This is a genomic window from Streptomyces sp. VTCC 41912 (assembly GCF_045799175.1).
Classification (GTDB): domain Bacteria; phylum Actinomycetota; class Actinomycetes; order Streptomycetales; family Streptomycetaceae; genus Streptomyces; species Streptomyces albulus_C.
The window spans coordinates 1-102272 of the sequence record NZ_JBJMAB010000031.1 but is presented as its reverse complement, the minus strand read 5'-3'; the positions used below and the strand labels follow the sequence as shown (position 1 = coordinate 102272).

Sequence of the window (102272 nt, the reverse complement as noted above, 5' to 3'; positions counted from 1 at the left end):
TGTCAGTCGTCCGCCAGTACATCAAACAGCAGAACCGTCCGCTCCAGCCTGCGAGCCAGAGCAGCACTCACAATCGCTTCACCTCCCCCGTAAACGGGGAAGGTGAAGCGATTGGTCCCAGTAGCCCCGGCGCCGGCCCGGCCCCGCGCCTCACACCTGGTAGCGGTCCGCCCGGAACAGGTGCAGGTGCTCGGCCACCCACTCCGACGTCCGCGCCAGCCCCTCCTTGAGCGTGACCTCCGGCTGCCACGAAGCCCACTCGCGGGCCCGGGAGTTGTCCGACAGCAGCCGCTCCACCTCGCTGCCGGAGGGCCGCAGCCGTGCGGCGTCCACCACCACCTCGGCGTCCCGCCCGGAGGCCGCGATCAGCGCCTCGGCCAGCGCCCCGATGGTGATCTCCTGGCCGCTGCCGAGGTTGACGACCTGGCCCACGGCCCGGTCGCAGTCGGCCAGCGCCAGGAAGCCCGCCGCGGTGTCGGTGACGTAGGTGAAGTCCCGGGTCGGGGTGAGCGAGCCGAGCTTGATCTGCCGGGCGCCGGCGTGCAGTTGGGCCAGGATCGTCGGGATCACCGCACGGGCGGACTGCCGGGGCCCGTAGGTGTTGAACGGCCGCACCACCGTCACCGGCAGCTCGAAGGCGTGCCAGTGCGACAGCGCCATCATGTCCGCGCCGATCTTCGAGGCGGAGTACGGGGATTGCGGCTGCAGCGGGTGGTCCTCGCCGATCGGCGCGGTCCGTGCGGTCCCGTAGACCTCGCTGGTGGAGGTGTGCACCATCCGTCGCACCCCGTGCCGACGGCACGCCTCCGCGACGTTCTCCGTGCCCACCACGTTGGTCTGCACGTAGGCGCCCGGCGAGTCGTAGCTGTAGGGGATGCCGATCAGCGCGGCCAGGTGGAAGACCGTGTCGCAACCGGCGACGGCGTCCATCACCCGGCCGGCGTCCCGGACGTCCCCGGCGAGCATCTCGACCGGCCCGCCCGGCTCCAGGTAGCGGGCGAGGTTGCCCTTCTCCGCGTACGGCTTGTAGTGGACGAACGCGCGCACCTCGGCGCCGGCCGCCACCAGCAGGTCCACCAGCGTCGACCCGATGAACCCCTCGGCTCCGGTGACCAGGACCTTCCGTCCGGCCCACGACCGGGACGCGGTGCTGCTCGTGCTGCTCGTGCTCATGCTGACTCCTTCTGGGTGGTGACGAGGTGGTGGGGGTGGCCGGCCAGCGCCAGGGTCCGGGCGGCCAGCAGGTCCGCGGCCCGCGCGTGCGTGCCGGGGTCGGCGGCCGCGCCCATCGCGGCGAGCCGCGCCGGGTCGGCCAGCAGCGGCGTGAGCAGGGCGTCCAGCCGCGCGCCGGTGACCTCCGCGTCGGGCAGCAGCAGCGCCGCCCCGGCGTCGGAGAGCACCCGGGCGTTGTGCGTCTGGTGGTCGCCGGGCGCGTGCGGGTAGGGCACGAGGACGGCCGGCATGCCGATCGTGGCGAGTTCGGCGACGGTCGCCGAACCGGCCCGGCACAGCACCAGGTCGGCCGCCGCGTACGCCAGGTCCATCCGGTCCAGGTACGGCACCGCCGTGGCGACCGCGGCACCGCCGTTCGCCTCCAGGGCGGCCCGGGCGGCGTCCAGCGCCGCCGGGCCGGTCTTGATCAGCAGCCGCAGGCCGGTCCGGGTCAGGTAGCGGCCCGCGAGGTCGACGGCGGCCTCGGTGAGCCGGGCGGCGCCCAGGCTGCCGCCGTTGACCACGACCAGCCGGGCCTCCTCCGGGACGCCCAGGGCCCGGCGGGCGACCGGCCGCAGGGCCGCCCGGTCCAGCGCCGCCAGCGGACCGGACAGCGGCATCCCCACCGTCTCGGCCCGCTCGCCGCCCGCCAGGTGGGGCCGGCTGCGGTCGAAGGCCAGCGCGATGTGCGGGGTGAGCCGGGCGGCGAACTTGTTGGCCCGGCCGGGCACCGCGTTGGACTCGTGGATCAGGCTGGGCAGTCCCGCCATCCGGGCCCCGACGATGACCGGGGCACTCGGGTAGCCGCCCATGCCGACGGCGACCTGGGCCCGCTGGTCACGCAGGATCGCCCGGCACTGGGCGCCGGAGCGCAGCAGCGCGGCCGGCAGCAGGTAGCGCCGGGCGCCCAGCGCCGGGTCGAACGGGATCATGTCGACGGTGTGCAGCCGGTAGCCGGCCTGTGGGATCAACCGCGTCTCCAGTCCGCGGTCGGTCCCCACGAAGGAGATCTCCGCGTCCGGTACGGCCCGACGCAGCGCGTCGGCGAGGGCGAGTCCGGGATAGATGTGGCCGCCGGTGCCGCCCGCACCGATCACGACCGAGAGTGGTGTGCGCATGGCCGCCACGCTCGTCCGCCGCCTTAAGAACGTTCTAAGACGCCGTTTGGCAGCCTTGGACCATGACCGCACTCCCCGCACCCGCACCCGTTCCCGGGACCCCGCCGCCCGTCGCCGCCCGGATCCTGGTCGTCGACGACGAACCGGAGGTCCGCGCCGCCGTGGCGGACGGGCTCGCCGTCGAGGGCTACGCGGTCCGCGGCGCCGCCGACGGGCTGGCCGCGCTCTCCGAGATCGCCACCTGGCAGCCGGACGCCCTCGTCCTCGACGTGATGATGCCGGTGCTGGACGGCCTGGCGGTCTGCCGCCGGCTGCGCGCCCTCGACGACCGCACCCCGATCCTGGTCCTGACCGCCCTGGACTCGGTCAGCGACCGGGTCGACGGCCTGGACGCCGGCGCCGACGACTACCTGGTCAAGCCGTTCGCCCTGGACGAGTTGATCGCCCGGGTGCGGGCGCTGCTCCGGCGGGCCGCGGCCGGCACCGCCGACGCCCGGCTGGCCTTCGCCGACCTGGTCGTCGACCCCGCCACCCGCAGCGGCCACCGCGGTGGGCGGCCGTTGGAGTTCAGCCGCACCGAGTACGCGCTGTTGGAGCTGCTGCTCCAACACCCCGGCCAGGTGCTGCCCCGGGAGACGATCCTGGAACGGGTCTGGGGCCGCGACTTCGGCCCGGACTCCAACTCGTTGGCGGTCTACGTCGGTTACCTGCGCCGCAAGTTGGAGGCCGGCGGCGAACCCCGGCTGGTGCACACCGTGCACGGCGTCGGCTACCGCCTGGACCGGCCGGAGGGCGCATGAGCCGGATGACGCGGGCGCGCGACGGGCGCCGCGGCCCCGGAGTCCGGCCCGGCCCGCGCCGTCGCGACGGGTCGACGGCATGACCGGCCGGCGCCGCCTGGGCGGCCGCTGGGTCCGCCGCCGCCCCCTGCGCACCCGGCTGGCGCTCGCCGCGTCCGCCGCGGTGGCGCTGGTCGCGGTGGGCGTCTGCGCGGCCGCGTTCCTCGTCCTCCGCGTCCAGATGACCCGTCAGCTCGACCTGAACCTGGCGCAGACCGCCACCCAACTCGCCCAGCGCACCCGCAACTGGGGCCCGACCGCGGGCGACACCTCCTGCCGCTACCAGGCCGTGCCCTGCGTCCAGATCGTCCCCGCCGACCCCGCCCGGGACGCCCACGGCCGCTCCCCCGCCCTGCCGGTCTCCCCCGCCACCCGCGAGGTGGCCGCCGGCCGCCGCGCGCCCTACTACACCAACCTCACCGTCGCCGGGTACCCCGTGCGCCTGTACACCGTCCGCCTGCACGGCAGGGACGAGGCGCTCCAGGTGGCCCTGCGCTCCGACACCGTCGAGCGCGGGGTGCGCCAGGCCGCGTGGGCCCTGGCGGCGGTCGGCGGCACCGGCGTCCTGCTGGCCGCCGCACTGGGTTACTGGGTCTCCCGCACGGGCCTGGCCCCGGTCGCCCGGCTGACCGCCACCGCCGAGCGGATCGCCACCACCCGCGACCCCCGGCACCGGATCGACCTCCCGACCGGTCCCGCGGCCCACGAGGACGAGATCACCCGGCTCGCCACCAGCTTCAACACCATGCTCGGCGAACTGGAGCAGTCCGTCACCGCCCAGCGCCGCCTGGTCGCCGACGCCTCCCACGAACTGCGCACCCCGCTGACCGCGCTCCGCACCAACGCCGAACTGCTGGCCCGCGCGGACCGCCTGACGGACGAGCAGCGCAACCGGGCGTCGGGGGCGCTGGCCCGTCAGCTCCGGGAGGTCACCACGCTCGTCAACGACCTCATCGAGCTCGCCCGCGACGAGGAGCCCCGGCCGCTGCTCGAACAGGTCCGCCCGGCCGAGTTGCTGGAACACGCGGTGGCCGCGGCCCGCGAGCACTGGCCGGAGGTCGGCTTCACCGTCCGGATCGCGCCCGGGGCGGCGGACGCCACGCGCCCCGGCGTCCCCGCCCGGCTGACCCGGCTGCTGTCCAACCTCCTCGACAACGCCGCCAAGTTCTCCCCGCCCGGCGGACCCGTCGAGACCGAACTCGACGTCGTGGCGGACGCGTTGGACCTCACCGTCCGCGACCACGGCCCCGGCATCGCCACCGACGACCTGCCGTACGTCTTCGACCGCTTCTACCGCGCCCAGGCCGCCCGCGCCCTGCCCGGCTCGGGCCTCGGCCTGGCGATGGCCCGCCAGATCGCCCGCGCGCACGGCGCCGAACTCACCGCGGAACGGGCCCCGGGCGGCGGCGCGCTCTTCCGCCTGCGGATGCCGCTCAGCCCGCCCCCCGAAGAGGGAGCGGGGTGAGGGACGACAGACCACCGGCGGTGCCCCCGGCGGCGGCCCGCGGGCCGGTCAGAAGCCGGCCGGCTCGGTGTACGTGCCCCATTCGTCGCGGAGCGCGCCGCAGATCTCGCCGAGGGTCGCCTCCGCGCGGACGGCGGCCAGCATCGGCTCGATCATGTTGCGGTCGCTGCGGGCGGCGGCCAGCAGTTCCTTCAGCGTGGCCTGCACCCGGGCGTCGTCGCGGGCCGCCTTGCGCTCCGCGAGGGCCCGCACCTGCTCCCGCTCGACCTCGTGGCTGACCCGGAGGATCTCCAGGTCGCCGGTGACCGAACCGTCGTGGCAGTTGACGCCGACGACCCGCTTGTCGCCCTTCTCCAGCGCCTGTTGGTAGCGGAACGCGGACTCGGCGATCTCGCCGGTGAACCAGCCGTCCTCGATCCCGCGCAGGATGCCGGAGGTGATCGGGCCGACCGGGTGCTGTCCGTTCGGTACCGCCCGCGCCCCGCGCTCCGTTATCTGCGCGAAGATCTTCTCGGCGTCCGCCTCGATCCGGTCGGTCAGCGCCTCGACGTACCAGGAGCCGCCCAACGGGTCGGCGACGTTGCCGACGCCGGTCTCCTCCATCAGCACCTGCTGGGTGCGCAGGGCGATCTCGGCGGCCTGCTCGCTGGGCAGCGCCAGCGTCTCGTCCAGGGCGTTGGTGTGCAGCGAGTTGGTGCCGCCGAGCACCGCCGCCAGCGCCTCCACCGCGGTGCGCACGACGTTGTTGTACGGCTGCTGCGCGGTCAGCGAGACGCCGGCGGTCTGGGTGTGGAACCGCAGCCACTGCGCCTTCTCGCTGCGCGCCCCGTAGACGTCGCGCATCCAGCGGGCCCAGATCCGGCGCGCGGCGCGGAACTTGGCGATCTCCTCGAAGAAGTCCACGTGGGCGTCGAAGAAGAACGACAGGCCGGGCGCGAAGGTGTCGACGTCCAGGCCGCGGGAGAGGCCCAGCTCGACGTAGCCGAAGCCGTCGGCGAGGGTGTACGCCAGCTCCTGCGCGGCCGTCGCGCCCGCCTCCCGGATGTGGTAGCCGGAGACCGACAGCGGCTTGTAGGCGGGGATGCCGTGCGCGCAGTGCTCCATCAGGTCACCGATCAGCCGCAGGTGCGGCTCGGGCTGGAAGAGCCACTCCTTCTGCGCGATGTACTCCTTGAAGATGTCGGTCTGGAGCGTGCCGTTGAGCACCCCGGGGTCGACGCCCTGGCGCTCGGCCGCGACCAGGTACATGCAGAAGACCGGCACCGCGGGGCCGCTGATCGTCATGGACGTCGTGACGTCGCCCAGCGGGATGTCCTTGAACAGGACCTCCATGTCGGCCGCCGAGTCGATGGCGACGCCGCAGTGCCCGACCTCGCCGAGCGAGCGCGGCTCGTCGGAGTCCCGCCCCATCAGCGTCGGCATGTCGAACGCCACCGAGAGGCCGCCACCGCCGGCCTTGAGGATCATCTTGTAGCGCTCGTTGGTCTGCTGGGCGTTGCCGAAGCCGGCGAACTGGCGGATCGTCCACGTGCGGCCGCGGTAGCCGGTGGGGTACAGGCCGCGCGTGAAGGGGTACTCCCCCGGCCAGCCGATCCGCTCGAAACCCTCGACCGCGTCGCCGGGGCGCGGCCCGTAGACCGGCTCGACGGGGTCACCGGAGAGCGTGGTGAAGTCTGCCTCGCGCTTCCGGGCGGAGTCGTACCGGGCCTGCCAGCGGCGGCGGCCCTCTTCGATCGCGTCAGCGTCCATGCCCACGAATTTACTAGGACGTCCTAGTATCTGTCGATGGGAAGCGCCCCTGAATCGACCTCGGGGTAGCCCCTTGAGGGCCCGGAGCCGGCCTGGCGCGGGGGCGGGCACGCCTTCCTTGAGAGCGGGAACGCCTTTCCAAGGGGTCGGGCACACCCTCCCGAGGAGCCGGGCACGCCGCTCGAAGGGGTCGGGCGCGTCCTTCTGAGGGCCGGGCACGCCCTCCGTGGGGCCGAGGCGCGCCCTCCGTGGGGCCGGGCGCCCGTTCCCTAAGGGGCCGCGTGCCGCATCCCCTACGGGCCGCACGTACCCCCACCGGGGGGCTGCCCACCGCCCGCACGACGAAAACGCCACGCCCCGCCCTCGCCACCGCCACGGCGCACCCGCCCCGCCCCCGGCACCGCCCCCGTCCCCCGGACGCGCCTGAGCCCCTCCCGTGCGACGGGAGGGGCTCAGGGGGCGTGGCGCGGCACCACGGGGGTGCCGGAGAGCGGCGTGCGTCAGACCTTCACCGGCTCCGGTGCGTCCTTGGCCAGCAGCGGCGTGACCTCGCGGACCACCTTGCGCTCCACGAAGAACGCGGCGGTCGGGATCGTGCCGGAGATCAGCACCCACAGCAGCTTGGCGAACGGCCAGCGCGCCTTGGAACCCAGGTCGAAGGCGAAGACCAGGTAGATGATGTAGAGGACGCCGTGGATCTGGGCGACGACCAGCGTCAGGTCCTTCCCCATCCCGAAGCCGTACTTGAACACCATGCAGGCGCAGAGCACGAGCAGCATCACGGCGGTGATGTAGGCCATCGCCCGGTATCGGGTCAGCACGCTGGATTTCATGGATACGAGCGTAACCGTCCGGAAATCCCCCGCGGACGCGGGGACCACGCAAGCGCCGGCAGCGCCTGACGACGCTTCGCGGACCAGCCCGGCGGACGCGCGGAACCAGGGCAGTGACCTGCACAAACCCCGTTCCGCGGCCTCAGTCGTCGGTGAAGTCCGCCGCCGCCACCCGCAGCGGGCGCAGCAGCGCGAAGATCTCGGCGCACTCCTCGGCGTCGTACGCCCCGAGCCCGAAGTCCATCGCCATCAGGTCGCGGGTGGCCGCGTCGCACACCTCGCGTCCCTTCTCCGTGATGGACGCCAGGGTGCCCCGGCCGTCGTTCGGGTTCGGCCGCTTGGCCACCAGCCCGGACTTCACCAGCCGGTCCACGGTGTTCGTCACCGAGGTGGGGTGCACCATCAGGCGCTCGCCGATCTTCGACATCGGCAGCTCGCCCGCCTTGGAGAAGGTCAGCAGCACCAGCGCCTCGTAGCGGGCGAAGGTCAGCCCGTACGGCTTGACCACCGCGTCCACCTCGGACAGCAGGATCTGCTGGGCCCGCATGATCGAGGTGATCGCGGCCATGGCGGGCACGGAGCCCCATCGCTGCTTCCACAGCTCGTCGGCGCGCGCGATGGGGTCAAAGGCAAGGCTGAGCGGCTTCGGCACGCTTCCGACCCTACCCGGCGGTCATATGTTGGTCAGCCCCGTCTCAACTTTCGGTCCGGTGAAGCGGTCCGCGCCCGCCCCGCGCCACCCCCGCCGCCCGCGCCCCGGACCGCCGGACCTCGGCGACCACCGCCAGGACGACGACCGCCCCGACCGCCCCCGCGGCCGACATGGCCACCGGCAGCGGGACGTACTCCGCGGCAACTCCGGCCAGCCCCATCGCCAGCCCCATGCTCGTCATGCGGCCCGCCTGCATCACCGTCATCGCCTGCCCCAACAGCTCCTCGGGGACGGCGGCGACGAACCACCGGTCCACGCCGAAGTTGTAGGCGATGCCGGTGCCGGTGAGGACCAGCAGCGCCATGGCCCACCCCCAGGACGGCCGGGCCGCGAACCCCAGGGACGGCAGCACCGCGAACACCCCCAGAGGGAACGTCAGCCGGGTCCGGGCGCGCGGCCCGAGGAACGTCCCCACCAGGGTTTCCGCGACCACCGCCCCGACCGGCATCCCGCACAGCAGCAGCCCCTGCCCGGTCGGCCCGACCCCCAGCAGGCCCCCGTAGGGCACGAGCAGCGCCTCGGGGACGACCACGAAGGCCGGCGGCACCCAGGTGAGCAGCAGCAGCGCCCGGATCCGCCGGTCGGCCAGCAGCCGCCGGGTGCCGGCCAACGAGGCGCCCACCAGCGCGCCGGGCGTCCGCCCCCGCGCCGGGCGGGGGGCGGTCCCCAGCCGCAGCAGCAGCGCCGACGCGGTGAACGTCGCGGCGGTGAGGCCGAGCACCGCGCCCGGCGCGACGGCGGCCAGCAGCAGCCCGCCGGCCGCGAACCCGGCCAGCTGCGCACCCTGGTTGACGATCCGGACCAGCGAGCGCCCCAGGACGAAGAGCTCGCCCTCGCCGAGGATCTCGCCGAGCGTCCCGGCCCGGGTGCCCGCGAAGACCGGTGCGACCGCCGCGATCAGGCAGCGCAGCACGAGCAGGACCGCCACCGGCGTGCCCGGCAGCACCATCGCCGCGGCCGCCGCCGCGCACACCGCGTCGCACAGCACCAGCACCCGGCGGGCCGGGTAGCGGTCGGCGACGGCCGACAGCAGGGTGCCGCCGACGACGTACGGCAGCAGGCCGAGCGCGAAGGTCAGCGCGCTGAGCAGCGGCGAATCGGTCAGCCGGTAGACCAGGACGGACAGGGCCAGCTCGCAGACCACCACGCCCAGGGAGGACAGCAGGTGGGCGGCGAAGACGGCGCGGAACTCGGGGACGGCGAAGACGGCGCGGTAGCCCGGGCCGGCGGCGGGCGGGCAGGCGGGAGCGGGGCCCGGCCGTGCGGGCCCGGAAGGCGTCGGCATGGCGTCAGGCTGCCGAGGGGACCCGACGGGTCGTAGTGTTTCGGCTCCAGCCGAATTCGGGGAGGGGGCCGGGCGGTGCCGCTGGAACTGCATTTCGGGGCGGAGGACCTGCTGCGGATCCGGTTCGCCATCTCGCCGCTGTGCGAGACCCACGAGGCGCTGCGGACCCTGCGGCGCACCGACCGGCATGGCTACCACCTGCCGTGGCTGCGCCGGATGCGAGAGCGGACGGCGGGGCTGGACCCGTCGCCGCTGTGGCTGTTCATGCCGTCCTCGCGGCCCGGCTACACCCCCGATTTCCTGGGCCGGCCGCCGGACGCGCCGCTGGCGGACTTCGCGGCGGAGCTGGCGCGCCTGCGGGCCACCGATCCGGCGCTGGCCCGGGCCGAGATGGCCAAGTCGCTGGCCTGCACGCCGGGGGCGGCGGATTCGCCGCGCGGCCGGGCGGCGCTGGCCGACCCGGCGCGGGCGGTGCAGGAGTTGGCGGACGTCACCGAACGGGCCTGGGAGGCGCTGCTGGCGCCCGATTGGCCGCGGCTGCGCGCGCTGCTGGAGGCGGAGATCGCCTACCGGTCGCGGCAGTTGGCGAGCGGTGGGCTGCGCAGCCTGTTCGCCGATCTGCATCCGCGGGTGTCCTGGTCGGACGCGGGCACGCTGACCGTCCGCACCCGTACGGACTTCGCGCAGCTCCAGGACCTCGACGGCCGGGGCGTGCTGCTGTTGCCGAGCGTGTTCGTCTGGCCGGACGTGATCAGCGGCTTCGATCCGCCGTGGCAGCCGACGGTGATCTATCCGGCGCGCGGGATCGGCGGGCTGTGGCAGGAGCCGACGGGCGGTCCGGCACTGGCCCGGCTGCTGGGCGGCAACCGGGCCGCGGTGCTGACGGCCCTGGACGCGCCGGCGACGACCTCGGCGCTGGCCCACCGGTTGGGGCTGGCCGCCTCGTCGGTCTCGGCGCACCTGTCCGTGCTGCGCGACGCCGGGCTGCTGACCTCGCGCCGGCATGGACACCAGGTGCTCTACGAGCGGACGCCGCTGGGCCTGGCCCTCCTGGCCGGCGGCTGACGGCGCAGGGGCTCAGGCGCCCGGTTCGCCTCCGGCCAGGTGGCGCTCGACGGTCGCCACCTTGGAGGTGAGGCCGTCGGTGACGCCCGGCCGGATGTCGGCCTTCAGGACCAGCGAGACCCGCCCGGCGCGCGCCTCGACGGCGGCCACCGCGCGCTTGACGACGTCCATGACCTCGTCCCATTCGCCTTCGATGGAGGTGAACATGGCGTCGGTGCGGTTGGGCAGGCCGGACTCGCGGACGACCCGGACGGCGTCGGCGACGTACTCGCCGACGTCCTCGCCGACGCCCAGCGGGCTCACGGAGAAGGCGACGATCATGCGTTCACCGTACCTTCCCGGCGGGCGCGGGCGGCGATCACGCCGGCCGCCTCCTCGCGCTTGAGCACCTTGTCCGCGTACAGGCCGCCGAACGGCAGGACCGCGAGGAGGAAGAAGAAGGCGACCCGCTTGAAGGGCCACTTGGTGCGGTTCCAGGCGTCCAGCAGCAGCACCACGAAGATCGTGAACAGGATGCCGTGCAGCAGGCCGAGCGGCATGACGAGCTTGTCGTAGCCCAGGAAGATCCGGAAGCCCGTGCCGAATATCAGCAGTGCCGGGAAGGAGAGCGCCTCCGGGATGGATGCCAGGCGCAGTCGGTGCAGGGCAGCGGCGGTCTTGATGTCCACGGGAACCTCGTTCGGGCGGAGAGGGGAGGCGTCACACATGCTTGTGCAAGAGTTCACAAGCATCCGCCCCATTGTTACAGCCGCGCCGACGATCACCGCACCGGGGGCCGCCGGTCCGGCCCGGGCGGGCGGCGCGGGGCGGCTCCCGGACGAAAGCCCTGCCCGGGCCGGCCGCCGACGGCTACCGTCTGTCGCGTGGCTCAGTTTCGGCTCCAGGGAAGCAAAGTGCTCGCCGTCGACCTCGCGGGCGACGCCGTCAAGGCGAAGAACGGCGCGATGGTCGCGTACGACGGCCAGATGACCTTCAAGAAGATGACCGGTGGCGGGGAGGGCCTGCGCGGCATGGTCACCCGGCGGCTGACCGGTGAGCAGATGACCGTGATGGAGGTGAAGGGCCAGGGCACCTGCTACTTCGCCGACCGCGCCAGCGAGATCAACCTGGTGCGGCTCCAGGGCGAGAAGCTGTTCGTGGAGGCCAGCAACCTGCTGTGCACCGAGGCGGCGCTGCACACCGGCACGACGTTCACCGGGCTGCGCGGCGCCTCGCAGGGCAACGGCCTGTTCACCACCACCGTCGAGGGCCACGGGCAGGCCGCGCTGACCTCCGACGGTCCGGCCGTGGTGCTGCGGGTCACCAAGCAGTACCCGCTCCAGGTCGATCCGGGCGCGTACATCGCGCACACCGGCCGGTTGAAGCAGCACTTCCAGTCCGGGGTGAACTTCCGCACGCTGATCGGCGAGGGCTCCGGAGAGGCGTTCCAGATCCGTTTCGAGGGCGAGGGACTGGTCTACGTGCAGCCCAGCGAGCGCAACACCCTGGGCGGTGAGGTCTGATGCCGTTCACGACCCTCAACTCCCGCATGGTGGAGGCCCGGATCGCCCCCGGGCAGCGGATGTTCAGCCAGCGCGGCGCGATGCTCGGCTACCGCGGCGACGTCACCTTCACCCCGAACATCCAGGGCGGTCAGGGCGGCCTCGGCTCCATGCTCGGGCGCCGGATCGCCGGTGAGGCGACGCCCCTGATGACCGTGGAGGGCAACGGCACGGTCATGTTCGGTCACGGCGGCCACCACGTCCAGGTCGTCGACCTGACCGGCGACACGCTCTACGTGGAGGCCGACCGCCTGCTGGCCTTCGACGGCTCGCTCTCCCAGGGCACGATGTTCATGGGTGCGCAGGGCGGGGTGATGGGCATGGTCCGCGGCCAGGTCACCGGCCAGGGCCTGTTCACCACCACCCTGGCCGGCCACGGCTCGGTCGCGGTGATGGCCCACGGGGGCGTCATCGAGTTGCCGATCACCCCGCAGCGCCCGGTCCACGTCGACCCGCAGGCGTACGTCGCGCACCGGGGCGAGGTCCGCAACCGCCTGTCCACCGCCATCGGCTGGCGCGAGATGATCGGCCGCGGCTCGGGCGAGGCGTTCCAACTGGAGCTGTCCGGCCAGGGCACCGTCTACGTACAGGCGTCGGAGGAGAAGCTGTGACCGGTCCCGTGATCCACGACGTCCACACCCTCCCCGTCGACGACAACGTCAATCCCTACGCCTTCAGCGTCGACCTGGACGGCCAGTGGTTCCTGCAGAAGGGGAAGATGATCGCCTACTACGGGCAGATCGACTTCCACGGCATCGGGCACGGCCGCCTGGACCACCTCATCGCCGGCAGTTTCCATTCGCCACTGCACGCCGCGGACTGGGTGGTGGCCGAGGGCCGCGGGAAGATGCTGCTGGCGGACCGGTCCTTCGACATCAACTCCTACGACCTGGATGAGGGGAACCTCACCATTCGCTCCGGCAACGTGCTCGCGTTTCAGCCATCTCTGTCGCTGAAGCAATCGATCATCCCGGGCTTCCTCACCCTCATCGGCACGGGCAAGTTCGTGGCCGCGTCCAACGGTCCCGTGGTCTTCGTCGAGCCCCCGGTCCGGGTCGATCCGCAGGCCCTCGTCGGCTGGGCCGACTGCCCCTCCCCCTGCCACCACTACGACCACCAGTACCTGCGGGGTTTCCTGGGCGGGCTGCGTGCCCACACCGGCTTCGGAGGGGCCTCCGGCGAGGAGCACCAGTTCGAGTTCACCGGCGCCGGCACGGTCCTGTTGCAGTCGTCGGAGCAGCTGATGCCGGAGCGGGCGACGGGCGCACTGCCGGCCGAGGAGGGCGTCCCGGGCGGCGGCGTCCCGACCCCGGAAAGTGGCTCACAAGTGCCGCAGTTGCCCGGTGGCCTCGGGGGGCTCCAGCGCCGCTTCGGGCTGTGAACGGTAGTCTGCGGACGGTGACCTCGAACGTCTGACCAACCGCGGGTCCCGGCCGGCCGACCTCCGCAGATGTCACACGCCATGACTAATTCAGTATTCAACTTTCACGGGTAGAATTCATCCATGACGACTGACAGCGACACTCCCTGGCTGACCGACCAGGAGCAGCGCGCCTGGCGCACCCACCTGGACGTCAGCCGGCTGCTGATGCACCAACTGGAGCGCGATCTGCAGCCGTTCGGCCTGACCAACAACGACTACGAGATCCTGGTCAACCTCTCCGAGGCCGAGGACCACCGGCTGCGGATGAGCGACCTGGCCGCCAGCACGCTGCAGTCCAAGAGCCGCCTCTCGCACCAGATCACGCGCATGGAGAACGGCGGCCTCGTGCGCCGCGAGAGCTGCGAGTCGGACCGCCGCGGGCTCTACGCCGTCCTCACCGACGAGGGCTGGGAGACGATGCGCCGGGTCGCCCCGCACCACGTCGCCTCCGTCCGCCGGCACTTCATCGACCTGTTCGCGCCCGAGTCCCTGGACTCCCTGGAGTCCTCGCTCGCCCCGGTCGCCGACCACCTCCGCCGGCACCGCGGCAACCCCTGATTCCCCCCGGGGCCCGGACCGGCGCCTAGCCGCCGTTCGTCAGGCCCGCCACCAGTTCGTCCGCCGCGCGGTACGGGTCCGTCTCGCCGGCGACGATGCGTTCGGCCAGCGCACCCAGGTGACGGTCCCCGGACAGGTCGCCGATCCGCGACCGCAGCGTCGTGACGGCGATCGTCTCGACCTCCCGGGACGCCCGGGCCAGCCGACGCCGGGCCAGCACGCCCCGCTCCTCCATCCAGGCCCGGTGCTTCTCCAGCGCCTCGACGACCTCGTCGACGCCCTCGCCGCGCGCCGCGACGGTCTTGACGATCGGCGGCCGCCAGTCGCCGGGCGCCCGGGACTCCCCCAGGCCCAGCATGTGGTTCAGCTCGCGGGCGGTGGCGTCGGCGCCGTCCCGGTCGGCCTTGTTGACCACGTAGACGTCGCCGATCTCCAGGATCCCCGCCTTCGCGGCCTGGATGCCGTCCCCCATGCCCGGGGCCAGCAGCACCACGCTGGTGTCGGCCTGGGAGGCGATCTCCACCTCCGACTGGCCGACGCCGACGGTCTCGACGAGGATCACCTCGCAGCCGGCCGCGTCCAGCACCCGGATGGCCTGCGGCGCGGCCCAGGCGAGGCCGCCCAGGTGCCCGCGGGTGGCCATGGAGCGGATGTAGACGCCGGGATCGGAGGCGTGGTCGCTCATCCGGACCCGGTCGCCGAGCAGCGCGCCGCCGGAGAACGGCGAGGACGGGTCGACGGCGAGCACGCCGACCCGTTTGCCGGCCTTGCGGTACGCGGTGACCAGCGCGGACGTCGTGGTGGACTTGCCCACCCCGGGCGACCCGGTCAGCCCGACCACGTAGGCGCCACCGGTGAGCGGCGCCAGCGCCGCCATCACCTCGCGCAGTTCCGGCGCCGCCCCCTCGACGAGGGAGATCAGCCGGGCCACCGCCCTCGGACGGCCCTCCCGGGCCTGTGCCACCAGTTGGGGGACGTCCACCATCGCGCTCGGCTCCTTCGACCTCGACTCACTGGCTGGTACGCGCTGCTGCGCGGCGCCGGGTCCGTCCCGCGCCCGGAGACGCGGGACGGCACGACCCGTTACTTGCCCGGTACCCGGATGATCAGCGCATCGCCCTGACCGCCACCACCGCACAGCGCGGCCGCGCCGGTGCCGCCGCCGCGCCGCCGCAGCTCCAGCGCCAGGTGCAGCACGATGCGGGCGCCGGACATGCCGATCGGGTGGCCCAGGGCGATGGCGCCGCCGTTGACATTCACCTTTTCCGGGGAAACCCCGAGGTCCTTCATGGACTGCACGGCGACCGCCGCGAACGCCTCGTTGATCTCGATCAGGTCAAGATCCTGGACGCTGAGGCCGTCCTTGGCGAGGGCGTGGTTGATCGCGTTGGACGGCTGCGACTGGAGGGAGTTGTCGGGGCCGGCGACGTTGCCGTGCGCGCCGATCTCGGCGATCCACTCCAGGCCCAGTTCCTCGGCCTTGGCCTTGCTCATGACGACCACGGCGGCGGCGCCGTCGGAGATCTGCGAGGAGCTGCCGGCGGTGATGGTGCCGTCCTTGGCGAAGGCCGGGCGGAGCTTGCCGAGGGTCTCGGTGGTGGTCTCGCCGCGGATGCCCTCGTCCTTGCTGAAGAGCACCGGGTCGCCCTTGCGCTGCGGGATCTCCACCGGGGTGATCTCGGCCTCGAACAGGCCGTTCTTCTGGGCGGCGGCGGCCCGCTGGTGCGAGCGCGCGGCGACCTCGTCCTGCTCGGCGCGGCCGAGGCCCAGACGGGTGTTGTGCTTCTCGGTCGACTCGCCCATCGCGATGTTCTCGAAGGCGTCGGTGAGGCCGTCGTGGGCCATCGCGTCGAGCATCTCCACCGCGCCGTACTTGAAGCCCTCGCGGGACTTGGGCAGCAGGTGCGGGGCGTTCGTCATGGACTCCTGGCCGCCGGCGACGACCACGTCGAACTCGCCGGCGCGGATGAGCTGGTCGGCCAGCGCGATGGCGTCCAGGCCGGAGAGGCAGACCTTGTTGACGGTCAGCGCGGGGACGCTCATGGGGATGCCGGCCTTGACCGCGGCCTGACGCGCCGGGATCTGCCCCGCCCCGGCCTGTAGGACCTGGCCCATGATCACGTACTGCACCTGGTCGCCGCCGATCCCCGCACGGTCCAGCGCCGCCTTGATGGCCACCCCGCCGAGGTCGGCGCCGGAGAAGCTGCGCAGCGAGCCGAGGAGGCGGCCCATGGGGGTGCGCGCTCCGGCGACGATCACGGAGGTGGTGCCGTTCGTTGCAGACATACGATGCGGCCTTCCTTTGCCGGGAAGTTAACGAGGGTTCCCGTCAATGTACTGAGGGGTAGTCGCCGGGTCACCGGCAAGCGGGTGTGATCGCGCGCACGTTGCGTAACCAGCCGTGCGAGCGGTGCACTGGAGCCATGCTGACGCGAATCGACCACATCGGGATCGCCTGCTTCGACCTCGACAAGACCGTCGAGTTCTACCGTGCCACGTACGGCTTCGAGGTGTTCCACACCGAGGTCAACGAGGAGCAGGGGGTCCGCGAGGCGATGCTCAAGATCAACGAGACCTCGGACGGGGGTGCCTCGTACCTCCAGTTGTTGGAGCCGACCCGGGAGGACTCCGCGGTGGGCAAGTGGCTGGCCAAGAACGGCGAGGGCGTGCACCACATCGCGTTCGGAACGGCGGACGTCGACGGCGTGGCCGCGGACGTCCGCAGCAAGGGCGTCCGGGTGCTGTACGACGAGCCGCGCCGGGGTTCGATGGGGTCCCGGATCACCTTCCTGCACCCCAAGGATTGCCACGGCGTGCTGACCGAACTCGTCACCGCGGCGGCTCCGGAGGCGACTGACCACTGACCTTCGCCTTCCCCGGCCGGTAGAGTGCAGCTTCGGCCGGGGTAAGGGAGTGGGGCTCGGTCCATACTCTGCCGATGATCTGACACCATTTCTTCGGAAGGGTCAGCTCCGAGGGCGCGGGTCCGGTACGCCGTGACGGGTACGGGACGCGCGCCGCAGTGCCGGAGCCGGCCGCCGCCATGACCAGGGGACGGATGGGACCGCGCAGTGCGGGGCAACGAGCGCCAGGAGCGTCAGCGGGCTGAGACCGACCACCTCTCGCAGTTCGAAGCCGAGATGGAGCGGCTGAAGACCGAGCGGGACAAGGCCGTCCAGCACGCCGACGACCTCGGCTATCAGGTCGAGGTGTTGCGTGCCAAGCTCCACGAGGCGCGTCGCAACCTCGCGTCCCGGCCTGCCTACGACAACCTCAGCCATCAGGCCGAACAGCTGTTGCGCAACGCGCAGATCCAGGCGGATCAGCTGCGTTCGGACGCCGAGCGGGAGGTCCGCGAGGCGCGGGCGCAGACCCAACGGCTGTTGCAGGAGGCGGCCGAGCGGCAGGCCCGGCTCGACGCCGACCTGCACGCCGAGGCGGTCACCCGCCGGCAGCGGTTGGACGAAGAGCTGAACGAGCGTCGGCAGACGGTCGAGTCGCACGTCAACGAGAACGTGGCGTGGGCGGAGCAGTTGCGGGCGCGCACGGAGTCGCAGGCCCGTCGGCTGATGGAGGAGACCCGGGCCGAGGCGGAGCAGGCGCTGGCGACGGCGCGGGCCGAGGCGCAGCGGTTGGCCGATCGGGCCCGGGAGCGTCTGGGCACGGCCGCCGAGGAGGCGCGGAGCGAAGCCGAATCCATCCTGCGCCGGGCGCGCACGGACGCCGAGCGGCTGCTGAACGCCGCGTCCAGCCAGGCCCAGGAGGCCACGGACCAGGCCGAGCAGCTGCGGACGACGGCGGGCGCGGAGTCGGAGGAGGCGCGCCGTCAGGCGGCCGAGTTGACGCGTACCGCCGAGGCGCGGGTGCAGGAGGCCGACACGGCCCTGCGGGAGGCCCGGGCCGAGGCGGAGAAGCTCGTCGAGGAGGCCCAGCAGGCTGCCGGCAAGCGGTTGTCGGCGACGGAGTCGGAGAACGAGCAGCGCTCGCGCACGGCGAAGGCGGAGGTCGCCCGGTTGGTCGCGGAGGCGACCAAGGAGGCCGAGGCGCTGCGGGCGGACGCCGAGCAACTGCGGGCGGACGCCCGGGCGGAGTCGGAGCGGTTGCTCTCCGAGGCGCAGGAGTCGGCGCGGTCGAAGGCGGCGGAGGACTCCGCGGCGCAGTTGGCCAAGGCCGCGCGGGCCGCCGAGGAGATGGTGACCAAGGCGTCGGAGGACGCCAAGGCGACCACGAAGGCCGCTGCCGAGGAGGCCGAACGGCTGCGCCGGGAGGCCGAGGCGGAGGCGGACCGGCTGCGCGAGCAGGCGCACGACACCGCCGAGCAGTTGAAGGGCGCGGCGAAGAACGACACCAAGGAGTACCGCGCCAAGACCGCCGAACTCCAGGAGGAGGCACGGCGGCTGCGCGGCGAGGCCGAGCAGCTGCGGGCGGACGCGGTCGCGGAGGGCGAGCGGATCCGCAGCGAGGCGCGCCGGGAGGCCGTCCAGCAGATCGAGGAGGCGGCCGGGACCGCCGAGGAGCTGCTGTCGAAGGCCAAGTCGGACGCGGAGGAGACCCGTTCGGGCGCGGTCGCGGAGAGCGAGCGGGTGCGGACGGAGGCCATCGAGCGGGCGGCTTCGCTGCGCCGGCAGGCCGAGGAGGCGCTGGAGCGGGCGCGCACCGAGGGCGAGCAGCTGCTGCTGGAAGGCACGCAGGCCGCCGAGGAGTTGACGCGCGAGGCGGAGGAGAGCGCCGAGCGGCTGCGCGGCGAGGCCGAGGAGGCCGCCGAGGAGCGGCGGGCCGAGGCCCAGGCGGAGTTGGACCGGCTGCGCGGCGAGGCCGAGGAGAAGCTGGCGGCGGCCGAGGAGTCGTTGCGCGAGGCGCGGTCCGAGGCCGAGCGGCTGCGGCGGGAGACGCAGGAGGAGGCGGCCCGGCTCAAGGCCGAGGCCGCGGAGCGGCGGCGGTCGCTCCAGCAGCAGGCCGAGGAGGAGGCCGAGCGGCTGCGGTCGGAGGCGTCGAAGGACGCGTCGACGGCGCGGTCGGAGGCCGAAGCGGCGGCTGCGCGGCTGCGCGGTGAGGCGGCGGCGGAGGCCGAGCGGCTGAAGGCGGAGGCGCAGGAGACCGCGGACCGGGTGCGTGCGGAGGCGGCTGCCGCCGCGGAGCGCACGGGCACGGAGGCCGCGGAGGCGCTCGCCGAGGCCCAGGAGGAGGCCGGGCGGCGGCGCCGGGAGGCCGAGCAGCTGCTGGGCGAGGCGCGCGAGGAGTCCCACCAGGAGCGCACCACCGCGCGGGAGCAGAGCGAGGAACTGCTGGCGTCGGCCCGTACCCGGGTCGGTGAGGCGCAGGCCGAGGCCGAGCGGCTGGTCGAGGAGGCGGACCGGCGGGCGGCCGAGTTGGTGGCGGCGGCCGAGCAGACCGCGCAGCAGGTGCGCGACGCGGTGGCGGGGCTGCACGAGCAGGCCAACGAGGAGATCGCCGGGCTGCGTTCGGCGGCGGAGCACGCCGCGGAGCGCACGACGACGGAGGCGCAGCAGGAGGCGGACCGGGTCCGCTCGGACGCCTACGCGGAGCGGGAGCGCGCGTCCCAGGACGCGGCGCGGGTGCGGGCCGAGGCCCAGGAGGCGACGGACGCCGCGAAGGCACTCGCGGAGCGGACGGTCGCCGAGGCCATCGACGAGGGCGAGCGGCTGCGGTCGGAAGCGGCCGGGGTGCTGGACGGGGCGCGGCGGGACGCCAACACCGCGCGCTCGGAGGCGGCCGAGCAGGCCGACCGGCTGGTCTCCGAGGCCACCGCGGAGGCCGAGCGACTGGTCGCCGAGGCCACCGCGAAGGCCGAGAAGGCGGTCGGGGACGCGACGGCGAAGGCGCAGCAGCTGCGTACCGACGCGTCGGACGCGTTGGCGTCGGCGGAGCAGGACGCGGCGCGGGCCCGGGCCGAGGCACGGGACGACGCCAACCGCATGCGGTCGGAGGCGGCCGAGCAGTGCGATCGGCTGCTGACCGAGGCGCGGGCGGAGGCCGAACGGATCGTCACCGAGGCGGCCGAGCTGACGTCGTCGGCGCAGGACGACGCGGAGCGTGCGGTCCGGGAGGGCCAGGAGGCCGCCGAGCGGCTGCGGGCCGAGGGCGAGCAGCGGGCGCAGCGGCTGGTGGCCGAGGCCACGGAGGCGGCCGAGGGGCTGCGGGCCGAGGCGGGCGAGGCGCTGGAGGGCGCGCGGTCCGAGGCCGAGCGGGTCGCGGACGAGGCGCGGTCGGCGGCCAACAAGACGCGGGCCGACGCGGCGGCGCAGGCCGACGAGTTGGTGGCGGAGGCCGCCGGCGAGGCGGAGCGGCTGCGGTCGGAGGCGGCGGAGCGGTCGGCGGAGGCCGAGCGCGCGGCGGACCGGGCCCGGGCGGACGCCCGCGAGCAGGCGGACCGGATGCTCGCGACGGCCACGGCGGACGCCGACCGGCTGCGGGCCGAGGCGGCGGAGACCGTCACGGCGGCGCAGGAGCACGCGACCCGCACGCGGGCGGAGGCGGCGAAGGTCCGGGAGGAGGCCGAGGCGGCTGCCGAGCGGCAGCGGGCCGAGGCGCAGGCGGAGTCCGACCGGCTGTTGGACGAGACGCGCAAGGAGGCCGCCAAGCGCCGTGGCGACGCGGCCGAACAGGCCGACCAGTTGATCGCCAAGGCGCAGGAGGAGGCGCTGAAGACCGCGACCGGCGCGGAGGAGCAGGCCGACATGATGGTCGGGGCGGCCCGCAAGGAGGCCGAGCGGATCGTGCGCGAGGCCACCTCCGAGGGCAACGCGCGCGTGGAGAAGGCGCGGACGGATGCGGACACGCTGCTCGGTGAGGCGCGGCGGGACGCGACGGCCATAAGGGATCGGTCGGAGGAGCTGCGGATCCGGGTCGAGTCCGACGTGGAGGAGTTGCACGAGCGGGCCCGGCGAGAGTCGGCCGAGGCGATGAAGAACGCCGGCGAGCGGGTGGACAAGCTGATCGCGCAGGCCACCGCGCAGCAGGCGGAGGCCGCGGAGAAGGCCGAGAAGCTGATGGCCGACGCCAACAGCGAGGCGAGCAAGGTGCGGATCGCCGCGGTGAAGAAGGCCGAGGGCCTGATCAAGGAAGCCGAGAACAAGAAGGGCGCGGCGGTGCGGGACGCGGACAAGATGCGTGCCGACGCCAAGGAGGAGGCCGCGCGGATCGTGGCGGAGGGCAAGCGGGAGCTGGAGGTGCTGGCGCGCCGGCGCAAGGACATCAACACCGAGATCTCCCGGGTGCAGGACGTCCTGGAGGCGTTGGAGTCGTTCGAGGTGCCGACGCAGGGCGGGGACGGGAAGGAAGGGGCGGCGAAGGCCGCCGCGGGGGCCGGGACAACTCGTTCGAGTGGCAAGCAGTCTGAGGGGTAGCCACTCAAATGAGGGGTCATTCTCCACTTCAAACGCGCAATGACTCGATGACACGCCGTTAAGACCCCTAGGATTCTCCTTATCACCTCACCGGTCTCTTTCGACAGGAACCCCATGAGCGACACTTCCTCCCCCTTCGGCTTCGAGCTCGTGCGGCGTGGGTACGACCGCGGTCAGGTGGATGACCGCATTACGAAACTGGTCGCGGACCGCGACAGTGCGCTGGCCCGTATCACCTCGCTGGAGAAGCGCATCGAGGAGCTGCACCTCGAGACGCAGAACGCCCAGGCCCAGGTCACCGACGCCGAACCCTCCTACGCGGGCCTCGGGGCGCGCGTGGAGAAGATCCTCCGTCTCGCGGAGGAGGAGGCCAAGGAGCTGCGCGAGGAGGCCCGTCGGGCCGCCGAGCAGCACCGTGAGCTGGCCGAGTCGGCCGCCCAGCAGGTCCGCAACGACGCGGAGGCGTTCGCGGTCGAGCGCAAGTCCAAGGCCGAGGACGAGGGCGCGCGGATCGTCGAGAAGGCGAAGGGCGAGGCGTCCACGCTGCGTGCCGAGGCGCAGAAGGACGCCCAGTCCAAGCGGGAGGAGGCGGACGCCCTCTTCGAGGAGACCCGCGCCAAGGCCGCGCAGGCCGCCGCGGACTTCGAGACGAACCTCGCCAAGCGCCGCGAGCAGTCCGAGCGCGACCTGGCCTCCCGTCAGGCGAAGGCGGAGAAGCGCCTGGCCGAGATCGAGCACCGGGCGGAGCAGCTGCGCCTGGAGGCTGAGAAGCTGCGGACGGACGCGGAGCGTCGGGCCCGGCAGACGGTGGAGACGGCGCAGCGCCAGGCCGAGGACATCGTGGCGGACGCCAACGCCAAGGCCGACCGGATCCGCAGCGAATCGGAGCGCGAGCTGGCGGCGCTCACCAACCGCCGCGACTCGATCAACGCGCAGCTGACCAACGTCCGCGAGATGCTGGCGACGCTGACCGGTGCGGCGGTGGCCGCCGCCGGTGCGCCCGGCGACGACGAGTCGGTCTCCCGTGGCGTGCCGGCCCAGCAGAGCCGCTGAGGTCGCCTGACACCGGAGGTTTCGCGCAGCTCGTTCCGCGCCCCCGTACCGCCCGTTGTGGTGGTGCGGGGGCGCGGTCGTGTGAAGCGTCATGCGGGCGGCGTCGCCCAGCTGGCGGGGGTCCGGGGACGGTCCTAGCGTTCTGTGCATGATCGAGCTCATGGGGCTGACCAAGCATTACGGTGACAAGGTCGCGGTGGACGGGTTGACGTTCACCGTGCGGCCGGGCATCGTCACCGGCTTCCTCGGTCCCAATGGTGCGGGGAAGTCCACCACCATGCGGATGGTGCTCGGTCTGGACAATCCGACGGCCGGTGCGGTGCGGATCTACGGCAGGCACTACCGGCAGTTGACGGATCCGTTGCGGTACGTCGGGGCGTTGTTGGACGCCAAGGCGGTGCACGGCGGCCGGAGCGCCGCGAACCACCTGCTGTGCCTGGCCCGGAGCAACGGCATTCCGCGGACCCGGGTCGACGAGGTGCTGCACCTGGTCGGGTTGACGTCGGTGGCGCGGAAGCGGTCGAAGGGCTTCTCGCTCGGCATGGGGCAGCGGCTGGGGATCGCGGCGGCGCTGCTCGGCGACCCGCGGATCCTGATGTTCGACGAGCCGGTCAACGGGTTGGACCCGGAGGGCATCCACTGGATCCGCCATCTGATGAAGAACCTCGCGGCCCAGGGGCGGACGGTCTTCGTGTCGTCCCATTTGATGAGCGAGATGGCGTTGACCGCGGAGCACCTGGTGGTGATCGGGCAGGGGCGGTTGCTCGCGGACACCTCGATGGCGGAGTTCATCCGGCAGAACTCGCGGTCGTACGTGCGGCTGCGGTCGCCGGACCGGGAACGGTTGCTGGACGTGCTGCACCGGGCGGGCGTGCGGGCGGTGGCCGGTCGGGGCGGCGTGTTGGAGGTCGACGGGGTGCCGGCGGAGCGGCTGGGCGAACTGGCGGCGGCGCAGCAGGTGGTGCTGCACGAGTTGAGCCCGCAGCAGGCGTCGTTGGAGGAAGCGTTCATGCGGTTGACGGCCGGGGCGGTGGAGTACCACGCGCACAACGGCGGTCGGCCGGGGCCGGGGCGCGGGATGCCGCAGCGGCCGGTGGTTCCGGAGCGGGCGCTGTCGGGTGGGGCGCCCCCGGGAGGTTGGGGTGCGGGCTGGCAGAGGAAGAGGAGCTGACGGATGGCTGTCGTCGGGCAGGTCCTGCGTGCGGAGTGGGTCAAAATCAGGTCGGTGCGGTCGACGGTGTGGACGCTGGGCACGGCGGTGGTGGTCACCGTGGTGCTGGGCGTGGTGATCTGCACGTTGACGCGGAAGGACTTCGATGCGATGCCGGACGAGCGGCGGCTGGCCTTCGATCCCACCAACATGAGCTTCGCGGGGATGGGGTTGGGGCAGCTGGCGATGATCGTCTTCGGGGTGCTGGTGGTGTCGAACGAGTACGGCACCGGGATGATCCGGACCTCGTTGGCGGCGGTGCCGCAGCGGGGCGTGTTCCTCTTCTGCAAGATGCTGGTGGCCACCTCGTTGGTCTTCGTGGTGGGGCTGGCGACGAGCTTCGCGGCGTTCTTCGCGGGGCAGGCGGCGCTGGGCGGGCACCGGGCGCACCTGGGTGATCCGGGGGTGTTGCGGGCGGTGGTCGGCGGCGCGCTCTACATGACGATGATCGCGCTGTTCTCGATGGCGGTGGCCACGATGCTGCGCAGCCCGATGTTGTCGCTGGGCATCTTGATGCCGTTCTTCTTCCTGATCTCCAACATCCTGGGGAACGTGTCGGCGACCCGACGGATCGGGCGCTACCTCCCGGACCAGGCCGGCTCGAAGATCATGCAGGTGGTGGCGCCGGTCAACGACGAGACGCCGTACGGGCCGTGGGGCGGCTTCGGGATCATGGCGGTGTGGACGGTGGCCGCGTTGCTGGTCGGCTACCTGCTGCTGGACAAGCGGGACGCCTGAGGCCGGGCGGCCGCCGGCCGGCGTTTCCGCCGTTTTGGCGGGAACCGTCAACGTGCCGATAGCCTCATAACCCTCATGGGGGGCACGAGGGCGCCTCTGCCCCGACCATCTCGCGAGGGGCGGAGAATTGATCGAGGCAGTCGGCCTGACCAAGCGCTACGGGCCGAAGACGGCCGTGCACAACTTGTCGTTCCAGGTGCGTCCGGGAACCGTCACCGGCTTCCTCGGGCCCAACGGCTCCGGCAAGTCGACGACGATGCGGATGATCCTGGGCCTCGACGCCCCGACGGCCGGCCACGCCACGATCGGTGGTCGGCCGTTCCGTCAGACGCCCAACGCCGCGCGCCAGGTGGGTGCGCTGTTGGACGCGAAGGCCGTGCACGGCGGACGGAGCGCGCGGGCGCACCTGTTGTCGCTGGCGCAGCTGTCCGGGATCCCGGCGCAGCGGGTCGACGAGGTGCTGGGGGTGGTCGGGCTGCAGGACGTCGCCCACCGGCGGTCCAAGGGCTTCTCGCTCGGCATGGGGCAGCGGCTGGGGATCGCGGCGGCGCTGCTCGGCGACCCGCAGGTGCTGCTCTTCGACGAGCCGGTCAACGGCCTGGACCCCGAGGGCATCCTGTGGGTGCGCAACCTCATGCGGCAGTTGGCGGCCGAGGGCCGTACGGTCTTCGTCTCCTCGCACCTGATGAGCGAGATGGCGTTGACCGCGGAGCACCTGATCGTGATCGGCCGCGGGCAGCTGCTCGCGGACATGGCCGTCAAGGACTTCATCTCCGCCAACTCGGCGGACTTCGCGCGGGTGCGGACGCCGGACGGTGCACCGGAGCAGCGGGAGAAGCTGACCGCGGCGCTGGCCGAGGCCGGTGGGCAGGCGGCGCCGGAGGCGGACGGTGCGCTGCGGGTGACCGGGCTGCCGCTGCCCCGGATCAGCGAGTTGGCGCACGCGGCCGATGTCCGGCTGTGGGAGCTGTCGCCGCACCAGGCATCGCTGGAGGAGGCGTACATGCGGATGACGCAGGGGGCCGTCGACTACCGCTCGACGGCCGACCAGCGGGCCGGCCTGCAACCGGTGGCCGGGTACCCGCCGCAGGGGGCCGCCGCGCCGCAGGGCTTCGTGCCGGGCCAGCCGGGCGCGCCGGGCCAGGTGCCGCCGGGGATGCCCGGACCGCCGCCGAACCCGTACGCCCAGCAGGACCCCTACGCCCGGCCCGCCCCGGTGCCGGGCGGGCCGGTGCCCCCGCAGCAGGGTCACCCGTACGGGGCACCCGCCGCGTACGGTGCGCCCCACCCGTACGGGCAGCAGCCGCCCGCCCCCATGCCAGCGGCCCCGTACGCGCCGGCCGGTCCCCCGGCTCCGCCGGCGCCGCCCGCCGCCCCGACCGACCAGCCCGCGCCGCACACCCAGGACGCCCGATGACCAGCCCTCAGCAGCCCCAGCCGCAGCCGGCGCCCGGTGCGCAGCCGATGCCGCCCGCCGTGCCCGCGCCCGCCCCGTCCGCCGGGCCGATGCCGCCCGCCGTTCCGCCGCAGCCCGCCCCGGCTCAGCCCGCCCCCGCCGAGGACGCGGGGACGATGATGCTCCAGGCCCAGCCGCCGGCACCGGCCCCGCCGGCGCCCGCCAAGGAGGCCGGCACGATGATGCTCCAGGCGCAGCCGCCGGCCGGTGGCCATCCCGAGCCGACGCCGCTGTCGGCGCACGGGCCGGGCAAGGAGGCCGGCACGATGCTGCTCACCGCCGCCGCGCAGCCGCCGGCCCCGCCGCACCCGGGCCCGGCCCCGCAGCACGCGTCGGTCCCGCAGCAGCAGGCCCCGGCCCCGGCCCCGGCCCCGGCCCCGGCCGCCAACTGGCAGGCGGCGACGCCCGGTTACGTCTCCCCCATCCCCGTGCGCCCGACGCACCTGGGGCACGCGCTGGCCGCCGAGTGGACCAAGATCCGTTCGGTGCGGTCGACGGTGTGGACGCTGGGTGTGATGACCGTCCTCGTCCTGGGCATCGGTGTGCTGGTGGCCGTGTCGGTGGCGTCGATGAGCACCGTCGGCGACACCTCGCCGCTGTTCTTCGGGCTCTTCGGGATGCTGCTGGGCGTCCTGTGCGTGCTGCCGCTGGGCGTGCTGGTGACCTCCTCGGAGTACGGCACCGGCATGATCCGCACGACCCTGGCGGCCTGTCCGAACCGCGGCCGGGTGCTGACGGCCAAGGCACTCGTCTTCTTCGCGCTGACCTTCGTGGTGACCACCGTCGTCACCGGACTCGTCGCACTCACCGACAACGCCATGATCAGCGACATCAGCCGGGTGCACGTCGGCGCCGGCGAGTGGCTGCGGTCGACGGTGGGCATCGGCCTGTACGTCTCGTTCCTCGGGCTGCTGGCCCTGGCCGTCGGCTCGCTGATCCGGCACTCCGCCGGCGCCATCACGCTCATGGTCGGGGTGGTGCTGCTGCCGTTCGTGCTGTCGATGTTCATGTTCGCCGACAGCCTGGAGGGGGTCCGCAACTTCCTGATGGGCTACTCGATCCCCAACCAGCTCACCGTGATGTACGGCAACAAGTTCCCGTTCGTGGACGGCGGCCCGTCCGGCTGGCAGCCGCTGTGGATCGTCATGGGCCTCGCCGCCGTCGCGCTCGGCGCCGCCTACGCGACCATGCGGCAGCGCGACGTGTGACGTGTGACGCGGTCAGTACCGCGGCGCGTTACGGGACCGCTGGAGCCGTGCGCTCCGGCGGTTCCGTGCGTTCCAGCAGGCTTTGTGCCAGTGCCGGCGGTCGTCCACGTCGCCGTGCCGGGGCCAGGTGACGACGTGCGGGACGCCGGGCGGGATCTCCTGGTCGCAGCCCGGGCAGCGGTAGTGCTTGGCCGCGCCGGCGCCGCCCACCGGGCGGACCACCCAGTCCTCGCCGTGCCACTCCTCGGTGGTCTCGAAGCCGTAGCGGCCGACGCCGGAGTGGTCCGCGCGGTCGGGGGGATTCGCACCGCGCTGGCGGTTTCGACGCGGGGACACGGCACACCTCGGCAGATCGACGGGGAGGGGAGCCCCCAGCCCGAACGGAGTGGAGAGCTCGGGGGAGGGCTGTCACCAGCGTACGCGGCGCGGTCAGGGGCAAAAGTCCGCCGTCACGTTTCTGCGATGATCTGGAAATTTCGCGTCAGGCCGTGCCCTGGGCACGTGTCGCCCGTTGTTGCCGGGTGAGGGGGGGGTCGCGTCGGCTGCAAGGAGGCAGAGAGCGATGCGCGTAGGGGCTTTCATCCTGGCCGCCCAATTCCCCGGTCAGGGGCAGGGGGAAGCACTGCACCGCGCGGTGCGTTCCGCACAGATCGCGGAACAGGCCGGACTCGACGAAGTCTGGCTGGCCGAACACCACTTCGTCCCGTACGGGGTCTGCCCGCAAGCAGCCACGCTGGCCGCGCTGCTGCTGGGGCGGACCCGGCGGATCGGGGTCGGCACGGCGGTGAGCGTGCTGCCGACCCAGCATCCGGTGGCGCTCGGCGAGCAGGCGGCGCTGCTGCACCTGGCGTCGGAGGGCCGGTTCACGCTCGGCGTCGGCCGGGGTGGTCCCTGGGTGGACCTGGAGGTCTTCGGTGCCGGCCTCGCGGCGTACGAGCACGGCTTCCCTGAATCGCTCGATCTGCTGCTGCGCTGGCTGCGCGAGCCGCGGGTGGGCGCCGCCGGCGAGCGGTACGCGTTCCGCGAGGTGGCGGTGGTGCCGCGGGCGGCCGAGGCACTGGTCGATCCGGACGACCCGCAGGGGCTGACCGACGGTCCGCCGGTGGTGGTCGCCTGCACCTCGCCGTCCTCGGTCCGGTTGGCCGCCGCCCGCGGGCTGCCGATGCTGCTCGGGATGCACTGCGACGACGAGGAGAAGGCGGAGATGGTCGCGCTGTGGCGCTCGGCGGCGCTGGCGGCCGGCCGGGACCCGGCCGAGGTGGCCGCGGCGGAGCACGTCTCGGCCGGGGTGGTGCAGGTCGCGGACGGCCGGCCGGCCGCGGTGGAGACGCTGACGAAGGCGATGCCCGGCTGGTTCCGGCAGGGGCTGGGCGCGCACGTGACGGTCGACGGCCGGTACCGGTCGATGCGCGATCCGTTGGCGTACACGGAGCTGCTGTGCGCGCTGCATCCGGTGGGGCCGCCGGAGTTGTGCGCGGACCGGCTGGCGGCGACGTCGGAGCGCACCGGCATCCGACGGTTCGCGTTGATGGTGGAGGGCTCGGGGGACCTCGCCGCCACCGAGGAGAACGTCCGGCGGCTGGGCACGGAGGTGCTGCCGCAGTTGGTGTGACCCCGCCGGGGGTGGGCGGCGGGGTCAGCTCTCACCGGTCTGGGGCACGGCTGGTCGGTGGTGCTGCCGCCGGTGCGCGGTTCCGGAGGGTGCTCCGGTCGACCGGCTCAGCGGCAGCAACTCCGCTCAGCAGTCGCGGAGTTCGGGCGACTGGTTCAGCAACTGGCCGCGGACCGAGGTGAAGCGGACCAGCCGCTGGTCGACGGCCGGGTCGAGCGGGAAGACCGCGACCCGGTGGCAGTTCTGGAAGGCGAGGCGCACTCCGAAGTGGCGCTCCAGCGAGCCGCGGATGGCGTCACTCGCCAGTGCACGGAGCAGCTGGCCGCGCGCCTGCTCGTTCGGCGGCGGCGTCTGGTTGTCGGCGAACTCTCCACCGTCCGCCTTCAGCCGGTCCACCAGAGAGCTGATCATCCCCCATGCGTAGGGCAGGGAGGTGCGGACGCAGTCGACAAACGCGGCTTCGTCGACCTCGCCTCGCTCGGCCTGTTCGAGGAGGGCCGGTGAGACGTCGAGCGACATGAGGTTCTCCTCTCGCGACCCCGCCGGGACGAACGGGGCCTTATGGATGGGACAAGGGGAATTCGCGACAGAGCGTGTTCGCCCCGCGACCCCCCGCGTCAACGGTATGCCGCGCAAGGGGCCCGCACCAGGAGATTGCACATACAACCGGCCAAGGACCCGCGCCGGGGGTGCGGGGGTTTCCGCCGTAAAGGGACCCCGGGGCGGGGGCGAATCGCGTCGGCGGCCCCGGTTCGAGTAGCGTGGCGCACCATGCGTCTCGTCATCGCCCGCTGCTCCGTGGACTACGCGGGTCGGCTCACGGCCCACCTTCCTTCCGCCCCCCGCCTCATCCTGGTGAAGGCGGACGGCTCCGTCTCCATCCATGCGGACGACCGGGCCTACAAACCCCTCAACTGGATGTCCCCGCCCTGCTCCCTCAAGGAGGGCGACGGCAACGTCTGGACGGTGGTGAACAAGGGCGGCGAGAAGCTCATCATCACCCTGGAGGAGGTCATGCACGACTCCTCCCACGAGCTCGGGGTGGATCCCGGACTCATCAAGGACGGCGTGGAGGCCCACCTCCAGGAGTTGCTCGCCGACCGGATCGAGACACTGGGCGAGGGCTACTCGCTTATTCGGCGTGAATACCCCACCGCCATTGGCCCGGTGGATATCTTGTGCCGGGACGCCGCCGGGCAGACCGTCGCCGTCGAGATCAAGCGGCGCGGTGAGATCGACGGCGTCGAGCAGCTCACCCGCTACCTCGAACTCCTCAACCGTGACCCGCACTTGGCGCCGGTGAAGGGCGTCTTCGCAGCTCAGGAGATCAAGCCGCAGGCCCGGGTGCTGGCCACGGACCGCGGGATCGGCTGCGTGGTGCTGGACTACGACGCGCTGCGCGGCATCGAGGACGACAAGCTGCGCCTGTTCTGACCGGCCCGCGCCGGCCGGACGACGACGGCCCGGTACGCCTGCCTCCCGCCGCTCTGGCGGGAGGCGCGCGTACCGGGCCGTCGTGACGTTGCGGCCCGTGGCGGGTGTGCCGGGTGGGGCCCGAGGGACGCCGGGGGCGTCAGCCGGCCGGTGTGCCCTGGCTGGATGCCGACGGGTCGGACGGGGCCGGCGGGGTGTCCGAGGCGGTTGCCGCGCCGCCGTTGCTCGTGGACGGCGCCACCGCGGAGTTGCTGCCGGACGGCTTGCCGCCCGAGGAGCCGCCGGACGTCGTCGGCGGCTGTCCGGTCGGGGTGTCGGTGGGCTTCTGGGTCGGGGTGGGGTCCGTCGGCGTACCGGTCGGCTTGTGGGTCGGAGTGGGGTCGGTGGGGCTGCTGGTCGGGCTGTGCGTGGGGGGCGTCGGGCGGCCGGTGGGCGAGGTGGGCCCGCCGGTCGGGCCGGTGGTGCCGGAGGTCGGATCGCCGGTCGGGGTGGTGGGGGCGCCGGTGGTGCCGGGGGCGGTCGGCGCGGTGGTGGGGCGGTGGCCCGGGGCGCTGGGGGTGCCCGGTCGGGTGGTGCCCGAGCCGGTGGGCGGCAGGCCGGCGCCGGTGCCGGGCTCCTGGGCCGGTTCCTGGCTGTCGCCGCCGGCGGCCGGGGACTGGTCGGTGGTGACCTTGTCGTCGTGCGGGCTGGAGGCGTCGGAGGACATGCCGAGGGTGAGGGCGGTGCCGAGCGCGGCGGCCACCAGCACGGCGGCGCCGGCGGCGATGAGGTTGCGGCGGCCGGTGCGGCGGATGCCGCGGCCCAGACCGCCGGCGGCGCCGCCGCTCTTCGCGCTCGCCGCGGCGGCCGCTGCCTTCGCTGCCTTCGCGGTCTTCGCGGTCTTCGCGGCCGGGAGGGCCGCGGTGGTCTCGCCGGACGAGGGCGCCGGCCGTGCGGCCCCGGCGGCGGGTCGGGCGGTGACCGTGCCGGCGGGGCCTTCCGGTCGGGCGACGGCCTGGAGCTTGGCCGTCGACACCGCGTCCGGCGACGCCTCGGCGGCCGGGTCGTGGGGCTCCGCAGCGCCCTGCCCGCCGGCGGTGCCGCCGGCCGCGACGGCCGGGCCGACGGACGCCAGCAGGGTGGTCGGCGCGTCCGCAGCGGCGGCCCGGGACCGGTCGATGACGAGGGCCAGGGCCCGGCGCCCGGCGACCGCGCCGTCGCGGTCGGAGAGCACCCCGCGCAGGCCGATGGACGCCTCCAGTTCGGCGCGCGCCCGGTCGACGTTGCCGCTGCACAGGGCGAGCACGCCCAGGTCGTGGTGGAAGTACGCCTCCTGTGCGACCTCGCCGGCCAGCCGGGCGGCCTCCTGGCCGTGCCGCAGGCTGCGCTCCCACGCGCTCCAGTGCAGCGCCGCGGCGAACGCCGGGGCGGCGGTGCGGGCCAGCAGCACGGCGGCGGCCGGGTGGCCGTTCTCCCGGCTGCCGGTCAGCACGGCCATCGCGGCCAGCACCGCATCGGACTCGGCGGCGGCCCGCTCGGGGGTGACCGAGGGGTGGCCGGCCCACCAGGCGTAGTGCTGCGCGGCGGCGTGCGCCCGGGCGGCGGCGCCCTCGGCGTAGCCGGCCTCGGTCAGCTGCTCCTGGACGGTGGCGGCGAGCCGGTAGTGGCCGCCGACGGGGCTGATCAGACCGCAGCCGAGGAGTTCGCCGAGGGCGGCGTCGGCGTGGGTGTCCTGGGTGAGGGCCGGCAGGTGCGCCTGGTGCGGCAGCTCGCCGCCCAGGGCGAGGGCGAAGCGCAGGGTCTCCTGCGCGGCGGCGCCGAGCCGCTCGGCGAGCAGCGGGGCGGGCGCGGCGGCCTCGCCGACGGCCGGGAGCGGCACCCCGGGGCGCTGCTCCGGGTCCGCCGCGTCGGCCGGGCCGTCCTCGGGGAAGAGGCCGTAGCCGTCGTCGAGGGCGCCCGGTGCGGTCCGGGCCTTGTCGCGCTGCCGGAGCAGGGCGGCGGCCTGGACGAACCGCAGCGGCAGCCCCTCGGACTCGAACCAGAGGTCGGTGGTCCAGGTCTTCTCGTCGCGGGTGAGCGGGCGGTCCACGGCGCGCTCCAGCAGCCGCAGGCCGGCTTCCTTGCTGAGGCCGCCGACGAAGACCTCCTCGACGTGGGCGTCGGCGCTGGGGGCGGGCACGTCGGGGGTGGCGGCGAAGAGGAAGGCGCACTCGGGGGTGGCCTCCAGCAGTTCGTCGAGCGCGGCGCCGCCGAACTCCAGGTCGTCCAGGACGACGACGGCGCCGATGCCGCCGAGCAGGCGCAGCAGCTCCGGGCGCTCCGGGCGGTGCTGCGGGGCCCGGTAGACCGCCGCGAACAGGGCGTGCAGGACGTCGGTGACGCTGCGGTGGTAGCCGGAGAGCCGGACCACGCCGTCCGGGGCGAGGTCGGCGACGCTGCCGGCGACCGCGTCCAGCAGGCGGGTGCGGCCCGAGCCGGCGGGGCCGGTGACGCGGACCGAGCGGCCGCGGGTCAGCAGCCGGACCAGCCGGGCGATGTCCTCGGAGCGCTCTTCGAGGAGGATCTCGTGGCCGGCGAAGGAGAGCGGTCCGGACGGTGCCGGCGGCTGGGCGGCGCGGGCCGCGGCGGCGCGCTCCTGCGGGTCGAGCTTGACCGGCGGGGCGGGGCGCTCGCCGGGCGGGCAGGGCTGTATTTCGCACCCGTCGACCGGGTTGACGGTGACGAGGTAGTTGCCGGAGACGAGCCGGACGACGCGGGCGAGGCCGCCGGATCCGCCCTGGCGGCCGGTGGCCTCGGGCGGCGGCGGGCCGGCCGGACCGTCCTGCTGGCCGTGTTCCTCGGGCCCCGGGGTGGTGTTCGGGTCCATGCTGCAAGCTCCCAGATGTGCGTGCCGTCGGTGCTTCCGGCCGTCCGCACTCCCCCGGCTCCGGCGGATCTCCTCAGCCGTCGCGTCTGGTCCGGTGCCCCGCCGCGGATGATGGCACACGGCGGGCAACCGAACCATAGACCGGTCCCCGGCGCGGGGCACGGGCGGGGTGGCACCTTGACGGAAACCACACCAGATCAGGTGATGTGTACGGCTTGCGGCATTTTTCCCGATCTGGTCGCGGCGAGGCGGGGCGCGGGTGGTGACCGCGCCCCGCCTCACACCCGGGGAAGCGATTCCGCTTCGATCCCGCCCTCGATCGCGAGGATGCGGTGGAGCCGGGTGGCGACCAGGAGCCGCTGCATCTGCGGCGGCACTCCGCGCAGGACCAACCTCCGGTTGTTGCGGCCGGCCCGGCGGTGCGCGCCCATGATCACGCCGAGCCCGGTGGCGTCCCACGAATCCAGTTCGGTCAGGTCCAGCACCAGGTCACCGCGACCGGAGTCCACCGCGGCGTGCAGGACCGTCCGGGCGTCCGCCGCGCTGCGGACGTCGAGGCGGCCCCCGACGACCAGCTCGGCGTGGTCGCCCCTGATGTGCATATGCGCTCCCCGATGTCATGGGTTGTGGTGCATTGTCGTCTACCGATCTGACTGCCTCTCATGCGGCGAAGTTGCCGTCTGTAAGCGAACCGATACCGAAATCACCCTGCGGGGTGACCCCGCCGGAGTACAGACTGACGCAGCGTCAGTGTGCGTAGAACCCCTGCCCGCTCTTGCGGCCGATATCACCGGCGTCCACCATGCGACGCATGATCTCCGGCGGGGCGAACTTCTCGTCCTGGGACTCGGTGTAGATGTTCTCGGTGGCGTGCAGCAGGATGTCGACGCCGGTCAGGTCGGCGGTGGCCAGCGGCCCCATGGCGTGGCCGAAGCCGAGCTTGCAGGCGACGTCGATGTCCTCGGCGCTGGCGACCCCGGACTCGTAGAGCTTGGCGGCCTCGACGACCAGTGCCGAGATCAGCCGGGTGGTGACGAAGCCGGCCACGTCGCGGTTGACCACGACGCAGGTCTTGCCGACCGACTCGGCGAACTCCCGCGCGGTGGCGAGGGTTTCGTCGCTGGTCTTGTAGCCGCGCACCAGCTCGCAGAGCTGCATCATCGGCACCGGCGAGAAGAAGTGCGTGCCCACCACCCGCTCGGGCCGGGAGGTGGCCGCGGCGATCTTGGTGATCGGGATCGCCGAGGTGTTGGAGGCCAGCACCGCGTCGTCCTTGGCGAGCTTGTCCAGCGCCTGGAAGATCTCGCGCTTGACCTCGATCTTCTCGAAGACGGCCTCGACGACGACGTCCGCGTCGGCGACGGCGTCCAGGTCGGTGGTGGTGGTGATCCGACCGAGCGCCTCCTCGGCGGCGTCGGCCGCCAGCTTGCCCTTCGCGACGAACTTCTCGAAGGAGGCGGCGATGCCGCCCTTGCCGCGGGCCAGCGCCTCGTCCGTCACATCGCGGAGGACCACGTCCCAGCCCGCCTGGGCCGAGACCTGCGCGATGCCGGAACCCATCAGTCCGGCGCCGATGACGGCAAGCTTCTTTGCCACTGCTGTCCCCTCACACCCTGTGCATTTGGCGGTCCTGAGTGACGTTAGCGGTCGCCGGCGATCGATTGGCGGTGAAGAGATGCGCGTCACGTCTCGAATGACGGACATCACACCGTGGGCCCCGCACGGTGCCCGGGGGACCGTCAGGCGGGCGGCCGCACGGCGTAGTTGGGGGTCGCCCGCCCGGCGCCCCGTCCCGCGCGTCCGGAGCGTGGACGGACCGGCCGCGGGCGGTCGGGCCGCGGCGCCGGCGGCGGTCCCGTGCGCCCGGGCCTTCCGCCGGAGCGCGGCGTAGGCTCAGCCGTATGGTGAATCTGACCCGCATCTACACCCGTACCGGAGACAAGGGCACCACCGCGCTCGGCGACATGAGCCGGACCGCCAAGACCGACTCCCGGATCGCGGCGTACGCGGACGCCAACGAGGCCAACGCGGCGATCGGCGTGGCGCTGGCGCTCGGTGCGCTGCCGGAAGAGGTCGCCGCGGTGCTGCTGCGGGTGCAGAACGACCTCTTCGACGTCGGTGCCGACCTGTCGACCCCGGTCGTCGAGGACCCCGAGTTCCCGCCGCTGCGCGTCGAGCAGTCCTACGTCGACAAGCTGGAGGCGGACTGCGACCGCTTCCTGGCGGAGTTGGAGAAGCTCCGCAGCTTCATCCTGCCGGGCGGCACCCCCGGGGCGGCCCTGCTCCACCAGGCGTGCACGGTCGTCCGGCGGGCCGAGCGCGCCACCTGGGCGGCCATGGAGGAGCACGGCGACACCATGAACCCGCTGACCGCCACCTACCTCAACCGCCTCTCCGACCTCCTGTTCATCCTCGCGCGGACGGCGAACAAGGAGGTCGGGGACGTGCTGTGGGTGCCGGGCGGGGAGCGTTGACCCGCCGTCCCGACCTGCCCTAGCCCAGGGTCTTCTGCCGGGGCCGGGTCGGCGCCTCCCGCGGCGCGGCCCGGTCCTCGGGGGCCTTCTTCTGCCAGATGAGGTACGTCAGCGCGATCACGCCGTGGATCACCACGAGGCGCACGGTCGTGCCCTGCCACTCCCGCAGCGAGGTGACGTCCCCGTCGCCGCCGACGTACCAGACGGCGCACTGGAGCAGGGCGGCCGCCACCGCGGCCATCAGCACGGTGCGCAGCCACAGCCCGGCCTCGTGCCGGAAGCGGTCCATGCCGTACCGCTTGACCGGCGGCGGGCCGCCGGCGAAGCGGTGCGCGACGAGCCGGTCGGCCCAGGTGAGGGTGGTGTGCCCGTAGGCGACGGTGTAGCCGATGTAGACGGCGGCCAGGCCGTGCTTCCAGTCCGCGGCGGCCCCGTTCTTCAGGTCGATCGCCGTGACGATCAGCAGCGCCAGTTCCAGCAGCGGCTCCAGCAGCAGCACGGCCGCCCCGGTCCTCGGCATCCGCGCCAGGTAGCGCAGTGCCAGGCCGACGACGAGCAGCACCCAGAAGCCCACTTCGCAGGCGATGATCAGTGTGACGACCACGGCGCCCCTCCTTTCCCGCCGCTCCGCGCCCCGGGCGGTCCCGGGGCTCCCACCGGGCGGGGCGGTCCTCCTCAGACTCCCAGCCGTCGGGGGCCGCGACGTCGTCGGCGGCGACGATCCGGTGCTGCACCTTTCGATGTAGTCGCCGTGGCCGAGGCCGTCCGCCCGGTGGCGGTGGACGGCGCCGGGGCCGTGTTGGATGGAGGGGTGATCGCCCGAGCCCCCGCCGCGTCCCGCCGGCCGCACCACCACGACGTGCTGCTCGCGGGCGGCGGGCTGGCCACCGGGGTGCTGCTGTGGCTGCTGCACCTGCACGGCGGACCGCCGCTCTTCGGACTGCCCTCCTCGGTGACGCTGCTCGCGCTCGGCACGATGGCGGGGGCCGAACTCCTGCGCCGGGTCGCCCCGATGGCCGCGCTGGCCCTGGCGGTGCCGGCGCTGGCGCTGGACGTCACCACCGGCACCCTGGTCGCCACCGTCCTGATGTTCACCGACGTGGTCTACGCCGCGGTGCTGTACGGGCCGCCGGGCGCCACCCGGTGGATCCCGCGGGGCACGGAGCTGCTGACGGTGGTGGCCACCCTCGTCACGGCGGCGCTCTGGCCGAATCCGCAGGTGGTGCTGCTCGCCATCGGGATCGCGCTGGTCACCGTGGTGCCGGCCTGGACCGGGCTGATGCTCCGCAACCACCGGGACGCCGCCGACGCCGCCCGGCTGCGGGCCGAACAGACCGCGCTGCTGGCCGAGATGGACCGCACCCAGGCGGTGGCCGGCGAACGCGCCCGGATGGCCCGGGAACTGCACGACCTGGTCGCCAACCACCTGTCCGCGATCGCCATCCACGCCACCGCCGCCCAGACCCTCGACGACCCGGACGCGACCCGGACCGCGCTCGGCGTGATCCGCGAGAACAGCGTCCAGGGGCTGGCCGAGATGCGCCGGCTCATCGGGCTGTTGCGGGACGCGCGGACCGACGGTGCGGAACCGGCCGCCACACCCACCCTCGGCGGCCTCCAGGCCCTGGTCGACCAGGCCCGGGCCAACGGCGCCACCAGCGGCCTGACGTTCGTCCTGGACGACGCGCGGCGGCCGGCCGGACCGGGGGACGCGCCCGTGCCGGCGCCGGTGGAGCTGGCCGCATACCGGATCGTCCAGGAGTCGCTGACCAACGCGCTCAAGCACGCCGCGCCCGGCGAGGTCCGGGTGCGGATCGCCCACGACGGCCCCGCCGGGCCGCTCACCGTCACCGTCCGCAGTCCGCACGCCGACCGGCCGGGCCCCCGCGTCCCCGGGTCCGGGGCCGGACTGGTCGGCATGCGGGAGCGGATCGCCCTGCTGGGCGGGGAGTTCGACGCCGGCCCGACGGACGGGCCGGACGGAACCATCTGGCTGGTGCGGGCCGCGCTGCCCGCCGCCGGAGAGGAAGGACGACGATGACAGGCGCCGCGGCGCAGCCGATCCGGGTCCTGGTCGCCGAGGACCAGTCCGCCGTACGGGCCGGGCTGGTCCTGATCCTGGGGTCCGCGCCCGACATCGAGGTCGTCGGGGAGGCGGTGGACGGCGAGGAGGCGGTCCGGCTGGCGCACGCCCTGCGGCCCGACGTGGTGCTCATGGACGTCCAGATGCCCCGGTTGGACGGGGTCGCGGCCACCGGCCGGATCACCGCCGAGCAGCTGGCCGACGTCCTGGTGCTGACCACCTTCGACCTGGACGCCTACGTGTTCGGCGCGCTGCGCGCGGGCGCCGCGGGCTTCCTGCTCAAGGACAGCGACGCGGCGACGCTGCTGACGGCGGTGCGCACGGTGGCGGCCGGCGAGGGGGTGATCGCGCCGGCGGTGACCCGGCGGCTGATCGCCGAGTTCGCCCGGCCCGGGGCGGCCGGCCGGGCCGCGGGCGCCCGGCCGGCCGCGGACCCGGCGGTGCTGGAGGCGCTCACCCCGCGGGAGCGGGAGGTGCTGGGTTGTCTGGGCGAGGGGTTGTCGAACGCGGACGTCGCGGTGCGGTTGGCGATGGCGGAGGCCACCGTGAAGACCCACGTCAGCCGGCTGCTGGCCAAGTTGGAACTGCGCAGTCGGCTCCAGGCGGCGGTGCTGGCACGGGAGTTGGGAGTGAGTGGCGACTGAGCGGGGTGCGGCGGGCGGGTCCCGCCGCACCCCGTCGGCACGGCGGCCGGTCAGTCGGCCGCGGTGGGGACCACGGCGGCGTTGGCGGTGACGAAGGGGAGTTCCAGGATCGTGCGGCAGCCGGGTTCGGCCGCGCACACCGGGGCGATGAGGTTGACGATCCGGGCGGCGTTGAGCTGGATCAGCCCGTCCACGCCGAGGTGGGCGAAGTCCACCCGCAGGTCCGGGTCGCCGTCGATCCGGATGCTGAACTCCGGGTCGTCCGCGGACTGCTGCCAGCCCTCGCCCAGGCCCAGTTCGGCGACGTGCTCCACGACGGTGGTGTGCCAGGGCTCGCCGGCGACGAACCCGGTGAACTCGTAGCGCATGCCGGCGGCGGTGCCCTTGGGGATCGTCAGGCCGCTGGCGGGCAGGTGGATCTCGTGGGGCGCGGGCAGGATCTCCCACGCGGTGGTGCGCAGCTCGTCCAGCTTCAGGCCGAGGGCGTCGGTGACCAGGTGCGCGGCCTGGCCCTCGTACCAGTGGAAGGCCATGCCGAGCATCTGGGCGCGCTGGCTGTCCGGGCCGCATTCCTCCAAGGGGGCGCCGAAGCCGAGGAGTTGCAGGACGTCCGCGGCGGCGTAGTCGCGGTGGAAGTTGCGCTCCCGGGTCCACACCCGGCGGACGTTGGTGGTGTAGCCGGAGAGGACCAGCGGCATGACGTCGTTGAGCAGGCCGGGCATGTTGCCGCCGCCGGTGAGGGTGGTGCCGCCCTCGGCGCAGGCCGCGGAGAGCTCCGCGTGGAAGGGCGTGCCGCGCAGGTCGAAGCCGCCGCTGGGGGTGATGAGGTTCTTGCCGGAGCGCAGGATGCGGGCGGCCAGGTCGCCGTCCCAGAAGGGCGGGTTGAGCAGGACGCAGTCGGCGTCCAGGGCCAGGGCCGCCGCCACGTCGGTGGTGGCGCGCACCCCGATGGGGCCGATGCCGGCGATCTCGCCGGCGTCCACGCCGTCCTTCTCCGGCGACTGGGTGACCACCGCGACGAGTTCGTAGTCGGGGTGCTCGGCCAGCAGCTTGATCTGCTTCTTGGCGATGGTTCCGGAGTACCACTGGATGACCCGGTACACGGGCTTGCCTCCTTGGTCGGGCCGCGCGGGCCGGTCGGGTGGGACGGGCGCGGGCGGTGGGTGGTCGGGGTGCGCCGGGTCAGGCCGGCGGGCCCAGCACGTCGTCCATGCGGTGTGCCACGACGCGCGGGGCGTGGTCGAGGACGGCCACCGCGGCGCGGTATCCCGGGCCGGGGTCGAGGTCCGTCAGGTGGACCGGGCGCGCCGGTCCGGTGCGGTCGTCCCAGGCGAGCAGCTGCGCCGGGGCGTCGGGCGGGCTCACGGTCAGTGCCGCCGGGTTGACCAGCAGTCCGTCGCCGGTGGCCTTGAGGACGGCTTCCTTGCGGCACCAGTAGCGGATGAAAGCGGCGTCCCGGGCCCCCTCGGGGACGGACTGAAGGGTGCGCCGTTCGGCGGCGGACAGCACGGTGCGGGGCAGGTCCTCGCGGTGGTGGTCGACGCGTTCGAGGTCCACGCCGACGTCGGCGCCGAGGGTGAGGGCGACGGCGACCCGCTCGTCGGAGTGCGAGAGGGAGAGTTCCAACGGGAACGGCGGGTCGACCAGGCGGGGTTTGCCGTGCGCGCCGGTGCAGTGCTTGCAGACGGCGGCGAACCGCAACGCGGCCGGCCGCACGCCGTATTGGGCCGCGATGACCTTGCGGGCCAGGGCGTGCGCCGTCAGGTACAGGGCGCGCGGCTGCTCGCGCAGGAACTGGCGGTAGCGCTCGCGTTCGGTGGCGTCCAGCAGGCTCAGCAGGCCGAGGTCGGCGCTGGCCTCGGCGAACCAGACGTGGCACTCGCCCGGCCGGACCCGGGCGATGCCGGCGTCGGTGACGTCAGCGGCACCGCGGGCGCCAGCGGCACCGACGGCCCGGCCGGGTCCGGTGACGGGGGTGGCGGTCACCGGCCGGGGTCCAGGGCTAGCTTGCCGACCGTGCGGCGGGCGGCGAGGTCCTCGTGCAGGCCGCGGACCTCGGACAGGCCGCGGACCGCACCGCACACCACCCGCAGCCGGCCGTCCGCCACCTGCTCGAACAGCGCGTCCATGGCGCGTTCCAGGAGTCCGGGGCGGGTCATGGCGTGTTCGAGCATCAGCCCGCAGACCGTGGTGGAGGTCTCCATCAGGGCGGGCAGCTCGACGGGGGCGGGGGCGGTCCGCGACGCCATGCCGTAGAAGACCAGCCGGCCCAGCGGGGCGAGGGCGGCGAGGCTCTGCGCGGTCACCGGGCCGCCGGTCATCTCCAGGACGACGTCCAGGCCCCGGCCGCCGTTGGCGCGGCGCGCGGCGGCCGCCAGGTCGGGGTCGTGGGAGTCGATGGCCTCGTCGGCCCCCAGGTCCAGGGCGAGGGCGCGCTTCTCGGGCGAGCCGGCGGCGGCGATCACCCGTCCGGCGCCGGCGGTCCGGGCCAGTTGGACGGCCAGGCTGCCCACTCCCCCGGCGGCGGCGTGCACCAGGACGGAGTCCCCCGCGCGCATCCGGGCGCTCTCGTGCAGCAGCAGCCAGGCCGTGGTGCCCTGCACCAGGAGGGCGAGGGCGGAGAAGTCGTCGACGGCGTCGGGGACGGGGACGGCCAACTGGGCGGGGACGGCGACGCGTTCGGCGTATCCGCCGCGCGGCACGACCGCGGCGACGCGCGTGCCGTCGGGGGTGCGGCCCACGACCTCCATGCCGGGGATCAGCGGCAGGAGGTCGCCGGGCAGGGCGCCGACCTCGGAGAGGTGCGTGTCGCGGTAGTTGACCCCGGCCAGCGAGACCTCGACGAGCACTTCGCCCGGCGCCGGTAACGGGTCGGCCACTTCGGCGAGCTCCAGAACTTCCGGTCCGCCGAAATTCTTGATCTGCACAGCGCGCATGGCGGTCACCTTAAGCGGCGGACCGGAAGATACGCCAGGGATTTCGTGAACCATCCGGTGAACCGCCGTCGGCATTCCGCATCGCCCTTCCGTCAACTCGTCGCGATGTATAGGATCTTTGCAGCACATCTGAGTCAACTGCCGGACGGAAAGCGACCTTTTAACCGGACCCGGCAAGTTCGTTCCGCGAATTTTGGCTGTCGATCGCTGCGGTTCCGACTGCCGAGGAGCCACCGTCACGAAGGCGGTCGCCTCGCCTAGCGCGTCGGGCACGGGGAGAGGAAAGCATGTCCACCACGGCTCAACTACGTCCGTTCCATGACATCCCTGGACCGAAAGGGCACGCCCTGGCGGGGCTGCTCCCGGATTTCAACGCCGATCCCCTCGGTTTCCTGACGAGGGGTTTCCAGGAGCACGGCGATCTGGTCGCCTACCGCTTCGGCCCCCGCAAGGGGCCGCTGGGCAAGACCATCCTCGCCGTCTACCACCCCGACCTGGTCCACCAGTTGCTGATGGACACCGAGCGGACCTTCGGCCGGGACACCGACGGCTTCCGTGCCACCTACGAGCTGGTCGGCCGCGGGCTGATGACGACCGAGGGCCCGTACTGGCGCCGCCGTCGGCACATCCTCCAGCCGCTGTTCACGCCCAAGCGCGTCGCGCGGTACACCGAGCTGATGGCCGCCGAGGCGGAGCGCATCATCGCCGAGCACGAGCAGTTCGAGGGCACCGAGATCGACCTGCACCAGGCGATGATGCGCTACTCGCTGCGGGTCGTGGGCCGGGCGCTGTTCGGCGGCGACCTCGACGACGCGGAGGCCGAACTGCACGCGCTGATCCCCGACGCCAACCGCGGGATCATGGCCCGGACCACCCAGATCCCCAAGCTCCCGCTGAAGTTCCCGTCGCCGACGAACCGCATGTTCGTGCGCACCCGGGACTCCCTGTACGACCTCATCCAGCGGGTCATCGAGCGCAGCGGCAGCGGCGACGCCGCGTCGTCCGAGGACAACATCGTCTCCCGGCTGCGCGAGGCGCGGGACCCCGAGAGCGACGAGCCGCTGACCGAGCAGGAGGTCCGCAACGAGGCGCTGCTGCTGTTCATGGCCGGTCACGAGACCACCGCCATGGGGCTGACGTTCGGCCTGCACCAGATCGGGCGGCACGGCGACGTCCAGAAGGCGATCGCCGCGGAGATCGACGCGCACCACGCGGCGGGCGGCACCGGGGCCGAGTACGCGCAGAACCGCGACACGCTGGGCCGGGCGGCGCTCAACGAGGGCCTGCGACTGTTCCCTTCGGTGCACATGACCGAGCGGGTGGCCAACGAGGACCTGGAGCTGAACGGCTACCACGTCCCGAAGGGCACCTCGGTCTTCCTGGTGCCGTGGGTGACGCACCGCCACCCGGAGTTCTGGCCGGACCCCGAGCGGTTCGACCCGGACCGCTTCGTCGGGAAGCAGGCCGACCGCCCGCGCTACGCGTACTTCCCGTTCGGCGGCGGTCCGCGGGTGTGCATCGGCGAGCACTTCGCGCTGCTGGCCTCCTCCATCCTGATGGAGGCGCTGCTGCGCAAGTACCAGATCACCTCGCACGACGAGCAGATCTCGATGAAGGTCCTCAACAGCATCCGTCCGGACCGCGATGTCCGCACCACCTTCACCCGCCGTTGAGCCGGCCGGCGCGGACGAACGGACGGAGAACCGATGACCACCACTGAGCAGATCGCGGCGTTCGCCGACGTCCCCGGCCCGCAGGGCAGCGGCGTCGCGGGCGTCGCCCCCGAGTTCCTGCGCGACCCCATCGCGGTGCTGGCGCGCGCCCACCGCGACCACGGTGACCTGGTCGCCTTCCCCTTCGGTCCCCGCAAGGGCCCGCTGGGGAAGGTCGTCGTGGCGGCGTACCACCCCGACGCGGCCCGGCAGGTCCTCACCGAGACCGAGCGGACCATCGGCCGCGGCCCGTCCAGCACCCAGGTGCTGGACGACATGATCGGGCGCAACCTGATGACCACCGACGGCGCGGAGTGGCGCCGCCAGCGCCGCACGCTCCAACCGCTGTTCACGCCCAAGCGGGTCGCGCAGTACACCGACCTGATGGCGGCCGAGGCGGCCCGGATCGTCGCCGAGGACGTACCGGCCGGGACCACCGCCGACCGCGTGGACCTGCACCGGCTGATGCTGCGCTACTCGCTGCGGGTGGTGGGCCGGGCGCTGTTCAGCGGCGACATCGACTACACCGCGCCGGAGCTGCACAAGCTGATCCCGCTCACCAACGAGCTGATCATCGGCCGGACCACCCAGCTCCTGAAGCCGCCGCTGGCCCTGCCGACGCCGCGCAACCGCGCGTTCCTGCGCACCAAGGCCCAGCTGTACGCCCTGATCGACCGGATCCTGGCGCGCAGCGACGCGGAGGCCGGCGGGGCCGAGCGGGACGACATCGTCACCCGGCTGCGCACCGCGCGGGACCCGGAGACCGGCGCGGGGCTCTCGGACGCCGAGATCCGGGACCAGACGCTGCTGATGATGATGGCCGGCCACGAGACCACCGCGACCGCGCTGACCTTCGCGCTGCACCTGCTGGGGCGCCACGCCGAGGTGCAGCAGGCGGTGGCCGACGAGGCGCTGGAGTACACCCGCGGGGGCGGCACGCCGGCGGAGTTCGCGCAGCAGCGCGAGTCGCTGGCGCGGGCGAGCCTGCTGGAGTCGATGCGGCTCTACCCGCCGGTCTACATGACCGAGCACCTGGCCACCGCCGACATCGTGCTCGGCGGGTACCGGGTGCCGGCGGGGACCGCGGTGTTCCTCTCGCCCTGGGTGACCCACCGCCACCCGGAGTTCTGGCCCGAGCCGGAGCGGTTCGACCCGCACCGCTTCGTCGGCGAGCACGACCGGCCCCGCTACGCCTACCTGCCGTTCGGGGGCGGTCCGCACGTCTGCATCGGCGAGCACTTCGCGCTGCTGGCCGCCACCGTGCTGCTGGAGGCGGTGCTGCGGAAGTTCCGCATCGAGTCGCTGGAGGAGTCGGTCTCCTACCAGCAGACCGGGAACCTGCGGCCCGACAAGCCGGTGTGGGCGGCGCTCACCGCCCGCTGAGCACCGGCACGGCGGCCCGCGCCCGGCGGCCCGCCGGACCCTTCGGGGGTCCGGCGGGCCGTCGTCGTACCGGTGTCAGTCGCCCTGGCCCACCAGGGTGGCGAAGCGGTCCCGCAGGAGTTGGGCGGCGGACGTCATGAGCCGGTCGGCGACCACGTCCACGTGGCGGCCGCGCCAGTCCTCCAGGTCGGTGCCGCGCACCCAGGCGTTGAACGCCCCCAGGGCGGGCCCGCAGTACACGGCGTAGTCGACGCGGCGGTCGGGGTCGCCCTGGGCCGCGAAGTCCAGGCAGCGGTCCAGGTACCAGCGGAAGACCCGCGCCATCCGCTGCTTGCCGGTGTGCTGCACGGGCGCGGCGGTGGCACCGTGGTCCGCGGCGAGTTCGGCCCAGACCTCGGCGAACGGGCGGCGCAGGTACTTGTGCTCCACCTGGTCGCGGGTGGCGGCGTCCACCTCCTCGAACGCGGCGTGCCGGCGCCACAGTTCGTGGAGCTTGGCGGCGCGGGCGGGCTGGAACACCCCGCGCTTGAGGGTGCGGACCCGCCCGCCGAGCTCGAACTCCTCGCCCCACGGGGCGGCGTCCACGTCGTGGACCTCGGCGTCCTGGAGCATCTGCTTGACGGCCTCGCTGGTGGCGGCCTGCACGGTGCACTGGTTGACGGAGCCGGTGAGCAGGAACTCCGCGCCCAGCAGGAACGCCGAGGCGGCGGCCTCCGGGGTGCCGATGCCGCCGGCCGCGCCCACGTGGACCCGGGGGCCGGCGGTGGCCAGTTCGTCGCGCAGCCGCAGGACGGTCGGCAGCAGGGTGGTCAGGTCGCCGGTCGCCTGATGCCAGCCGTCCGCCTCCACACACAGGTCGTCGGCGACCGGCAGGTCGCCGTAGCGGGCGATCTCGGCCTCGGTGATCTCCCGGCGTTCCAGCAGCCGGTCCACCACGGCGCGCGGCGGCGGGGAGAGGAAGGCGCGGGCGGTGTCGGCGCGGGACGCCTTCGCCAGGACCCGGCCGCCCTTGAAGCGGTACTTCACCAGGGCCGGGGTGATCTGGAGGAAGCCGGACGCCTCCACGGTGCGCACGCCGAGCCGCAGGAACAGGTCGACCAGCGCCGCCTCCCGTTCGGGGTCGGCGTGCTGGTGGAGCAGGTTCGCCCCGAAGGGAGCGTCGTCGCCGAGGGCGGCGATGACCGTGCGCAGCCCGTCCTCGACGTCGGCGAGGGGCAGTCCGCCGGTGCCGAAGAAGCCCAGTCCACCGGCCTTGCCCAGCCTGATCAGGAGGTCCGCGCCGGAGACGCCGCGGTACATGCCGCCCGCGAGGTAGGCGTGGCGCAGGCCGTAGCGGCGGCGGAAGCCCTCGGCGCCCAGCGCTTCGGCGTCGAGGGCGGTGGTGGCCCGGGGCGCGGGGGCGGCGACCGCGGGTTCCGGGTGGGGGGCGGCGACCCGTTCCGGGCGGGGCCGGGCGACGGGTTCGGGGTGCGGTGCGGGCGTCGGCAGCGGGGCCGGGGCGGCCTGCGGTTGCGGGGCCGGGACGGCCGCGGCGGGTCGGGGCTCCTCGATGCGCAGCGGGGTCGCCCGGTCCCGGATCTTCTTGACGAGTTTCGTCAGGACGGTCCCGGGACCCACCTCCTCGAAGGTGAAGTCCTGCTGCTGGCCCATGAGGTAGCGCACGGTGTCGATCCACTGCACGCCGCTCCATATCTGGCGGGTGAGGGTATCGGCAATGCGGTCCGGTTCGTTCGGATAGCAGCGGGCGTCCGCATTGGAGACGACCGGAATGCTCGGCGCTTTCAGTTCGAACTGCGCGAGGAATGCCGCGAATTCCTCGGAGGCCGGTCGCATGAATTCCGAGTGGAACGCGCCGCTCACCCGAAGCCGGGTGTAGAAGGCGCCGTCGGCTTCGAAGAAGGCCCGCGCCACATCGATTTTGTCGCGCGCCCCGGTGAGCACGAACTGTTCCGGGGAGTTGTAATTCGCGATGGTGAGTCCGGCGAGTTCCGGCCGGCGCAGGGTCTCCTCGACCTTCGCCTGGTCGCAGCCGACGACGGCGGCCATGCCGCCGCCCTCGGACCGTGCGGTCAGCTGGGCCCGGTGCCGGACGAGCCGCAGCCCGGTCTCGAAGTCGAAGACGCCGGCGGCGAACAGCGCGACGTACTCGCCGAGGCTGTGCCCGATGACGTACGACGGCGGCTCGGGGTCCTCCTTGAGGCGCTTGAGGTAGGACAGCACCCCGACCGTGTAGAGCGCGGGCTGGGTGAACTGCGTCAGGCTGAGCTCCTTGTCGGGGTCCTCGACGCACAGCCGCTCGATGGAGTAGCCGAGCACCGCGTCGGCCGTGGCGGTGTAGTCGGGGAACTCCTCGAAGAGCCCCTTGCCCATGCCCTTGACCTGCGAGCCCTGCCCGGGGAAGCCGTAGACCTTCATACCCTTGCCTTTCGCCTCGGTGCGCCGCGGCCGGCGTGCGGTGATCTCCTGGCGCACGGCGGCCAGCAGCGCCGCGTTCCTGCCGAAGGGGCTGAGCAGGGGCAGGGAGACCGACGCCGAGCCGGGTGCGAGATTGTTGCGGACGAAGTTGTGCAGCGTGCCGGAGGGGCCCAGGTCCAGGTAGCGGTAGGAGCCCTGGCCCTCCAGGCCGGTGACCGCGCGCTGGAACTCGATGGGTTCGCGGGCGACCCGCCAGAAGTGCGCCGCGCTCAGTTCCGTCAGCGGCCCGCCGGTGGCGCAGGAGACCAGCGGGAGCGCCGGCCGGCCGATGCGCACGTGCTCCATGGTGGCCGCGCAGGCGGCGTGGGCGGGGTCCATCAGCCGGGAGTGGAAGCCCTGTTCGACCGGCACCCGCTGGTACGGGACGCCGTCGGCGCGCAGCCGGGCCTCGGCGCCGAGCAGGGCCGCTTCGGCGCCGGCGACGACGAAGTGCTGGTCGTAGTTGCGGGCGGCCAGGTCGGTGTGGTCGCGCAGTTCGGGCAGGGTGTCGTAGAGGGCGAGCGGGCCCAGGACGGCGAGCATCCCGCCGCGCGGGCAGTCGTCCAGGGCGCGGGCCTGGCGGATGAGCATCCGCAGGCAGTCCTCCTCGGCCAGCGCCCCGGAGAGCACGCCGGTGACGAACTCGCCCAGGCTCGCGCCGAGCAGCAGGTCCGGCTGGATGCCCTCGGCCATCAGCATCTCGGCCAGGGCGAGTTCGACCATGACGATGGCCGGGTGGGTGACGGCCGTGTCCAGGAACGGCTGGGCCTTGGAGCGGTCGTCGTCGTAGAGGGTGTCGAGTACCGAGGTGCCCAGTTCGTCGCGGACCACCTCGTCCATCCGCCGCATGGCCGCGGCGAAGACCGGCTCGCCCTCGTAGAGGTCGCGGCCCATCTGGTAGTACTGCGAGCCCTGTCCGGAAAACATGAAGACGGTGCTGACCCCGTCGGTCATGGGGAAACCTCCTGGGTGTCGGGGTGCGGGCCGGTCGCGCCGGCGGGTGGTGCGGGGTGGTCGGCCACGGTGCGCCGGAAGCGCCACCAGTGGAGGGCGCCGACGACGGGGACGACGACCAGCCCGGTGCTCCAGGTCAGGCCGAGGCCGCCGCCGGCCCGCATCGCCAGGTAGGACAGCAGGACCATCACGACCATGCCGGTGCCGGTGACCACCAGGGGCCAGCGGGTGTTGCCGGTGCCGCGGACGCCGGCGGACTGGACGAAGAGCACCGCCCAGAACGGTTGGGCGAGCGCGAGCATCCGCAGGGCGTCGGCGCCCGGGCCGGTGACCGTCGGGTCGTCGGCGAACAGCCCCATGATCTGCGGCGCGAAGACCAGCACCACCACGGCCTGGACGACCAGTGCGCCCACCGCCCAGCGGGTGGCGATGCGCAGGGCGGCCACGCCGTCGTGGATCCGCTGCGCGCCCACGCTCTGTCCGACCAGCACCATGGCCGCGGTGGAGAAGCCGATACCGGTGAGGAAGAAGATCGACATGGCGTTCTGCACGACCCGGTGCGCCGCCAGGGACGCCGTGCCGAGGTGGGCGATGACCGCCGCCAGGAACAGGAAGGCGCCGGACGTCAGCACCTGCTCGATCACCGCGGGCGCGCTGATCTTCCAGATGCGGGCGCTGGTGTCGCCGCCCAGCCGCCAGCCGCGACCGCCGATCGACACCCCGTTGCGGCCCTTGACGAGCAGGGCCAGCATCAGGGCCAGGGCGATGGCCCGGGCGATGAAGGTGCCCCAGGCGCTGCCGACGGCGCCGAGTGCCGGCAGGCCGAACGAGCCGTGGATCAGGGCGTAGGCCAGCACCACGTTCAACACGTTGGCCAGCGCCGTGATCAGCATCGGGCTGCGGGTGTCGCCGATGCCGCGGAGCACGCCGCCGGCGGTGTAGAGGCCGACCAGGACCACGATGGTGGCCATGGTCACCTTCAGGTACTCGGTGGCGATCCGCGCGACCCCGGCGTCCATGCCGAAGAGCCCGATGACGGGCCCGGCGAGCAGGTAGCCGAGGATCGCGACCGGCACCGAGAGCACCGCGGTGAGCAGCAGTGCCTGGCGGGCGAGGCGGGCGACGCCGGGCAGGTCCCCGGCGCCGAAGACCTGCGACACCAGCACCGAGACGCCGATCGAGAGCGAACCGAGCACGGCGAGCAGGAAGAACAGCACCTGTAACGCGCCGCCGACGCCCGCCAGCGCCTCGTCGCCGAGGCCGGAGACCAGGTAGGAGTCGACGACCTGCATCAGGGCTTCGAGGAGGTTCTCGGCGATCACCGGGAGGGCGAGCGCCAGCACCAGCTTGCGGCGGGCGCCCGTCGACAGGGGGGTGGCGGTGGTCGAGGTCATCGCGCGACCTCCGCACGGCGGCCGGCGTCGGCGAGCAGGGCGCCGAGGGTGCGGTCGGGGTCGGCGACCAGGTCCGCCAGGAGCCGGGCGAAGGCGTCGAGGCGGGCCCGGCCCCGGCCGGGCGGGGCGTCGCCGGAGTAGGAGTTGAGGTTCAGCACGAGGTGGGAGTCCATGAAGATCGCTTCGATGCGCAGGGGGTGCTCGGTCTGGTTGATGAACTCCACCGGCTCGGCGCCCAGTTCGTCGCCGAACCGGCCGAAGAGCGAGGGGAGTTCGGGGAAGGTCTCGTTGACGAGGTAGCTGTCGAAGAGGAACTCCTCGCGTGCTCTGCCCGCCCACTCGTACAGGCGGCGGACCGGGACGTGCTCGTGCCGGGCGATCTCGCCGACCTTGTCCTGGAGCGCGTTCAGCCACTCCCGCACCTTGGCGTCCGGGTCGACGTGCACCCGGACCGGGAGGATGTTGAAGAACTGGCCCACCCCGCGGTCGACGTCGACCAGGGAGCTGCCGCGGCCGGAGAAGACCGCGCCGAAGACGACGTCCGGGGCGCCCGACTCGGCGTACAGCGACAGCGCCCACGCGGCCTGGAGGAAGGTGAACGGGGTGAGTTCGTACTCCTTGGCGAGGGCGGCCAGGGCGGCGGTGGTCGCGTCCGGCACCAGCAGCCCGTCGTGCAGCAGGTCGGGTTCCTCGGGCGCCTCGGGCGCGGGGGTGCGCGCGGCGCGGGGGGCGACCAGGGCCGGGGCGGGCAGCGCGAGTCCGGCGAGTTCGGCGCGCCAGAACTCCTCGGCGACCCCCGCGTCGCGCCGGTGCTGGGCGACGCAGAAGTCGCGGTAGACGGTGTCCGGTGGCACGGTCGCCGGTTCCCGCCCGTCGGCCAGCGCCTCGTAGGCGTCGAACAGCACCGCCATGATGAGGGGGTAGCTCCAGCCGTCCTGGAGGGCGAGGTTGAACATGTACAGGTACTCGTAGGTGTCCTCGCCGGTGCGGAACAGCGCCACGTGGGTCTGCGGGGTCCGCGCCGGGTCGAAGCCCCGGCGGCGGCGGGCGGCGACGTACGCCTGGAGCCTGCGGTCCTGTTCGGCGGGCTTCAGGTCGCGGAAGTCGGCGCGGTGCACGTCGAGCACCACCTCGGGGTGGACGACCTGGAGCGGCTCGTCCAGGCCCTCCCACAGGAACGAGGTGCGCAGCACCGGGAAGCGGTCCACGGTGTGCTGCCAGGCGCGGGCGAAGGCGTCCGGGTCGAAGCCCGCGCCGGTGATCCGCCACCGCTGGTGGACGACGTTGGCGCCGGGCTCGCGGGTGTGCAGCAACCGGTGCAGGACGGTGTCCTGGGTGCTGCTGAGCGGGTAGGCGTCCACCGCGTCGGGGAAGGTCTCGCGGGCCCGGCGCAGCGCCTCGGCGTCCGGGGTGGTGTCCGGGGCGGCTGCCCCGGTCGCCCCGGTGCCGCGTTCGCCGGCCACCCGGGCCAGTTCGGCGACCGTCTTGTAGGTGAAGACGTCCTGGGCGGTGAAGGCGAAGCCGCGCTGGTTGGCCTTGTTCACCAGCCGGATGCTCAGGATCGAATCGCCGCCCGCCTGGAAGAAGTTGGTGTGGACGCCGGCTTCCTGGCCGCCCAGCACCTCCGCCCACACCTCGGCCAGGGCCGCCTCCTCGGGCGTGCGGGGGGCGACGTGGTCGCCGGCGGTGCCGGCGGCGGACAGCACCGGCAGCGGCAGCGACCGGCGGTCGAGCTTGCCGTTGGCGTCGGTGGGCATCGCGGGCAGCGCCACGACCGCCGAGGGCACCATGAACTCCGGGAGCCGGTCCCGTAGGAAGGTGTGCATCTGGGCCGTGAGGCGGCGGCTGAGCCGGTGCAGCGCCGGGTGGTTGGCGTAGGTGTGCAGGGGCCGGGGTCGGCCGCGGTCGTCGCCGGTCGGGGCGCCGGGGGCGCCGCGGTGCAGCAGCACGTCGTAGCTGCCGTCGGTGCGTCCGCGGCTCCAGCGGACCTCGGCGCGGTAGCCCGCGTCGGCGGCCAGGCCCCACCACTGCTCGGGGTCGGCCGCGTCCGGGGCGCCCGGGGCCGTGTGCTGGCGCAGCTCCGCGGCGGTGGCGGCGGGCGGCAGGGTGGCGAGTGCGGCCCGTGCCCCGTTGGCCTCGTGGAGGCGGGGGTTGGGCACGTCCTCGATGAGCAGGGCCTCGGGCGCGTCGTCGGCGAGGAGGCGCCGGACGGCCTCCGGTGCGCTGGCGGTGCCCCAGGCGAGCCGCCGTGGCGCGAGGGCCGCCGGGGGCTCCTCGCCCACGTGCAGGGCCACGTCGTAGCGGTAGCGGGTCAGCTCGTTGGCGTGGTCGCCCCGCTTCATCATCACCTCGACCGCGGCCAGGCGCGGCAGTTCGTCCCGGAGCACCTCGAACAGCTCCGGGTCGACGGCCAACTCCTGCTCCTGGGCGAGGCGTTCGGCCACCCGGTGGCGCAGTTGGGCCAGCGGCAGCGCATCGGGTGCGCGCTGCGCCTCCACTTCGGTGTGGAAGGTCTCCAGCAGCGGCAGGCTGCGCAGGTCGCCGAGGAAGAGGGTGCCGCCGGGGCGCAGGCGTGCCACGGCCCGCTCGATGACCGACCTGAGGTAGTTCACGTCGGGGAAGTACTGGGCGACCGAGTTGATCACTACGACGTCGAAGGCGCCCTCCGCCAGCCCTTCGAAGTCATCGGCGTCCCGCTTCTGAAGTTCCACCCGGGCGGTCCCGGTGAGCGGTCCGACGATCCGTTCGCGGACGAAGTCCAGGCCCTGTTGGGAGATGTCGGTGCCGAGGTAGTACGTGCAGTGCGGGGCGATCCGGGACAGCAGCAGGCCGGTGCCGCAGCCGATCTCCAGGACGCGGTCGGGGTCGAGCGCGCGGATGCGGTCGACGGTGGTCTCCACCCACACCCGCATCTCGTGCGCGGGCAGCGGCTCGCCGGTGTAGCTGGAGTTCCAGCCGACGATGTTGAAGTCGCCGTCGTCGGTGCCGGGTTCCTCGGCGTAGGTGCGGCTGAAGACGCTCTCCCACTCGGCCACCTGCTCCTCGCCGTCGGCGTCCGCGTCGGCGCCCGGCTGGGGCACGACGTAGGCGATCAGCCGCTTGTGCTCCTCGGCGCCGTCGTCGCCGTCCGGCCCGGTGCCGCGGGCGAGCACCGCCGCCTCGCGGACGTCGGGGTGTGCGCACAGGGCGGTCTCGATCTCGCCGGGTTCGATGCGGAAGCCGCGGACCTTGACCTGGAAGTCGGTGCGGCCGCGGTACTCGATGGTGCCGTCCGCGAGGTAGCGGGCGAGGTCACCGGTCTTGTAGAGCCGCCCGCCGGGGGTCGCGTCGAACGGGTCGGGGACGAACCGCTCCCGGGTCATCTCGGGCCGGTTGTGGTAGCCCTGGGCCACCTGGACGCCGCCGATGTACAGCTCGCCGGGGGCACCGGCCGGTACGGGGTTGAGGTAGCGGTCCAGGATGTGGATGCGGGTGTTGGCGACCGGTCGGCCGATGGGGACGACGCGGGGGCCGCCGGTGGGCGGGCAGGCCCAGTGGGTGACGTCCACGGCGGCCTCGGTGGGGCCGTAGAGGTTGTGCAGCCGGGCGGTGGCCAGCCGTGCGTAGAACCGCTCCTGGGTCGCGTACGGCAGGGCCTCCCCGCTGGCGAAGACCCGGACGACCGAGCCGGTGGCCGCCTCGACGTCCGGCTCCTCCAGGAAGACCTGGAGCATGGAGGGCACGAAGTGGAGCGTGGTGATGCGCTCGTCCCGGATGAGGCCGGCGAGGTAGCCGGGGTCCTTGTGGCCGCCGGGCCGGGCGAGCACCATACGGGCGCCGGTGATCAGCGGCCAGAAGAACTCCCACACCGAGACGTCGAAGCTGAACGGCGTCTTCTGCAGGACCCGGTCCTCGGCGGTGAGCCCGTACTCCTCCTGCATCCACAGCAGGCGGTTGACGATCGCCCGGTGGCTGATCCGGGCGGCCTTGGGCTTGCCCGTGGAGCCGGAGGTGTAGATCAGGTAGGCGAGGTCGTCCGGTCCGGCGAGCGGCTCCGGCGGTTCGGTGCGGTGCCCGTCCAGCGTCTGCCAGGTCGCGTCCAGGCACACCGTGCGGGCGGTGTGCGCCGGCAGTGCGGCGCACAGCCGTTCCTGGGTGAGCAGGATCTCCGGGGCCGCGTCGGAGAGCATGAACGCGAGCCGCTCGGCGGGGTAGCCGGGGTCGACGGGGACGTAGGCGCCGCCGGCCTTGAGGACGCCGAGCAGGGCGACCACCAGTTCCAGGGAGCGTTCCATGCACACCGCGACCGGCTGGCCGGGGCCGACGCCCAGGTCCCGCAGCAGGTGGGCGACCTGGTTGGCCCGCCGGTCCAGTTCCGTGAAGGTCAGGCCGGTGCCCTCGAAGCGCACCGCGAGTTCGCCCGGTGCGGACTGCGCCGCCCGGTCGGCGACGAGGTCGTGCAGGGTGCGCCGGCCCGGTTCGCCGAAGTCGCGGGCGGTGCGGTTCCACTCGACGAGGACCTTGTGCCGCTCGGCGTCGGAGAGCACCCGCAGGTCGCCGATGCGGCGCTCGGGGGCCTCGGCGACGCTGCGCAGCAGGACGAGGTAGGCGTCGATGAACCGGGCGATGGTGGCGGGCTCGAAGATGTCGGCGTTGTACTCGACCGAGCCGGTGAGCAGTCCCTCCCGCTCGGCGAGGGAGATCCACAGGTCGAACTTGCTGGTGCCGTTGCGGATCTCCTGCACCGGTCCGAGGATCGAGTCCGCGCCGGCCTCGTCCGCGGGCGCGGTCTGGAGCGCGAAGCACACCTGGAACAGCGGGTTCATGCTCATGCCCTGTTCCGGGCGGAACTCGTTCACGAGGATCTCGAAGGGCACCTCCTGGTGGGCGTAGGCGCCCTTGGCGACCTCGCCGACGCGGTCCAGGACCTCCGCCATCGTCGGGTTGCCGGACAGGTCGGTGTCGAGCACCAGGGTGTTGACGAAGAAGCCGATGAGCCCCTCGATCTCCTTGTGGTGCCGATTGGCGATCGGGGTGCCGATGGCCACGGTGTCCTCGCCGGTCCACCGGTGCATCAGGACCTTCAGCGCGGACACCAGGGTGACGAACAGGGTGCTGTGGTGGGTGCGGCTCACCTCGCGCAGCGCGTCGGCGAGCTCCGGCTCCAGGTCGAAGCGGGTGCTGCCGCCGCGGAAGGTCTGGACGGGCGGCCGGGGGTGGTCCAGCGGCAGTTCGGAGCCGGGCGGACGGTCGCCGAGCCGGCCGCGCCAGTACGCCAGGCGCTCCTGGAGGGCCCGGCCGCTCATCCGCTCGCGCTCCCACAGCGTGTAGTCGGCGTACTGGAGCGGGAGTTCGGGCAGCGGGGAGGGCCGGCCGGCCTCGTACGCGGAGTTGAGCAGCAGCATCTCGCGTACGAAGTTGTTGATCGACCAGCCGTCGGTGACGATGTGGTGGGTGTTCAGCAGGAACTCGTGGGCGTCGTCGGCCAGCCGGTAGAGGGTCACCCGCAGCAGCGGCCCCTCCTTCAGGTCGAAGGCGCGTTCCGCCTCCTCCCGGGCCAGGCGCCGGAACTCCGGCTCGCGCTCCTGCGGGGGCAGGCCGGTCAGGTCGACCACGGGCAGCGGCAGGGTCAGGCTCGGGGCGATCTCCTGCCACGGCTCGCCGGCCTCGCTGGGGAAGGTGGTGCGCAGCACCTCGTGGCGGCGCACGACCTCGTTGACGGCGCGGGCCAGCAGCTCCGGGCGGAGCGGGCCGTTCAGCCGGAAGGCGAGCGGCACGTTGTAGGCGGGGCTGTCGGGCACCAACTGGTCCAGCGACCACATGCGTTGCTGGTGGAAGGAGAGCGGCAGGCGCCCCTGCTGGGTGCGCCGCGGGATGGCCGTGCGGGTGCCGCCCTGGGCCGAGCCCTTCAGCTTGGCCAGCAGGGCGAGCTTCGACGGCGAGAGCCGGGCCCGGCGGGCGGCCAGCACATCGTCCAGTGACATGGGATTCCTCTTCTCGGCGCGGCCGGGTCAGTGGGCGAACATGGCCCGCACGGTCTCCTCGGGCAGTTCGTCGATCTTCTCGATGACCTCGGTCTCCACCAGCCGGGCCATCGCGAGGACCGTGTCGGCCGTCATCAGGTCGCGCAGTTCCAGTTCGAAGGGGAGGCCGTCATTGAGCCGGGCCTTGATGCGGGACGCCATGATCGAGTCGCCGCCGAGGGCCTGGAAGGAGTCCTCCGGCCCGACCTGGGCGACGCCCAGGACCTCCTGCCACGCCTCGCGCACCAGGCGCTCGATGTCGTCCCCGGTGCTCTGCTCGACGGTGCCGCCGGTGGGGGCCGGGGCCGCAGCGGGCGTCTCGACGGGTGCCGGGGCGGGTGCCTGGGCGACGGGTGCGGCGGGCGCCGGGGCGGGCCGCGGGGCCGGGGCCGTCACCGGTGCCGGCTTCTGGACCGCGGCCGGCGCGGGGGCCGGGGCCGGGGTCACGGCGGGCACGGCGGGGGCGGCGGCGCGCGTCAGGTCGACGGGCGCGCCGTCGCTCTCGGCCAGCAGCACGCTCTCCGAGAGCCGGTCCTCGCGCAGCGGCATGCCGGAGAGCACCCGCATCCCGCGGAAGCCGACGCGCTCCGTGGCCCGGCGCCACATCGGCACGCTCAGCAGCGGCGAGCCCGGCAGCCGCTCGTCCTCGAACGCCCACCAGCCCTCCAACAGGCCGAAGGCGATGGTCAGCAGCTCGTGCAGCCGGGTGATCTCGAAGAGGGCGAGCAGGCCGCCGGGGCGCATCAGGGACTTGGCGTGCGTCAGGGTGCGGCCGATGTCCCGGGTCGCGTGCAGCACGTTGCTGGCGATCACCACGTCGACCTCGCCGGCCGCGAAGCCCTGCTCCTGCGGCGAGCGCTCGACGTCCAACTGCCGGAACTCCACGAAGGAGTGGCCGCCGTACTCCTTGGCGCCGTACTGGACGAAGCTGCTGCCCAGGTCGGTGTAGAGGTAGCGCAGCCGGTCGGCGTGCGGTTCCAGGGCTGCCAGCACCCCGCGGCTGGTGCCGCCGGTGCCCGCCCCGATCTCCAACAGGGTCACCCGGGCCTGCGGGTCGCGGGCCAGCCGCTCGCGCACGTACGCGTCGACGACCTGGACCATCAGCGCGTTGGTCTGCTGCTGGTTCTTGTAGATCTGGTCCATCAGGTCGAAGGAGCCGCCCGGGAAGAGCACGTCGAGCGGGTCCTTGCGGCCGGTGAGCACCTGCGGGTAGGCCCGCAGGCAGGCGTCGAGGACGGCGAGCAGGCCGTCGTTGTCGGGGGCCCGTTCCAGCAGGGCGCGCTTGCGCGCGGCCAGTTGGTCGACCTCGGCCTGGAGGTCGTGCTCGGTCACCTCGGCGGTGATCACCGCGTCGCCGTCCAGGCGCACGTAGCCGGCCTCGGCGAGCAGGCCGAGCAGCGCGTCGAAGAGCCGCCCGTGTTGCGGGGCGACCGCGAGCCGGTCCCGCAGCCCGTCCCGGGTGGTGCGTTCGCCGGCCTCGCACAGCGCCCCCATGGAGCGGAAGGTGCTCAGCAGCGAGACCCGGCACACGTGGCTGAGTTCGGCCACCGTGTCCTGGTAGGCGGCCAGGTCCGTCAGGCTCGACTCGACCTCGTAGACCCGCGGCCGGGTGACGACCGCCTCCTCGACCTCGGCGAGCAGCGAGGGCGCGGCGGGCACCGGCGGCCGGCCGGCGGGGGCGGGCTGCGCCGCGGCGGCGGTCGGGGCCGGGGCCGGGCGCCCGCCGGTCAGCGCGTCGGTGATCCAGTGGCGCTCGCGGGCGAACGGGTAGGTGGGCAGCGGCGTCCGGACCGGGCGGCGCGGGTGCAGCAGGTCCCAGCTCACCGGGACGCCGCTGACCCACAGTTGGGCCGGCTCGGTGAGGTCGCCACCGTGCACCGCGGCCCGGATCACCTCGTCCGCCCGGTCCCCGACGAGTTCGCGGTCCCGGGCGGCGCGCTGCTCGGTGGTGTTGCCGTGGAACAGCTTCGGCGAGGGCGTGCCGGCGAGGAACGCGTCGAGTGCGGCGGCGAGTCCGCCCAGGTCGTCCGCGACCACCGCGAGCCGCTCGGCCAGGGCCTCGCGCCCGGTCAGCAGGGTGTGGGCGAGTGCGTGCAGGGGCGGCAGCTCGCGCGGTGCGGCGGCCGGCGCGGACCCGCCGGGTCCGTCCACGGCCCGTTCGGCGGCGTGCAGGTGGCGGGCGAGTGCCGTCAGGGACGGGTGGTCGTGGACGGCGGTGGGCGGCAGGGACAGCCCGAACTCCCGGCCGATGCCCAGCAGCAGGCGGGCGCCGGCGACGCCCTCGAAGCCCGCGGCGGTGAGGTCCGCGTCGGGGTCGAGGTCCGCGGGGGCGACGCCGCGGACCTTCGCGGCGAGCGCGGTCAGCCGTCGGAGCGTGCCGTCGGGCGCGGGCGCGCCGCCGGTCGCGGACGGCGCGCCGGCGACGAAGTCCCGCAGCCTGGCGGCGTATTCCCGCAGCCGGTCGCCGTCCCGGGCGGAGAGCACCACCACGGCGGGCCCGGTCAGGCCCGCGGAGCGGTCCCGCACGTCGCGGTACTCCTCCAGCACCACGTGGGCGTTGGAGCCGCCGGCGCCGAAGCTGGAGACGCCGGCCCGCCGCGGGACCTCCTGTCCGCTGACCACCGGGCGCTGCCAGGGCCGCAGTGCGGTGTTGACGGTCAGCGGCGTGGCGGTGAAGTCGATGCGGGGGTTGGGCTCGTCGGCGTGCAGGGTCGGGGCCAGTTCGCCGTGGCGCATCTGGAGCAGCACCTTGGTCACGCCGGCGATGCCGGCCGCGGCCTCCAGGTGCCCGATGCCGGACTTCACCGAGCCCACGGCGACGGTCGGGGCGTCGGCGGGGCGCGCGCCGAGCGCCCGGGTGAGGCCCGCGACCTCGATCGGGTCGCCCAGTTCGGTGCCGGTGCCGTGGGCCTCGACGTAGCTGACGGTGGCCGGGTCCACGCCGGCGTCCTGGAGGGCCGCGGCGATCACGTCGTGCTGGGCCTGCGGGTTGGGGACGGTGAAGCCGCTCGCCTTGCCGCCGTGGTTGACCGCGGTGCCCTTGATGACCCCGTGGATGTGGTCGCCGTCGCGTTCGGCGTCCCGCAGCCGCTTGAGGACGAGCACGCCCACGCCCTCGCCGGGGACCATGCCGTCGGCGCCGGCCCCGAACGCGGCGCAGCGGCCCTGGGCGGAGAGGAACTCGCCCTGGCTGAGCACCAGGTACTTGTTGGGGTGCAGGGCGAGGTTGACCCCGCCGACCAGTGCCGCGTCGACCTCGCCGGCGCGCAGGGCGCGGGCCGCCAGGTGCAGCGTGGTCAGCGAGCTGGAGCAGGAGGTGTCCACCATCATGGACGGGCCGTGGAAGTCGCAGACGTAGGAGACCCGGTTGGCGATCGAGGCGCCGCCCGCGCCCAGGCCCACGCGGCGCCCGTCGGGCCCGGTGTGCTCGGCGGCGAACAGCGGGTAGTCCTGGAACATCACCCCGGCGTAGACGCCCACGCTGCCGCGCAGCGCGGCGCGGGTGTACCCGGCGTCCTCCAGGGCGGACCAGGAGTGTTCCAGGAACAGCCGCTCCAACGGGTCGATGGCGACGGCCTCGCGCGGTGCGATGGCGAAGAACAGCGGGTCGAAGCGGTCGGCGCCGTCGATGAACCCGCCGCGCTCGCAGTAGCTGTAGCCGAGTTCGCCCGGCCGGCCGCCCCGGTAGGCGGTCGGGTCCCAGCGGTCCTGCGGGATCGGGGTGACGCAGTCGCGGCCGCCGCGCAGGTTGTCCCAGAACGCGTCGAGGTCGCCGGCCCCGGGGTAGCGGCCGGACATGCCGATGACGGCGAGGTCGGTGTCGCCAGGAGCGGAGGGAGCGGAGGGAGCGGAGGGAGCGGCGGAGTCGGCCGGGGCGGCAGGGGCTGCGGGGGCTGCGGGGGCTGCGGGGGCTGCGGGGGCTGCCGTGGGTCGGGGGGTGGCCGCGGTGCTGCTGGCGGGCGCCGCGGCGGTGCCGGTGCCGGTGCCGGCGGTGCCGGTGGTGCCGGTGGCACGCACCGTGAACTCCGCCTGCGGGAAGGAGGTTTCCAGCCATCGGGCCAGCGCCTCGACGGTGGTGTGCTCGAACAGCAGGGTCGGCGGCAGCGTGCGGGCCAGCCGCCGCTGGAGCGCGCCGACCACGCGCAGCAGTGCGGCGGAGTCCAGGCCCATCTCGTAGAAGCCGGCCCGGGTGTCCACGGCGGTGGGCGCGGTGGCCAGTTCGTCCGCGAGCAGCGCGCACAGCAGGAGTTGCGCTCCGCCGCCCGGCGCGGGTGCGGCCGGGGCCGTGCTCGTGGCGGGGACGGGGGCGGGTGCCTGCGGGGTGTGGGCCGGCTTGCTCGTGAAGCCGCGCAGCTCCGCCACCTGCCGCCCGTGCTCGTCGAAGAACTCCAGGGACAGCGACAGCAGGTCGTTCGTGCGGCGCACCGCGTCGGCCGTGATCCGGGCCTGGCAGCGCGCGGTGAGCGGGGCGCTGATCCGGAACGACTCGTAGCACAGCGGGAGGTGGAGCGGCTGGCCCTGCCGGTCGCGGGAGTGCGCGTAGCCGCCGGCGACGGCGCAGGCGTCCAGCAGGGCGGGGTGGGCCAGGAACTCCCCGGCGTCCGCCCTGGCGGCCGCCGGCACCTCGACGTCGATGAGGACGGCCGCCGGGAGGTGGTGGACGCGGCCGAGCGCCCGCATCGCGCCGCTGTGCGTCAACTCCTCGGTGCGGCAGTGGCGGTAGACCTCGTCCAAGTCGGTGACCTCGCGGGCCGCGGCCCGCTCGGCGGCCGGGTCGGTGCGGGCGTCGAAGACGGCGGGGGCGCCGCGGTGCACCTCGGCGGCGGCGTGCAGCACCGGGGCGGGGCTGCCGGCGGGCCGGGCGGTCACCTCGACCCGCCAGACGCCCGGCCGGTCCTCCTGCGCGGTGACGGTCAGCGGTACCGACGCGCCGTCGGGCACCGCCAGCGGCGCGGTCAGGGTCAGGTTGCGCAACTCCAGCTCGGTGAAGCGGTGCCCGTGCTTGGCGAAGACCTGGAGGATCAGGTCCACGTAGGCCAGGCCGGGCATCAGCGCCCGGCCGCGCACGACGTGGCCGGCGACGAAGGGGTTGCGCTGCGAGAGGTCGAACTGTGCGGTGAACAAGGTCTTAGAACCTTTCCCAGACGGTGGACGGCGTGGACTGCCCCTCGGAGCCGGTGGTGGCCGTGGCCGCGTAGGTCTCCCAGATCAGCGGGGAGCCCGCGGCGGGTGCTGCGGCGGGGTCGGTGACGGGGTCGGTGACGGGCGCGGCGGGCGCGGCGGGTGCGGTACGGGCGGTGCCGGGCAGCGGGCGGCGGTCCAGCAGGGGCGCGGACAGCGGCTTGCGGACCGGGGTCGGGGCCGCCGCGTCGTCCCACGCCGCGAGGATCGCGGCGGCGTTGGCCCCGCCGTCGGCGAAGCAGTTGACGGCGGCCACCGGTCGCCGGTCCGGCCAGCCCTCCACCGCCCGCGGGAAGCGGAACGGGGAGGCCGCCAGGTCGAAGTGGTCCAGCGGCTCCTGGCCGGACAGGAACGGCGCCTGCTGGCGGTGCACGAGCGAGAGCACCGCCTTGAGGAACGCCGCGATGCCCTCCGCGCACAGCGGGTGGCCGATGCTGGGCTTGACGGAGCCCAGCGTCAGCGGCCGGTCGGAGCCGGCGCGGTAGACGTCCTGGATCGCCTTGAGCTCCAGCAGATCGGTCACCTGCGAGCCGGAGCCGTTGGTCTCCACGTGCCCGATGTCCTCGCCGTGCAGGCCGCTGCGTTCCAGGGCGGTGCGCAGCACGTCCTTCTGGGCCTCGAAGCTGGGTGCCGTCGGGCCCGCCGTCCGGCCGCTGTTGTTGACGGCGATGCCCTTGAGGACGGCGTACACCCGGTCGCCGTCGGCCACCGCCCGGTCCAGCGGCTTGAGCAGCACCAGGCCGCAGCCGTCGCCCAGGACCGCGCCGGCGGCGCGGCGGTCGAAGACGTGGAAGGCGGGTTCGGGGCTGAGGATGCCGCGGTGGCGCATGCCGTCGTGGGCCTCGCCGCTGGTGAGCAGGCTCACCGCGCCGACCACCGCGGACTCCACCTCCCCGTCGCGCAGGGCCTGGACGGCCATGTTCATCGCGGTCAGGGCGGAGGAGCAGGCAGTGTCGACGACGAGGCTGGGGCCGCGCAGGTCCAGGAACTGGGAGACGTTGGCTGCCAGGTAGTTCTGGCCCACCGCGCGGATGGAGTGCCGGGTCTCGTCCTCGGCCCGCAGTCGGCCGCGGGCTCCGACGTAGACGCCGGTGCGGCTGCCCTTGACCTCCTCGCGGGTGTAGCCGGCGTGGGCGAGCAGGGCCACGCTCTCCTCCAGCAGCACCAGCGCCTGCGGGTCCATCGCGGCCGCCTCCTCGGGCGGGATGCCGAAGAACGCCGCGTCGAAGGAGGTCACGTCGGGCAGCAGCGCCGCGAAGTCGCCGGGGCGGGCGCCCCAGCGCTCCGGCGGCACCTGGCCGATGGCGGACCGTCCCTCGGTCAGCAGGCGCCAGTAGCCGTCCAGGTCGTCACCGCCGGGGAAGCGGCCCGCCAGGCCGACCACCGCGATGTCGGTGCGCTGCGGCCGGGCGGGGTGCTGCCGGGCCGCGGACCGGGACGGGGTCCGGCGGGCGCGGCGGGGGCGGCGCGCCGCCGGGCGCCGGGCGGGTGCCGCGGCCGGGGCGGCGGGCACGGCGGGTTCGGGGGCCGCGGGTGCGGCGCCGAGCACCGGGGCCAGTTCGTCGCCCCGGGTGTCCGCCAGCCACTGCGCGAACTCGTCGAAGGTGGCGTACTCGTACAGCGCGGAGGGGTCGATCGGGTCGCTGATGCGCCGGTTGATGGGCTGGAGCACCTGCGCCAGCAGGATCGAGTCGACGCCGAGCTCGTGGAACGCCAGACCGCCGTCCAACTCCTCCTTCTTCATGCGCAGTTCCTCGGCGAACACCTCCACCAGCCAGCCGCGGATCACCGGTACGAGGTCCCCCGCGGCGAGCGGCACGGGGGCCGGGGCCGCCTGGGGCGCCGGGACGGCCGGTGCGGTGGCCGGGCGCGGCGCGGCGGGCCCGCGGTCCGGTTCCGTCTCGGGGATCTGCCGGCCCAGCAGCAGCTCGGGCCGCCAGTTCCCGGGCTCGGGGATGCTCGGCAGGAGGACCGGCGCGGTCCGGCCGGCCAGCACCTCGTCCAGCATGCGCAGCCCCTCGGTGTCGCGGTGGCTGCCCAGCCCGGTGCGCCGGTAGGCGGGGGTGGTCATCTCGCCGAAGCCGCTCTCGCGCCAGCTCGACCACTGGACGCTGACCACCGGCAGCCGTCCGGCGTGAGCGCCGGCGAAGAAGTCGAGGTAGGCGTTGGCGCCGGCGTAGTCGCAGTTGGCCGCGCCGAGGCTGGGGACGGCCGAGGCCGTCGAGGAGAACAGCACCCAAAAGCGCAGCGGTTGGTCCGCCAGGCACGCGTGGAGCACGTCCAGGCCCGCCGCCTTGGGCTCGTACACCCGGCGGATCGTCTCCAGCGGCTTGCGGATGAACGCGGGGTTCTCCGCGTCGCCGGCGCCGGCGGCGTGCAGCAGCCCGCCGACCGGTCCCATCTCGCGGACCACGTCCTGCACCGCGGCCCGCATCGCCGGCAGGTCGCCGAGCGGGGTGGTGAGCACCCGCACCTGCGCGCCCTCCGCCTCCAGGGCGAGGATGCCGGCGACCTTGCGGCCGCACGCGGAGTCCTCGCGGGCCAGCTCCGCCCAGCGTTCGCGGGGCGGCAGCGCCTCGCGGCCCATCAGCACCACCTTGCGCGCCCCGTAGGAGCGGACCAGGTGCCGGGCGCTGAGCAGGCCCAGCCCCCGGGTGCCGCCGGTGACCCACAGCACGTGCCCGGCGGGGAACGGTTCTGGGGCCGGGACATCGGCGGCGGGCGCGGGCCGCAGCTGCGGCAGGTGACGGCGGCCGGCGCGGTAGCAGACCGCCGGGTCCTCCGCGTCCGTCGCGTACTCCGCGCCGATCTGCGCCGCCAGCGCCTCGACGTCGGTCGGGGCCGCGTCGGTGTCGACGTGCCGGGACAGCAGGTGGGCGTACTCGCTCTGCAGGGCCCGGTAGAGCCCGGCGCGGGTCGCGCCGGCGAGGTTGACCGGGGCGCCGCCGAACGGCTCCAGGTGGCGGGTCACGCACAGCACCCGCATCCGGTCCCGGCGGCCGGACTCGATGAACCGCTGGAGCAGCGCGAGCCAGTCGTCCGAGGTGCCGGCGCGGGTGCCGCAACCGGTCAGGTCGATCCAGCCGTCGACCTTGTCCCAGCGCGGGTCGGGCAGCGCCGTGGCGCCGTCCACCTCCCGCACCACGACCTCGTGCCGGGCCGGCAGGTGGCGGTCCAGGGCCCAGGCCAGGTCCCGGGTCTCCTCGGTGGCCAGGACGAGCACCCGGCGGCGCGGCCCGTCCTCGTCCTGCGGGGCGGTCGCCGGCGCGGCGACGGCGTCCCAGTGCTTGGTGAGGAACACGTGGGTGCGGTCGGCGTCGTCCGCGCCCTCCGCGCCCTCCGCGGGGCCGCCGTGGTCGAGGACGGTGCCCGTGCAGTGCGCGACGGGGTCGGCCGTGCCGTCGGCGGGTTCGCTGGTGACCTCGAAGGAGACCGAGCCGTCCTCCTCCGGCACCAGCAGGACGTGCAGCCGCACGCGACTGCCGGCGGCGGCCGGCACGTCCACCGGGGCGGACCACACCACGTCCGCCGGCTCGACGTCGGCACTCGGGTCGTCGAACGCCCGCACGGCCGCCTTGCGGACCAGCTCCAGCACCGCGTCCTCGGCGAGCGCGAACCGCCCGTCGGGACCCGCGACCGCTTCCGCGGTGAAGCGGGTGCCGTCCAGGTTCGAGGTGTTGGCGAGTCCGTCCGCGGCCGGCGCGGCGCCGGCGCCCGGCCGCGGCACGGCACCGTCGGTGCGCAGCCAGTAGCGGTCCCGGGCGAACGGGTAGGTGGGGGCGGCCACTCGGTGGGGCGGGCGCCCCTGGTAGCCGGCGGCCCAGTCCACGTCGAAGCCGGCGGCCCAGGACTTGGCGAGCTTGTCGTGTGCTCCCTGGGCGGCCCAGCCGCGCACGACCTCCCGGTAGACGTCGTCGCCGGAGAAGAGGGCGGCGACCTCGCGGTGGTCCTTGGCCGTGCCCCGGTGGACGCCCGGGACGGCCTTGTCGCCGCGCACGAACGCCTCCAGCTGGGCGGCGAGTTCGGCCAGGTCGCGGCTGACGAACGCGGCCCGCTCGGGCATCGCGACCCGGCCGACCTGGAAGGTGTACGCCAGCTCCGCCAGGGTGGCGCCGGGCGCCCCGGACCCGTCCCGCAGCCGGGCGGCGACCGCCCGGACGGTGCCGGCCTCCAGCAGCCCGGCGGTGTCGATGCTCAGCCGGGCCGCGTCGTGGAGGCGGTTCTGGAGGGCGGCGAGGTGCACCGGTTCGACGCCCTGGTCCTCCCAGCCCGCGTCGGGGTCCACCTCGGCGGGGCGCACCCGCAGCACCGCCGCGAGCTGGTCGCGCACCACCTCCTCGACGTCGGCGCCCTGTTGGGTGCGCAGGTGGGCCAGAAGCCGTGCGGCGTAGGCGGTCAGCCGCTCGCCGTCGCGCGCGGAGAGCGGCAGCACGACCGGCCCGCCGGCGGCGGCCGCCGCGCCCCGGTCCCGGGGTGCGGGGGACGCCTCCAGGACGAGGTGGGCGCTGGAGCCGGTGGCGCCGACGTTGCTGACCCCGGCGCGCAGCGGCACCGGCGTCCCGTCGGGGCCGCTCCCGGGCAGCCAGGGCCGCGCCGTGCGCTGCACGTGGAACGGCGACCGTTCGATGTTCAGGTGCGGGTTGGCGGGGTCGGCGTGCAGCGAGGGCACGAGCGTGCCGTGCTGGAGTTGGAGCACGGTCTTGGTCAGGGCCGCGAGGCCGGCCGCGCCCTCGGCGTGCCCGATGTTGGACTTCACCGAGCCGATGGCGCAGAACTGGGTTTCGTCGGTCCACCGGCGGAAGGCCCGGGCCAGCCCCTCCACCTCGATCGGGTCGCCCAGGGAGGTGCCGGCGGCGTGCGCCTCCACGTAGCCGATGGTGCGGGCGTCGACGCCGGAGTCCGCGATGGCGCGGGCGATGATGTCCGCCTGGCCGACCGGGCTGGGGACGGTGACGCCGCTGGTCGCCCCGCCGTGTCCGGCCGCGCTGCCGCGGATCACCGCGTACACGTGGTCGCCGTCGCGCTGCGCCTCGGACAGCGGCTTGAGGACCACCGCCCCGACGGCCTCGGCGGAGACGTAGCCGTCGCCGCCCTCGCCGAAGGAGTGGCAGATGCCGTCGCTGGCGTGCATGTTGGCCATGCCGTAGGTGACGTACTTGGCCGGGTGCAGCGAGAGGTTGACGCCGCCGACGACGGCGACCCGGCTCTCCCGCAGCCGCACGCTCTGCACGGCCAGGTGCACCGCGCTGAGCGTGGAGGAGCACACCGTGTCGAGGGTGACGCTCGGCCCGTGGAAGTCGCAGAAGAACGAGACGCGGTTGGCGATCTGCCCCTGGTTGAGCACCAGGGGGACCATCGCGCCGGCGGCCCGCGCGTCGGCGCCCACCAGCAGGTAGTCGTGCTGCATCACGCCGGCGAACACCCCGACGTGGCGGCGCGCGTCGGGCCCGTCGGGCGGGCAGAGGCTCTGCGGGGTGTAGCCGGCGTCCTCGATGGCCTGCCAGCAGGTCTCCAGGAACAGCCGTTCCTGCGGGTCCATGCCCTCGGCCTCGCGCGGGGTGATCCGGAAGAAGCCGGCGTCGAAGCGGTCGACGTCCTCCAGGAAGCCGCCCCACCGGGACACCGGCCGGCCGCTGGGGCCGCGGACGTCCGCGACCTCGTCCTGGGACCAGCGGGCGGCCGGGACCTCGGTGACGGAGCTGCGTCCCTCGCGCAGGTTGGCCCAGAAGGCGTCCAGGTTGTCCGCGTCGGGGTAGCGGCCGGCCATGCCGATGATGGCGATCGGCTCACCCGTCCCGGCCGCGGCGGGGACCGGGGCCGGGGCGGTCTCGGGGGCGGGGCGGGCGCCGTCCTGGGTGGCCGGGGCGGCCGGCACGGGCTCCGGGGCGGCTTCGGTGGCGGCGACCGGGGCGGGCGCGGTCGTGGCGGTCGGCGCGGCGGTGCCGCCGAAGGCCGTCGGGTAGCGGGTGGCGAGGTGCCCGGCGAGGTCCCGGATGGTCGCGTACTCGAACGGCAGGGTGGGCGGGACCGGTTCGCCGACGGTCTCCTCGATCGTGCCGACCAGCTCCAGCACCTGCGCCGATTCCAGCCCCAGCTCGTAGTAGCCGATCCCGGTGTCGATCTCGTCGGCGCGGCGGCCCAGGCGCGCGGCGACCAGTTCGCGCAGCAGCGCGCCCGCCGCGTCGACCGATCCCGGCGTGCCGGCCACCGGCCGCTCGGCGGCGGGGCGTTGGGCCGCCGGCCGGTCCTGCGGGCCCCGTGCGGGGGCGCCGACCCGGTCCAGTTTGCTGGTGAGCCGCTCCAGGCGGGCCACCTGCCGGCCGTCCTCGTCGTACAGGTCGATCGTCAAGTACACCAACTCCTGGGCCCGGCCGACCGTTCGCTTGTCCACCCGGGCCAGGCAGCGCCGTCCCAGGGGGCCGCTGGCCCGGAACGACCTGACGTGGATCGGCAGGAACAGGTGGCCCTCCTCGGCCACGGCGGCGTGGAACAGCGGTCCGGCCGCGATCGCGCTGCCGTCCAGCAGCGCCGGGTGGAAGGTGACGGCGTCGTCCGCGGCGAACGCCGCGCGGACCGCCACCGAGGCGATCAACTCGTCCTCGTCCTCGCCGACTTCACCCTCGGCGCGCAGCGCGCCGCCGTGCGTCAGGCCCTGGCTGCCGTGCTGGGCGTACACCTCGTCCAGCGTCCGGGGGGTGCCGGGGCGCCGGGCGGGGTCGATGCGGCCGTCGAAGGTGACGGGCTCGACCGGGACCGCCTCGACGGTGGCGTACGGGCGGTCCGGGGCGTCGGGGGCGGTGGCCCGCACCCGCCAGCTGCCGCCGTCGAGGGGCTCGGCCCGCAGGTCGACGTCCGCGTGTCCGCCGTCCTCGACGACCAGGGGCCGCAGCACGGTCAGGTCGCGCAGCTCCAGGCGCTCCGGTGTCCCGCCGTGCGCGCGGAACAGCTGGTGGACGAGGTCCACGTAGGCCAGGGCCGGCAGCAGCAGCCTGCCGTGCACGCGGTGCCCGGCGACCGCGGGGTGCTCGGCGGTCAGGACGAGTCGCTGGTGCAAGGTCGCTCCTTCGGGTACGGGCTCGGGGGTCGGTCGGGTGACCGGCCGGCGGTGCAGCTCGGGCAGGGCCACCGCGGCCCGGGTCGCCCGGCCGCCGGCCGGCTCCCGCCACCCCTCGACGATCACGTGGGCGTTGGTCCCGCCGTCGGCGAAGCAGTTGAGCGCGGCGGTGGGCCGTTCGCCGGTCCACGGCTCGGCGCTGCGGACGAAGCGGAACGGGGAGGCGGCCAGGTCGAAGTGGTCCAGCGGCTCCTGGCCCGACAGGAACGGCACCTGCTCGCGGTGGTGGAGCATCAGCACCGTCTTGAGGAACCCGGCGATGCCCTCGGCGCACAGCGGATGGCCGATGTTGGGCTTGATCGAGCCGAGCCCGCAGGGGCGCGCCGAGTCGGCCCGGTAGACCTCGTTGATCGCCTTGAGTTCCAGGAGGTCGGTCAGGGCCGCCCCGGACCCGTTGGCCTCGATGTGGTCGATGTCCTCCGGGCGCTTGCCGCTCGCTTCGAGCGCGGCGCGCATGACGGCGCGCTGGGCGGCGATGTTGGGCGTGGCCGGTCCCGCGGTGCGGCCGTCGTTGTTGACCGCGAGCCCCTTGACGACGGCGAGCACCTGGTCGCCGTCGGACAGCGCCCGCCGCAGCGGCTTGAGCAGGACCAGCCCCGCGCCCTCGCCGAGCACGATGCCGCGGGCCCGCCGGTCGAAGACGTGGAAGGCGGGGTCCGTGCCGAGGATGCCGCGGCGGGAGAACACCCGGTGCGCCTGGTCGGTGTTGAGCAGGCTCACCCCGCCGACCACCGCGGCCTCGATCTCGCCGGTGCGCAGCCCCTGGACGGCCATGCCCATGGCGACCAGCGCGGACGAGCAGGCGGTGTCGACCACCACGCTCGGGCCCCGGAAGTCGAAGAACTGCGAGATGTTGGCGGCCAGGTAGTTCTGGCCGACCGCGACGATGGGGTTGCGGGCCGCCGTGAGGGTCCGCTCGTCCGGCACGTGGTGGGTGCGGCCCCCGATGTAGACGCCGATCGGGCGGCCCTTGAGCTCCTGGTGCGGGTAGCCGGCGCGGTGGCACAGCTGCAACGTCTCCTCCAGCAGCAGCAGCGCCTGCGGGTCCATGGCCGCGGCGTCGCTGTCGGGCACGAGGAAGAACTCCGGGTCGAACTCCCCGTATCCGTCGATCAGTCCGGCGTGGTACGGGGTCGGGCGGCCCCAGCGCTCCGGCGGCACCGGCGCGAGGGCGCTGCGGCCGGTGCGCAGCAGCTGCCAGTAGTCCTCGGGCGTGGGCGCGCCGGGGAACCGGCAGGCCACCGCGACCACCGCGACGTCGAGCGGGCCGGCGTCGGCCGGTTGCGCGGCGTCGGCCGTGGCCGCCGGGTCGGTGTCGACGCGGGCGGTGACGGTGCGGCGGGGTTCCGCGGCGGCAACGGCCGCCGTGGGGGCGGGCGTTCGGGCCGGGGCGGTCGGCTCGGGGGTCGGCTCGACGGTCGGCTCGGCGGTCTCCGTGGCCGGCTCAGCGGTCGGCTCAGTGGCCGGTTCGGGCCCGAAGGCCGCCGTCAGCGCCGCGCCGTGGCGCGTCGCCAGCCAGTTCGTGAAGGCCGAGACCGAGGAGTGCTCCAGCAGTGCCGACGGGTCGAGGTCCTCGGACCCCAGCCGCTTGCCGACGGACGTCATCAGCTGGGTCACCATGATCGAGTCCATGCCGTAGTCCTCGATCGGCACCTCGGCGGAGAGCTTGTGGCGCGCGAAGCCCAGGTCCTCGGCGAGCCGGTCCAGCATCCAGTCGACGGCCGCGGACACCGTTTCCGGGGCCACCCCCGGGGCGGGGACGGCCGGGGCCGCCGCCTCGTCGGGGACGACCGGCGACGCCGTCGGCCGCGCCTCGGGGGCGTCCGGCGCCTTGCGGGCCGTCAACGCCTCCGGGCGCCACAGCGCCGGGTCGTCGATGACGGCGGGCAGCACCACGGGCCCGTGGCCGCCGGCCAGCACCCGGTCCAGCAGGGCGAGCCCCTCCTCGTCGGTCAGGCTGCCCATGCCGGTGCGCCGGAAGGCGGGGCTGCGCACCTCCCCCATGCCGCTGTCCCGCCAGCTCGGCCACTGCAGGCTCACCAGGGGCAGGCCGGGCGGTGCGGCCAGCGCCGCGTAGTCCATCGCGGCGTTGGCCATCGCGTAGTCGCTCTGGCCGACGGCCAGCGCGGGCACCGCGGCCGCGACCGAGGAGAACAGCACGAAGAAGCGCAGCGGTTCGTCGGCCAGGCCCGCGACCAGCGCGTCGAGGCCGGCGACCTTGGGGGCGAAGACCTCGCGGACCCGCTCCAGCGGCTTGCGGACGAACGCCGGGTGCTCCCCGTCGACGAGGCCGGCGCAGTGCAGCACGCCGGCGATCGGGCCCATCGTCGCCCGGACGTCCCGCACCGCGTCCGCCACCGCCGCGGCGTCGGTCAACGGCACGGCGAGCACCCGCAGTTCGACGCCGTCCGCGGCCAGTTCGTGCAGCGCGCGCAGCTTCTCGCCGCGCGGGCCGGGCTCGTGGCGCAGCGCCGGCCAGTCGTGCTGCGGCGGCAGCTGCTCGCGGCCGGTCAGGACGAGCTTGCGCACCCCGTGCCGCCGTACGAAGTGCCGGGCGGCGAGCAGGCCGAGGCCGCGGGTGCCGCCGGTGACCCACAGGACGGCGTCGGCGGGGAAGGCCGCCGGGCTGCCGGCGGCGTCCGGGGGCAGCGGACGCAGCCGGGGCCGGAAGCGCCCGTCGCCGCGGAGCGCGACCTCGCCCTCGTCGTCCGGGGCGGCGAGCTCGGCCAGCAACTGCCGTACGGCGGTGGCGTCGTCGGCCGCCGGGTCGAGGTCGACGTGCCGGGAGCGGATCTTGCCGTACTCGCTCTGCAGCATGCGGTACAGCCCGGCCCGGGTGGCGCCCGAGGGGTTCACAGTTGCGTCGCCGAGCCGTTCCAGGCCGCGGGTGACGCCCAGGGCCAGCAGCCCGGCGCCGCCGGCGATCCGGCGCTGGAGCCACGGCAGCCACCCCTGAAGACCGTCCTCGCCGGCGGCGCCGTCCGCGGCGCACCCGGTCAGGTCGACCAGGGCGTCGTAGGGCGCGGCGGCGGGGGCGCCGCGGTCGGCGTCCGGTGCGTCGGCCGCCAGGTCGTCGGGGAGCAGGAGTCGGGCGTGCGGGAGCTCGGCGCACAGGCGCCTGGCCAGCGCCCGGCTGCCGGGTGCCGCCAGGACCGCGACGGAGCGCGGCAGTTCACCGGCGGCGACCGGCGCGGCCTGCCACTCCTTGGCCAGCAGCACGGTTTCCCGCGGACGCCCGGTCGACTCCGGCCGCGCGCGCTCTGCGTGCACCGGCTCCGACTCCCGCGCCGACTCGGGCGCGGGGGCGGGGGCGGGCGCGGGGTGGGTGGTGACCGGGTCGCCGGGCGCCGGCAGCGCCACGTCCAGCCGGCACCGCTGCCGCTCGAAGGGGTAGCCGGGCAGGGAGACGGTGAGCGGCGGCGTGCCCACCCCCGACTCCCAGTCCACGGCCCCGCCCCCGGCCCAGTGCCGGGCCAACTCCTCGACGGGCAGCGCGTCCGCCCGGACCGCGGCGGCACCGCTGCGCGCGGCGGTCCCGGTCCGGACGCCCGCCACGTCCGTGCGCCCGTCCCGGTACGCGGTCAGTCGCGCCACCAGTTCGTCACGGTCGGCGAAGGTGACGGCGAGCCGGTGGGACATCGCCTCCCGGCCCGTCTGGAGCGTCCAGACCAGGGCCTCGGGGTCGGTGTCGGCGCCCTCGCCGCCCAGGAACTCCGCGAAGCGCCCGGCGTACTCGGCCAGCCGCTCCTCGTCGCGGGCCGACAGCACGAACAGCTGCGGGACGTGGCCGGACCGGGGCCGGGCGTGCGGCACGTACTCCTCCAGGATCAGATGGGCGTTGGTGCCGCCCGCACCGAAGGCGCTCACCGCGGCGGCCCGCGGCAGGGTGCGGCCGGCGGCGTCGACCGCGGCGGGCCACGGGGCGGTGGTGCGCTGCACCTCGAACGGCGTGGCGGCCAGGTCGATATGGGGGTTGAGCCGCTCGGCGTGCAGGGACGGCACCAACTGGCGGTGGCGCAGTTGCAGCAGGACCTTGGTGACGGCGGCGATGCCCGCGGCGGACTCGGCATGCCCGATGTTGGACTTCACCGAGCCGATCGCGATCCGCCGGCCGGTCAGGTCCTGGTCCTCGTAGGCCCGCATCAGTCCGCTGATCTCGATGGGGTCGCCGAGGGCGGTGCCGGTGCCGTGCGCCTCGACGTAGGTGATCGCCCGCGGGTCGAGGCCCGAGCGGGCGGTCGCCGCGGCGATCAGCTCGCCCTGCGCCCGGGGGCTGGGCACGCTGTAGCCCTTGCTGGCGCCGCCGTGGTTGACGGCCGAGCCGCGCAGCACCGCCAGGATGCGGTCGCCGTCGCGCTCGGCGGCCGACAGCTTCTTGAGCAGGACCGCGCCGGTCCCCTCCCCCGGTACGTAGCCGTCGCCGCCCTCGCCGAAGCTGCGGCACCGGCCGTCGCTGGAGAGGAAGCCGCGCTGGCTGAGCTGGAGGTACTTCACCGGGTGGCTGGTGACGTTCACGCCGCCGGCCACCGCCACCTCGCAGTCGCCGTCGCGCAGCGCCTGGCCGGCCAGGTGCAGGGTGACCAGCGAGGACGAGCACATGGTGTCCACCGCGACGCTGGGGCCGGTGAAGCCGAAGAAGTACGAGGCGCGGTTGGCCACCGAGGCGTAGGAGGACGAGGTCGCCGCCCCGGTGCCGCGCAGCGCCTCGTCGACGCCGTAGAGCTGGTAGTGGCCGTACATCATGCCGACGAACAGGCCGGTGCGGCCGCGGTTGGCCTTCTGCCGGGTGTAGCCGGCGTCCTCCAACAGGTGCCAGACCGTCTGGAGGAACAGCCGCTCCTGGGGGTCGAGGTGGTCGGCCTCGGTCTTGGACATCCGGAAGAACATCGGGTCGAAGGCGAACGGGTCGGACAGGAAACCGCCCCACTTCGCCGCGGTCCGGCCGGGCGTCTGCGGGTCCGGGTCGTAGTACCGGGAGTGGTCCCAGCGGTCCGCCGGCACCTCCTCGATGCAGTCGGTGCCCTCGCGCAGGTTGCGCCAGAAGGCGTCGAGGGTGTCGGCCTGCGGGTAGCGACCGGCCACGCCGATGATCGCGATGGCGTCGTCGTCCGTGGGGTCGGCGGGCGCCGCGGCCCCCTCGGTCGGGGCGTCGCCGGGGGCGTCGGTGGCCGTGGTCGCGGTGCCGGCGGCCGCGGTGGCGTCCGCGTCGCCGGGGGCGTCAGTGCCCAGCGCCGCCGCCAGTGCCTCGGGGTGCTTCGCCGTGAAGTACCCGGCCAGTTCGCGCACCGTGAGGTACTCGAAGAACAGCGTCTTCGACAGCGGCCCGAAGTGTTCCTCCAACCGCCGCGTCAGGCTCATCACCAGCAGCGAGTCGATGCCGTACCGCTCGAAGGACTCGTCGACGTCCACCTGGTCGGCGGGCATCCGCAGTTCCTCCGCCAACAGGCCGACGAGGTACTCCTCGGTGCGCGGGCCGAGGTCCGGACCCGCGGCGGACGGCCGGCCCCCGGACCCGGCGGCCGGCTCCGGCACGACGGCGGACGTGCCGGCCGGCGCGGCGGTGGCAGCCGGGACGGCGGCGCCGGCCGGTGCCGCGGGCGCGGCGCCGGGTTCGCCGCCGGGCAGGGCGCGGGCGACGGCGTCCTGGTCGCCCTGGGCCACCAGCACCCGCGGCGCGCCCGCCGCCAGTGCCCGCTCCCAGGCGTCCAGGGCCGCCGTGCTCTGAAGCGGCACCATGCCCAGCCCGTCGCGCAGCGCGGCCACCGCAGCGGCGTCGGCGGTCATCCCGCCGTCCCGCCACAGCGGCCAGTCCACCGCCAGGCTCCGGCCCGCGCGCAGTCCGCCGTGGCGGGCGGCGTCGCGGGCGGTGAGGAAGGCCCCCAGGAACGCGTTGGCGTAGGCGTAGGACGACTGCCCGACGCCGCCCAGGACCGCGGCGAGCGAGGAGAAGGCGCAGAAGTAGGCCAGCGGTTCGTCGCGGGTCGCCTCGTCCAGCCACAGCGCGCCGAGCACCTTCGGCCCGAGCACCGCGTCCGCGTCCGCCCGCGTCGTGCGCAGGACGAAGCCGTCGCGCAGCACGCCCGCGGCGTGCACGACGCCGGTGAGGGCGCCGAAGCGGCGCCTGGTCTCCCGGACGACCGCGTCCACCTCGGCCCGGCGGGAGACGTCCGCCCGCAGGTGCACGATCCGGCCGCCGTCCGCGGCCGCCCGGGCCATCGCCGCCGCGGCGTCGGGGCCCGGCTCGGAACGGCTCACCAGGACCACCGTGCCCGCGGTGCGGGCGGCGATCCGCTCGGCGACGAGGACGCCCAGGCGTCCGGTCCCGCCGGTGACCAGGTGCACCCCGCCGGTGCCGAACGGGGCGTCCGGCAGGGCCGAGTGGGGCGGGGTGACGGCCCGCCAGGTGCGGGTGCGGCGGCCCGTCGCGTCGGCCAGGACCTCGACCGGGCCGTCGTCCGCCGCGAGTTCCGCCAGCAGTGCGGTGTGCGGGTCGCGGTCGTCGGCGCAGGCCAGGGTGGTGAGCTGCAGGTGCGGCTGCTCCAGCCGCACCGAGCGGGCGAAGCCGCCCATCGCCTCGTCGAGCGCGGCGTGCGGGGAGTCCGTCCGGTGGGCGTAGAGGTAGCGCAGCGGGCCCAGCCGCCGGGCCGTCCAGCCGCGGCAGAACTCCAGGGCGGCGCCGAAGCCGACGTCGAGGGCGTGCTCGGCGTCGCCGGTGCGCGGGGCGAGGTGCACCACCCGCACCGGGTCCGGGCCGGCCGCCGCCGTCGCGGCCCGCTCCAGCGCCCGCGCCGCGTCCGGTGCGGAGCGCAGCGGCAGCAGGACGGCGTGCGCGCCGCCGGTGCCGGCCTCGACGGCCGCCGCCAGGTCCGCGCCGCCGGTGCCGGCGGTGCCGTCGGTGCCGGAGGCGTCCAGGACGAGCACGGTGCCGCGCGGCGCCGCGGGGGCGGCGGCGGGCAGCGGCGTCCACTCCGGCACGTAGCTGCCGGTCCCGGCCGTGTCCGGCCGGCCCGTCCCGGGCCCGTCCGCGGGGCCCGCGCCGGGCACCGGGCGCAGCGTGAACCCGTCGATGCGGGCGACGACCAGGCCGTCCGCGTCGGCCAGGCGGATGTCGAAGACCGCGCCCCGGCCGGCGCGGGTGACGTGCGCGTAGCGGGCCCGGGTGGCGTCGCCGAGGAGTTCGACGGCGCGGATCGCGTACGGCAGGTGGGGCCGGTCGGCGGAGTCGGCCGCGAACACCCCGACGGCCTGGAGCGCGGCGTCGAACACCGCGGGGTGGAAGCGGTAGTCGGCCGCCGTGTCCCGCAACGCGGCGGGCAGGCTCAGCACCGCCAGCGCCTCGTCGGTGCCGTGGGCGACCTCGTCGAGGAGCGCCAGGCAGGGCCCGTAGGCGAAGTCGTGCCGGGTGAAGACGGCGTAGCACTCCTCGTGCGTGCGCACCGTGGTGCAGCGGGCGCGGACCGCGGACGGGTCCAACCGCCTTTCTGCCGCGTCCACTTCGGGGTCGACGGCGGGGGCGACGGCGGGATCGGCGGCGGTACCGGCGGCGGAATCGACTGCGGGGGCCGTGAAGTGGAGGCGTCCGCTGCCGTGCACGGCCCGTTCGCCGCGCGCGTCGACGCCGACCAGCTCGAAGCGGGCGGTGGCGGCGTCCTCGCCGGGGGTCAGCCGCAGGCGGACGCGCCGGGGCCCGTCGTCGAGGGTGACCGGGGCGGCCCAGACGACGTCCTCGATGCGGGTCGCGCGGGGGCCGTCGGCGGGGGCGCCGTGGGCGAGTTCGCCGGCGAGGCGGGCCATGTCGAGATAGGCGACGCCGGGCAGCACCGGGGTGCCCGCCACGACGTGGTCGCGCAGGAAGAACTCGGCGCCGGTCAGGGTCTTGTCGAAGGCGGTGCCGCGGAAGGTGGAGACGTTGCGGTCCAGCAGGTCCCGGTGGAGCGCGGGTGCGGCGGCCGGGGCGGCGGGGCGCTCCGGCGCGGCCGGGCCCGGGGCCACCCAGTGGCGGGTGCGGGCGAAGGGGTAGGTGGGCAGCGCGATGCGGCGCGCGGCCGGCGCCCCGACCGGTGCGTGCGCACGCCAGTCGACGTCCGCGCCGCCGGCCCAGCGCCGGGCCAGCTCGACCGGGGCGAGCCCGAGGGGCGCCCCGTCCGTCGCGGCGGCGGGCCGCCCGGCCGGGACCCGACCGCGGAGAGCGGCGGGGTGGGTGGCGTCCCGGGCGGCGGCCGCCAGCGCGGCGAGGAGTGCGGCGCGGTCGTCGGTGACGATCGCCAGCCGCTCCTCGAACGCCTCGCGGCCGACCTGGAGGGTGTGCGCCACGTCCGCCAGCGCCACGGTGCCGGCGTGCAGGAACCGGGCGAGGCGGTCGGCGGTCTCGGCGAGCGCCTCGGCGGTCCGGGCGGACAGCGGGAAGACCAGCGTGCCGTGCGGCGCCGCCGCGTCCCGGCGCGGCCGCACGGCCTCCTCCAGGACGACGTGGGCGGTGGCGCCCCCGAAGCCGAAGGAGCTCACCCCGGCCCGGCGCGGCAGTACCCGCCCGTCGGGGCCCTGGGGCGCCGGCCACGGCCGGGTGCGGTCCACGACCTCGAACGGCGTGCCCGTGAAGTCCACGTAGGGGTTGCGGCGTTCGTAGTGGAGGGTGGCCGGGATCTCGGCGTGCCGCATCGCCAGCACCGTCTTGATGAGCCCGGCGATGCCGGCGGCGCCTTCCAGGTGGCCGATGTTGGTCTTCACCGAGCCCACCAGGCAGGTCGGCCGGTCCGGTACGGGGGTGCCCGCGTCGCGGTGGAGCGCGGCGAAGGCGTCCTTCAGGCCGGCGATCTCGATGGGGTCGCCGAGCGCGGTGCCGGTGCCGTGCGCCTCCAGGTAGCCGACGGTGGCCGGGTCGGTGCCGGCCCTGCGGTGCGCGGCGAGGACGAGGTCGGCCTGGGCGTTGGGGTTCGGTGAGGTCAGCGAGTTGGTGCGGCCGCCGTGGCCCACCTCCACCGCCTTGATCACGGCGTGCACCGGGTCGTCGTCCCGCTCCGCGGCGGCCCGCGGCTTGAGCAGCACCACGCCGACGCCCTCGCCGCGCACGTAGCCGTTGGCGCGGCTGTCGAACGCCTTGCAGCGCCCGTCCTCGCTCAGCATCTCGCCGCGGCTGAGCGCGACGTACAGCGCGGGGCTGAGGATCAGGTTGACCCCGCCGGCCAGCGCCAGGTCGCAACTGCCCTCGTGCAGGGCGGTCACGGCCTGCTCGACGGCGGTCAGCGAACTGGAGCAGGCGGTGTCCACCGCGACGCTGGGGCCGCGCAGGTCCAGCAGGTACGACACGCGGTTGGGGATGACCGACAGCGCGGAGCCGGTGACGGTGTGGCCCTCGATGCCGCGGCCCGCCGCCCGCTGCACCTCGGGGTAGTCGGAGTTGGTGACGCCGAGGAAGACGCCCACGCGCCGGCCCGCCAGGTCGCCCGGCCGGTAGCCGGCGTCCTCCACCGCGGTCCACACCGCTTCCAGCACCAGGCGCTGTTGCGGGTCCATCAGTTCGGCCTCGCGGGGCGAGATGCCGAAGAACGCCGCGTCGAAGCGGTCCACGTCGGGCAGGAAGCCGCCCCACCGCGACCGCGAGGTGCCGCCGCCCGCGCGCCCCGCCCGCGGTGCGTCGGGTGCGGCCGGTGCGTCCTCGGCGTAGTCGCGCCAGTCCCAGCGGTCGGCGGGGATCTCCTGGATCAGGTCCCGCCCGCTCACGAGGTGGTCCCAGAAGGCGTCGAGGTCGACGGAGGAGGGGAAGCGCCCGGCCATGCCGATGATCGCCACGTCCGTGTCGCCGGCGGGGTGCGGGCCGTCGGCCGGGGCCGGCGCCACCGCGGGGGCCGGCAGCTGCGCCGCACGGTCGCCGGTGAGCGCGGCGGGGGCCGGCGCGCCGTAGGCCGCGGCGAGGCGCTGGGGGTGGGCGCCGTACAGGTGCGGGACCAGGGTGGTCAGGGTCGGGTACTGGTAGAAGAGCGTCGGGTTGGCGGGGATGCCGAAGCGCCGCTGGAGCGCGGTGCTCAGGGCGGTGAAGGTCACCGAGTTCATGCCCAGCTCGCCCAACGGCGCGTCCGACGGGACCGCTTCGGCGGGCAGGTTCACCAACTCCCCGATCATGGCGGCGAGTTCGGCGTGCAGTCGGTCCTGGTGGCCGGTGCGGCCCTGCGGGGCGGCGGGCGCGCCCGGCTCGGCGTCGCCGGTACCGTGCGCGGCGCGCAGCGCGGCGAGTTCCCGGGCCGCCAGGGCGGTGCGGTCCACCTTGCCGTTCAGGGTCTGCGGGAAGGACCGCAGCCGCACCAGCACGTCCGGGACCATGTACTCCGGGAGCCACGCGCGCAGCGCGTCCTTGTCGACCGCGGCGGCTCCCTCGGTGCTGTCGGGGCTGTCGGGGCTGCCGGGGCTGCCGGTGCCGTCGGTGCCGAGGTAGAAGGCGCGCAGGCCGACGTTGCCCGGGGTGACCTCGCGGGCCACGACCACGGCCTCGCGCACCCCCGGCAGGCGGCGCAGCGTCGCCTCGATCTCGGTCAGTTCCACCCGGAAACCGCGGACCTTGACCTGGGAGTCGATCCGGCCCAGGTAGCCGATCCGGCCGTCCGGCAGGCGGCGCACCAGATCGCCGGTGCGGTACAGGCGCGGCGAGGGGCCGTCGGCGAGCGGGTTGGCGACGAACCGCTCGCGGGTCAGCTCGGGTCGGCCCAGGTAGCCGCGGGCCAGGCCGTCGCCGCCGATGTAGAGCTCACCGGGCACGCCGACGGGCAGCGGGGTCCGGTGCTCGTCGAGGACGTAGAGCTGGGTGTTGGCCAACGGGCGGCCGATGGTGACCGGGGCGCCGGGCAGGAGGCGGTCCGCCGCGGACCAGATGGTGGTCTCGGTGGGGCCGAAGAGGTTCCACACCTGTCCGCAGCCGGCGGTCAGCCGGTCGGCGGTGTCCTGGTCCAGCGCCTCGCCGCCGCACAGCACCTTCAGCGCCGGGTCGCCCGGCCAGCCGGCGGCCAACAGCATCTTCCAGGTGGCGGGCGTGGCCTGGACGACGGTGGGGCGGGCGGCCTCCAGGGCGGCGCGCAGCCGCACGCCGTCCCGGGCGTCCTCGGTGGGCAGGATCTCCACCCGGCCGCCGGTGATCAGCGGGCCGTAGAGCTCCAGCCCCGCGATGTCGAAGCAGACCGTGGTCAGCGCCAACAGGCGGTCGTCGGGGCCGAGCCCGGGCTCGCGGGCCATGGAGACGAGGAAGTTGACCAGCGCCCGGTGGCCGACCTCGACGCCCTTGGGCTCACCGGTGGAGCCGGAGGTGTACAGGACGTAGGCGGTGTCCTCGGCGGTGGCGCCGGGCACCGGACCGGCACCGGGCGAGGCCGCGATGAGCTCGTGGTCGCGGTCGAGGACGACGGTCTCCGGCACGGCGCCGGCGAGCAGGTGCTCGGTCGAGGAGTGGGCGACGAGCAGGTGCAGCCGGGCGTCGGCCGCCATGTGGGCGAGCCGGGCGGTCGGGTAGGACGGGTCCAGCGGCACGTAGGCGCCGCCGGCCTTCAGCACCGCGAGGAGGGCGACGAGCAGGTCCGCGGACCGCTCCATCAGCACGCCGACCGTGCGGCCGGGGGCGGCGCCGCGCGCCCGCAGGTGGCCGGCCAGCCGGTCGACGCGGTCCGCGAGTGCCCGGTACGTCAGGCGCTGCGCGCCGCAGACCACCGCGACGGCGTCGGGCCGGGCGGCCGCCTGCTCGTCGACGAGTTCGCACACCAGCCGGTCGCGCGGGTAGTCCCGCCGGGTGGCGTTCCACTCCTCGTGGAGGGCGCGCCGCTCCTCGGGGGCCAGCAAGTCGGCGGTGGCGACGGGCCGGTCGGGCGCGGCGACCAGGGCGTCCAGCAGCCGCACGAAGCCCGCGCCGAGGCGCTGGACGGTGTCCTCGTCGAACAGGTCCGGGTTGTACTTGACGGTGTAGCGGCAGCCGTCGCGCTCCTCGATGACCTCCAGGGTGACGTCGAACTCGCCCTCCTGGTGCACCCCGTCGACCATGCCGCGGACCAGGCCGTCCTGGGCGCGCCCGCGGTCCAGCCAGTTCTGGAAGTAGAAGGCGGCCTGGAACAACGGGCCGGCGGTGCCCCGGCCGTCCTCCTGGAGGGCCCGGGCGACGTCGATGAGCGGGTACGCGCTGTGCTCCAGCGCCTCGGAGACGGTGCGCGAGACCTGGCCCAGCAGTGCCGTGAAGGCGGCGTCCGGCGCCACCTCCTGGTCCAGCACGACCATGTTCATGAAGTAGCCGAGGACGTCGTCGAAGCCGTCGGCGGGGCGCCCGGTGGTGGGGGTGCCGACGAGGATGCGGCGCTGGGCGCTGTGGCGGTGCAGCAGCGCGACGTAGGCCGCCACCAGCACGACGTACAGCGACACCCGCTGCGTGCGGGCGAGCCGCTTGGCGGCGTCGGTCAGCGCGGCGTCGATCCGGCCCTCGACGCTGGCCCCGCGGTAGCTGGGCACCGCGGGCCGCGGCCGGTCCAACGGCAGCTGGAGCACCGGCAGTTCGCCGTGCAGCCGCCGGGTCCAGTACGCCCGCAGCCGCTCCCCCTCGGGGCCGGCCAGCAGGGCGTGCTGGCGGGTGGTGAAGTCGGTGTAGGTGGCGGACGGGGCGGTGGCCGACGGGGCGCGGCCCTGGGCCGCGGCCCGGTAGGCGTCCTCCAGTTCGCGCAGGAAGACGCCGATCGAGACGCCGTCGAAGACGAGGTGGTGGAAGACCAGCAGCAGCGCCCGGCGGCCGTCGGCGAGGCTGTGCAGTGTGGCGCGCAGCAGCGGGCCGCGGGCCAGGTCGAAGGGGCGGCGGACCTCCTCGCGCAGCCGCTGAAGCACCACCGCGTCGTCGGTGACGGTCAGGTACCGCTGGACGAAGGAGAGTTCCTGCCAGCCGTCGACGGACAGGAACGGCTCGCCGTCCTCGGTGCGGACGGTGGCGCGCAGCTGCGGGTGCCGGTCCAGCAGGCTCTGCAGGGCGGTGCGCAGCGCCGTGACGTCCACGTCCGGGGCCAGCCAGGAGGCCAGCGGCAGGTTGTAGGCGCCTGCGCCGTCGGCCAGTTGCTCCACGACCCACAGGGCGTACTGCCCGCGCGAGAGCGGGTGGCGGGTGGCGGGCGGGGTCACCTCGGGCGCGCCGAGGACGTAGGCGGCGGGCCTGGCAGGCGCGGCCGGCGCCGCGGTCCCGGCCGGCGCGGCCGGTGCCGGGGGTGCGGCGGTGGGCACGGGGGCCGGTGCGGGGGCCGGGTCCGGGCCGGTCAGCACGCCACTGGCGAGGAAGTGTGCGGCCGCCTCGCGCAGCGTGGGGTACTCGTAGAAGTCGTTCAGCTCGACCGTGGCGCCGAACTCGTCGGCGATGCCGGAGACGATCTTCATGCCGGTCAGCGAGTCGAAGCCGTACTCCTGGAGCGGCAGGTCGGGGCTGATCTCCTCGTCGATCTTCAGGGCGCGTCGGGCGACCGCCACCAGGCGGGCGAGCACGGCGTCCTGGGAGCCGTCGGCCGGGCCGGCCGCCGCTCGGGCGGCCGGTTGCGGCACGGTGTCGGCCGCCGGGCCGGCCACCGCCCCGTCACTGCGGCCGGTGACCACGCTCTGCCCGAGGTCGGTGCCGTCGGAGGCGGTGCCGCCGCGTACCGTCACGGCCTCGAAGCCGGCCTCCCGCAGCAGCCGCTGCCAGGTCTCGGGGGTGGCCAACGGGGCGTCGGCCATGCGCAGTTCGGCGTCCTGCGACAGCCACCAGCCCTCCAGGACCCCGCCGCCGACGGTGTTGCTGCTGCGCAGGGTGGTGAGCTCGTTGAGGACGAGCCGGCCGCCCGGCTTGAGCAGGTGCTTGGCCTTGCCCAGGGTGGTCCGCAGGTCGCGGGTGGCGTGCACCACGTTGGTGGCCACCACCACGTCGAAGGTGCCGGGTTCGAAGCCCTGGCGGGCGACGTCCTTCTCCAGGTCCAGGACCCGGAACACGGTGTACGGGTACTGCCGCCCCAACTGCTCCTGGCCGTGTTCGAGGAAGCGGGCGGAGATGTCGGTGAACCAGTACTCCGCCCGGTCGGCGTGGGCGGCCAGCACCGGCAGCACCCGCTCGCTGGTCGCGCCCGTCCCGGCGCCCAGCTCCAGCACCCGGATCCGCTCGCCGGCGGGCCGGGCGGCCAGGTGCGCGCGGACGGCGTCGGCGACCATGTCGTTGAAGCAGTCGGTGAGCGGATTGCCCTTGTAGAAGTCCTTGACCAGGTCCATCGACGCGTCGGGGAACATGATCTCGGTGGCCCGCAACGTGCCGCGCAGCACCTCCGGATAGCGCTCCAGGCACATCCGGGTGAGCGTCACCACGGGCGCCAGGTCGGGGTGTTCGACGGCCAGCCGGTCGAAGGCCGTGCGCAGCGCGTCCGCCCCGACGGGGGCGGTGTCGACGGCGGGCAGGGCGCGGACCCGGTCGCCCTCGTCGACCAGGTGGCCGGCGCGGACCAGCATGTTGAGCAGCGCGCGGAGCTGGCGGGCGAACTTGGCCGGCACGCCGAGCCGTTCGGCCAGCCCCTCGACGGGCTGGACCTCGCCGGAGCGGGCGAAGACGCCCATCCGTTGGAAGGCGCCCAGCAGCGCGGTCTCGCTCAGCTCGTCGAGGCGCCGGTGGGCCGCCGCCACCCGGTCGATGCCCGGGTCCGCCGACGGGACGGTCGCCAGGCCCAGGGCCGCCAGCGCGCCGGCGTGCGCGCGGATCGGCATCACCTGCGGCGTGCGGCCCGCCAGGACCAGCGGGATCGCGTCCAGCCCGTCGCGCGGCCCGAACGCCTCGACGCCGAGCTCGGCGAACATCTGCCGCAGTCCCGGCCGGTCGCCGGAGCCGACCTCGCCCCAGTAGCCCCAGTTGACGACCCGCACCGGGTAGGGCAGCCGCTGGTCGAGGTCGAGGGCGTAGGCGTCCTCGAAGGCGGTGGCGGTGGTGTACGTCCCGTTGCCCGCGGAGCCGGCGAAGGCGCCCATGGAGGAGAAGAACGCCAGGAAGTCCAGCGGCGCGTCGCCCAGCGCCGCGGCGAGGGCCGCGCAGCCCTCCATCTTCACCGCGACGGCGGCCCGGAACGCGTCCTCGGTCAGCTCGGCCAGCGCGCTGTTGTTGAAGACCATCGCGGAGTGGAACACGCCGTGCAGCGCGCCGAAGTGGGTGCGGGCCGCCTCGACGGCCCGGCGCACGCCGTCCTCACCGGCGGCGTCGCCCGCCACGTGGAGCACGTCGCCGCCGGCCGCCCGGACCCGTTCGATCGTGTCGCGCTGCGCCGCGTCGGGCGCGGTGCGGCTGAGCCAGACCAGCCGGGCCCGGTGGGTGCGGGCCAGTTCCTCGCTCAGCGCCCGGCCGATGCCGCCGGTGCCGCCGACGACGAGGTACACGCCCCCGTCGCGGAAGACCGGATGCTGCGGGCGCTGCGGGGCGAGCTCGGTCAGCCGGCGCACGTACCGGACGCCGCGGCGCAGCACGACGGTGTCGCCGGCGCGGTCGCCCGGCTCGGCCACCACGGCGGCTGCCAGGCGGGCCCGGCCCGGCTCGTCCCCGGCCTCGGCCGCGTCGAGGTCCACGCAGACGGCCCGCAGCCCCGGCACCTCCTTGGGCAGGACCTGGGTCAGGCCCTGGAGGGCGGCGGCGTGCGGGTTGCCCCCGCTGCCGGTGGGCAGCCGGTGCACGTCGCTGGTGACGACGGTGAGCGTGCGGGCGCGGGACGTGCGGGTGAGGTGCCCGGCGAGCCGGAACAGCGTGGTGATGCCGGCCTCCTGGTCCTCGGCCAGGGACGCGGCGCGGGCGCCCGGGGACCGGACGCCGGCGAGGTGGTACACCCGGTCGGCGACCGCGGCGTCCGCCGCCCAGTCCGCGGCGGCGGCCCGGTCCAGTCGGACGGTGCGCACGGCGGCGCCGGGGTGGCGGGCCGCGAGGGCGTCGGCCAGGGGGTGGGACGCCTCGGTGGCGAGGATCAGGACGCGTGTGGCGGCGGGGGCGGCCGGCGGGTCGGACGGACGGTCGGCCGCGGTCCACACCGGGCCGTAGTACGCCATGGCGGCGCCGGACGACGCCGGTTCGCGGGGCGGGGCGGCGACCGGTTCGGCCGCCGCTGCGGCGGGCCGCCGGCGCACCTCGGGTATCCAGTAGCGCTTGCGGGCGAAGGCGTAGGTGGGCAGGGCGGTGCGCAGGGCGCTGCCCGGTGTGCGCAGCCGCGCCCAGTCCACCTGCGCGCCCCGGGTCCACAGGTCGGCGACGGTGGTCAGGTCCGCGTCGTCCAGGGCCCGTTCGAGGCGGGCGCGGGCCTCCGCGGTCAGGCCGTCGCGGCCGGTCAGGACCGCGTGCGCGACCTGCTCGGTCCGGCCGTCGGCGAAGTCCCGCAGGAGCGCCCGGGCCTGTGCGAGGTCGTGGGCGACGAACGCCAGCCGGGCGTCCATCGGTTCGCGGCCGACCTGGAGGGTGTGGGCGACGTCCGCCAGGTACCGTCCGTCGGCGGGGGCGTCGGTCGCGTCGGCGGGGACGTCGGCGGGGACGTCGGCGGCCGGCGCGGGGGCGTCGAGGGAGGCGGCGAGGGTGTGCAGGGTCGCGCCCGCGAGGGCGGCCGTCGGCACCTCGATCCCGAGGTCCTCGTGCAACCGCTGGGCCAGTTTGGCCTGTTCGGCGGGGCCGAAGCCGAAGTCGGCGAGGTCGGCGTCGGCGTCGAGTTCGCTCTCCTGCACGCCCAGCACCTCGGCGGCCAGCCGGGCGCACCGTGCCAGGTGCGCGGGCTCCGCCGCGGCGGGGGCGGCGGCCGGTTCGGGGGATACCGGGGCGGGGGCGTCGGCCAGGAAGTCGGCCAGCCGCCCGGCCTGTTCGCGCAGTCGCTCCGGGGTGCGGGCGGAGACCACCAGCAGCTGGGGTCCGCCCGTCGAGCCGGTGCGTTCCCGCTCGGGGAGGTACTCCTCGACGACCACGTGGGCGTTGGCGCCGCCGCCGCCGAACGAGCTCACGCCGGCGGTGCGCGGCAGCACCACCGGTCGGCCGTCCGCGCCCGGTGCGGTCCGGCGCGGCCAGTCGGCCAGTTCCTGCTGCACGGTGAACGGGGTGGCCGCGAAGTCGATCTCCGGGTTCGGCTCGGCCGAGTGCAGCGACGGGGCGAGCTGGCCGTGGCGCATCTGGAGCAGCACCTTGGTGAGCCCGGCGATGCCGGCGGCCGACTCCAGGTGCCCGATGTTGGACTTCACCGACCCGACGGCGACCGTGCCCGGTGCGGCCGGGTCGTTCCCCGCGAGCGCTTCTTGGAGGCCGGCGATCTCGATCGGGTCGCCGAGCGGGGTGCCGGTGCCGTGCGCCTCGACGTAGCTGACGTCGCGCGGGTCCACGCCCGCCCGCCGCAGCGCGGCCTTGATCACCTCGGCCTGGGCGGTGGGGCTGGGGACGGTGTAACCGACGGTCTTGCCGCCGGCGTTGACGGCCGAGCCCCGGATGACGCCGTGGATCCGGTCGCCGTCGGCCACCGCGCGGCGCAGCGGCTTGAGCAGGACGGCGCCCACGCCCTCGCCCGCGACGAAGCCGTCCGCACCGGTGCCGAAGCTCTTGCAGCGGTCGTCGTGGGAGACCATGTTGCGCCGCGAGTACAGGGCCAGGTGCTTGGGGTGCAGGATGAGGTTGACGCCGCCGGCGATCGCGGCGTTGCACTCGCCGCGGCGCAGGCTCTCGCAGGCCAGGTGCACGGCGGTGAGCGAGGCCGAGCAGGCGGTGTCGATCGCCATGCTGGGGCCGGTCAGGTCCAGGACGTGCGAGACGCGGTTGGCCAGCGACCAGTGGTCGCTGTGGGCGTCGGTGGGCGCCCCGAGGGCGGCCGCCTCGCCGCCCATCCACTCGTAGTTGCTGTTCATCAGGCCGACGAAGACGCCGACGGGGTTGTCCCGGCCCAGGGTGCGCGGCGGGTAGCCGGCGTCCTCCAGGGTCTCCCAGGCCGTCTGGAGGAAGAGCCGCTCCTGCGGGTCCATGTTCTCGGCGACGGTCGGCGAGATGTGGAAGAACAGCGGGTCGAACTTGTCCACGTCGGTGAGGAAGCCGGCCCACTTGGTGTGGGCGCGCAGGGCGTCGGCGCCGTCCGGGGCGTAGTGCTCGGCCGCGTCCCAGCGCTCCGGCGGGACCTCGGTGATGCAGTGCCGGCCGTCCCGGAGGTTCGCCCACAGCGCGTCGGGAGTGTCGGCGAGCGGGTACCGCCCGGCCAGTCCGACGACGGCGATGCCCTCGTCGGCGTCGCCCCCGGGCCGTGCCGTCGCCACCTGCCGCAGCAGCTTGACCAGCAGAGCGCGCTTGTTGTCCATGGTCCCTTCCCCGTTTGCCCCGTGTACCGCCCGGTCTGCCCGGGCCGCCCGGTCCGGGCGGTCCTCGGGTACCGCATGTCCTTGCTGTGCCGGCCCCGCCGTCACACGTCAGCCCCGCCGTCTGACCCCGGCCGCGGCGCGGCGCGAGGTCCGCCGCGGCGCCGCGGCGCCCTCGGCGCCGTCACCCCCCGGCTCCCCGCCCTCGTGCCAGCTGCCGACGAGGTGGTCGGTGAAGGCGCGGATGGTGGGGTACTCGATGAACGAGGACGAGGGCACCGGCCGGCCCAGCTCGGTCCCGAGCCGCGCCGTGATGTCGATGAGGATCAGCGAGTCCACGTCCATGTCGAACAGGTTCCGGTCCAGGTCCGGCAGGTCGTCGGCGCGCCGGCCGAGCACCGTCGCCACCTGCGTGCGGACGTAGTCCTGGATGATCCGGCGCTGCTCCGCGGCGTCCGCGGCCTCGATGCGCGGCCGCAGCGTCGCACCCCCGGCCGGTGCGGCGGGCGCGGGTGCGGCGGGTGCCGGGGCGCCGGCCGACGGCGCGGGTGCGGCCGGCGGCTCGACCCAGTGCCGGGTGCGCTCGAAGGGGTAGGTGGGCAGCGGCACCCGGCGCGCCAGTTCCGCGGGGTACCTGGCCTGCCAGTCCACCGCGACACCGCGGGTCCAGACCTCCCCCAGGGCGTGCAGCAGCGCTTCGAGGGCGGTGGTGTCCGGGGCGCCGGCCGGTACCGCGTCGACGGCCAGCATCCCGGCCTCGGCCAGCAGCGCCTCCAGGGCCCGCGGGTCGGCCTCGGCGGCCGGCGGCTTGGCCCAGAAGGCGGGGTCGGCCGCCTCCTGCGGCTCCAACCAGCGCGCCTCCCCGCCGACGACCAACGGCAGCCCGGCGGGGGCGAGTCGGGCCGGCGGCACGGTCGGGGGCTCCCCCGCGTCGTGCGCCCGGGCCAGCTCCAGCGCGTCCGGCAGCGTCAGCACCCCGGCCAGCGCCCCGGCGACGGCCTGCCCCGGGCCCGAGCCGATCAGCGCGCCCCAGGTGACGCCCCAGCTCTCCCAGACGCGGGCCAGCGCGTACTGCAGGACGAAGTCGGCCACCCCGTCGCCGGTGGTCAGCAGCGCTTCGGGGCCGGTGACGGCGGGCAGTTCCAGTGCGGTGGCGCAGGCGTCGACGGCGGCGCGGAACTCCGGCAGGTCGCGGTAGAGCTCGACGGCGCCGGGGCCGGTGGCCGGTCCCGCGACGCCGCCGCCGAGCACCAGGGCGGCGGTGTCCCGGCCCTCCTCCGCCTCGTGGGTGGCGACCTGCTCGGGGTCGAGGATGGCCAGGGTGAGCGCGCCGTCGCCGGTGTCCCGGCAGACCGCCGCGCGGCGGTGCGGGTGCGCGGCCCGGCCGGCGGCCAGCGTGTGGGCGATCGCGCTCAGGTCGGCGTCGGGGGCGCTCCTGAGGTAGCGGGCGAGGTTGCCGGTGGCGCGGTCCAGGGCGGCGCCGGTACGGGCCGACAGCACCAGCAGTTCGGCGCCGCGCGGGCGGGCCGCCGGGGCCGGGGGCACCGGCTGCTCCAGGACGACGTGGGCGTTGGTCCCGCCGATGCCGAAGGAGCTCACGCCGGCGCGGCGCGGTCGCCCGCCGGTCTCCCACGCGGACAGTTCGGTGTGCACGGCGAACGGGCCGGCGGCGAAGTCGATGTCGGGGTTGGGGGCGCGGAAGTTGAGGCTGGGGACGAGGGTGCCCTCGCGCAGCATCAGCACGGTCTTGATCAGGCCCGCCATGCCGGCCGCGGTGTCGAGGTGGCCCACGTTGGTCTTGACCGAGCCCAGCGCGCAGCTGCCGGGTCCGCCGGCGTCCCCGAACGCCTCGGTGAGCGCGGCGACTTCGATGGGGTCGCCGAGCGGGGTGCCGGTGCCGTGCGCCTCGACGTAGCCGATGGTCTCGGGCGGGCAGTCGGCGACGTCCTGCGCCTCGGCGATCACCGCGGCCTGGCGGGTCACGCTGGGCGCGGTGTAGCCGGTCTTCGCCGAGCCGTCGTTGTTGACCGCGGAGCCCTTGATCACCGCGTGCACGGTGTCGCCGTCCGCGACGGCGTCGGCCAGCCGCTTGAGGACGACGACGCCCACCCCGGAGCCGATGACGGTGCCCGCGGCGTCGGCGTCGAAGGCCCGGCAGTGCCCGTCCGGGGAGAAGATCATGCCCTCTTGGTGGACGTACCCCCGGGTCTGCGGCACCCGCAGGTGGACGGCGCCGGCCAGGGCCATGTCGCACTCGCCGGCGAACAGGCTCAGGCAGGCGGTGTGCACCGCGACCAGGGAGGTGGAGCAGGCGGTGTTGATGTTGACGCTGGGGCCGCGCAGGTCGAGCTTGTAGGAGACGCGGGTGGCCAGGAAGTCCTTGTCGTTCGCCAGCATCAGCCGGTAGTGGCCGACGGAGGAGGCGGTGCGGTAGCGCTCGGCGAGGTTGTGCAGCAGGTAGGTGTTCATGCCCGCGCCGGCGAAGACGCCGATCTGCCCGTCGTAGCCGGACGGTTCGTACCCGGCGTCCTCCAGGGCCTGGTGGGCGCACTCCAGGAAGTGCCGGTGCTGCGGGTCGAGGATCTCCGCCTCGTCGCCGGGGACCTTGAAGTGACCGGCGTCGAAGGTCTCGACGTCCGGCAGCAGCTGCGCCGCCCGCACGTATCCGGGGTCGGCCAGTTCGTCCGGCCCGACGCCGGCCGCCAGCAGTTCCCCGTCGGTGAAGAAGGTCGTGGTCTCCCGACCGTCCTTGAGGTTCTGCCAGAACTCCGCCACCGACTCCGCGCCGGGAAAGCGGCAGGCCATGCCGACGACGGCCACGTCGGAGTCCCGGTACTCCCCGGTCTCCTGCGACCGGTCCTGCTCCCTCGCGTGCTCCATTGCCCCTCCTAGAGCTCGATGCCCATGTCGGCCGCCACGGTCCGCATGCCGAGGAAGCTCTGCGCGACGAACCGCGCCCCGTCCTCGGTGGCGTCCAGCTGCCGGAAGATGTCGATGAGTTCGCGCTCGTGCTCGGCGGTGTCCCCGCGGTGCTCGGCGATCTCCAGTACGACCCGCTTCATGCGCTCTTCGATGTCGGCGATGTTGGCGGCCCGCGGGAACTTGATGCTGAAGGTGGAGCGGTCGAAGTCCTTGTTCCGCGCCACCGACCTTTTGTGGCTGGAGGCGTTGAGCTTGTAGAACATGCAGTCCCAGTTCTTGAACGAGTAGTAGTTCAGGAGCGGGAACAACGTGCAGTGCGTCTCCAGCGGCGAGGAGTCGTAGAGCCCCTTGGCCTTGAGTTCGGCGACGATGCGGTCGGGGTCGTAGTCGTAGCGCATCGCGATGAACGGGAAGACGATCTTGGGGAGTTCGTCGTCCTCGGCGAAGAGGATCTGCTCGATCTCGCCGCGGAAGAGGTCGCTGGTGAAGCGCCGGCCGAAGGTCTGGTAGAAGTCCCGCACGATCTCGCGGACGTTGGACTCCATGGTGAGGATCTGCTGCGGGTCGGCGCACAGCGCGATGTAGGGGATGTTGTTCCGGACGGCGTGCAGGATGGCCCGGATGACGAAGAAGGTGCGGCAGGAGACGCACGGCAGCTTCTCGTCGAGGTACTTCCCCGGCTTCTTCGGCGCGGGCCGGTTGAAGACCTCCCGCATCATCGACTTGATGTTGTCGTCGTCGGAGTCGAGGACGAAGGTCGCGTCGATCTTCTGCTGTGCGAGCTTGATGTTCTCGGCGGCGTGCGCGCTCTCGAAGGGCACGTCGAAGGTGTAGGAGAGCACCCGCTTGCCGTATTCGTTGACGAACTTGTCCAGCATGTAGGTGCTGTCCTTGCCGCCGCTGTACATGAACAGGCAGTCGTAGTCGCCGTGCGGATTGGGTCCGGCGGCGGTGAACTCCTCGTAGACGCGGTTGGTGTAGGTGAAGTTCTCCAGCAGGTCGCTCGCGATGTCGAGCTTGCACAGGTTGCACACGCCCTCGTCGTCGAGGGTCACGCCGGGGTGCCCCTCCTTGAGGGCGCACATGGTGCACGAACGCATGGTTGACCTCCCCGTTCCGGATGCTCCGGTGATTGCCTGTATCGATGGATGCGCGTGCGGTGCGCGCTAGTTGGCGGACGGCTTGCGCGGGGTCCGCTCCGCGCGCCGCCGCCGCAGCTCCCCCAGGGGCGCGCGAGAGGACGGTGCGCGCCGCGCGGGGCGGGCGGCCGTCGCCACCGGGGCGGCCACGGCCGTCCGGGGGACGCGGTCCGGCCCGGGGGCCTGGCGTTCGACGTGCCGGGCCATCGAGCGGACCGTCGGGTACTTGAACATCTCCACCCGCGTCAGCGGCCCGTGGACGTCGGCCTTGAGCCGTGCCATGACCTGCATCAGCAGCAGTGAGTTGCCGCCGGTCTCGAAGAAGTTGTCCTCCACGCCGACCGCGTCGACGTTCAGCACCTCGCGCCAGATCCGGGCGATGGTCCGTTCGACGCCGCCGGCGGCGGGCGCGGCGGGCGTCCCGTCGGCGGGGCCCTGCGCCGGCCGCGGCAGCGCCTTGCGGTCGGTCTTGCCGTTGGCGGTGAGCGGGAGCCGGTCCAGTTCGACGAAGGCGGCCGGCACCATGTAGGCGGGCAGCGCCTGCCCCAGGTGGCGCCGGAGGTCCGCGGGGTCGATGCCGGGGCGGTGCGGCACGACGTAGCCGGTCAGGCGCCGGTCACCGGGGACGTCCTCCCGCACGATGACGGCCGCCCGGTCGACCGCGGGGTGGCCGAGCAGCGCGTCCTCGATCTCGCCGGGCTCGATGCGGTAGCCGTGCAGCTTGACCTGGTTGTCGACCCGGTCGAGGTACTCCAACGTCCCGTCGGGCCGGTGCCGTACGAGGTCGCCGGTGCGGTACAGCGCGCCCGCGGCCGGTTCGAGCGGGTCGGGCACGAACTTCTCGGCGGTCTGCTCCGGGCGGTCGAGGTAGCCCTCGGCCACGCCGTCCCCGCCGATGTACAGCTCGCCCGGGAAGCCGGGGGCGACCGGTTGCCGCCAGCGGTCCAGCACGTAGCAGCGGGTGTTGGCGATCGGGCGCCCGATGCCGATCCGCTCGGCGTCGTCCAGGCGGACGGCCGTGGACCAGATGGTGGTCTCGGTGGGCCCGTAGAGGTTCCACAGCTGTGCGCCGCGCGCCAGCAGGTCCCGGGCCAGGTCGCGGGGCAGCGCCTCGCCGCCGCACAGCACCCGCAGCGTCCGGCTGCCGGTCCACCCGGCCGCGATCAGCATCTTCCAGGTCGCCGGCGTCGCCTGCATCACGGTGGGCCGGCGCCGCTCCAACAACGCGCGCAGCGCGAAGCCGTCGCCGGCCGTCTCGGCCGGGGCGAGTTCCACGTGCCCGCCGCGGATCAGCGGCGCGTACAGCTCCAGGCCGGCGATGTCGAAGCAGACCGTGGTGACCGCGAGCAGGTGGTCGTCCTCGGTGATGCCGGGCGTAGTGGCCATGGCGCAGACGAAGTTGGTCAGCGCGCGGTGCCCGACCCTGACCCCCTTGGGGCGGCCCGTGGAGCCGGAGGTGTAGATGACGTAGGCGAGGCCGTCGTCGGGCTGGGGCCGGGCGGGTGCGGCGGGGTGGGCCGGTGCGCCCCGGTCGGGCCGGGCCCGGTCCAGCACCAGCACCTCGGCGTCGGTGGCCGGCAGCCCGTCGGCCAGTGCCGCTTCGCTGACGACCAGCGGCAGGCGGGTGTCGGCGAGCACGTGCGCGAGGCGCTCGCGCGGGTAGATCGGGTCCAGCGGGACGTACGCGGCGCCGGACTTCATGACGCCCAGCAAGGTGGCGACGAGGTCCGTCGAACGGTCCAGGTACACCCCGACGAGCGCGCCGGGCCCGATGCCGCGCGAGCGCAGCAGCGCCGCCAGTTCCTCGGCGCGGGCGTCCAGTTGGCGGTAGGTCAGGGTGGTGTGCCCGGCCGTGACGGCGGGCGCGTCCGGTCGCCGCCGGGCCTGCTCCTCGAAGAGGGCGTGGACGGGCCGGTCGCGGGGGTAGTCGGCGGCGGTGTCGTTCCAGTCGATCAGGGCGCGCCGGCGGTGGGCGTCGGAGCAGGTCGGCGTGCGGGTCAGGTCCGCGCCCGCGGGGCCGGCCGCGGCCCGCAGGAACGCGCCGGCGTGCTCGGCCAGCAAGGTGGCCGTCGCCTCGTCCAGCGCGCCGTCGGCGACCACCCATTCCATCCGGCCGGCGCCGCGCGGGACGCGGACCAGCAGCGCGGTGCCGGGGGCCGGGGCGGACGGGACCGCCGGGGCCGCCGCGTCATCGGTGAGCTCCACCGCGACGGGCAGGCCCAGCGCGGCCGGGCGGCGCCCGGCGAGCTGGGGGTAGCGGACCCAGACGTCCTGGCCGAAGGCACCGGCCCGGACGGCGTCCGTCACCCGCCGCGCCACCTCCTGGGCGAACGCGCCGATGCCGGTACCGGGCGTCAGCTCCGGCACCCGCAGCGGCACGCGCGGTGCGCGCAGCGCGTCGACGAACGGGTGCCCGGTGCCCCCGTCGGGGAGCCGCAGGTCCACGTCCCGGCCGGCGCCGTCGCCGATGCGGGCGAGGAAGGCCAGCAGACCGGCCAGCAGCCACTCGTCGCGGCGCAGTCCGGCGTCGGCGGCGGCCCGCGCCGCGCCGTCCGGCACCGCGACCGGGTACGTGCGGGGCGCGGCGCCGGGGGCGGGCGCCCCGGCCGCGTCCCGGCCGGGCAGTTCGACGGGCGCCAGTGCCGCCAGCCGGCGCACCCAGCGGCGTTCGTGGCGCAGGCCGGCGGCCTCGGCGCGGGTCGCGGCCTCGGCCAGCTCGGGGGTGGGGTCGGGCAGTCGGCGTCCGCGCAGGTCCCCGGCGGCGGGGTCCAGCGGAGCGCCGATGGCGGTGGTCAGCCCGGTCAGCCGCACGTCCTGGGTGCCGGTGGCCACCACGAGGCCGTCCCGGTCGGCCGCCAGCACCGTGCCGGCGGGCGCGCCGGAGCGCTCCGGCAGGACTTCCAGGCCGCCCACGAGCGCGGGCCGGCCGTGGAGGTCGAGTTTGGCGGTGCCGAAGCGGTTGTCGGCGTGCGCGCCGAACTCCGCGGCGCGCACGGTGGCGGACAGCTCCGCCGCCGGCCGCGTCCAGGACAGGAGGCCGGCGCCGTGCGGGCGGTCGTGGCGGCCGTGGTAGCTGCGCCCGGACAGGTCCTGCGGGCGGCGCCGCGCCTCGCCCCGGGCCAGTGCGTCGGCGAGTTCGGCGAAGGACTGCACGCCGGCGTCGAAGCACTTGACGTTCAGGGTGTGGCTGGTGTCGTCCGCGGCGACCTCGACCTCGCGCTGGGCGAGGACGTCGCCGGCGTCGGCCTCTTCGGTCATGACGTGCCAGGTGACGCCGTGGCGCTGGGCGCCCTGGAGGATCGCCCAGGTGGTGGCGTACACGCCGGCGTGCTCCGGCAGCAGCGCGTCGTGGAAGTTGACGGCCAGGCCGCGCGGCAGATCCAGCACCTCGGCGGGCAGCATGCGCAGGTTGGCGATGCTGAAGAGGTGGTCGAAGGGGCGCGCGGACAGGAAGTCCGTGAGGTCCGGGCCTAAGTCGCGGGTGGGCAGGCCCTGTTGGGCGGCCCACTGCCGGACGTCCGGGTTGGGCGAGACCACCCCGAGCACCGTGTGGCCGCGTTCGAGCAGCAGCTCGGCGCAGGACACCAGCAGCGTGTTCTCACCGATCAGATGGCAACTGAACGCATTCGACGTACCGCTCACTTCGCGCTTCCCCCGTTGTTCTCGCCGCCGAGCACGGAGAGCAGCTCGCCCAGCAGCTGGTCCACCTGCTCGTCGGACAGGTCCTCGACGACGCCGGCCAGTTGTGCCCCGTCGGCCCCGTGGGAGACGGGCGTCTCCCGGACCGTGGGACGCGGGGCCGGCGCACCGGTCCCGGCCGGTGCCGTCGCTGCCGCCGGCACCGCCGCGGTCGCTGGCGTCGCCGACCCAGACATTGGTGCCGTTGGTGCCGTGTGTGCCGTTGGTGCCGTCGCCTCCGCCGGCCGGTGCGGTCCGGACGCGGCGGGGGCGGCCCCCGCCAGCCGGGCCAGGGTCTGCGGGTGCTGCTCGCGGAAGTAGTCCGCGAGTCGTCCGATGGTCGTGTGCTCGAAGAGCAGGGGGGCCGGCAGCCGCCCGAAGTCGGCCTCCAGCGCCTGCTTGAGTTCGGGCACCACGAGCGAGTCGATGCCGTAGTCCTCGAACGGCGCCTCGGGGTCGAGTTGCGCCTCGGTCATCTCCAGCACGCGGGCGAACACGGCCTTCACCTGTCCCAGCGCGACCGCCGCCAGGTCCACCGGCGCCGGCTCCCCGGACACCGCGTCGGGCGACGCCTCGGGTGCCGCCGGTTGCGCCGGCCCGGCGGCCGTCCGCTCCGTGCGGGCCGCCTCGGCCGCCCCCGGCACCAGGACGGTGCCGTCGCTCTCGGCCGCGATCAGGCTCTGCTGGACCGGCCCCTCGGCGGTCGGCGGCAGTTCGTGCACGGTCGTGCCGTCGAACCCGCAGACCGCCAGCACGTCGCGCCACTTGGCGACGGTGAGCAACGGCGAGCCGGGGATCCGCAGGTCGGTGTCGCGGTACCGCCACCAGCCGCTGGTCAGGCCGAAGATCAACGGCAGGAAGTCGGCGAAGCCGGTCCCCTCGTTGGCCAGCACCACGCCGCCGGCGCGCAGCAACCGCTTGACGCCGAGCATGGTGTGCTCGATGGACGGGGTGACGTGGAAGACGTTGGTGCCCAGCACGACGTCGTAACTGTCCGGGGCGATGCCCTGGGCGACCGGGTCCGCGTCCACGTCGAAGACCGTGAACTCCGCGAACGGGTGGTCGGCCGCGAACTTCTTCCGGCCGTGCCGCACGAACGCACTGGTGATGTCGGTGTAGGTGAAGGTGACGTGCTCGGCGTACGGGGCCAGCGCCGCCAGGACGGGCCCGCTGGTGCTGCCCGTGCCCGAGCCGACCTCCAGGATCCGCAGGCGGGCCGTCGGGTCCGCCGCCAGCCGCTCGCGCACGATGTCCGCGACCGAGCGGGCCACCAGGGCGTTGTAGCTGTCGCTGAGCGCGCTGCCCCGGTAGATGCCGACCACCAGGTCCATGGAGCCACCGGGGAACAGCACGTCCATGTGGCTCTGCTCGCCGGTCACCACCTGCGGGAACGCCTCCAGGCAGCGGGCCAGGAGCGTCGCCACGGCCTCGATCTCCGGGTAGCGCGCGATGAGTTCGGCCGCGGCGGCGTGCGGGTCGCGGCCGGCCCGCAGCGTCTCGGGGTCGTCGACCAGGGAGGTGCTGACGAGGGCGTCGCCGTCGCGGTGCAGGTACCCCGCGGTGGTGAGCATGTCCAGTACGGAGGCGTACAGCCGGTGGTACTGGTCGGCGATCCGCAGCCGTGCGCGCAGTGCGTCGGCGGTGTGCCGCTCGCCCGCGGCCCGCAGCACGCCCATCCGCCGCAGCGCCCCGGCCAGCAGCCGCCGGGCGAGCCGCTCGGCCTCCCGGGAGGCCCGCTGGTAGGACTCGATCCGATGGATCTCCTCCGGTGCGAGCGCCACGACGGGACGCAACCGGTCGACGAGCGGCGGGAGGTGACGCGGACGGATGCGCACCTCGGCCGCACCGTCCACACCCATGGCCGCCAGGACGCGGTCGCCGGCCTGGAGGGCCAGCACCTGCTCCAGCGGGCTGTCCAGGAAGCGCTCCACGGTCCGCATGCCGTCCGCGGCACTGAGGGGCGTGACGCCCGACGCCACCAGCGGGCGCAGCACCTCCTCCCGCTCGGCGACCCCGGCGGCGTGCCAGAAGCCCCAGTTGACGACCTTGACGGGGAACGGTGCGGTGCGGGCCAGGTGCAGGGCCAGGGCGTCCGCGGCACAGCACGCGGCGGCGTACCCGCCCTGTCCGGCGGCGCCCTGGAAGGCGGCCCCGGAGGAGTAGAAGAGCAGGAAGTCCAGCGGCTCCCGCTCGACCGCCGCCCAGGTGCCGCGCACGGTGGCCTCCTTGGAGTCCAGGGCGGCGTGCAGGCCGGGCGCGTCCAGGGCGGTCACCGGGGCGGTGGCGAAGTCCATGACCGAGTGGATGACCCCGTGCAGTGCGCCGAAGCGCTCCTTGGCCCGGTCCACGGCGGCGCGCACCGCCGCGGGGTCCGCGGCGTCGGCCGCCACGTACAGCACCTCGGCGCCGGCCGCCTCCAGTTGCGCGAGGCGTTCGCGACGCGCCGGGTCGACTGCGGCGCGGCCCAGCACCAGCAGCCGGGCCCGGTAGGTGCGGGCCAGGTGCAGGCAGGTGTCGAAGCCGATGACGCCCAGGCCGCCGATGACGGCGTAGACCCCGCGCTCGCGCAGCGGGGGCCGCGCCGGTTCGGGCAGCCGCACCCGCTCCAGGGTGCGCAGGTAGCGCACGCCGTCGCGCAGCAGCACCGGCTGGACGCGCGCGGGGAACGGTTCGGCGGCGACGGCACGGGCGGCCTGCGCGGCCTCCTCGGCCCGTACGTCGACGCAGGCGATCCGCGCGCCCGGGTGCTCCTTGGCCAGCGCCGAGCACAGGCCGAGGAGGGCGGCTCCCGCCGGGCGGGACGGCTCGTCGGGCCGCAGCGGGTGGACGTCGGTGGTGACGACCTTCAGGGCGGGCGGTCGGGCGTCGCCGTCCCGGTACAGCGCGGTGGCGAGCCGCACCAGTGCGAGCACGCCCTGCGCGCGGGCGGCGTGACCGGCGTCGTCCCCGGCCGGCGACCCGGCCAGGAAGTAGACGAGTTCGGGGTCCGCGCCGCTGCCGCAGGCGCGCGCCAGCTCGGCCTCCGACGGGCCGTCCGGACCGAACAGGAGGGTGTCCACCCGGGCGTCGGCGTGCACGGCGGCCAGCGCGGTCGCCGTGGCGTCCGCGGCCCGGGGCGCGACCACCAGGACCCGCCGGGCGTCGGCCGGCCCGTCCTGCGGGTGCGGTCGGGAGACCCAGCGCGGCCGGTGGGCCAGCTTGGGGTGCGGGTCCTTCTGTTCGCGCACCGACAGCCCGGAGAAGAGCACGCAGACCCGGCCGTCGTCGTCCAACAGGGCCACGTCGTAGCGGTTCTCGCCCAGCGGCGTGATGTGCGCGTAGCCGGTCAGCGGCACGGGCCGGTGGCTGCGCACCCGGTCGACGGCGAAGGGCAGCAGCGGCAGGTCCTCGGAGCCCCGGGAGGCGAAGTGCAGGGCGGCGACGGTGTGCAGGGCCGCGTCGACCACGGCCGGGTGCAGGGCGCGGCGTTCGGCGCCCGGCACGAACCGTTCGGGCAGCCGCAGTCGTGCCAGCGCCTGCGCACCGTCGGTGCGGACCCACTCGACCAGTCGGAAGAACGGCCCGTAGCAGACCCGCAGCCGGTCCATGCCGGCGTAGAACTCGGCGCCGGTCAGCTCGGTGGGGCAGGCGTCCGCGACGTCGCGGACGGCGACCGGCGCGGGCGCGGGGGCCCGGTCGGCCGGCACCAGCACGCCGCGGGCGTGCACCGGGGCGGCGCCACCGGCGGCGCGGTGCGCGCCGCGCACCTCGAAGCGCCGGGCGCCGTCCGCCTCCTGGAGCGCGACGACCAGTTCTTCGGGCGCGCCGGCCACGACCACGGGGGTGAGCCAGTACACGTCGTCGATCACCCGGTCGCCGTCGCGGGCGCCGACGGCGTCCAGGACGAGGTCGAGGTAGCCGGCGCCGGGCAGGATCGTCCGGCCGCTGACGACGTGGTCGGCGACCAGCGGGTCGGCGGGGCGCAGGGTCAGCGGCAGTTCCCCGCCGCGCACCTCGGCGGCCGGGGTCGTGGCGGCCGGGGTGGCGGCCGTCGCGGTCACGGCGCTCGGGGCCGCCGGCCCGCCGGGCGGGGTTCGCGTCAGCCAGTGGCGTTCCGGGGCGAAGGGGTAGGTCGGCAGCGACACCGTGCGCGGCCGGTCGGTCCGCTCCAGGGCGAGCGCGTCCCAGTCCAGTTCGACGCCGGTAACCCACAGTCCGGCGAGCTTGTCGACCTGCCCGGCGCGGGCCAGGCCGCGGACGAAGTCGCCGCCACCGGCGCCGTGCGTGAACAGGTCGGCGAGCGCCGCGTGGTGGCCGGCGGTGCCGCGGGCGAGCCCGGTGACCGCTTCGCCGCGGGCGAAGGCCGCCAGCGTGGCCGCCGCCGCGGGCACGTCGGTGGCGGTGAACGCCAGCCGTTCGGCGAACGCCTCCCGGCCGGTCTGGAGCGTGTGCGCGACCTCGGCGAGCGTCGGCGCGTTCCCCCGGCGCTCGGCGCGCTCCAGGAACCCGGCCAGCTCGTCGGCGTACGCCCGCAGCCGCTCCTCGTCGCGGGCGGACAGCACGACCAGCTCCGCGGAGCCGGTGGTGGGCGTCTGCGCGCGGCGTTCGGGCACGAACTCCTCCAGGATGACGTGGGCGTTGGTGCCGCCGGCACCGAACGAGCTGACGCCCGCCCGGCGGGGCCGGCCCGCCTCCCTGGGCCACTCGGCCGCCTCCCGCTGCACGCGGAACGGCGACGCGGCGAAGTCGATGATCGGGTTGAGTTCCGCGGCGTGCAGCGAGGGGACCAGCTCGCCGTGGCGCAGCTGGAGCACTGCCTTGGTGACCCCGGCGATGCCGGCGGCGCCCTCCAGGTGCCCGATGACGGACTTGACCGATCCCAGCGCGCAGAACGCCCGGTCGGAGGTGTGCCGGGCGAACGCGTCCACCAGGCCGGTGTGCTCGATCGGGTCGCCGAGCGCGGTGCCGGTGCCGTGGGCCTCGATGCAGCCGATGTCGCGGGCGCTCAGCCCCGCCTTGGCCAGGGCCTCCTCCACCAGGGCCTGTTGGGCCTTGGGGTTCGGCACGGTGAAGCCGTTGGTGCGGCCGCCGTGGTTGACTGCGGTGGCCCGGATCACGGCGTGCACCTGGTCGCCGTCGGCGAGCGCCCGCGACAGCCGCTTGAGCACCACGGCGCCCACGCCCTCGCCGGGCACGTAGCCGTTGCCGCCGGCACCGAAGGAGCGGCAGCGCCCGTCGGTGGAGAGCATCTTCTTCCGGCTGAGGTGGACGTACTTCAGCGGGTGCGCCGAGACGTTCACGCCGCCCGCGAGGGCGTAGGCGCACTCGTCGCGGCGCAGGCTCTCGCAGGCCGCGTGGAGGGCGACCAGGGAGGCCGAGCAGGCGGTGTCGATCACGACGCTGGGGCCGCGGAAGTCACCGAAGTAGGAGACCTGGTTGGCGATGGACGCCCGGTTGGCCATGGCCACCACGTGGTTGCCCTTGAAGGACTCCTCCGCGCCGAGCATGGCGTAGTCGTCCCACATGACGCCGACGAACACGCCCACGTCGCGCCCCTCGTCGCCGTAGCGCGGGCGCGGCAGCGCGTCCAGGCGGTACCCGGCGTCCTCCAGGGCGGACCAGGCCGTCTGGAGGAACAGCCGCTCCTGCGGGTCCATCGACTTGGCCTGGCGCGGGGAGAGCGCGAAGAACAGCGAGTCGAAGGCGTCCACGTCGGACAGGAACCCGCCGTGCCGGCCGTAGCTCTTGCCCGGCGCGTCGGGGTCGGGGTCGTAGAGCGCGTCGGCGTCCCAGCGGTCCGCGGGGACCTCGGTCACGCAGTCCCGGCCCTGCCGGAGGTTGTCCCAGAACTCCTCCAGGTTGCGGGCCTGGGGGTAGCGCCCGCTCATGCCGATGATGGCGATCGGGTCGTCGTCCGGCGTGCGCGGCGACGGGGCGGGGGCGGCGGTCGTCGGCTGCGGGACCGGTACGGAGACGGAGACGGCGGCGGGGGCCGCCACCGCGGCCGGGGCCGTCGGCGCCGTCGGCGCGCCCTGGTCACCGACCAACCGCCGGACGTCGTCGAGGTGTTCGCGCACGAGGTACCCGGCCAGGTCCTGCACGGTGCGGTACTCGAAGAGCAGGGTGCCGCGCAGCCCGGTGAAGTCCCGGCCGAGCAGGCTGTTGACCTCCATGATCATGACGGAGTCGATGCCGTACTGGTCCAGCTGCGTGCGGCTGTCGATCTGCGCCGCGGACAGCTTCAGCACGCCCGACAGCGTCCGGCGCAGCCGGTCCACCACCGCCGGCAGGTACCGCTCGGCGTCGGTCGGCGCGGTGGCCGGGGGCGCCGGGTGGGCGGCGGGGGACATCAGCGGGGCGGCGGGGGCCGGTTCCGTGGACGCACCGGCCGCCGTGGCCACCGACGGCACCGCGGCGCCGCCGAGGGTGCGGGCGATCCGCTCCGGGTCGCCGAGGACCGGCACCAGCACGGGGGCGTCGAACTGCCAGGCCCGGTCGAAGGCGTCCAGCGCCTGCCGCGGAGTCATCCGCAGCATGCCGGTGGCCTCCTGGTAGGTGTCCAACTCGCCGTCCTGGACGAGGGCGTCCACGCCGCCCGCGTCCCACAGCGGCCAGTCCAGGGACAGCGTGCGTCCGGTGCGCTCACCGGACGCCACCCGGCCGTCCCGCACCGCCAGGTAGGCGTCCAGGAAGCGGTTGGCCGCCGCGTAGCTGCCCGCGCCGAAGTCGCCGCACAGCGCCGACACCGACGAGAAGGCGGCGAACACCCCGAGCCGGTCGGCGCGGGTCAGCACGTCGAGGTTGACCACGCCCTGCACCTTGGCCGCGAGCGCCCGCCGGAAGCCGGCGTCGTCCACCTCGGTCAGCGGAACCCGGTCGGCCACCCCGGCGAGGTGGAACACCCCGTCGAGCCCGCCGAAGCGTCCCCGGGCCTCGATCAGTGCGGCCCGCAGTTGCCCGGCGTCCGCCACGTCGGCGCGCACGCCCAGCACCTGGGCGCCCAGCTCCTCCAGTTCGGCGCGGACCGCCTCGGGCAGCGGGGACCGTCCCAGCAGGACCAGGCGGGCCCGGTAGCGCGCGGCGAGGTGCCGGGCGAGCAGGCGGCCCACGCCCCCGGCCCCACCGGTGATCAGGTAGGCGCCGCCCTCGACGAGCGGTGCCGCGCCGTCCGCCGGCGTCGCCGGGCGGGTCGCCCGCTCCACCGTGCGGACGCTGCGCCGCCCCGCCTCGTACCGGACCTCCGCGCCGCGGAGCACCCCGTCGGCGGTGAGTTCGGCGGCGAGCACCGCGGCCGGCAGGGCCCCGTCGCGCGCCGGGTCGTGGCGGACGGTGAACAGCTCGATCCCCGGCGCGTGGCGGGCCGTCGACAGTGCCAGCCCGGCGACGGCCTCGTGCTCCGGCACCCCGGCCGCGCCCCGGCCCGGGTGGCGGTACAGGCAGCGCACCCGCCCGTCGACGCCGGCGTCGGTGACCGCGCGCACCAGGTGGAGCACGGAGCCCAGGCCGCGCCCGAAGACCTCCTCGCGCCGCCGGTGCAGCGCGGCGAGGTCCCCCTCGACGACGTCCTGCGGCGCGCCGTCGGGGGCCTCGGTGCTCCACAGGTGCGCCACGTCCAGGCCGGCCCGGCTCGCGCCGGGGAGGTCGGCGGCGAGTTCCCGCAGGAGGCGGCGGTAGTGCTCCGGCTCGGCCGGGTCGAGGACGTACCGGTCCGCCGCGCGGCGCTCGAAGCCGGTGCCCGGCAGGACCTCCACGGCCTGCCGCCACCCGCCGGCCGCGGCCAGTTCCGCGGCCGTGCCGGCGCGGTCGGTCAGGACCAGCAGGGTCGCCCGGTCCGCGCGGCCCGCACGCGGGGCCGGCGCGTCGTGCCAGACCGGCCGGTAGAACAGTTCCTGCGCCGCGCGGCCCGCGGTGCGCACCGGCTGCGGCGCCGGTGCGCCGGCAGGGGTGTCGGGGGCATCGGCAGGGCTCTCGGCGGCGTCGGCAGCGGCGAACAGGCGGCCCACCAGGTCCTCCACCCGGGCCAGCACCCGGCCTTCGGGGTCGAGGACGGTGACGCGGTAGCGCCAGGTGTCGCGCCGCTCGCCGCGTCCCAGCACCTCGGCGTGCGCGTAGCAGACCGGGGGCAACTCGCCGTGGACGGTGAGCGCGCCGACGCCGAAGGGCACGGCCAGTTCTTCGGCCCGCGGCGCCCGCTCGCGGTCGATCCAGTGGCAGGCGCGCAGCGCCCCGTCGAGCAACTGCGGTGCCAGGGTGCAGCCGTGGCCCGCGCCGGCCGGCAGCGCCAGTTCGGCGAGCGCCTCGGTGCGCCCGATGCGGACGTCCTGGATGACCCGGAAGCTGTCGCCGTACGCGAAGCCCACGCCCGCGTAGTCGCGGTAGACCTCCGCGCCGGTGCGCCGCCCGGTGCAGCGCTCGCGCACCGCCGCCAGGTCGGTGCGGTCCGCCTGCTCGGCGGCGGGCGCCCCGTAGCGCGCCTGCCCGCGCAGGTGGGTGGTGCGGGCGCCGTCGGCCTCGCTGTAGACCTCGAAGGCGATCCGTTCGCCGTCCGCGGTGAACGCCGCGTACAGCTCGATCTCGGTGTGTCCGGCCGGCACCGTGACGGGTCGGCCCCACACGACGTCGGAGAGGCCGCGCAGCGGCCGGCGGCTGGCCCGTTCGGCGCCCGCCCGCACCAGTTCCAGCGCGGCGGCCGCGGCCAGTACCGGCTGCCCGGCGATCACGTGGTCGCGCAGCAGCGGGTCGGTGGCGCGGAGCGTCTTGCGGAACCGCTGCTCCTCGACGGTGGAGTCGTTGGCGTCCAGCAGGGGGTGCAGTGCGGGGGTGCCGCCCGGCAGGGTGCCGTCGGCGGTCGCGATCCAGTGCCGCTCGCGGGCGAACGGGTAGCCGGGCAGCGGGGTCCGCCGTCCGTCGGTCCACCGGCCCGCGACGTCGTCGGTGTCGCCGCGCGCCCATTGGGCGGCGGCCGTGTGCGGGTCGTCGGTCGGCTGCGGCGCTTCCGGCGCGCGGTCCGGCGCGACACTGCCGCGCAGCAGCCCTTCCGGATCGCCTCCGTTCGCGAACTCCCGCAGGACGCGGACGAGTTCGGCTCCGTCAGCGGTGACGAGGGCGAGCCGCTCGGTCATGGGCTCGCGTCCGGTGTGGAGCGTGTACGCGACGTCGGCCAGCGCCACCCGCTCACGCTCCAGGAACGCCCCGAGACGGCC

49 protein-coding genes are annotated in these 102272 nt (G+C 74.7%); 21 read left to right on the top strand and 28 right to left on the bottom strand.

All coding sequences use genetic code 11. The features are described 5' to 3' along the window. Positions 1-150 precede the first annotated feature (150 nt). Together ACJ6WD_RS31275 and ACJ6WD_RS31270 are read right to left on the bottom strand one after the other, a co-directional pair. Positions 151-1173, bottom strand: a complete 1023-nt coding sequence (locus ACJ6WD_RS31275; RefSeq protein WP_233661243.1) for a GDP-mannose 4,6-dehydratase — start codon at positions 1171-1173, stop codon at positions 151-153. Continuing rightward, positions 1170-2330 carry a glycosyltransferase gene (locus ACJ6WD_RS31270; protein WP_044370992.1) on the bottom strand — a complete coding sequence of 387 codons (1161 nt, stop codon included), beginning with the start codon at positions 2328-2330 and terminating at the stop codon, positions 1170-1172. The genes ACJ6WD_RS31275 and ACJ6WD_RS31270 overlap by 4 nt, the downstream gene beginning before the upstream one ends. A 62-nt stretch (positions 2331-2392) precedes the next feature. Here ACJ6WD_RS31270 and ACJ6WD_RS31265 point away from each other — a divergent pair, with 62 nt between their 5' ends. After that, positions 2393-3130 carry a response regulator transcription factor gene (locus ACJ6WD_RS31265; RefSeq protein ID WP_376437332.1) on the top strand — a complete coding sequence of 246 codons (738 nt, stop codon included), beginning with the start codon at positions 2393-2395 and terminating at the stop codon, positions 3128-3130. Between the two features lie 79 nt (positions 3131-3209). Then, positions 3210-4634 carry a cell wall metabolism sensor histidine kinase WalK gene (locus tag ACJ6WD_RS31260; protein ID WP_233661245.1) on the top strand — a complete coding sequence of 475 codons (1425 nt, stop codon included), beginning with the start codon at positions 3210-3212 and terminating at the stop codon, positions 4632-4634. A 48-nt stretch (positions 4635-4682) separates the two neighbouring features. Here ACJ6WD_RS31260 and ACJ6WD_RS31255 read toward each other — a convergent pair whose 3' ends face one another. From ACJ6WD_RS31255 to ACJ6WD_RS31240, 4 genes are all read right to left on the bottom strand, one after another. Further along, complete coding sequence (locus tag ACJ6WD_RS31255; protein ID WP_233661246.1) at positions 4683-6383, bottom strand: methylmalonyl-CoA mutase; 1701 nt, start codon at positions 6381-6383, stop codon at positions 4683-4685. Between the two features lie 500 nt (positions 6384-6883). After that, the gene (locus tag ACJ6WD_RS31250; protein ID WP_233661247.1) at positions 6884-7216 is read right to left on the bottom strand and encodes a DUF3817 domain-containing protein; all 333 of its coding nucleotides are present in this window, start codon (positions 7214-7216) and stop codon (positions 6884-6886) included. 142 nt (positions 7217-7358) lie between these two features. Then, positions 7359-7868 (bottom strand): MarR family winged helix-turn-helix transcriptional regulator, encoded by a 510-nt coding sequence (locus tag ACJ6WD_RS31245; protein ID WP_016574639.1) that lies wholly within the window; start codon positions 7866-7868, stop codon positions 7359-7361. Positions 7869-7911: 43 nt separating this feature from the next. Then, complete coding sequence (locus tag ACJ6WD_RS31240) at positions 7912-9213, bottom strand: MFS transporter (protein ID WP_407617004.1); 1302 nt, start codon at positions 9211-9213, stop codon at positions 7912-7914. Between the two features lie 75 nt (positions 9214-9288). Between ACJ6WD_RS31240 and ACJ6WD_RS31235 the strand changes: the two genes are divergently transcribed. After that, on the top strand, positions 9289-10278 hold the full coding sequence (locus tag ACJ6WD_RS31235) for a DUF5937 family protein (protein ID WP_407617003.1): 990 nt from the start codon (positions 9289-9291) through the stop codon (positions 10276-10278). A gap of 12 nt (positions 10279-10290) precedes the next feature. On the opposite strand, the gene ACJ6WD_RS31230 is transcribed toward ACJ6WD_RS31235, so the two are convergent. Together ACJ6WD_RS31230 and ACJ6WD_RS31225 are read right to left on the bottom strand one after the other, a co-directional pair. Further along, on the bottom strand, positions 10291-10599 hold the full coding sequence (locus ACJ6WD_RS31230) for an MTH1187 family thiamine-binding protein (RefSeq protein WP_016570480.1): 309 nt from the start codon (positions 10597-10599) through the stop codon (positions 10291-10293). Continuing rightward, entirely contained in the window at positions 10596-10946 is a 351-nt protein-coding gene (locus ACJ6WD_RS31225; RefSeq protein WP_016570481.1) for a DUF3817 domain-containing protein, read from the bottom strand. The genes ACJ6WD_RS31230 and ACJ6WD_RS31225 overlap by 4 nt, the downstream gene beginning before the upstream one ends. A gap of 195 nt (positions 10947-11141) precedes the next feature. Between ACJ6WD_RS31225 and ACJ6WD_RS31220 the strand changes: the two genes are divergently transcribed. The 4 genes from ACJ6WD_RS31220 (at position 11142) to ACJ6WD_RS31205 (ending at position 13800) form a co-directional block, all read left to right on the top strand. Continuing rightward, complete coding sequence (locus ACJ6WD_RS31220; RefSeq protein ID WP_078486841.1) at positions 11142-11780, top strand: AIM24 family protein; 639 nt, start codon at positions 11142-11144, stop codon at positions 11778-11780. After that, positions 11780-12430, top strand: coding sequence for an AIM24 family protein (locus tag ACJ6WD_RS31215; RefSeq protein ID WP_275462903.1), 651 nt, complete (start codon positions 11780-11782; stop codon positions 12428-12430). The genes ACJ6WD_RS31220 and ACJ6WD_RS31215 overlap by 1 nt, the downstream gene beginning before the upstream one ends. Further along, positions 12427-13200 (top strand): AIM24 family protein, encoded by a 774-nt coding sequence (locus ACJ6WD_RS31210; RefSeq protein WP_016570484.1) that lies wholly within the window; start codon positions 12427-12429, stop codon positions 13198-13200. Before ACJ6WD_RS31215 ends, ACJ6WD_RS31210 begins: the two co-directional genes overlap by 4 nt. 123 nt (positions 13201-13323) lie before the next feature. After that, positions 13324-13800: a MarR family winged helix-turn-helix transcriptional regulator gene (locus ACJ6WD_RS31205; RefSeq protein WP_016570485.1), complete on the top strand. Its 477-nt coding sequence runs from the start codon at positions 13324-13326 to the stop codon at positions 13798-13800. 25 nt (positions 13801-13825) lie between these two features. Here the strand turns inward: ACJ6WD_RS31205 and meaB are convergent, their stop codons facing one another. Continuing rightward, positions 13826-14785 (bottom strand): methylmalonyl Co-A mutase-associated GTPase MeaB, encoded by a 960-nt coding sequence (gene meaB / locus ACJ6WD_RS31200; RefSeq protein ID WP_016570486.1) that lies wholly within the window; start codon positions 14783-14785, stop codon positions 13826-13828. Between the two features lie 98 nt (positions 14786-14883). Next, a complete protein-coding gene (locus ACJ6WD_RS31195) occupies positions 14884-16059 on the bottom strand; it encodes an acetyl-CoA C-acetyltransferase (protein ID WP_016570487.1) in 1176 nt (391 codons plus the stop codon). 164 nt (positions 16060-16223) lie between these two features. On the opposite strand from ACJ6WD_RS31195, the gene mce reads away from it, so the two are divergent. The 7 genes from mce to ACJ6WD_RS31160 all read left to right on the top strand — a co-directional run bounded on the left by mce (position 16224) and on the right by ACJ6WD_RS31160 (position 26832). Next, positions 16224-16664, top strand: a complete 441-nt coding sequence (gene mce, locus ACJ6WD_RS31190) for a methylmalonyl-CoA epimerase (protein WP_016570488.1) — start codon at positions 16224-16226, stop codon at positions 16662-16664. 207 nt (positions 16665-16871) lie between these two features. After that, on the top strand, positions 16872-21167 hold the full coding sequence (scy, locus tag ACJ6WD_RS31185) for a polarized growth protein Scy (RefSeq protein WP_407617002.1): 4296 nt from the start codon (positions 16872-16874) through the stop codon (positions 21165-21167). A gap of 114 nt (positions 21168-21281) precedes the next feature. Further along, positions 21282-22220, top strand: a complete 939-nt coding sequence (locus ACJ6WD_RS31180) for a cellulose-binding protein (protein ID WP_016577859.1) — start codon at positions 21282-21284, stop codon at positions 22218-22220. A 148-nt stretch (positions 22221-22368) separates the two neighbouring features. Next, positions 22369-23391 carry an ABC transporter ATP-binding protein gene (locus tag ACJ6WD_RS31175; RefSeq protein ID WP_376444901.1) on the top strand — a complete coding sequence of 341 codons (1023 nt, stop codon included), beginning with the start codon at positions 22369-22371 and terminating at the stop codon, positions 23389-23391. Positions 23392-23394: 3 nt separating this feature from the next. Beyond that, positions 23395-24168, top strand: a complete 774-nt coding sequence (locus ACJ6WD_RS31170) for an ABC transporter permease (RefSeq protein WP_233661254.1) — start codon at positions 23395-23397, stop codon at positions 24166-24168. Between the two features lie 127 nt (positions 24169-24295). Next, a complete protein-coding gene (locus ACJ6WD_RS31165) occupies positions 24296-25585 on the top strand; it encodes an ABC transporter ATP-binding protein (RefSeq protein WP_233661255.1) in 1290 nt (429 codons plus the stop codon). Further along, positions 25582-26832, top strand: a complete 1251-nt coding sequence (locus ACJ6WD_RS31160) for an ABC transporter permease (RefSeq protein ID WP_407617001.1) — start codon at positions 25582-25584, stop codon at positions 26830-26832. Before ACJ6WD_RS31165 ends, ACJ6WD_RS31160 begins: the two co-directional genes overlap by 4 nt. Before the next feature lie 12 nt (positions 26833-26844). Here ACJ6WD_RS31160 and ACJ6WD_RS31155 read toward each other — a convergent pair whose 3' ends face one another. Beyond that, a complete protein-coding gene (locus ACJ6WD_RS31155; protein WP_233661256.1) occupies positions 26845-27168 on the bottom strand; it encodes an ATP/GTP-binding protein in 324 nt (107 codons plus the stop codon). A gap of 226 nt (positions 27169-27394) precedes the next feature. Between ACJ6WD_RS31155 and ACJ6WD_RS31150 the strand changes: the two genes are divergently transcribed. Further along, a complete protein-coding gene (locus ACJ6WD_RS31150; RefSeq protein ID WP_233661257.1) occupies positions 27395-28444 on the top strand; it encodes an LLM class flavin-dependent oxidoreductase in 1050 nt (349 codons plus the stop codon). A 126-nt stretch (positions 28445-28570) separates the two neighbouring features. Here ACJ6WD_RS31150 and ACJ6WD_RS31145 read toward each other — a convergent pair whose 3' ends face one another. Next, a complete protein-coding gene (locus ACJ6WD_RS31145; RefSeq protein ID WP_016575396.1) occupies positions 28571-28963 on the bottom strand; it encodes an SCO5389 family protein in 393 nt (130 codons plus the stop codon). A 252-nt stretch (positions 28964-29215) separates the two neighbouring features. On the opposite strand from ACJ6WD_RS31145, the gene nucS reads away from it, so the two are divergent. Continuing rightward, positions 29216-29878, top strand: coding sequence for an endonuclease NucS (gene nucS, locus ACJ6WD_RS31140; protein ID WP_407617000.1), 663 nt, complete (start codon positions 29216-29218; stop codon positions 29876-29878). A gap of 139 nt (positions 29879-30017) precedes the next feature. Here nucS and ACJ6WD_RS31135 read toward each other — a convergent pair whose 3' ends face one another. From ACJ6WD_RS31135 to ACJ6WD_RS31125, 3 genes are all read right to left on the bottom strand, one after another. Next, positions 30018-32723 carry an ATP-binding protein gene (locus ACJ6WD_RS31135; protein WP_407616999.1) on the bottom strand — a complete coding sequence of 902 codons (2706 nt, stop codon included), beginning with the start codon at positions 32721-32723 and terminating at the stop codon, positions 30018-30020. Positions 32724-33001: 278 nt separating this feature from the next. Further along, entirely contained in the window at positions 33002-33325 is a 324-nt protein-coding gene (locus ACJ6WD_RS31130) for an STAS domain-containing protein (protein WP_016575624.1), read from the bottom strand. A gap of 145 nt (positions 33326-33470) precedes the next feature. Beyond that, positions 33471-34319, bottom strand: a complete 849-nt coding sequence (locus tag ACJ6WD_RS31125) for a 3-hydroxyacyl-CoA dehydrogenase family protein (RefSeq protein WP_331249210.1) — start codon at positions 34317-34319, stop codon at positions 33471-33473. 305 nt (positions 34320-34624) lie between these two features. Between ACJ6WD_RS31125 and ACJ6WD_RS31120 the strand changes: the two genes are divergently transcribed. After that, positions 34625-35197, top strand: coding sequence for a cob(I)yrinic acid a,c-diamide adenosyltransferase (locus tag ACJ6WD_RS31120; RefSeq protein WP_233661260.1), 573 nt, complete (start codon positions 34625-34627; stop codon positions 35195-35197). Positions 35198-35216: 19 nt separating this feature from the next. On the opposite strand, the gene ACJ6WD_RS31115 is transcribed toward ACJ6WD_RS31120, so the two are convergent. Continuing rightward, positions 35217-35801, bottom strand: a complete 585-nt coding sequence (locus ACJ6WD_RS31115) for a hypothetical protein (protein WP_407616998.1) — start codon at positions 35799-35801, stop codon at positions 35217-35219. A 207-nt stretch (positions 35802-36008) separates the two neighbouring features. Between ACJ6WD_RS31115 and ACJ6WD_RS31110 the strand changes: the two genes are divergently transcribed. Beyond that, positions 36009-37238, top strand: a complete 1230-nt coding sequence (locus ACJ6WD_RS31110; RefSeq protein ID WP_407617005.1) for a sensor histidine kinase — start codon at positions 36009-36011, stop codon at positions 37236-37238. Then, positions 37235-37924, top strand: a complete 690-nt coding sequence (locus ACJ6WD_RS31105; RefSeq protein WP_233661262.1) for a response regulator transcription factor — start codon at positions 37235-37237, stop codon at positions 37922-37924. The genes ACJ6WD_RS31110 and ACJ6WD_RS31105 overlap by 4 nt, the downstream gene beginning before the upstream one ends. Before the next feature lie 50 nt (positions 37925-37974). On the opposite strand, the gene ACJ6WD_RS31100 is transcribed toward ACJ6WD_RS31105, so the two are convergent. From ACJ6WD_RS31100 to ACJ6WD_RS31090, 3 genes are all read right to left on the bottom strand, one after another. Continuing rightward, a complete protein-coding gene (locus tag ACJ6WD_RS31100) occupies positions 37975-39027 on the bottom strand; it encodes a dihydrodipicolinate reductase (protein WP_051661795.1) in 1053 nt (350 codons plus the stop codon). 79 nt (positions 39028-39106) lie between these two features. After that, positions 39107-39910 (bottom strand): 4'-phosphopantetheinyl transferase superfamily protein, encoded by an 804-nt coding sequence (locus ACJ6WD_RS31095; protein ID WP_233661263.1) that lies wholly within the window; start codon positions 39908-39910, stop codon positions 39107-39109. Beyond that, complete coding sequence (locus ACJ6WD_RS31090) at positions 39907-40860, bottom strand: zinc-binding dehydrogenase (protein WP_037636812.1); 954 nt, start codon at positions 40858-40860, stop codon at positions 39907-39909. Before ACJ6WD_RS31090 ends, ACJ6WD_RS31095 begins: the two co-directional genes overlap by 4 nt. A gap of 287 nt (positions 40861-41147) precedes the next feature. Here ACJ6WD_RS31090 and ACJ6WD_RS31085 point away from each other — a divergent pair, with 287 nt between their 5' ends. Beyond that, positions 41148-42533 carry a cytochrome P450 gene (locus ACJ6WD_RS31085; protein ID WP_016571572.1) on the top strand — a complete coding sequence of 462 codons (1386 nt, stop codon included), beginning with the start codon at positions 41148-41150 and terminating at the stop codon, positions 42531-42533. A 33-nt stretch (positions 42534-42566) separates the two neighbouring features. Beyond that, positions 42567-43955, top strand: coding sequence for a cytochrome P450 (locus tag ACJ6WD_RS31080; protein WP_407616997.1), 1389 nt, complete (start codon positions 42567-42569; stop codon positions 43953-43955). A gap of 75 nt (positions 43956-44030) precedes the next feature. On the opposite strand, the gene fabD is transcribed toward ACJ6WD_RS31080, so the two are convergent. The 9 genes from fabD to ACJ6WD_RS31035 all read right to left on the bottom strand — a co-directional run. After that, complete coding sequence (fabD, locus tag ACJ6WD_RS31075) at positions 44031-47363, bottom strand: ACP S-malonyltransferase (RefSeq protein ID WP_331249213.1); 3333 nt, start codon at positions 47361-47363, stop codon at positions 44031-44033. After that, positions 47360-48757, bottom strand: a complete 1398-nt coding sequence (locus tag ACJ6WD_RS31070; RefSeq protein WP_376437279.1) for an MATE family efflux transporter — start codon at positions 48755-48757, stop codon at positions 47360-47362. Before ACJ6WD_RS31070 ends, fabD begins: the two co-directional genes overlap by 4 nt. Continuing rightward, positions 48754-54720, bottom strand: a complete 5967-nt coding sequence (locus ACJ6WD_RS31065) for an amino acid adenylation domain-containing protein (protein WP_407616996.1) — start codon at positions 54718-54720, stop codon at positions 48754-48756. The genes ACJ6WD_RS31070 and ACJ6WD_RS31065 overlap by 4 nt, the downstream gene beginning before the upstream one ends. Positions 54721-54747: 27 nt before the next feature. Further along, positions 54748-59883 (bottom strand): beta-ketoacyl synthase N-terminal-like domain-containing protein, encoded by a 5136-nt coding sequence (locus ACJ6WD_RS31060; RefSeq protein ID WP_407616995.1) that lies wholly within the window; start codon positions 59881-59883, stop codon positions 54748-54750. 4 nt (positions 59884-59887) lie between these two features. Continuing rightward, entirely contained in the window at positions 59888-85354 is a 25467-nt protein-coding gene (locus tag ACJ6WD_RS31055) for an amino acid adenylation domain-containing protein (RefSeq protein WP_407616994.1), read from the bottom strand. A 108-nt stretch (positions 85355-85462) separates the two neighbouring features. Continuing rightward, the gene (locus tag ACJ6WD_RS31050) at positions 85463-88231 is read right to left on the bottom strand and encodes a type I polyketide synthase (protein ID WP_407616993.1); all 2769 of its coding nucleotides are present in this window, start codon (positions 88229-88231) and stop codon (positions 85463-85465) included. An 8-nt stretch (positions 88232-88239) separates the two neighbouring features. Beyond that, a complete protein-coding gene (locus ACJ6WD_RS31045; RefSeq protein ID WP_037634315.1) occupies positions 88240-89373 on the bottom strand; it encodes an OzmP in 1134 nt (377 codons plus the stop codon). Between the two features lie 66 nt (positions 89374-89439). Then, positions 89440-93054 carry an amino acid adenylation domain-containing protein gene (locus ACJ6WD_RS31040; RefSeq protein WP_407616992.1) on the bottom strand — a complete coding sequence of 1205 codons (3615 nt, stop codon included), beginning with the start codon at positions 93052-93054 and terminating at the stop codon, positions 89440-89442. Then, positions 93051-102272, bottom strand: a 9222-nt coding sequence (locus tag ACJ6WD_RS31035; RefSeq protein WP_407616991.1) for an SDR family NAD(P)-dependent oxidoreductase, incomplete at its 5' end; no start/stop codon positions are given. The genes ACJ6WD_RS31035 and ACJ6WD_RS31040, both read right to left, overlap by 4 nt.

Excerpts from the sequence above, each read along its gene's own strand:
- ACJ6WD_RS31230 (WP_016570480.1), bottom strand. The coding sequence starts at position 10,599 with ATGATCGTCGCCTTCTCCGTGAGCCCGCTGGGCGTCGGCGAGGACGTC.
- ACJ6WD_RS31240 (WP_407617004.1), bottom strand. The coding sequence starts at position 9,213 with ATGCCGACGCCTTCCGGGCCCGCACGGCCGGGCCCCGCTCCCGCCTGC.
- meaB (WP_016570486.1), bottom strand. The coding sequence starts at position 14,785 with ATGGTGGACGTCCCCCAACTGGTGGCACAGGCCCGGGAGGGCCGTCCG.
- ACJ6WD_RS31175 (WP_376444901.1), top strand. The coding sequence starts at position 22,369 with ATGATCGAGCTCATGGGGCTGACCAAGCATTACGGTGACAAGGTCGCG.
- ACJ6WD_RS31160 (WP_407617001.1), top strand. The coding sequence starts at position 25,582 with ATGACCAGCCCTCAGCAGCCCCAGCCGCAGCCGGCGCCCGGTGCGCAG.
- ACJ6WD_RS31205 (WP_016570485.1), top strand. The coding sequence starts at position 13,324 with ATGACGACTGACAGCGACACTCCCTGGCTGACCGACCAGGAGCAGCGC.
- ACJ6WD_RS31170 (WP_233661254.1), top strand. The coding sequence starts at position 23,395 with ATGGCTGTCGTCGGGCAGGTCCTGCGTGCGGAGTGGGTCAAAATCAGG.
- ACJ6WD_RS31215 (WP_275462903.1), top strand. The coding sequence starts at position 11,780 with ATGCCGTTCACGACCCTCAACTCCCGCATGGTGGAGGCCCGGATCGCC.
- ACJ6WD_RS31045 (WP_037634315.1), bottom strand. The coding sequence starts at position 89,373 with ATGCGTTCGTGCACCATGTGCGCCCTCAAGGAGGGGCACCCCGGCGTG.
- ACJ6WD_RS31270 (WP_044370992.1), bottom strand. The coding sequence starts at position 2,330 with ATGCGCACACCACTCTCGGTCGTGATCGGTGCGGGCGGCACCGGCGGC.
- ACJ6WD_RS31080 (WP_407616997.1), top strand. The coding sequence starts at position 42,567 with ATGACCACCACTGAGCAGATCGCGGCGTTCGCCGACGTCCCCGGCCCG.
- ACJ6WD_RS31070 (WP_376437279.1), bottom strand. The coding sequence starts at position 48,757 with ATGACCTCGACCACCGCCACCCCCCTGTCGACGGGCGCCCGCCGCAAG.
- ACJ6WD_RS31265 (WP_376437332.1), top strand. The coding sequence starts at position 2,393 with ATGACCGCACTCCCCGCACCCGCACCCGTTCCCGGGACCCCGCCGCCC.
- ACJ6WD_RS31135 (WP_407616999.1), bottom strand. The coding sequence starts at position 32,723 with ATGGACCCGAACACCACCCCGGGGCCCGAGGAACACGGCCAGCAGGAC.
- ACJ6WD_RS31150 (WP_233661257.1), top strand. The coding sequence starts at position 27,395 with ATGCGCGTAGGGGCTTTCATCCTGGCCGCCCAATTCCCCGGTCAGGGG.
- nucS (WP_407617000.1), top strand. The coding sequence starts at position 29,216 with ATGCGTCTCGTCATCGCCCGCTGCTCCGTGGACTACGCGGGTCGGCTC.
- ACJ6WD_RS31275 (WP_233661243.1), bottom strand. The coding sequence starts at position 1,173 with ATGAGCACGAGCAGCACGAGCAGCACCGCGTCCCGGTCGTGGGCCGGA.
- ACJ6WD_RS31260 (WP_233661245.1), top strand. The coding sequence starts at position 3,210 with ATGACCGGCCGGCGCCGCCTGGGCGGCCGCTGGGTCCGCCGCCGCCCC.
- ACJ6WD_RS31050 (WP_407616993.1), bottom strand. The coding sequence starts at position 88,231 with ATGGAGCACGCGAGGGAGCAGGACCGGTCGCAGGAGACCGGGGAGTAC.
- fabD (WP_331249213.1), bottom strand. The coding sequence starts at position 47,363 with ATGACCGACGGGGTCAGCACCGTCTTCATGTTTTCCGGACAGGGCTCG.
- ACJ6WD_RS31250 (WP_233661247.1), bottom strand. The coding sequence starts at position 7,216 with ATGAAATCCAGCGTGCTGACCCGATACCGGGCGATGGCCTACATCACC.
- mce (WP_016570488.1), top strand. The coding sequence starts at position 16,224 with ATGCTGACGCGAATCGACCACATCGGGATCGCCTGCTTCGACCTCGAC.
- ACJ6WD_RS31120 (WP_233661260.1), top strand. The coding sequence starts at position 34,625 with ATGGTGAATCTGACCCGCATCTACACCCGTACCGGAGACAAGGGCACC.
- ACJ6WD_RS31255 (WP_233661246.1), bottom strand. The coding sequence starts at position 6,383 with ATGGACGCTGACGCGATCGAAGAGGGCCGCCGCCGCTGGCAGGCCCGG.
- ACJ6WD_RS31180 (WP_016577859.1), top strand. The coding sequence starts at position 21,282 with ATGAGCGACACTTCCTCCCCCTTCGGCTTCGAGCTCGTGCGGCGTGGG.
- ACJ6WD_RS31130 (WP_016575624.1), bottom strand. The coding sequence starts at position 33,325 with ATGCACATCAGGGGCGACCACGCCGAGCTGGTCGTCGGGGGCCGCCTC.
- ACJ6WD_RS31065 (WP_407616996.1), bottom strand. The coding sequence starts at position 54,720 with ATGTCACTGGACGATGTGCTGGCCGCCCGCCGGGCCCGGCTCTCGCCG.
- ACJ6WD_RS31055 (WP_407616994.1), bottom strand. The coding sequence starts at position 85,354 with ATGGACAACAAGCGCGCTCTGCTGGTCAAGCTGCTGCGGCAGGTGGCG.
- ACJ6WD_RS31105 (WP_233661262.1), top strand. The coding sequence starts at position 37,235 with ATGACAGGCGCCGCGGCGCAGCCGATCCGGGTCCTGGTCGCCGAGGAC.
- ACJ6WD_RS31145 (WP_016575396.1), bottom strand. The coding sequence starts at position 28,963 with ATGTCGCTCGACGTCTCACCGGCCCTCCTCGAACAGGCCGAGCGAGGC.
- ACJ6WD_RS31085 (WP_016571572.1), top strand. The coding sequence starts at position 41,148 with ATGTCCACCACGGCTCAACTACGTCCGTTCCATGACATCCCTGGACCG.
- ACJ6WD_RS31090 (WP_037636812.1), bottom strand. The coding sequence starts at position 40,860 with ATGCGCGCTGTGCAGATCAAGAATTTCGGCGGACCGGAAGTTCTGGAG.